General features: G+C 47.9%; 90 protein-coding genes and 2 pseudogenes. 57 read left to right on the forward strand and 35 right to left on the reverse strand.

What is annotated here, in order from left to right; all coding sequences use genetic code 11:
• Positions 1-13 precede the first annotated feature (13 nt).
• The 3 genes from AC5JLB_RS15140 to mfd are packed head-to-tail and all read right to left on the reverse strand — an operon-like array spanning position 14 to position 4303.
• Entirely contained in the window at positions 14-382 is a 369-nt protein-coding gene (locus AC5JLB_RS15140) for a PIN domain-containing protein (RefSeq protein WP_495874657.1), read from the reverse strand.
• A 35-nt stretch (positions 383-417) separates the two neighbouring features.
• Positions 418-681, reverse strand: a complete 264-nt coding sequence (locus tag AC5JLB_RS15145; RefSeq protein ID WP_495874658.1) for an AbrB/MazE/SpoVT family DNA-binding domain-containing protein — start codon at positions 679-681, stop codon at positions 418-420.
• 46 nt (positions 682-727) lie between these two features.
• Complete coding sequence (gene mfd, locus AC5JLB_RS15150) at positions 728-4303, reverse strand: transcription-repair coupling factor (protein ID WP_495874659.1); 3576 nt, start codon at positions 4301-4303, stop codon at positions 728-730.
• A gap of 211 nt (positions 4304-4514) precedes the next feature.
• Here mfd and AC5JLB_RS15155 point away from each other — a divergent pair, with 211 nt between their 5' ends.
• Entirely contained in the window at positions 4515-5834 is a 1320-nt protein-coding gene (locus AC5JLB_RS15155; protein ID WP_495874660.1) for a hemolysin family protein, read from the forward strand.
• Here AC5JLB_RS15155 and AC5JLB_RS15160 read toward each other — a convergent pair.
• Together AC5JLB_RS15160 and AC5JLB_RS15165 are read right to left on the reverse strand one after the other, a co-directional pair.
• Complete coding sequence (locus tag AC5JLB_RS15160; protein WP_495874661.1) at positions 5824-6147, reverse strand: cupin domain-containing protein; 324 nt, start codon at positions 6145-6147, stop codon at positions 5824-5826. The genes AC5JLB_RS15155 and AC5JLB_RS15160 overlap by 11 nt on opposite strands.
• A gap of 24 nt (positions 6148-6171) precedes the next feature.
• Entirely contained in the window at positions 6172-6822 is a 651-nt protein-coding gene (locus AC5JLB_RS15165) for a response regulator transcription factor (RefSeq protein WP_495874662.1), read from the reverse strand.
• A gap of 498 nt (positions 6823-7320) precedes the next feature.
• Here AC5JLB_RS15165 and crtA point away from each other — a divergent pair, with 498 nt between their 5' ends.
• Entirely contained in the window at positions 7321-8190 is an 870-nt protein-coding gene (gene crtA / locus AC5JLB_RS15170; RefSeq protein ID WP_495874663.1) for a cyanoexosortase A, read from the forward strand.
• Between the two features lie 117 nt (positions 8191-8307).
• On the opposite strand, the gene AC5JLB_RS15175 is transcribed toward crtA, so the two are convergent.
• A complete protein-coding gene (locus AC5JLB_RS15175) occupies positions 8308-9270 on the reverse strand; it encodes a PEP-CTERM sorting domain-containing protein (RefSeq protein ID WP_495874664.1) in 963 nt (320 codons plus the stop codon).
• 1058 nt (positions 9271-10328) lie between these two features.
• On the opposite strand from AC5JLB_RS15175, the gene AC5JLB_RS15180 reads away from it, so the two are divergent.
• From AC5JLB_RS15180 to AC5JLB_RS15365, 38 genes are all read left to right on the forward strand, one after another.
• Positions 10329-10673, forward strand: a complete 345-nt coding sequence (locus tag AC5JLB_RS15180) for a hypothetical protein (RefSeq protein WP_495874665.1) — start codon at positions 10329-10331, stop codon at positions 10671-10673.
• Positions 10674-10809: 136 nt separating this feature from the next.
• Entirely contained in the window at positions 10810-12003 is a 1194-nt protein-coding gene (locus tag AC5JLB_RS15185) for a glycosyltransferase family 2 protein (RefSeq protein WP_495874666.1), read from the forward strand.
• An 85-nt stretch (positions 12004-12088) separates the two neighbouring features.
• Complete coding sequence (locus tag AC5JLB_RS15190) at positions 12089-13792, forward strand: hypothetical protein (RefSeq protein WP_495874667.1); 1704 nt, start codon at positions 12089-12091, stop codon at positions 13790-13792.
• Between the two features lie 33 nt (positions 13793-13825).
• The gene (locus AC5JLB_RS15195) at positions 13826-14734 is read left to right on the forward strand and encodes an ABC transporter permease (protein WP_495874668.1); all 909 of its coding nucleotides are present in this window, start codon (positions 13826-13828) and stop codon (positions 14732-14734) included.
• 5 nt (positions 14735-14739) lie between these two features.
• Complete coding sequence (locus tag AC5JLB_RS15200) at positions 14740-16035, forward strand: ABC transporter ATP-binding protein (RefSeq protein WP_495874669.1); 1296 nt, start codon at positions 14740-14742, stop codon at positions 16033-16035.
• Between the two features lie 60 nt (positions 16036-16095).
• Positions 16096-16938 (forward strand): hypothetical protein, encoded by an 843-nt coding sequence (locus AC5JLB_RS15205; RefSeq protein ID WP_495874670.1) that lies wholly within the window; start codon positions 16096-16098, stop codon positions 16936-16938.
• 242 nt (positions 16939-17180) lie between these two features.
• Positions 17181-20033, forward strand: coding sequence for a lectin-like domain-containing protein (locus AC5JLB_RS15210; protein WP_495874671.1), 2853 nt, complete (start codon positions 17181-17183; stop codon positions 20031-20033).
• A gap of 180 nt (positions 20034-20213) precedes the next feature.
• Positions 20214-21680, forward strand: a complete 1467-nt coding sequence (locus AC5JLB_RS15215) for an MBOAT family O-acyltransferase (protein ID WP_495874672.1) — start codon at positions 20214-20216, stop codon at positions 21678-21680.
• A 3-nt stretch (positions 21681-21683) separates the two neighbouring features.
• Complete coding sequence (locus tag AC5JLB_RS15220; protein ID WP_495874673.1) at positions 21684-22676, forward strand: hypothetical protein; 993 nt, start codon at positions 21684-21686, stop codon at positions 22674-22676.
• Positions 22651-23625: a decaprenyl-phosphate phosphoribosyltransferase gene (locus AC5JLB_RS15225; RefSeq protein WP_495874674.1), complete on the forward strand. Its 975-nt coding sequence runs from the start codon at positions 22651-22653 to the stop codon at positions 23623-23625. Before AC5JLB_RS15220 ends, AC5JLB_RS15225 begins: the two co-directional genes overlap by 26 nt.
• Positions 23626-23828: 203 nt before the next feature.
• Positions 23829-24158 (forward strand): DMT family transporter, encoded by a 330-nt coding sequence (locus tag AC5JLB_RS15230; protein ID WP_495874675.1) that lies wholly within the window; start codon positions 23829-23831, stop codon positions 24156-24158.
• A 36-nt stretch (positions 24159-24194) separates the two neighbouring features.
• The gene (locus AC5JLB_RS15235) at positions 24195-25007 is read left to right on the forward strand and encodes a motility associated factor glycosyltransferase family protein (RefSeq protein WP_495874676.1); all 813 of its coding nucleotides are present in this window, start codon (positions 24195-24197) and stop codon (positions 25005-25007) included.
• A gap of 8 nt (positions 25008-25015) precedes the next feature.
• Complete coding sequence (locus tag AC5JLB_RS15240) at positions 25016-26368, forward strand: DUF6080 domain-containing protein (protein WP_495874677.1); 1353 nt, start codon at positions 25016-25018, stop codon at positions 26366-26368.
• Complete coding sequence (locus AC5JLB_RS15245) at positions 26365-27405, forward strand: glycosyltransferase family 4 protein (protein ID WP_495874678.1); 1041 nt, start codon at positions 26365-26367, stop codon at positions 27403-27405. The genes AC5JLB_RS15240 and AC5JLB_RS15245 overlap by 4 nt, the downstream gene beginning before the upstream one ends.
• 41 nt (positions 27406-27446) lie before the next feature.
• Positions 27447-28418, forward strand: a complete 972-nt coding sequence (locus tag AC5JLB_RS15250) for a glycosyltransferase (RefSeq protein ID WP_495874679.1) — start codon at positions 27447-27449, stop codon at positions 28416-28418.
• Positions 28419-28427: 9 nt separating this feature from the next.
• Positions 28428-29903: a capsular polysaccharide export protein, LipB/KpsS family gene (locus tag AC5JLB_RS15255; RefSeq protein ID WP_495874680.1), complete on the forward strand. Its 1476-nt coding sequence runs from the start codon at positions 28428-28430 to the stop codon at positions 29901-29903.
• On the forward strand, positions 29900-31009 hold the full coding sequence (locus tag AC5JLB_RS15260) for a glycosyltransferase family 4 protein (RefSeq protein WP_495874681.1): 1110 nt from the start codon (positions 29900-29902) through the stop codon (positions 31007-31009). The genes AC5JLB_RS15255 and AC5JLB_RS15260 overlap by 4 nt, the downstream gene beginning before the upstream one ends.
• A gap of 338 nt (positions 31010-31347) precedes the next feature.
• On the forward strand, positions 31348-32334 hold the full coding sequence (locus AC5JLB_RS15265) for a KpsF/GutQ family sugar-phosphate isomerase (RefSeq protein WP_495874682.1): 987 nt from the start codon (positions 31348-31350) through the stop codon (positions 32332-32334).
• Positions 32334-33062: a 3-deoxy-manno-octulosonate cytidylyltransferase gene (kdsB, locus tag AC5JLB_RS15270; protein WP_495874683.1), complete on the forward strand. Its 729-nt coding sequence runs from the start codon at positions 32334-32336 to the stop codon at positions 33060-33062. The genes AC5JLB_RS15265 and kdsB overlap by 1 nt, the downstream gene beginning before the upstream one ends.
• A 5-nt stretch (positions 33063-33067) precedes the next feature.
• Positions 33068-33958 carry a hypothetical protein gene (locus AC5JLB_RS15275; RefSeq protein ID WP_495874684.1) on the forward strand — a complete coding sequence of 297 codons (891 nt, stop codon included), beginning with the start codon at positions 33068-33070 and terminating at the stop codon, positions 33956-33958.
• Positions 33955-34782, forward strand: coding sequence for a 3-deoxy-8-phosphooctulonate synthase (gene kdsA / locus AC5JLB_RS15280; RefSeq protein ID WP_495874685.1), 828 nt, complete (start codon positions 33955-33957; stop codon positions 34780-34782). Before AC5JLB_RS15275 ends, kdsA begins: the two co-directional genes overlap by 4 nt.
• Positions 34782-35336 (forward strand): KdsC family phosphatase, encoded by a 555-nt coding sequence (locus AC5JLB_RS15285; protein ID WP_495874686.1) that lies wholly within the window; start codon positions 34782-34784, stop codon positions 35334-35336. Before kdsA ends, AC5JLB_RS15285 begins: the two co-directional genes overlap by 1 nt.
• Positions 35308-36528 (forward strand): glycosyltransferase family 4 protein, encoded by a 1221-nt coding sequence (locus AC5JLB_RS15290; RefSeq protein WP_495874687.1) that lies wholly within the window; start codon positions 35308-35310, stop codon positions 36526-36528. Before AC5JLB_RS15285 ends, AC5JLB_RS15290 begins: the two co-directional genes overlap by 29 nt.
• A gap of 98 nt (positions 36529-36626) precedes the next feature.
• On the forward strand, positions 36627-37484 hold the full coding sequence (locus AC5JLB_RS15295; protein ID WP_495874688.1) for a glycosyltransferase family 2 protein: 858 nt from the start codon (positions 36627-36629) through the stop codon (positions 37482-37484).
• 29 nt (positions 37485-37513) lie between these two features.
• Positions 37514-38698: a glycosyltransferase gene (locus AC5JLB_RS15300; protein ID WP_495874689.1), complete on the forward strand. Its 1185-nt coding sequence runs from the start codon at positions 37514-37516 to the stop codon at positions 38696-38698.
• A gap of 159 nt (positions 38699-38857) precedes the next feature.
• A complete protein-coding gene (locus AC5JLB_RS15305) occupies positions 38858-39943 on the forward strand; it encodes a glycosyltransferase family protein (protein ID WP_495874690.1) in 1086 nt (361 codons plus the stop codon).
• Positions 39944-40021: 78 nt separating this feature from the next.
• Positions 40022-41326 carry a glycosyltransferase family 4 protein gene (locus AC5JLB_RS15310; RefSeq protein WP_495874691.1) on the forward strand — a complete coding sequence of 435 codons (1305 nt, stop codon included), beginning with the start codon at positions 40022-40024 and terminating at the stop codon, positions 41324-41326.
• Positions 41327-41753: 427 nt separating this feature from the next.
• Complete coding sequence (locus tag AC5JLB_RS15315) at positions 41754-42704, forward strand: O-antigen ligase family protein (protein ID WP_495874692.1); 951 nt, start codon at positions 41754-41756, stop codon at positions 42702-42704.
• A 69-nt stretch (positions 42705-42773) separates the two neighbouring features.
• Positions 42774-43922, forward strand: a complete 1149-nt coding sequence (locus AC5JLB_RS15320; protein ID WP_495874693.1) for a glycosyltransferase family 4 protein — start codon at positions 42774-42776, stop codon at positions 43920-43922.
• Positions 43923-43934: 12 nt separating this feature from the next.
• Entirely contained in the window at positions 43935-45149 is a 1215-nt protein-coding gene (locus AC5JLB_RS15325) for a glycosyltransferase (RefSeq protein WP_495874694.1), read from the forward strand.
• On the forward strand, positions 45112-45885 hold the full coding sequence (locus AC5JLB_RS15330; RefSeq protein WP_495874695.1) for a glycosyltransferase family 2 protein: 774 nt from the start codon (positions 45112-45114) through the stop codon (positions 45883-45885). The genes AC5JLB_RS15325 and AC5JLB_RS15330 overlap by 38 nt, the downstream gene beginning before the upstream one ends.
• Positions 45886-45932: 47 nt before the next feature.
• Positions 45933-46514, forward strand: coding sequence for a YdcF family protein (locus AC5JLB_RS15335; RefSeq protein WP_495874696.1), 582 nt, complete (start codon positions 45933-45935; stop codon positions 46512-46514).
• 281 nt (positions 46515-46795) lie between these two features.
• Entirely contained in the window at positions 46796-47641 is an 846-nt protein-coding gene (locus AC5JLB_RS15340; RefSeq protein WP_495874697.1) for a hypothetical protein, read from the forward strand.
• A gap of 76 nt (positions 47642-47717) precedes the next feature.
• On the forward strand, positions 47718-48296 hold the full coding sequence (locus tag AC5JLB_RS15345; protein ID WP_495874698.1) for a WcaF family extracellular polysaccharide biosynthesis acetyltransferase: 579 nt from the start codon (positions 47718-47720) through the stop codon (positions 48294-48296).
• A 77-nt stretch (positions 48297-48373) separates the two neighbouring features.
• Complete coding sequence (locus tag AC5JLB_RS15350; RefSeq protein WP_495874699.1) at positions 48374-49129, forward strand: glycosyltransferase family 2 protein; 756 nt, start codon at positions 48374-48376, stop codon at positions 49127-49129.
• A complete protein-coding gene (locus tag AC5JLB_RS15355) occupies positions 49126-50100 on the forward strand; it encodes a UDP-glucose 4-epimerase family protein (RefSeq protein ID WP_495874700.1) in 975 nt (324 codons plus the stop codon). The genes AC5JLB_RS15350 and AC5JLB_RS15355 overlap by 4 nt, the downstream gene beginning before the upstream one ends.
• An 89-nt stretch (positions 50101-50189) precedes the next feature.
• Positions 50190-51236 (forward strand): MraY family glycosyltransferase, encoded by a 1047-nt coding sequence (locus tag AC5JLB_RS15360; RefSeq protein ID WP_495874701.1) that lies wholly within the window; start codon positions 50190-50192, stop codon positions 51234-51236.
• 349 nt (positions 51237-51585) lie between these two features.
• Positions 51586-52287, forward strand: coding sequence for a response regulator transcription factor (locus AC5JLB_RS15365; RefSeq protein WP_495874702.1), 702 nt, complete (start codon positions 51586-51588; stop codon positions 52285-52287).
• An 11-nt stretch (positions 52288-52298) separates the two neighbouring features.
• On the opposite strand, the gene AC5JLB_RS15370 is transcribed toward AC5JLB_RS15365, so the two are convergent.
• Positions 52299-53672 (reverse strand): sensor histidine kinase, encoded by a 1374-nt coding sequence (locus AC5JLB_RS15370; protein ID WP_495874703.1) that lies wholly within the window; start codon positions 53670-53672, stop codon positions 52299-52301.
• An 878-nt stretch (positions 53673-54550) separates the two neighbouring features.
• Here AC5JLB_RS15370 and AC5JLB_RS15375 point away from each other — a divergent pair.
• Entirely contained in the window at positions 54551-56542 is a 1992-nt protein-coding gene (locus tag AC5JLB_RS15375; RefSeq protein ID WP_495874704.1) for a polysaccharide biosynthesis protein, read from the forward strand.
• 918 nt (positions 56543-57460) lie between these two features.
• On the opposite strand, the gene AC5JLB_RS15380 is transcribed toward AC5JLB_RS15375, so the two are convergent.
• Both AC5JLB_RS15380 and AC5JLB_RS15385 read right to left on the reverse strand, forming a co-directional pair.
• Positions 57461-59647, reverse strand: a complete 2187-nt coding sequence (locus AC5JLB_RS15380; RefSeq protein WP_495874705.1) for a GumC family protein — start codon at positions 59645-59647, stop codon at positions 57461-57463.
• A 120-nt stretch (positions 59648-59767) separates the two neighbouring features.
• Entirely contained in the window at positions 59768-62056 is a 2289-nt protein-coding gene (locus AC5JLB_RS15385) for an SLBB domain-containing protein (RefSeq protein ID WP_495874706.1), read from the reverse strand.
• A 551-nt stretch (positions 62057-62607) separates the two neighbouring features.
• Between AC5JLB_RS15385 and AC5JLB_RS15390 the strand changes: the two genes are divergently transcribed.
• The 3 genes from AC5JLB_RS15390 (at position 62608) to AC5JLB_RS15400 (ending at position 65298) form a co-directional block, all read left to right on the forward strand.
• On the forward strand, positions 62608-63501 hold the full coding sequence (locus AC5JLB_RS15390; protein WP_495874707.1) for a phosphodiester glycosidase family protein: 894 nt from the start codon (positions 62608-62610) through the stop codon (positions 63499-63501).
• A 2-nt stretch (positions 63502-63503) separates the two neighbouring features.
• Complete coding sequence (locus AC5JLB_RS15395; protein WP_495874708.1) at positions 63504-64124, forward strand: DNA-3-methyladenine glycosylase family protein; 621 nt, start codon at positions 63504-63506, stop codon at positions 64122-64124.
• 64 nt (positions 64125-64188) lie between these two features.
• On the forward strand, positions 64189-65298 hold the full coding sequence (locus tag AC5JLB_RS15400) for an S-(hydroxymethyl)glutathione dehydrogenase/class III alcohol dehydrogenase (protein ID WP_495874709.1): 1110 nt from the start codon (positions 64189-64191) through the stop codon (positions 65296-65298).
• 138 nt (positions 65299-65436) lie between these two features.
• Here AC5JLB_RS15400 and AC5JLB_RS15405 read toward each other — a convergent pair whose 3' ends face one another.
• Positions 65437-65913 (reverse strand): DoxX family protein, encoded by a 477-nt coding sequence (locus AC5JLB_RS15405; protein WP_495874710.1) that lies wholly within the window; start codon positions 65911-65913, stop codon positions 65437-65439.
• 82 nt (positions 65914-65995) lie between these two features.
• Between AC5JLB_RS15405 and AC5JLB_RS15410 the strand changes: the two genes are divergently transcribed.
• Positions 65996-66664 (forward strand): DUF938 domain-containing protein, encoded by a 669-nt coding sequence (locus tag AC5JLB_RS15410; protein ID WP_495874711.1) that lies wholly within the window; start codon positions 65996-65998, stop codon positions 66662-66664.
• Positions 66665-67173: 509 nt separating this feature from the next.
• On the opposite strand, the gene AC5JLB_RS15415 is transcribed toward AC5JLB_RS15410, so the two are convergent.
• A complete protein-coding gene (locus AC5JLB_RS15415; protein ID WP_495874712.1) occupies positions 67174-67380 on the reverse strand; it encodes a hypothetical protein in 207 nt (68 codons plus the stop codon).
• 533 nt (positions 67381-67913) lie between these two features.
• On the opposite strand from AC5JLB_RS15415, the gene AC5JLB_RS15420 reads away from it, so the two are divergent.
• Complete coding sequence (locus tag AC5JLB_RS15420; RefSeq protein ID WP_495874713.1) at positions 67914-68456, forward strand: hypothetical protein; 543 nt, start codon at positions 67914-67916, stop codon at positions 68454-68456.
• Here the strand turns inward: AC5JLB_RS15420 and AC5JLB_RS15425 are convergent.
• From AC5JLB_RS15425 to AC5JLB_RS15440, 4 genes and pseudogenes are all read right to left on the reverse strand, one after another.
• Positions 68455-68576 (reverse strand): annotated as a pseudogene (locus AC5JLB_RS15425) (IS5/IS1182 family transposase); the annotation flags it as partial. The gene AC5JLB_RS15420 and the pseudogene AC5JLB_RS15425 sit on opposite strands and share 2 nt — an antisense overlap.
• Before the next feature lie 107 nt (positions 68577-68683).
• Positions 68684-69178, reverse strand: a complete 495-nt coding sequence (locus AC5JLB_RS15430) for a hypothetical protein (RefSeq protein WP_495874714.1) — start codon at positions 69176-69178, stop codon at positions 68684-68686.
• Positions 69179-69287: 109 nt separating this feature from the next.
• Entirely contained in the window at positions 69288-69548 is a 261-nt protein-coding gene (locus AC5JLB_RS15435) for a helix-turn-helix transcriptional regulator (protein WP_495874715.1), read from the reverse strand.
• A gap of 9 nt (positions 69549-69557) precedes the next feature.
• Positions 69558-70820: an RNA polymerase sigma factor gene (locus tag AC5JLB_RS15440; protein ID WP_495874716.1), complete on the reverse strand. Its 1263-nt coding sequence runs from the start codon at positions 70818-70820 to the stop codon at positions 69558-69560.
• 172 nt (positions 70821-70992) lie between these two features.
• On the opposite strand from AC5JLB_RS15440, the gene AC5JLB_RS15445 reads away from it, so the two are divergent.
• From AC5JLB_RS15445 to AC5JLB_RS15470, 6 genes are all read left to right on the forward strand, one after another.
• The gene (locus tag AC5JLB_RS15445; protein WP_495874717.1) at positions 70993-71346 is read left to right on the forward strand and encodes a YciI family protein; all 354 of its coding nucleotides are present in this window, start codon (positions 70993-70995) and stop codon (positions 71344-71346) included.
• Positions 71347-71395: 49 nt separating this feature from the next.
• A complete protein-coding gene (locus tag AC5JLB_RS15450) occupies positions 71396-71839 on the forward strand; it encodes a YybH family protein (protein ID WP_495874718.1) in 444 nt (147 codons plus the stop codon).
• Positions 71840-71886: 47 nt separating this feature from the next.
• Positions 71887-72324: a VOC family protein gene (locus tag AC5JLB_RS15455; RefSeq protein WP_495874719.1), complete on the forward strand. Its 438-nt coding sequence runs from the start codon at positions 71887-71889 to the stop codon at positions 72322-72324.
• 80 nt (positions 72325-72404) lie between these two features.
• Positions 72405-73133 (forward strand): DUF899 domain-containing protein, encoded by a 729-nt coding sequence (locus AC5JLB_RS15460; RefSeq protein ID WP_495874720.1) that lies wholly within the window; start codon positions 72405-72407, stop codon positions 73131-73133.
• 103 nt (positions 73134-73236) lie between these two features.
• A complete protein-coding gene (locus AC5JLB_RS15465; RefSeq protein WP_495874721.1) occupies positions 73237-73719 on the forward strand; it encodes a DUF1579 domain-containing protein in 483 nt (160 codons plus the stop codon).
• Positions 73677-73964 carry a tyrosine-type recombinase/integrase gene (locus AC5JLB_RS15470; protein WP_495874722.1) on the forward strand — a complete coding sequence of 96 codons (288 nt, stop codon included), beginning with the start codon at positions 73677-73679 and terminating at the stop codon, positions 73962-73964. The genes AC5JLB_RS15465 and AC5JLB_RS15470 overlap by 43 nt, the downstream gene beginning before the upstream one ends.
• A 416-nt stretch (positions 73965-74380) precedes the next feature.
• On the opposite strand, the gene AC5JLB_RS15475 is transcribed toward AC5JLB_RS15470, so the two are convergent.
• The gene (locus AC5JLB_RS15475; RefSeq protein ID WP_495874723.1) at positions 74381-75328 is read right to left on the reverse strand and encodes a hypothetical protein; all 948 of its coding nucleotides are present in this window, start codon (positions 75326-75328) and stop codon (positions 74381-74383) included.
• Positions 75329-75455: 127 nt separating this feature from the next.
• On the opposite strand from AC5JLB_RS15475, the pseudogene AC5JLB_RS15480 reads away from it, so the two are divergent.
• Positions 75456-75635, forward strand: a pseudogene (locus AC5JLB_RS15480) (IS630-like element ISMae26 family transposase); the annotation flags it as partial.
• 64 nt (positions 75636-75699) lie between these two features.
• Here AC5JLB_RS15480 and rtcA read toward each other — a convergent pair.
• From rtcA to AC5JLB_RS15515, 7 genes are all read right to left on the reverse strand, one after another.
• Positions 75700-76761, reverse strand: coding sequence for an RNA 3'-terminal phosphate cyclase (gene rtcA / locus AC5JLB_RS15485; protein ID WP_495874724.1), 1062 nt, complete (start codon positions 76759-76761; stop codon positions 75700-75702).
• A gap of 61 nt (positions 76762-76822) precedes the next feature.
• Positions 76823-77254, reverse strand: a complete 432-nt coding sequence (locus tag AC5JLB_RS15490; protein ID WP_495874725.1) for an archease — start codon at positions 77252-77254, stop codon at positions 76823-76825.
• A gap of 5 nt (positions 77255-77259) precedes the next feature.
• Positions 77260-78147 carry a CobW family GTP-binding protein gene (locus AC5JLB_RS15495; protein WP_495874726.1) on the reverse strand — a complete coding sequence of 296 codons (888 nt, stop codon included), beginning with the start codon at positions 78145-78147 and terminating at the stop codon, positions 77260-77262.
• Positions 78148-78150: 3 nt separating this feature from the next.
• Positions 78151-79611: an RtcB family protein gene (locus tag AC5JLB_RS15500; protein WP_495874727.1), complete on the reverse strand. Its 1461-nt coding sequence runs from the start codon at positions 79609-79611 to the stop codon at positions 78151-78153.
• A gap of 378 nt (positions 79612-79989) precedes the next feature.
• Positions 79990-80148, reverse strand: a complete 159-nt coding sequence (locus AC5JLB_RS15505) for a hypothetical protein (RefSeq protein ID WP_495874728.1) — start codon at positions 80146-80148, stop codon at positions 79990-79992.
• A gap of 180 nt (positions 80149-80328) precedes the next feature.
• Positions 80329-81558 carry a carboxylate-amine ligase gene (locus tag AC5JLB_RS15510; RefSeq protein ID WP_495874729.1) on the reverse strand — a complete coding sequence of 410 codons (1230 nt, stop codon included), beginning with the start codon at positions 81556-81558 and terminating at the stop codon, positions 80329-80331.
• Between the two features lie 23 nt (positions 81559-81581).
• Complete coding sequence (locus tag AC5JLB_RS15515; RefSeq protein WP_495874730.1) at positions 81582-82628, reverse strand: WD40/YVTN/BNR-like repeat-containing protein; 1047 nt, start codon at positions 82626-82628, stop codon at positions 81582-81584.
• A gap of 288 nt (positions 82629-82916) precedes the next feature.
• Between AC5JLB_RS15515 and AC5JLB_RS15520 the strand changes: the two genes are divergently transcribed.
• Together AC5JLB_RS15520 and AC5JLB_RS15525 are read left to right on the forward strand one after the other, a co-directional pair.
• A complete protein-coding gene (locus AC5JLB_RS15520) occupies positions 82917-84329 on the forward strand; it encodes a carotenoid oxygenase family protein (RefSeq protein WP_495874731.1) in 1413 nt (470 codons plus the stop codon).
• A gap of 32 nt (positions 84330-84361) precedes the next feature.
• Entirely contained in the window at positions 84362-85177 is an 816-nt protein-coding gene (locus AC5JLB_RS15525; protein WP_495874732.1) for an SDR family oxidoreductase, read from the forward strand.
• Positions 85178-85413: 236 nt separating this feature from the next.
• On the opposite strand, the gene AC5JLB_RS15530 is transcribed toward AC5JLB_RS15525, so the two are convergent.
• The 5 genes from AC5JLB_RS15530 to AC5JLB_RS15550 form a co-directional block, all read right to left on the reverse strand.
• On the reverse strand, positions 85414-85551 hold the full coding sequence (locus AC5JLB_RS15530) for a hypothetical protein (protein ID WP_495874733.1): 138 nt from the start codon (positions 85549-85551) through the stop codon (positions 85414-85416).
• Positions 85548-86393 carry a dienelactone hydrolase family protein gene (locus tag AC5JLB_RS15535; RefSeq protein WP_495874734.1) on the reverse strand — a complete coding sequence of 282 codons (846 nt, stop codon included), beginning with the start codon at positions 86391-86393 and terminating at the stop codon, positions 85548-85550. Before AC5JLB_RS15535 ends, AC5JLB_RS15530 begins: the two co-directional genes overlap by 4 nt.
• A 302-nt stretch (positions 86394-86695) precedes the next feature.
• On the reverse strand, positions 86696-87157 hold the full coding sequence (locus AC5JLB_RS15540) for a YbhB/YbcL family Raf kinase inhibitor-like protein (RefSeq protein WP_495874735.1): 462 nt from the start codon (positions 87155-87157) through the stop codon (positions 86696-86698).
• Positions 87158-87223: 66 nt separating this feature from the next.
• Positions 87224-88393 (reverse strand): Gfo/Idh/MocA family oxidoreductase, encoded by a 1170-nt coding sequence (locus tag AC5JLB_RS15545; RefSeq protein ID WP_495874736.1) that lies wholly within the window; start codon positions 88391-88393, stop codon positions 87224-87226.
• Between the two features lie 432 nt (positions 88394-88825).
• Entirely contained in the window at positions 88826-89764 is a 939-nt protein-coding gene (locus AC5JLB_RS15550; RefSeq protein ID WP_495874737.1) for an AraC family transcriptional regulator, read from the reverse strand.
• Positions 89765-89918: 154 nt separating this feature from the next.
• Between AC5JLB_RS15550 and AC5JLB_RS15555 the strand changes: the two genes are divergently transcribed.
• Both AC5JLB_RS15555 and AC5JLB_RS15560 read left to right on the forward strand, forming a co-directional pair.
• Complete coding sequence (locus AC5JLB_RS15555; protein WP_495874738.1) at positions 89919-90656, forward strand: SDR family oxidoreductase; 738 nt, start codon at positions 89919-89921, stop codon at positions 90654-90656.
• 131 nt (positions 90657-90787) lie between these two features.
• Positions 90788-91243: a transposase gene (locus tag AC5JLB_RS15560; protein WP_495874746.1), complete on the forward strand. Its 456-nt coding sequence runs from the start codon at positions 90788-90790 to the stop codon at positions 91241-91243.
• 208 nt (positions 91244-91451) lie between these two features.
• Here AC5JLB_RS15560 and AC5JLB_RS15565 read toward each other — a convergent pair whose 3' ends face one another.
• The 7 genes from AC5JLB_RS15565 to AC5JLB_RS15595 form a co-directional block, all read right to left on the reverse strand.
• Positions 91452-91880 carry a response regulator gene (locus AC5JLB_RS15565; protein ID WP_495874739.1) on the reverse strand — a complete coding sequence of 143 codons (429 nt, stop codon included), beginning with the start codon at positions 91878-91880 and terminating at the stop codon, positions 91452-91454.
• A gap of 30 nt (positions 91881-91910) precedes the next feature.
• Positions 91911-92366: a response regulator gene (locus AC5JLB_RS15570; RefSeq protein WP_495874740.1), complete on the reverse strand. Its 456-nt coding sequence runs from the start codon at positions 92364-92366 to the stop codon at positions 91911-91913.
• The gene (locus AC5JLB_RS15575) at positions 92363-94300 is read right to left on the reverse strand and encodes a CHASE3 domain-containing protein (protein ID WP_495874741.1); all 1938 of its coding nucleotides are present in this window, start codon (positions 94298-94300) and stop codon (positions 92363-92365) included. Before AC5JLB_RS15575 ends, AC5JLB_RS15570 begins: the two co-directional genes overlap by 4 nt.
• A 475-nt stretch (positions 94301-94775) precedes the next feature.
• On the reverse strand, positions 94776-95939 hold the full coding sequence (locus tag AC5JLB_RS15580) for an LptF/LptG family permease (RefSeq protein ID WP_495874742.1): 1164 nt from the start codon (positions 95937-95939) through the stop codon (positions 94776-94778).
• Positions 95940-95960: 21 nt separating this feature from the next.
• Positions 95961-96689: an LPS export ABC transporter ATP-binding protein gene (gene lptB, locus AC5JLB_RS15585; RefSeq protein ID WP_495874743.1), complete on the reverse strand. Its 729-nt coding sequence runs from the start codon at positions 96687-96689 to the stop codon at positions 95961-95963.
• A gap of 63 nt (positions 96690-96752) precedes the next feature.
• Entirely contained in the window at positions 96753-97295 is a 543-nt protein-coding gene (locus AC5JLB_RS15590) for an LptA/OstA family protein (RefSeq protein ID WP_495874744.1), read from the reverse strand.
• Between the two features lie 260 nt (positions 97296-97555).
• Positions 97556-97750 carry a hypothetical protein gene (locus AC5JLB_RS15595; RefSeq protein WP_495874745.1) on the reverse strand — a complete coding sequence of 65 codons (195 nt, stop codon included), beginning with the start codon at positions 97748-97750 and terminating at the stop codon, positions 97556-97558.
• Positions 97751-97867: the final 117 nt, after the last annotated feature.

Raw genomic sequence — 97867 nt, forward strand, 5'->3', positions numbered from 1 at the left:
AGGGGACAGCCCTTCAACCTGCCAATGAACGATCTACAACTGTAGTATATTGCACCCTACACGATGACAGTTCTTTCGCTCCATCAACAAATTTTGCATCAAACGTATAGAAATCAGAACATAGCTGGCATTGGGCAAGATGAAAAGCATCCGCAAAATCTAAGCCACGCTCATGCCATTGCAAGACCTGCTCAGTTAATCTAGCGTTGCTTAAGTGAACATTTGGCAGCCCAAAGAGATTTTTGAATGCTGTGCGGATCTCATGAGACTGGCGCTTGTACGAAAACCGCAATACCCACTCTGTTTCAAGTAATGACTGTGTTGGGAATGAAAACAGCCTCAGATTGAAAAAGCTGATAACTTCTTTCGTACTGAAAGGCATCGTCTTGGGTCAGCAATCGAACCACAATATTTGTGTCAACGGCGATCATGCCATGTCTCCTCTACTCCGCGACGGATTGCATCTTCCATCTCCTCCAAACTGACGGGCGTTCCATCGTGTTTGAGACATCCCGCGACAGTATCTAAAGTCGTCTCTACAAATGGCGGTTTAGGTTTAAAGAGAACTCCGTCTCCAGTATCGATTGCGACGAATTCCTGTCCCACTTTCCACTGATGCATCTCACGCAGTACTTGAGGAATGGTGACTTGACCGTCGCTAGATAATTTTGTCGTTTCCATAAGCCGCAGGTAAACACGTCAGATTTTAGCAAGACTGCCGAGTCGCCTACACCAAAGCAAGTTCCGGTAAAGCCCCCTGCATTCGACCCAGCCAATCGATTAGATTCGACAATTGCTGATCGGCGCTCAGCATTCCCAGTCCTCGCACCGTCACTTTTCCTGGCATGAAGACGAAGCGCGATCGCAGATGATCGGGTAAGTTTTCTTTCAGCAAGTTCCACGCGGGTTCTTCCATTGGCGTTTCTAAAATGACGTGCTGTTTGCCTTCGGGCTTGATGCGAGAGAAACCAAGTTTTTTCGCGACTTGTTTGAGTTCCATCACGCGCAAGAGTTGTTGAGATGCTCCTGGAATTGTGCCATAGCGATCGTTCCAATCTGCCGCGATTTGCGTCAGTTCTTGCTTCGATTGAGCGGTGGCAACGGCACGGTAGGCACTCATCTTTTGATCAAGATCGGGAATGTAATCGGCAGGAATAAAGGCTGTGAGTTGCAGATCGATTTGTGTATCGTCCACTTGCGGAATCTCTTGACCCCGAATTTCTTTGATCGCGTCTTGCAGCATTTCCATATACAAATCAAACCCGATCGCGTCCATCTGTCCTGATTGTTCTGCACCGAGTAAGTTACCGACACCGCGAATTTCCATATCTCGAACTGCAAGCTGATAGCCAGAACCGAGTTGAGTAAACTCTTGAAGTGCCCGTAATCGCTGACGGGCCGCGTCTGAGAGTTGATGCTGTTTTGGATAGAACAGCCAAGCGTGCGCCTGAATGCCTGCCCGTCCCACTCGTCCCCGCAGTTGGTAAAGCTGCGACAGCCCAAATTTCTGAGAGTCTTCGATCAAAATCGTATTGACTCTGGGAATGTCCAATCCCGATTCGATGATCGTGGTGCAGAGGAGAATATCAGCATCGCCTGCGCCAAACGTGAGCATGACCGATTCGAGTTCCGATTCTGGCATTTGACCATGCGCGATCGCAATCCTTGCTCCCGGAACCATTTCGCGCAAGCGGGCTGAGATCTCTTCAATTCCCTCGACTCGCGGGACAACATAAAACACCTGTCCGCCGCGATCGAGTTCTTGCCGAATTGCCGATCGCATAATCTCTGGATCGTAAGACGATAAGTGCGTTTTAATCGGACGGCGCGAGGGCGGCGGCGTGGTGATCAAGCTCATTTCTCTCACGCCCGATAGCGCCATGTAGAGGGTTCTCGGAATCGGCGTTGCGCTGAGGGTCAGCACATCGACCTTTGTTCTGAGCGATTTAATCTTCTCCTTTTGATTGACGCCAAATCGCTGTTCTTCGTCCACCACGAGCAAACCCAGATCTTTGAAAGCGACGCCTTTTCCTAACAGTTGATGGGTTCCAACGACAATATCTAATTCGCCCGTACTCAAGCGGCGCTGAATGTCTTTGCGTTCTTCCGGCGATCGGAATCGGTTCAGCAATCCGACTTGAATTGGGTAGGGCGCAAACCGTTCTTTCAGCGTGTGATAGTGTTGCTGCGTCAGAATCGTGGTTGGAGCGAGGAGCGCGACTTGTTTTCCGGCAGTAACGGCTTTGAAAATCGCGCGAATTGCCACTTCCGTTTTCCCGAATCCAACATCACCGCAAACGAGGCGATCCATCGGGCGATCGCTTTCCATATCTTGCTTGACATCTTGCGTCGCTTTTAGCTGATCAGGAGTGGGCTGGTAGGGAAACGAGTCCTCCATTTCGGCTTGCCACGGCATATCCACGGGATAGGTAAAGCCTTGCTGCTGAGCGCGTTGAGCATAAAGCTGCAACAGATCGACCGCCACTTTCTTAACGGCTTTGCGAACCTTGCCCTTGGTTTTCTCCCACGCCTTGCTCGACATTTTATTGAGTTCGGGCTTGGCATCGCCCACGGCGCGAAATCGAGACAGCGATCCTAACTGATCGGCCGCGACCCGCAGCAGTCCGTCGGCGTACTTTAGAACCAGGTATTCCCGCGTTTCTTGATTGATCGTCAGGCTTTCGAGCTTGATAAATTGCCCAATTCCATGACTTTTATGAACGACATAATCTCCCGGCTGTAGCTTGTTAGGATCGACTTGTTTTGACGCGGCACGACGCCGCTTGCGAACATACGTCGGGGTTGCTAGCGTTTGCTGTCCAAAGAATTCTTTGTCGGTGATGACAACAATCCGAAACGTTGGCAGGATAAAGCCTTCAAGTTCTGCAAGACCCGAATATTTGACGGCAACGGGCACATGCTGAATCTGGAGTTTGTCGATCGCTAGATAATCTCGCGGATTCGGCACAAACTGCGCTGGACAGTCATGTTCTTGCAACAGCGCCACCGAGCGGGAAGGTTGCGCCGACACCAGCCAGATTGCAAAGTTGCGATCGCGTTCTCCTCTCAGGGTCTCAGCTAATCGAGCAAACTGATGCGGAATTGCCGGAACTGGGCGGCTCGCCAGATTCAATCCATTCTTTTCCTCCGCGAGTTCAGACAAGTAAAGCCGCTCAAATTGTTCGACTTGAACCAGAGAATCGGTGAACGCGCGATGAATTTTCGGCAATGGATGCTTGGCGCTGACGTCTTGCCACTGTTCTTCCACATGTTCGACCCAGCGATCGCTGTGCGCCTGCGTCATATCCGGTTCGTCGATCGCGATTAGCGTGTTTTCTGGCAAATAGTCCAACAGCGACGCCGGATGCCCAAACGCCAATCCTAAGAACCGTCGCATTCCTTCAAGCGGTTGTTCTTGCTCGAAGCGCTCTTGCTCTTCGGCGGAGAGATGAGGAACCAGATCGTCAGCCGTTAAAGCGGCTTGAATGATCGGTGAAAAACTGGTCGGCGTGAGCACAATTTTTTCGATGCGATCGAGCGAGCGTTGAGTAGACGGATCAAACTCTCGAATCTGATCCAACTCATCGCCAAACAATTCGAGGCGAATCGGCAGTTCTGACGCTACCGGAAACACATCAATAATGTCCCCCCGACGGCTCCACTGTCCCTCAGTTTCAACCAAATTGACCCGCTCATAGCCCAGCCGCGCTACTTCTTCACTCAACCGATTCAGATCTAGCTCTTGTCCTTTCTGAAGCGGCAGACAATAAGAGGCAAGAGCTTCGACGGGCGGAAGGTGGGGTTGGAGGGCACGTTCGGTGGCAACGATCGCTAGGGATGAGCGCGCGCTTTTTTGATCTCGTTTGTCAGCGTTGTTTAGGTTAGCGTCGCCATTAGGTGTCCCTCCATCGTCATCCCTCCTTGCGTCAGCGATGCTGTAAGGCGGAGGGACGCCTTCATCCCTATTCTTAACTAGCTCCGCCAGCACCTGAAGCTGTCCCCACGTCATCTCCGCTTCCGAGTCAAACGGCTCATAGGGCGATGTCTCTGATGTCGGGTAGAACTGCATCGTTTGCCAGCCCATCGCATCAAGTTGGGCGCTCCAGCGTCCTGCTTCTTCTAAGGTTGAGGTCACGATCAACAGGGGACGTGACTGAGCCTGAGCCAGCGTTGACGCGACTAAGCCCTTGGGTAGCCGAGCCAAGCCGCTCAGGTGCAATGCGCCTTGACTAGTCAGCTTGCTAAGTAACTCAGCCGTTAGAGGCAACCGACCGAGCGCACGAGTAATCGAAGAAAAAGCCATCAGACGCCTCTGGGGAGAACCCGAAGTATGGACTATAAATATGAACTATTTTTACATTCTAAAGACACTGCTCCAGAGTTGATCATTCCTCAAGGGTCATGAACTCATAAAACTTTTTGAGTCCTAACTCAGGATCAATGATGAACCTCTAGGGTCAGATACACTAAAACAGTCCGTTATACGTTTGCCAAGAAATTAGGCAGTCTCAGGAATGCAACCGCTCATCACCGACTTACTGATCATTCTGCTTTTAACGCTTGCTAATGGTTTATTTGTCACGTCTGAGTTGGCCGTGGTGTCTGCTCGTAAGATCCGCTTGCAGCAGCTTGCTAACCAAGGCGATAAAAAAGCCCAAGCGGCACTGAAATTAGCCGAAGAACCAAATAATTTCTTGGCGATCGTACAGGTTGGCATTACTCTGATTGGCATTGCATCGGGTGCTTTCGGTGAGAAAGCGCTCTCGACTCGGCTCGAACCCGTCTTTGCAGGCATCCCGGCTCTCAAATCTTACAGTCAAGCGATCGCGTTTGGCATTGCCGTTCTAAGCCTCACCTACTTGACGCTAATCATTGGGGAATTGGTGCCAAAACGAGTCGCTCTCAATTCACCAGAGCGGATTGCGTCTTGGGCCGCCTTTCCGATGACCCTGATGGCAAAAGCTGCCGCTCCGATCGTCTATCTGCTCAGTTCCTCCACCAATCTCGTTGTCAGACTCTTAGGCATCCGTCCGTCTGATGAGCCGCAAGTGACCGAAGAAGAAATCCGCGTCATGATCGAACAAGGCACAGAAGCAGGCATGTTCGAGCAGGCGGAAGAAGACATCATGAAGCGGGTGTTTCGGCTCGGCGATCGCCGCATTAGTTCTCTCATGACGCCGCGCTTAGAGATCGTTTGGCTTGATCTAGAAGACTCATTTGAGGAAAATCGTCGGTGCATGATGGAAAGCGCTCACGCCAAATTTCCCGTGTGTCATGGCGGGTTAGATAATTTGCTGGGCGTGGTGCACGTCTACGATTTGCTCATTAAAACTATGGAAGGACAACCGATCGACTTTACAACTTCCTTACAGCAACCCGTATTCGTGCCCGAAAGTACCCGTGCGCTGAAGGTGCTAGAACTGTTTAAGCAGACCGGAACGCAGCTCGCTTTTGTGGTCGATGAATATGGCGTGATTCAAGGATTGGTGACCCTGACGGATGTGTTGCAAGCGATCGTTGGCGATATTCCGTCCGTCGAAGAACTGGCAGAACCGCAAGCCGTGCAGCGCGAAGACGGCTCTTGGCTCCTCGATGGGATGCTGCCAGTTTATCAATTCAAAGAATTGCTTGACCTTGAAGAAAAAGAATTACCGGGAGAAGAGCGAGGCAGTTATCAAACCTTGGGTGGTTTTGTGGTGATGTATCTCGGTCGCATTCCCAAACCCGCCGATTTTTTTGAATGGGATTCTCTGCGGTTTGAGGTGATGGATATGGATGGCAACCGCGTTGATAAAGTCCTGGTCGCCCCTGGACAGGAAGAGGTTAAAGAGTAAATGCCGCATGGATGGCTAACCAAATGCAAGGCGGCTCGGGACTCGTGTAGGCAACTCGGTGCTTTTGGTGAGCAGGAATCAAGAGATAATCTCCTGGATGCAGGGAAACCTCATGTCCATCTTCATAGCCTATCCGCGCCTCTCCTTGCAACAGCACAACCCATTCGTCTCGCGCTTGGTCATACCATTCCCCGACAGGAGTTGTTTGTCCTGTGGAGATAATCCGCTCAATCAGAATCTGGTCGGTCTCGACCAACGGCTGGAACACTTCTTCTGTGAGCAGGTGAGCAGGCAAATCAAACAAATTGTTCATTGTGGTTTATCTAACTTGATTTTTTCACTCCATATTGTTTTCAATAATCCACCGCGAGAGTTCGGTGCGATTGGTAAGCAACGTTTTCTTAAGCATGTGGCTGATGTGACTTTCGATCGTGCGTTTACTTGTGTTTAAGCGCTGAGAAATTTCAATATTTGATAATCCCTGCGCTACCAGTTGAGCGACTAGCAATTCTGTAGCAGTCAATCGAACTCCCTCAGGCACTTGAATCCGAGCTTCGGATCGCCGCGCCTGGGTCTGCTGCATTAAATGCGACGATCGCAGCGACGATTCAATTTGCGCGACTAATTCATCTAAGTCAAACGGTTTGATCATATAAACATTCGCGCCTGCGCTCAAGCCCTGGACGCGATCGCTACTTTGATCTTTTGCAGAGACCATAATGATCGGCAACCAGCTAATCTCAGGGACTTGTCGAACCGTTTCGGCAAACAGGTAGCCATCCATCTCTGGCATCATAATGTCAGAAATAATCAGGTCAGGTTTAATGCGATCGAGCAGTTGCATTGCCTGCTTGCCACTGTCTGCTGACGTGACCTTAAAGCCCTTAAACGACAAAAATTCTGATATCAGCGCCACAAAGTTTTCGTCGTCATCTACTAGTAAGATTGAGCCTTTTTCAACACTAATTTTTTCCAGTACCAAGGTCATAGCTATAGCAGGTTAATCAAGTAGGTTCTTTCACGGAGATGAATCGCCTTACATCGTCGAATCTATCGCTCGTTCTGTCATCAGCACAAACGTCCGTCTTTTGACGGAACATCTATCCGTGAGATCGCGTGAACTGAGTTAGAGATTTACCGTAGTTGTGCGGATAGATGAAAAGGCGCACTATCAATTTCTTAGCCTATGTTTGAACGTGATGAACGGTAGCTCGATATTTGACCTGAGATGACTACTGATGACACTGTTGTTTTCCCTTCTCAGCGTTCACAGTATGGCTACCGAAAATTACTGAGGTTGCCTGAGCGCTTAAGTTTTCTAGACTGACACAGCGATCGTTTTAATCTTGATTCCAAACGGTAGTGGCACAAGCGACAAACTGCTAACAGAGTGTATGAATCGTCCGGAAAACCTGAAAACGATTAGAGAAATTGATAAGTGGATGAACTCATTAAACATAAGACGCCTTGCTCTTGTTAAATTCGCATGATTTCCTCGCGCTATACTCCGTTTCTGCTGCTCGGAATTGCAGTCGCCCTCACAACGCTTCAACTCCGGTTGGTGTGGAACACAGGACAACTCAAAGGCTTGGAGCCTTATATTCTCTGCTATACAACCGTTTACTTTATGGTTTGGCGAAAGCGTAATTCTCTAAAACTTGAGTGCGCTAGTTGGAGAAGATTTAAGCCTATAGCGATTGCAAATAGTATTGGTCTTATTAGCGTTCTTTGGGTGTTGTACAGAAGCACTTTGATCTCTAGTTACGATTCTGCTTTGCGCTTCTCACCAATTATCTCAGGATTGGGATTAGTATTTATCGGATTTGGCTTTTCTGGATTAAAATCCTGTTGGCGAGAGCTACTAGTTCTGAGTTTTCTAATGATTCCAACGACAACGCTAATAGAGTTGTTTGATATCTCTCACGCAACCGCAACTTTAGCCGGAAATTTTTTGTGGTATTCCGGTTTTCCTGTAGTTCAAGATGGCACAAAACTTGTATTGCCTACTGGATTTGTTGATGTTTATGTAGGCTGCTCTGGGATTCAATCCATTCTGCAATTACTGACCCTTGCGTTTCTATTTACGATGTTGTTTCCAATGGGTTGGTTTCAAACGTTGCTCATTGCGATCGCTGCGATCGCAGTTGCCTTTCTAGTCAATGGTGTTCGAGTAGCGCTAATGGCAGTTCTGTTTGCTCAAGCCAACGAAAGCGCGTTTGACTATTGGCACGTTGGAGACGGATCGCAACTCTTCTCAATGGTGGCTGTACTCCTGTTTGGAGGCGTTTGTTACTTCTGTCTAGAACGATTTGATGCAGAGGTAGACTCTCAACCCACAGAACAAGAAGGCTCCTGAAAATATCCCCGCCCTTGGAATTGGAGCGGGGAAGGCAGTGTGATGGAGGGAGCGAAACGAAACTGAATCTGAGTATCAAGCATAGAAATTACCTCTAACGCTCAAGCCAACGGAGCCTTACTTGCGTTTCTTAGAGCGTCGCCGTTGAGCTAGTGCTGCTAACCCGATCGCGGTGGTTGAACCGACGATCGTAAATGGTTCAGGAACAGACTTGCCAGGTGGTGGATCAGAACGGGTTCCAGGATTGATTCCAGGATTAATTCCAGGATTGATTCCAGGAGAAGTTCCATCACCTCCAATTGAATTCATTCTTTTTGAATTGTTGCCACCTCCATTTGGCAAGGCGGCTAATAATGCGGCTAGGGGAAGTAACGCAAACAGCCCGTTGCCAATTCGACTACCACCTACAGGAGGCACGGCTCCTCCAGAAGCAGTAGTAGCTTGCGGTTCAGAGGGTAGCAGTTCGCCACCGCCTACTGGGCAAGCAGTATTGCGAAGCTGTACAACAAAATCATCATAGTCACGGTCTTGCTGCTGACGGTCTCGCACCAAATTAGACCCTGTATCGTCCCAAGCTAGAACGCTACCGCCTTGGCACAAGCTAGTCATATCAGTGCCACTGAATCGCACCTGCCGCTCCTGATCAGGGTTTAACACATCGTTGGAATATACCGTTCCAACGGAGCGCCCATTATAGGAAGATTCCAAGTAGAAGGCATAGTTCGTCTTCGCTTTGAACGTGTACTTGGCGGAGGTTTGAGAAACAGTATTTCCAGGCGTTCCGCTAAAGTCGTTCGCGCTCTCAAGATCGCTAATCTTGCTCGACGGCTGAAAAATCGTGCCCTCTTGATCTGCGGCTTTAGATTCAACCAGTAAGGGCGTTTTCTCGTTGGTGTCTAGGTTCAGCACACCAAACGTCGATTGATAAGCCCCATGAGACTCTAGAAAGGACGACTCCAGTGTGGTATCTTCGCCAAATCGAATTTGACCGTTGCCAAACGACATGTCAGCCGCTAGCACAGGTGCAGCAAAGCCCTGCACAAACCACGCGATCGCAGCGCCAAGAGCAACCGTTGGCATAGACGGTTGCCCAACCATCTTAGCCCGCCGAACCCAGGGGATATGGGAGCTTAGGAAGGGGGTGAAGGGCTTTCCTAAGCGTTTTGAGCCAGTATTCTTTGATATCATCAGGACCAAACCTTGCAAGAAGAGATTAATGGTGGTAGAGCAGTCCTGAGTAAACTAACGTATGTGTAAAATCTACTACACTCATCTGCACACCGGAATTATACTCAAGGATGATCCTAAAACAGACTGCTCTTTACACAAACTAAATGTCTGCGAAGGCCATACTGTAGGCAATTTACCTAGATCTACTGGGCTAGATAGGTAGCATAGCGATCAGAACGCATTAAATCGCATTTAATATTGAGATGAAGCGCTATCTGTCTCAGTATGGTTTCTCAGGAAATGAGGATTACTGATCGCCCTCCACCGTGTTTTTTGGACTCACTCAGTAATTACCGAAAAACGGCAGGCTATATGTCCTAAATTTTCAGTAAATTTACGGCGTAGATTGGTAGAAGCGGCCAAGAGGTGTAAGAGAAACGGCATCTTTCTAATCTGCTTAAACCTTTACCCTGTAAGCTTTACGTCAATTTTCTCCAAGTTCTACTGTACTCGTAAGGTTACAGGAAGTGATCCCATCCAAATCCGTAATCTCCGTACCTAGGAGGAATCTCGGATTCGGTGCTGACTCGGTTTGCGAAGCTAAATTGCTTCAGCAGAATGGTATGTAGTGGAAAACCCAGAGTCAATAGGCACTCCGCGCGGAGTGCATTTGCAAACTTAGGGGATTTCACGGTTTTTTCATCAACATCAAGTTCAACCCATAAACCTTAATTCTTCCTGATTGCCGAGCTTTCCTAGGAAGTTTTATCTAGTCGACAACAGAAGATTAAATTTCTTTAAAGGAGTTAGGCTTCGATGGTCTCGTTTGATCTCAGCCTCTCCACCGTAACCTTCACCAGGATTCATCCATCAGGGAGGTCGAATTGCAGAAAAGGTGTGACCGAAATCGAAAGCGCTCTAAGCGACGGGCGATCTATTGCCCGATCCATAGCGGCTATGTGCATAGTGTGAGCCAAAAGTTTTCGCTCTATGCCGATCGCGCAGAACAACTTCAAGAACGCGGACTGGCGCGGCGATATGCTCTTCTAGCCGTTGCCACTCAAACGACAGTCACTCTGGTCGGGGAGTGGCTAGAAGCCTTCTGGTGTGACGAGTGCCAAACCACAACCTGGTATCACGTGCGTCGATTTGAGGGCAATCAGTATGAGGTGTCGATCGCGCCTCCAGAGCTATGGCAGCAAGCAATTGGGGTGATTCATCCCCAAGGCAACCCATCCGTCAGTGAGTTCACTCGCAAAAGTGCTCGTCTGACGCAATACCAAGGGGCTAAAGATTTTAACTGTGTAGGATGACGCGATGAGAAATAACACGCTTGTGAAATGAGACTCTCATGAAATGACTTAGTAGCTCAACTTGCTATTTCTAGCCGCGACTCTCTAGTACAAATAGCGGCTGAGTTACTATCCCTTTCAATCAGAGCTAGAACACATGGTAGAACGATTACACAATGCTCAGAATGACAAGTATGTTGCTCAAGATGCGCCAGGGACGCTCGAACTATCGATCGTGATGCCCTGTCTAAATGAAGCGGAAACACTAGAAGTTTGCATATGTAAAGCGCAATGGTATCTCAAACAGCATGGAATCGCAGGAGAAGTGGTAATTTCCGATAATGGAAGCACCGATGGATCACAAGCGATCGCGCGGCGCTTAGGAGCGCGAGTGATTGATATTCAAGAGAAAGGGTACGGAAGCGCCCTTCGAGGTGGCATCTGGGCGGCCCGCGGTCAGTATGTCATCATGGGCGATGCCGATGATAGCTATGACTTTACGCAGTTGTCGCCATTTTTGAAGAGACTGCGCGAAGGCTATGACCTGGTGATGGGAAATCGCTTTAAGGGCGGAATTGAACCGGGAGCGATGCCACCGCTACATCGGTATTTAGGAAATCCAGTCCTGACTTCGATCGGTAAAATGCTGTTCCCAAGTCCTTGTGGCGATTTTCACTGTGGCCTGCGGGGATTTAAGACCACCTCGATTCGATCGTTGGATCTTAGAACGACCGGGATGGAGTTTGCGAGTGAAATGGTCGTAAAAGCTTCACTCTATAAAATGCGAATTGCTGAAGTTCCGACCACGCTCTCACCCGATGGTCGAAGTCGTCCACCTCATTTGCGAAGCTGGCGGGATGGCTGGCGACACCTGCGATTTTTACTGCTGTACAGTCCTCGCTGGCTGTTTTTGTATCCCGGATTGATGTTGATGATAGTTGGAATGGTGGCAATGATTTGGTTGCTGCCAGGGGCGCGAGGCGTGTTTGACATTCATACGCTCCTATATGCTGCTGCCTCGATCATTGTCGGCTTTCAAACGGTCACCTTCTCGGTGTTTACGAAAGTATTTGCAATTAGCGAAGGACTGTTACCTGAGGATCGGCGGTTTAGCCAAACATTACGCTGCGTCAGCTTAGAGCTTGGACTAATTGTAGGTGGCATATTGCTGTTGATTGGACTGTCAGGATCAATTTGGGCATTGAATAGTTGGAGCACTCAACTATTTGGTGCGCTAAATCCTTCACAAACGATGCGAATTGTAATTCCATCGATTACCTGTCTTTCTCTGAGTTGCCAAATCATTTTTTCCAGTTTCTTCCTCAGCGTATTGTGGATGAAACGGTTGTAAGTCTCACGTAGCAGAGAACAATGTAGGATTGCTCTCTGCTACTTTTTAGACACAGAATGGCATGTCCTAATTTGCTTAATTTTATATGAAGTCTATCCCTTTAAAGTTTCCAAAAGTTAAAGTTAGCTTCAAAATTAATGTCATTGCAGTTTTTTGTGTTTCTGCTTGCGTTTTATCGATAATTAGAGCACTCAGCCCACTATTTATTGCTAGTGATTCTAGTGTTCAAATTGGAGCAGGTTTAGGGCTAGCGAGCATTGGAAAAATGGGCAATTATGCTTTAGGTGTCGATATTTCTCAACCACCGCAAACCGAGTGGTTAACTTGGTTCGCGCCAGCATTATCAATTTTTCTATTTTTATTAATGAAACTTGGTTTCACAACCGAAGTTTCTCTAAAAATCATTTATTCAACTGCCACGATCGCAGGTTGGTATGGATGGGGCTTATTGTTTCGCGAAGTCATGCTCCTCACCAATACTCGCAATCTATTTGCAACGCTAGTTGCGATCACACTGGGCATCACATTACCTCTTTACTTTACCTTTGACTGGTGCGGAACCGACCTTTTGCTCTGGGCAGGAATTCCATTTATTATCTATTACTTCTATTCAATCTACCGGCGAAGTGAGCCTCAACCTCTAAATTATGTGAAACTCGGTAGCTTAATTGGTTTTACTTATACAATTCGATATGCCGCGATTTCGTTACTAATTGGACAAGTTGCCTTTCTCGTAGCCGCTCGAAAGTTTAAACAGATTATCTATGTCGTCTTAGGCTTTTTAGTATTTTATGCTCCAGTTTCAATCTACCGTGCGATCGTAGGCAGCAATAAAGCTGATCACGTTGCAATTTCTTCGAATCTCCTTAATCCACGATTTCTATTGGGTCAAGCGAAGATTATATTCTCTAGTTTGAAAAATTCAGAGTATTTATTATTTAGCCATCTCTCTCATAAGATTCCAGTTGAAAAAGTTGCGGCTGGCCTACTCATCTTCGCGGTTGGGCTATCGATTGTCGTGCTAGCTAAAGGGCGGCAAGATGACAACTCTCCATCTGGAAATTTACTAATTTTATCGAAAGAAATTCTATTCATTAATTCCTCTCTGATCTTTTTCTTGGTTGTTGTTAGCCTTGCCTCATCAAATGATTTTCTTCATATCACAGAGATTCGCTACTATTACCCTTTGTTTCCTTCTTTGCTATTAGGGGCATATGGAGCAGTTTTCCACTTTAGTGAGTCAACCTCAGTTTTTTCAAAAATTGTTCGTGGTCTTGCAGGAATTTATCTTGGAATTTTCTTGCTTGGAACATTTAGAGGATTGATATTTAATTCTTCGGCTATGTTTGGATTCCACTATTTCTCGCCTTCTAAACATTTGGTTGAGTATCCTAGCCGTCAGATTTTGACTCGTCATCCACAAAGCTACAAAATGCTGATTGACTTGCTTGAAAAGAATCCTGATCGTCTTGCAATCTCATTTGCAGAAGACTTTGATTTTAGACACACACCTAGTCTCAATCTGCGGCAAAGAATTGTTCCTGCTTCTTCTACAACCGTACCTCAAAATACAACCAGCCAACCATTAGAAATTTATGCAATCTTCGCAGTTGATTCTGAGTGTCCGAGTTATTGTTACTATGAATATGGCAAAGAGGTTACCTTTCTTAAATCTTCCCCAGATGTGAAACAAGAGTACGTTAATCCACAAGAGAAGATTCAAATTGTTTCGGCGACCCTGGCAAAAGATTCTAAATTCAGACTTAACTACGTAGTTGGAAACTCGTAAAGCATTGTAGTAGTGTAAAGTACCCCATTGAAAATGCGAACCCATCGGCGACGATCGAGACAAAGAATAGAAACACGGCTCAAAACAGCGCGATCGATGTCGCAAGTGGTAGTCTACCGCCCGGACAGCCAAATGCGAAACCCATTGAAACTGTTTAGCGAAATGTGGCGTGATTTGTTGGCGTCGCGAGAGCTAGCGTGGCAATTGACCCGAAGGGATATTAGCGCCAAATATCGTCAATCATTTCTTGGAATTCTTTGGGCCTTTTTGCCTGCATTAATTACGGCAATCGGGTTTAGCTTTGCAAAAGGGAGCGGTGTTGTCAACATTGGCAATACCGATTTACCTTATCCCGCCTATATTATGTTTAGTATGGCGCTATGGCAAACCTTTGTCGAAGCGATAAACGCTCCTGTACAAGCCGTGGCAACCGCGAAATCGATGCTGTCTCGGATTAACTTCCCTCGCGAAGCCTTGATCTTGGCAAAGTTGGGTGAGATTGGCTTTAACTTTGGCATTAAATTAATTTTCATTGTTGCATTGTTCCTGGTGTTTCAAATTCCGGTAACTTGGAGTGTTTTTCTCGCTCCAGTTGCACTAATTCACCTAATCGCGCTAGGGACATTTCTAGGATTGCTGTTAGCCCCGATCGGCGCGCTCTACCAGGACATCTCAATGGGCTTGACTCTGGTCACTGGACTGTGGTTGTTTATTACGCCTGTCGTTTATCCGGTTCCTCAAGGCGGCGTGTTTGGACAAATTGTTCAACTCAATCCAGTGACGCCTTTGCTCGTTACTGTGCGAGAGTTAGCCACAACCGGAGTCGTATCGAACCCCACGGGCTTTTGGATTGCTAGTGCGATCGCGCTCGTCGGTCTAGCGTTCGCCTGGATTGTGTATCGGCTAGGAATGCCATTTGTTGTTGAGCGCATTAGTTCTTGAGAATTATGACTGTGATAAATCAAGTTTCTACTTCCATCTCATCAACTCAGAGCGAGGTCATTCTTTCGGTCGATGGGCTCTCGAAAAAATTCTGTCGCGATCTGAAGCAATCGCTGTTGTATGGCGTTCAAGATATGGCATCAGAACTCATAGGAGCGAAGCGCAAAGGCTCAACTTTGCGACCGAAAGAGTTTTGGGCATTACAAGACGTTAGCTTTCAACTGCGACGTGGAGAAGCGTTGGGGTTGGTGGGTAAGAATGGAAGCGGTAAATCGACGCTGCTACGGATTATTTCGGGCTTAATCAAGCCCGATATCGGTCAGGTAGAAGTTCGCGGACGAGTTGCACCCTTGATTGCGCTAGGAGCTGGGTTCAACCCTGTTCTAACCGGGCGAGAGAACATTTACGCCAACATGTCGATTTTAGGATTGACGCGACAGGAGATCGAGAACTGCTTTGATCGAGTGCTTGACTTTGCAGAAATTAGCGATGCGATCGATGCGCCTGTGCAGAGCTATAGTTCTGGAATGGCGGCAAGATTGGGCTTTGCCTGTGCCATTCATACCGAACCCGATATTTTGCTGATTGATGAAGTGTTGGCCGTGGGTGATCTCAAATTTAGAGCCAAGTGCTACCGTCGATTGGCAGAACTGAAAAGCCGGGGCGTGGCGTTTGTGTTGGTGTCGCATAGCTCCAACTCCATTCTCTCCAAGTGCGAGACCGCCATGTATTTGTCAAAAGGCAAACTGATTATGAGCGGGGACGCGGCTGTTGTAACGCGGCGCTATGAAAACGATCTGTTTTTGGAAGGAGCGCCGCCTGCCACTGGCGAACTTCAGCGACAGCAGCGATCGGTTCATGAAAGCCCTGGACTGGATGTGACGGGCGTTTCTTTTCGCGATCGTCGAGGTCACAAAGTGACGGTTCCGATTAGCGGAGAGAAGGCTGAGTTGTGTATTCAATGCAAGGTACGTCACCGGATTGCAGATACCAATATGGTGGTCTCAATTCGTGAGCGGGTAGGAGAGGGCGATAAAATTTTGGTGCTCAGTACGCTGCACGACAAAACTCCCTTTAGCGTCTCTGCTGGAGCGAACGAAATCCGCGTCGAGTTTCCCTACCTTGGATTAAAACCAGGATCATATTTATTAGATTTGCATATTTATCAGGGCAGCTATACGTTGCTCGATTCGGTTCAGGAATTTAGTTTTGCCGTGGAAGGGTTGGGCAGCATGAGCGAATGTGCGTTCTATCAACCCCGACGTTGGAATGCGGTTCAGTTGGTGAGCCAAACTGATTGAGAGCCGCGCTGAAATTAACCCTGATAATGCTTAAGCTAATGTGTTGCTATGGAGGATGTAATGCAATCGTTGTTTGATACGGTAGAAAAGTCTGAAGTGTTTGTCGAACCTTTTCCCCATGTTGTGATTCGGGATGCGCTAGATGAACGACTTTGCAATCAGTTAATCGATGAATTTCCAAATATCAATACGATTACTCAAAATACTCAGTTTGCGAGTAACGAGCGATTTAGCTACCCTGCACAAGATGTATTTGCGAATCCCGAAATTAGTGAGCTTTGGAAGTCTTTTATTCAACTTCATACCTCAGATCGGTTTCTGCACCAGTTTGCCACTCTGTTTGAAGATCAGATTCGTCAGTACTATCCAGAGTTTGAGCAAGAGATTGGTGAGATTGCCGCTCTCAAAGGGGGAGTGCGAAAGATGGATGATTTTTCCAAGGCGGATGTGTTGATGGATGCTCAGATTTGCATTAATGCTCCTGTGACGGCAAAGCCTGAGCCAATCAAGCAAGCGCATGTCGATCGCCGCCAAGTTTTATTTGCTGGGCTTTACTACTTGCGCCATCCTGACGATCACTCAACGGGTGGCAACTTAGAAATTTACCGGTTTAAGTCCGGCAACCCTTACGGGTTTGAGGGGCAGTTTATTGACGATCGCTATGTTGAACGGGTCAAAACCGTGAACTATGAGCGCAACGTACTCGTGCTGTTTCTCAACTCAATCCATTCGCTGCATGGTGTAACTCTAAGATCGGTGACGGATTCGCCCCGCTGCTTTGTCAACTTGATTGGAGAAGTGAAGCAACCGTTATTTGACTATCGACCATATGAAGAACGGAAGAATTTAATCCGTCGGTTTACCCAAAAGCTGCGCGATCGCGGTTTACTTGATAAGCGCTAACAAGCGGGCTAAAACCGACAAATTGCAGGCAATCATTCCTCGAACCGAGAATTGTCTAGTGAGCCGACCCTTCACCCGCTGTTAGAACAGAATACTCAGATTTGACGCAGATAGGCTGCATCCCTACCGCCAGATTTTTATGGCTCTAAACTCCATAGTCCATCTTGAGCCAGCTTTAGAGCCAGGTCAGGCATTTCCTATTCCTGTTATCAATTCAAGAAAATTCTGTTTAGATTTGCGTTATGGCGATTAGTTACAGTAACTTCTCAAGCACCAGTGGTCTGAAGCTAAATGGCAATGCGTCTCAAGCAGGAGACGCATTGCGGTTAACACCCGATGCTAAAGCCCAACTGGGAAGCGCCTTTTTGGATACTCCGTTCGCGATTGGTGGAAGCACCTCGTTTTCCACCAACTTTCAACTGCGAATTACAGGCAGTCAAGGCACAAACGGCGCAGACGGCATGACCTTCATGCTGCAAAACAGTAGTCGAGGCGCAGCAGCGATCGGAGACTCGGCAGGACAGTTAGGCTATGGAGCAGGACAAAACAATCCTGCGATCGACAAAAGCCTTGCAATTAAATTTGATACTTGGGCAAATTCAGGAGAATCCAGCAATAACTTTGTGGGAGTCAACCTGAATGGAGTTGCGATCGGGTCAGTTGCTGGGGCAAAAGCTCCAATCGATCTCAACAGCGGCAGCCTTGTGAACGTTTGGGTTGACTATAACGGAACGACTGATAACCTAGCCGTTTACTTATCGGGTAGCACCAGTAAGCCGACGACAGCTTTGATTAACTACACCGTTGATCTTGCAAGTATTGTCGGCACTCAAGCCTATGCGGGTTTTAGTGCTGCAACGGGCGGCGCACCCAACATTCACGACGTTCTCAAGTGGCAGTTAGACACGTCTACTCCAACCACGTCTACCCCAACTACGTCTACCCCAACTACGTCTCCAGCGCCAACGCCTCCACCAACGGGGTCAACCATTGATTACCGCGATTTTGCCAACACCAGTGGTTTAAAGCTGAACGGCAATGCGGCTCAGACTGGAAATGTGTTGCAATTGACACCTGATATCACTCAACAAGCAGGCTCGGCATTTTGGACAGCGCCGATCGGGCTCAATTCCGACACGTCTTTCTCAACCAACTTCCAATTTCGCATTCGCGGCGCTCAAGGCACCAACGGTACAGATGGCATGACCTTCATGCTGCAAAACAGTAGTGCGGGCATCAACGCTTTAGGTGGGATAGCCGGACAGTTGGGCTATGGGGCTGGATCAGGAACTGCGATTAACAAAAGCCTTGCGATTAAGTTTGATACTTGGGCAAATCCGGGTGAATCCAGCAATAATTTTGTGGGAGTCAACCTAAATGGAGTTGCGATCGGGTCAGTGGCGGGAGCCAATGCTCCGTTCGATATTAATAGCGGTGGGGTAGCCAATGTTTGGGTTGACTACAACGGAACGACTAATAATTTAGCGGTTTACGTGTCGAATGGAACGACTAAACCCACGGGTGCATTGATCAATTACACCGTTGATTTATCGAGCCTTCTGGGCAATCAGGCGTATGTTGGGTTCAGTGCTGCAACGGGCGGCGCAGCGAATATTCATGAAGTTCTAAATTGGCAGTTCAGTGCGTCAAACCCGACTGCCCCGCCGATTGAACCGCCACCGCCCCCAAGCTCTGGATACACAACCTCGATTAACTACAATGACTTCTCAAGCGCAAGCGGAATCAAGTTGAATGGCGCGGCGGCTCAAAACGAAAACGTACTCCGGTTAACTCCTGAGGTCAATGGAGTCGCGGGAAGCGCCTTTGCAACAGACCGGATCGCTCTCTACGGCGACACTTCATTCCAAACTAGCTTCCAACTTAAGCTCTCTGGAAGCCGAGGAACAAACGGTGCCGATGGCATCACATTCATGCTACAAAACAGCAGCGCTGGATTAAATGCACTCGGTGGTACTGGCGGTAGCCTAGGACTGAGTGGAATCAACAACAGCTTAGCGATCAAATTTGATACCTGGCAGAATGCAGGTGAATTGAGTAATAACTACGTTGGAGTGGTGCGCGATGGCAAAATGTCTGAACCGATCGCTCAAGCAAATGCCCCCTTTGATCTCAATGGTTCCAACACGATCTTGAACGCTTGGGTGGATTACAACGGCGTCACCGATAATTTGAAAGTGTATCTCTCGAATCAATCCACTAAACCCACGACTGCCCTCATTAACACGACCGTCAGATTGTCGAATGTTGTGGGATCAGAAGCATTTGTGGGATTCAGTGCTGGAACTGGGGGAGCGCCGAATTTACAAGATGTGTTGAGTTGGCAGATGACAACCTCAACGCCCCCACCTCCAGCTGTTCAACCCGGAATCGCTCGAATTCTGCCCCTTGGTGACTCAATTACTCTTGGCGTGACGTCCCGGACTGCCGATAAGAATCGCACAGATATTCCAGGCGGTTATCGCCGAGTGTTATGGAATAAATTCACTGATGCAGGTCTATCGGTTGATTTTGTCGGAAGCGAGACGGATGGAAGCGCGAGTGGATGGAATGGCACGGGCGATCGCAATCATCAAGGGTCAGGTGGTTGGACAATCGATAAAGTCAGTGCCAATGTGATGAACTATCTTAATCGAGAGAATCCAGACATTGTGACGCTAACGATCGGAACCAACAACTTCATTAAAGATACGGCAGACCAGATGATTAGCAAACTCAGTACTCTGATTGACCAGATTACAGGCTTCTCACCCAAGCTGAAATTACTGGTTGCTTCGATTCCGCCCATTCATCTCAATACTGATGAAAACGCGACGCTGGCTCAGCAACAGCAGCAGGTTCAGACCGTCACAGACTACAACAATGCAATGCCAGGGCTAATTGCGAACAAGCAAGCCCAAGGTAAAAATGTAGATTTTGTTGATATGCGGAGCCTCACGGTTAATGATCTGGCACCACGCAATGATGACAGTGGAGTACATCCTTCAATGACGGGTTACGACAAGATTGGCAACCTTTGGTATACCGCTTTGTTAGATAAAGTCGGCATTTCTGGAAACACGCTCAGCGTCGGGTAGTGTTTGTTTGCCGTTCGTGACCGTTCTCAATCTCGTAGCATCGACCCTCCGCGAGAAATAGCCTCGCGGAGGGCTTTTAACTATCTAGGCAGCCGCGTTAAGCGATTTTATCTGTCTAGCTTTGTCTCTCTAGCTGTGTTTTAGTTGGGTTCCTCTCTCAATGACTTATGACAGTGACTTATGACGTTTACCACACTCACGTTTATTCTGCTGCTTGCGATCGCATTCACCACTTACTGGTCAATCAAACAAAGATCCTATCAAAACATTTTTTTGATAATCGTTAGCTATATTTTTTATGGTTGGTGGGATTACCGCTTCTGTTTCTTACTGTTTTTCTCTAGCTTAGTCGATTACGTTGCAGGATATTATCTTGCTCGGCTTGAAGATCCAAAGTGGCGACGACTTTTATTGGGCCTTAGCCTCATATTCAACTTAGGAATACTAGGATTCTTCAAGTACTGGAACTTCTTTGCTGATAGCTTGAGTCGAGCATTGGGATCGGTCGGTTGGCAGGTCGATGCTTTTTCCCTCAATGTGATTTTGCCATTGGGGATCAGCTTCTACACCTTTCAAACGCTGACTTACACGATCGATATCTATCGAAGACAACTCCAGCCCGCTCGAAATTTAATTAACTATCTCTGCTATCTCTCATTCTTCCCGCAGTTAGTCGCAGGACCGATTGAGCGAGCCTCACACTTATTGCCACAGGTTGAGCGCGATCGCCAGTTTAACTATGCACGCTCCGTCGATGGTTGTCAGCAGATGCTGTGGGGCTTCTTCAAGAAAATGGCGATCGCAGATAATCTTGCCCCGATCGTCGAGCGAGCCTACGCTTCACCAGGCGGTATGTCAGGTCCTCAGCTTGCCTTTGCGACGGTACTATTTGCATTTCAGATCTATTGTGACTTCTCCGCTTACTCGGATATCGCCATCGGAACGGCTCGATTATTCGGCTTTGATCTAATGCAAAATTTTGCTTATCCCTACTTCTCACAATCGATCTCAGAGTTCTGGCGGCGCTGGCACATTTCCCTTTCAACCTGGCTCAAAGACTATGTGTACATTCCGTTGGGCGGGAGCCGAGTTGCACCAATTCGGCGATCGCTCAACGTCATGATCACGTTCCTGCTGAGCGGATTGTGGCACGGTGCCTCATTGAACTTTGTGATTTGGGGCGGCATTCATGGAGCATTAATTATTCTAGAGCCGCTGTGGGGTGCAAAGTCAGCCCTTAAAGCGACAGATATTCCAGGCGGCGAGCGACGCCTACCGAATTTCAGTACAGTGTTCCGAATCGTGCTGACGTTTACACTAACGTGCTTTGCATGGATCTTTTTCCGTGCTCAGTCTGGACAGACTGCCGCTTTGATTATTCGGAAAATCTTGACCGAACCGTTTCAATTAGCAGCGTATCAATCCTTTGGAACTATCTTTTCGACAAGTCCACTAGAACCGCAAATTTTGATCACCCTACTGATTGGGTTCATTGCAGCAGAGTGGATGCAGCGCCATAAAACCTACCCGTTACAAATTGAGAAATGGCACGCTCCGCTGCGCTGGCTGGTATATACCGCTTTGTTTTGGATCACCCTGTTTTGGGGTACGTGGAACACTGGAGAATTTGTTTATTTCCAATTTTGAACTATGTCTAATTTAAAGAGATTTGTACTTAGATTGGCTGGATTTTTCTCACTTCAAGCTGCGGTTGCAGGGGTAGTGTTGACGCCTTACATGATCAATTATCGGGATGTTGTTGCCAATGGATTTATGGCAGCTTCCATCGATAAACAAGCTGAGCTAAAGCAGCCTCAATCAAGGCCAAGACTAGTCTTAGTGGGTGGTTCGTCGGTTGCCTATGGCTATTCCTCACCCCTGCTTAAAGATCACCTCCAGTACGAGCCTGTGAATATGGGACTTCATGCTGGGTTAGGAGCAGAGTTCATGCTCAGAGAAGTAGAACCAGGCTTAAAGTCTGGTGACATTGTGGTGATCTCATTGGAGTATGAGAACTTTATTGGTTTTCCACCAGGCGCGAAAGATGTTTATGACGTGATCGAAGCGGACTGGCGAAATGTTCAATTCTTACCTCTGAGCTATTTGCCATCGTTGATGGATGAAGGGCTGGTCTTTCTTGGCGGGGTATTTCGTCGCTCGGTGGCATCTGCGACGGGTGACCTTGAGCGAAAACCCTACTATCAGCGCAATAGCTTCAACAATTACGGCGATGTCACCGGGCATTACGGGCTACCCCAAGTGACCGAAAAGATTGCTTCTGAAGGTAAAACGTTTAATTTCGACCCGCAGGATGTCCAGTATGTCATTCGATCGCTCAACGAGTTTAATCAACGCGCCAAAGCGAGAAATATTCGGGTGTTTTATAGCTACGCGCCCCTGATGAAGAAGGTGCTGACCGAAAACCAAACTCAGATTGAAAACGTCGCTCAAACCCTGTCTAAGTCCTTAGAATTTCCAATTCTTGATCGCCCTGAAGACGTTGCGTATCTAGATAGTGCCTACTTTGACTCTCGATACCATCTCAATCAGGATGCAGCGAGACAACGCACGATCGCATTAATTGATCGCCTATCTCCCCATCTTCCGATAGCACACCATGAAAACTCCCCTGATCGACCCTGAAGTAGAAAAAGCGCGGCACAAGAAGCGGCTCACTTTTGTTTCCTATGTGAAAGCGTTACGTCCGCATCAGTGGACTAAGAATTTAGTTGTTTTTGCGGCTCCGCTGTTTGCGTTTTCGATCACGCTCGATTCGTTTCTCGGTAGCATATTGGCGTTTGTGTTGTTCTGCTGCGTTTCAAGTAGTTTTTACTTAATCAATGACGTTGCCGATGTTAAAGACGATCGGCTTCACCCCGTCAAGCGTAACCGTCCAATCGCGGCTGGATTGGTGAGCATTCCAGTTGCGATCGCGATGGCATTTTGTCTGTTGAGTAGCGCTGTGTTCTTTGGATTCGCTCAATCGATGGGATTGGGCTTGACAATTGTGAGCTATGCCTGTTTACAGACGGCATACAATCTTCGGCTCAAACGCATGGTGATTTTAGACGTAATTGCGATCGCAATTGGGTTTGTGCTGCGGGCTTATGCGGGCGCAACGTCAACAGACATTAAGCTGTCGATTTGGTTTGTGTTGTGTACTGCAATGTTGGCTCTATTTTTAGGAATTGAGAAACGGAAAGCGGAACTGCGATTACTGCAACGTAAAGGAGGAAAAACTCGGTCGGTGTTACGCAAGTACTCAATGTCGTTGCTGACTCGAATGGAAAGTACCGTCGTTGCCGGAACGATCACATCCTATGCGCTGTGGAGTGCCGGACCTAAATTGAACGGGGCTTCCACGTCGTGGATGATGGCAACCCTGCCATTTGTTCTGTACGGTGTGTTCCGGTATCAGTTGCTAAGTGAAGTGATAAGTGAAGTGAGTTGTGATGACTCTGATCAGCAGCACAAAACTGAGCGACCTGAAGAAGTGCTGCTAACAGATTTGCCAATTTTGCTGACCGTATTGGCTTGGGTTGCGACGGTCTTCACAATTTTATTGCTTCAGTACAATGGTCTCATTGAATAAGAAATAAGAGTGAGTTTGCAAAAGCAGGTTGCAAAGGTTAGATCTTGTGAGGATTGAATGATTCACAGCTTCACAGGTTTTAAGAGTGATCTTCTGCCTCATTGCTCATGTCGCCGCAATCGTCAGCTTTAGATGCCAACTATTGAGCAATCTAAATTGAGCAATTAAATATCAAATGTTAACTCTAGCTTGGGTGGACGCGCTTGTTGTATCTTGCATTAATTCTCATAACAGTTGGGCTAAATACGGCGGCTCAACTGCTGCTAAAACTGGGTTCTGGTCAAGGATTAATTAATCTATACCTCCTCGGTGGTGTGACCTGCTATGGTCTGAGTACGATTTGCTATGTTTTCATTCTTGGTAAATTTAACGTCTCATTCGCTTATCCATTGTTAATCGGATTAAGCGTAATTGCGACTACGTTTGCGGGAGCCACTTACTTTCATGAAAAAATTCCATTTCTAAGTCTGTTAGGCGTCGGACTCATGCTGAGCGGAATTTGCGCGATCGCGTTCGGTAAGGCCCTCAACTAACTCAATTCTTAATTCCGAATTTACCTGTAAGTGACTATGAAGTGCGTTTCAGAACTCTACAACCGCTATCCTGGCAGCGACATTTATGTAATTGGTACAGGAGCAAGTCTACGTGTTTTTCCGCTCTCGCTACTCGAAAACAAAATTACAATCGGACTTAACCAAACCTGGAAAACGCTTCCCGTTCGCTACAGCATTACAATCCATCCGGATCTCAGTATTCCAGAATTTATCCCTGATCAATCACCTCATCCAGAAATCACCTGGATCACCAAGTATGAAAAAACTAAAAGCTTGGTTACACCCGAACAACTGAAATACGCTGAAGAACACTTCTACTTCTTTGAGATGATTGGGCGTCCCAACACGCAACCGCCGAACAAACCCCCAGACACGGGGCGAGTTCTGGACTGGGTTCGCAAAGCGACAGATGACAAGCTATATCTATGGACTTCGATCGCGCAAGCTGGAGTCAACTTAGCCGCTAACATGGGTGCTAAAAACATCTTTCTCATTGGCTGCGACAACTGCGCTCTACTGGGCAACAATCACGCCCACAAACAACATACCCGTTGGCGCGATGCCTCGGCAGACAGCCGCTATCGCGAATACTATGAAGGACTGGCTGAAATGCGTCCTGTGTTGCGACAGCGCGGCGTCAACTTAGTCAGCCTCACTCCATTCCTGAGTCTAGAAGCCCCTGAGCAAGATTTCGAGCGGCTCTGTGAAGAACTTGACCAGCCCACCCTGATTCAAAGCGCCCCAGATATTTCTCCGAAACTCGACTATACCGGACATTATCTCAATCGCTTTAAGCAGTTTGCACGCAAAGTGATCTCTGTCCGATGAGTACTTCCATGAAAGCTAGACTTAGGCTCGCATTCGATCCCACTTCGCTTGGTTTGTTTCGTGCTGACTTGATTATTTTAGTGTTGCTGTTAGTGTTCACTAGCCTAATCGCGTATGCAAGTGGCCAGCTGGTCGATTCAGTGATACTTCAAGATTACACCGAGGATGTCTGGTTTGGGTCTGATATCGAGCGCGTGTTCTCGAACATGAGTTCTCGCACTGCACCAAATTTCCGCGCGAAAGTGCATCCGTTGTTTTCGTTACTGGCGTTTCCACTTGTAAAAGTCGTACGCGCGATCGCGCGTACGACACCTGCCACTGCCGTCATGATCCTGGTTGCCGGAACGACGGCAGCTTGGGTCGGTTTGCTGTTTGTGACGCTGCGATTAATGGGCTGTCGTCGCTTTGACGCTACTGTATTTAGCGTATTGGCCTTGTCGAGTGCAGCATTGATCTTTTGGACGACCGTTCCAGAGACCTATCTGTTTGGGTCACTGAGTATGCTGGCTGCCCTTTTCCTCGTGGCGCTTTCGCAAACTACAGTGCTACCGATTTGGAGTTACATTTTGATGAGTGCATTCACGCTCAGCATTACGACGACAAATTGGATGGTTGGCATCGCAGCAACAGTAATAAGTCATACCTGGAAGCGAACAATCGCAATTACTGGGATAGCGCTGGCGATCGTGGTGGTGTTGTGGGGCGTTCAGAGCCGAATTTTTCCAGGAACAACTTTTATCACTGACCTTTCGGAAGAGACAAACTACCTGTTGCCAAAAACGTCAGGCGGTTCGATTCGAGTGTTACTCGGATTTATATTTCATCCGATGATTGTTCCTGCGCTTCAAGTCATTCCAAGCAATCGCAATCAGATCGAGTGGCCCCTGCTTAGCGTTCAGCAGTCATTTCCTGGTTCGGGGGGTATCTGGGGCATGATTGCGGTACTGTTGTGGACAGCGCTACTAATTTTTGGTGTGCTAGCGTGTTGGCAAGTTAGAAAAAATCGAAAACTAAGCTTTGTGATTGGCGTTGGATTGCTGGGGCAGCTTGCATTGCATTTAGTGTATGGCGAGGAGACATTTTTGTATGCAATTCATCTCATTCCATTTTTGATTCTGATGTGCGCAATGGCGACGTTAACCCGATGGCGAACGATCGTCTTAGGATTGGCTATTCCTCTAATTGTGTTTGCAGGATTAAATAATGGCAATCAGTTTTTCCTAGCCACTGAATTTCTCAAGCACCGTGGCAGCCTCCGCGAGCAGATTCCAATCCTTCGCTCGAACATGCCAACGATTCAAGTACCGCTTGGCGCGATCGTACTTGGTTCTCCCCTCCATTCTACTGACCCATCATCATGACACCCAGGGAAAATTTTCTGTTCAATGTGCCGTTCACTCAGGTTTGGTTTCGGCTAAAACATGGCGTTCCTCAAAAGCTGAGCGCGTTAAGAAAGCAGGCGTTCCATCGCCTGCAGTGGGCGGTTACGCCTGCACGATATGATTTGGTGTTTGTGATCTGCGAAGGAAATAAAGGCTGGATCTTAGACGCGCTCTGCAAGGAAATCGCGACCTATTTTCCAGGCAAGTGTCACTTTCACTATTCAGAAGCGTTCCTGCCGCCCGCCAAGGCTTATTTCTTCTCGCATTATTCACTGTATCCGTCGGGTCTAGCCCAGAATCCGCAGATTGCCCAGGCAAAATTGCTCGTGTTCTACACCCACAAAAAATCGATTGGCATGAGTGAGTCAGCGCTAATTGCGGCTTTGAATCAGGCGACAACCACGATTTTTGTGAATTCACGATCGTGCAACGAACTACGTGCGGCAGGACTTGAGCCAGCGAAATCGACCTATATTCTCCAAGCGGCTGATCCTGACCTATTTCAACCGCACGAGCGTGTAAACGGAGCAGTCGGATTTTGTACAGCTTACTACGAGCGCAAAGATCCCGATCGGATCTTTGAAATCATCAAAGCTATGCCGCATCGTCAGTTCATCCTGTTGGGTCGAAATTGGCAACAGTACGATCGCTTTGAGGAACTGCGGAACCTAGCCAACTTCAAGTATGTCGAAGCTCCCTATCGCGACTACCCGATGTACTATGCTCAAATGGACGTGTTTGTGTCTCCATCTCGTTTAGAAGGAGGTCCAATTCCCGTAATTGAAGCCATGATGTGCAATATCTTTCCGGTAGTAAGCAATACCGGACACAATCCTGATTTAATCAACTCTGGAGAAAACGGCTTTATTTTCGATACCGATGCGTCGATCGACACGATTTGTGAATTGATCGATCGAGCCTTCACCATGACGACCAATGTTCGCAAAACGGTTGAGCATTTAAGCTGGAAAAATTTTTCGTTGGCAGTTCAAGCGTTGTTGCAACCAACGAAGTGACTCTCAAATCAGTGTGACTTTAAAGCGAGCGTGATTCTTAAATGAGTACTCAAACTTCTTCTCACCCGATTCGGATTTTTATTGGATCAAGCCCAAAAAATTTGATCGAAGAACGGGTTTTTTGCTACAGCCTGTTGAAATCTGCAAGCCAGTCGATGGAGATTTACATCATTGACGGGGTAACCGGATCGGCAAAAAATATTGTCACAGGTGATGTAAAAACGCTGCCAGCAGACATTGCCGGGCGCATTAAAGGCGCAACTGCATTTTCTCTAGCCCGTTGGGCAATTCCAGAATGGTGTAACTATCAAGGTCGCGCAATCTATTGCGATTCTGATCAATTGGTAATGTCAGACGTGGCGGAACTGTGGAATTATGATTTAGTCGATAGTGTTTTTGCTGCTGTTCCTGTTAAACAGGCAAAGTGCTACAAGCATTACATTGAGGATTCGATGAACGGATTCCTAAACACGGAAGAAGTTTTTTATCTTGCCAGCGTTATGTTAATAGACTGCGCCAAAGTTAAATGGAGCATTAACGAGCTTGTTGAACTATTGGATCGCAATGCATTCTCCTTACCGAGTTTGATGTACTTGGGAGAGCATTTCAGAAAACATTTTAATTTATCTGTTACAGCAATACCGAGCGAATGGAATCACCTCGATTACGTCGATCGTGATTCTAAAATCGTTCATTTTACCGATCTCACCAGTCAACCTTGGCGATTCCATCACAATCCGATTAGTGATTTGTGGGAGCAATTTTTCTTAGCGGCACTCGACGAGAACGCAGTGACGCAAGACGAAATCGATACTGCCTATGCAAATGGCTGGATTACAGGCAGAATCAAAGCACTAGCTCACATGCCTAAGATAGTTCGCCGTCCGCTCAATCGGATCTGGAGAAGTTGGAGCGCCGCAATCTTTAACTTGAGTACTGTTCTAAAGCAGCAAAAACGGTGGCTTAGAGCAGGGTGGTTTAAATTAACAAGCTGGACAAGCATTCGCGCTTAATTGATTCTGATGTCCCTTGAACTTCAATCGCTCACATCTCAATCTGCTGCGGCTCTTGATCGCTTTGCTTGGAATGCAATTTGCAATTGGTCGAAACACACTAGTGTTGTCACAATCTATAACGGTATTGATTATGCAGAATTAACGCGGTGTTTTTTGTGGGATAAGGTCGCACGTGCGATCCGTCAACAAACCAATTCAGATCAGTTTGAATTTGATCGCGTCTTACCGCCTACGCCCCTCACCCCGCATCCTAATCGGCTCAAATTTTGGCTGAAGCGATCGCTAAAATTGCTCCAGATGTGGCAAGATGTGCGATCGCTTCAGTCTTCGCAGGTTCTCTACGTTCCTTGCGCTCATCCGACTCTACAGTCTGTGGTGAAAGTGATCGCTCAATCTGAATCCATTACTGTAGTTGCTCCTCAAGGCGCATTTGACTCGGCTCTAAATATTCAAACGATTAGACCGCCACTGCTTTTAGATCTGCCAAATCTAGCTCACGTTGAAGCGCTGCACCAAGGCATCCTTGAAGGACTCGGAGCGCTCGGCGTCGAACTGCTTGAACCTGATGTCATCGTGCTTCGACATCAAATTGCTCAACTCCTGCTCCGAACAGAGCAAATTGAAACCGAGTTATCGATTCTGCGTCCTAATGCAATTCTTGTGTTCGCTGACAATCACTTTCCGGTTCAGAGCTACGTTTTTGTTGCGCGAAAATATGCGATTCCATCCATCATGCTGCAACATGGTCTAGATTGCGAACAGCACTGTTTAGATGAGGCTTACGCAGACGTTATCAGCGTTTGGGGAGATGCCCGTCTCCAACGATATCAGCAAGATTCTACTTGGCAACCGAGCCGCTTGCAGGCAAATGGAAACCCTGAATACGATGGCTTAATGTTTCCCAATCAGCTTGATCGTGGGGGTGAATATTGGCTATGGACAACTCGCCCCCACTGTCCTGAAAAGTGCTACATTCCCTCGCGCACGCCTCAAGAAGGCATTCAAATTTTACAGGCTTTACTGACTGCACTTGAGCAGTCGCCCACCGCGCATTTAGTGATTAAACCGCATCCTTTAGATGACATTGCCTTATACCAGACTTACATCAATGCTCATCCCTTAAGCGATCGCGTCACACTATCAACCGGACTCGTGCGATCGCTGATTCCAAACGCTAGTGTTGTCATCTCCGAAGATTCGACGGTTGGCTTAGAGGCAATGTTCTTTGGCAAAGTCGTGATTCACGCCCATTTTGCTGTGTCTGATCCAGTGCTGCCCTTTGTAAAATACAATGCAGCGCTTCCTGGATTTTCTCCTGAAACACTACAGACATCACTACAGCAAATCGAACAGCTATCAGAAAAACAGCAGCAAGACCTCCTTGAAGGGCAACGACAGTTTTTGCAACAGTATGCGGGCGTCTGTGATGGAAAGGCACAGGAACGGGTGACATCAATGATCCAGACAATTTTAGAACAATGAAAAAAATTGCATTCATTTCGCTTAATGCTACTACTTCGTGGGGGGGGAGTGAAGAACTTTGGGCGCAAACTGCAACCCGGATGGCGTGCTCTGGATACAAGGTTAGTGTCAGCGTCAAGGGGTGGAATCCAAAACCAAAACAGATGCAGGCCGTAGAAGCTGATTGTTCAGTTACCTACCGCTGGTATGATCAAACGTTATTTCAAAAAGTGGCATTTATGGCACACCGAGGGCAAGGATTTTATCGCTGGCTTGATCGCGTTCGTCCTACTCTCGCTGTGATTAATCAATCTTCTAATAATGATGGTCTATTTTGGATGGAAGCGTGTTGGCAGCGCAGCATTCCTTATGTGACGATCTCACACGTTGCGTCGGAGAATTATTGGTATCCTGATGAGCTTAATGCACGCTTAGCACACGCATATCGTCGAGCAAAGAAATGCTATTTTGTTTCTCAAAAGAATCTAGAATTAACCGTTAAGCAAATTGCAGCAGAGATACCCCACGCGCAAATTGTGCGAAATCCATTTAACGTGTCTTACAATGCTGTGTCTACCTGGAAGCAAACGGATGAAGGATTCAAACTGGCCTGTGTGGGACGGCTCAATCCGGTCAGTAAAGGACAGGATATTTTGTTTGAAGTTCTGCGCTCAGACAAATGGAGAAATCGCCCAATCACAGTGACGCTATTTGGAGAAGGGGGTCATGCTGAAACTCTAAAGCGACTGCGCGATTTATGGGGAATTCAGAATGTTGAGTTTGGGCAGTTTACACCTGATGTCGAGTCGATCTGGTCAACGCATCACGCGCTGATTTTGCCATCTCGCTATGAAGGATTACCATTGGTCGTGGTCGAAGCGATGCTGTGTGGGCGCATCTGTATCGTTACTGATGTTGCAGGCAATACTGAATTAGTGGATGACAATGTGAATGGATTTGTTGCAAAAGCACCGACGCCGGAATTTGTGGACGAAGCACTAGAGCGGGCTTGGCAGCAGAGAGACTCTTGGTACGAGATGGGAAAAGCCGCTGCTTGTAAAGTTCGTGAGGTGATTCCGCCTGACCCGATCGCAGTTTTTACTCAAGATCTCGAAACGCTACTTTAAGTAAGACCGTCTTCCCTTTCCGCGTCTTCTCCGTATGATTCCGGATGTTTGTCCGCTTTTTCACTGAGAATTGACATAGATCAAGATTCTTCGCAAATTTACCGAGTTTTCCCTGAACGGCAACTTTACCCTCGAATGGATGAGAGGTAATTGAATCCTACTTTAGCTGTCTGGAGTTGAGCTTTGACGGTCGCTTTTGATCTCAGTTCCTCCCCTATCTTCTTCTGAGACTGTGGCTCGAAGAAGGCTTTGACAGATGACGTGTGCCTGCTTAATTTTGCATACAAAGATTTTCTAACTTAATTTCTTCAACCTGTTCTTTTCTGAAGGCTCCAATCATGCAACTGATTCCAGCAGAGCTTCATTGGTCTCATGTCCGATCGCTGCTGCAACTCGAAGCAGATGCGATCGCAAGAACTGCTCAGCAACTTGACCCCGAAGCGGTAGATTACGCAGTTAATTTACTTCTAACCTGTCGCGGAAAAGTCGTGCTATCCGGTGTTGGGAAGTCAGGGATTGTGGCTCAAAAAATCGCGGCAACCTTGAATAGTATCGGTACAATCGCGGTGTTTTTACATCCTTGCGATGCGCTACACGGAGATTTGGGGATTGTCAATTCTGCCGATGTCGGACTGATTTTAAGCAACAGTGGTGAGACGGATGAGTTGATCCAAATGATGCCGCATCTCAAGCATCGGAACGTGCCAACGATCGCGATTTTAGGAAACTTGAATTCGACCCTGGCTCAACAAGCGACGATCGCGCTCGATGCGTCGGTCGATCGCGAAGCCTGTCCATTAAATCTAGCGCCCACAACAAGTACCACGGTGGCGTTAGCGATCGGGGATGCGCTAGCGATGAGTTTGATGCAGTTGAAGCAAATCACCCCCGAAGAATTCGCCTTCAACCATCCCGCAGGCAGGCTAGGTAAACGCCTGACGCTCACTGTGAAAGATTTGCTGCACCTAGAAAGCCCCACTCTGACTCCCGATGCCTCTTGGCTAGAAGTATTAGGTGCAATCAGCCAAGGGGGACTCGGCGCGGTCAATATTGTCAATGACAAAGGTTATCTGCTGGGGTTGATTACGGATGGCGATTTGCGACGCTGGATTCAAAAGTTAGAATTGGCCGAATTAGCCACATTAACGGCGGCGCAAGTGATGACGCCAAACCCAGTTCTGGTCACTGCTGAAGCACTGGCTTACGATGCCTTGAAGCTCATGGAAGAGCGGTCTTCGCAGATTTCGGTGCTGCCTGTGGTGGATGATGAGCAGCGGTGTTTAGGCTTAATTCGGTTGCATGATATTGTGCGGAGTGGATTGTAATGGTGAAGATTTTGGCGGTGATCCCGGCGCGCTATGGTTCTCAGCGACTGCCAGGAAAAGTGTTGCTTAACATTGGTAATCGACCAATGGTGCAATGGGTCTATGATGCGGCGATTCAATGTCCAGCCTTTGCGAATGTAGTTGTGGCCACTGATAGCGAGGAGGTTGCCACCTGTGTGCGAAGATTTGGCGGTCGGGTAGAAATGACGTCAAGCGCCCATGAAACTGGAACCGATCGTGTTGCAGAAGTGGCACATCGCTATCCAGATATGGATGTGGTTGTGAATGTTCAAGGCGATCAGCCGTTTGTCACGTCAGAGATGTTGATGCGATTGGTGCAGCCTTACATTGAGGGCGAGACGCCAGAGATGACAACGCTGGCTTGCCCACTGAATCAGGAAGCGGGCTATACCGATCCCAACGTGGTGAAAGTGTTATGCGATCGCAATCATCACGCGCTGTATTTTTCTCGGTCTCCGATTCCTTATTTTCGCAATCCGGGAACGGTTCCAGTACATCACCATTTGGGATTGTACGCCTTCCGTCGGGATTTCCTCGCGAACTATGCTCAACTCGCTTCAACCCCATTTGAGCAATGCGAAGCGTTGGAGCAATTGCGAGTGTTAGAGCATGGCTTTAAGATTCGAGTTTGCTACTCAGAAAAAATGGTTTTGGAAGTCAATACGTCTGAAGATCTTGATGCTGCAAAAGCATTAGCAGTTCATTAGTAAAAATGGCAATTCCAATCATTACAATCCACCATGGATATGTTCCATATTTGCTTCACGTCCTAGCACAAGCAAAGGCAACTAATCCAAGATCGGAAATTATTCTATTAGGAGATTCAAGCAACTCGATCATCAGTTTTGTCACTCATCGAAATACGTCAGACTATTTTGAAGAAGCGCAGAAATTTGAGGAGTTTTATCAAGATAAACATAGAAGTCCCAACCCATACAAGTATGAGCTAACTTGCTTTCAAAGATGGTTTATTCTCAAAGAGTTTATGGAGAAAAACCACATTGAAAGAGCAGTTCATATCGATTCGGATTTGATGCTCTATGCGGATATGACCAAAGAATCGACGAAGTTTGAGGACTGCGAATTTACCATTCAAAACCAAGGCTGTGGTCATAATTCGTTTATCCGCCTTAGCGGAATTCGTAAGTTCTGCAAGCTAATCATGGATACCTACTCTGATCCAGATCTGTTTGCAATTATTGAACAGCAGCAGAAAGAGCGCGAAGAGCAGCGAAAAGGTCATTCGGTGATGCAAATAGGCGGTATTTCTGATATGAGCTTGCTGCGACGGTTCTATCAAATTAATGGCGATAACATTTGCTCAACATCTCAAATTCTGGACGACTCGGTTTTTGATCTCAAAATTGATTCTGCAAGCGGTGGTTTTGAAATGCAGAATAGCTTAAAGAAGATTCAGTGGATGAATCAGCAGCCGTTCTGCAAAAATCTTGAATTAAATCGATTGATCAAGTTTAATTCTCTCCATTTTCAAGGCGATTCAAAACGGCATATTCATCGCTATTTCACGGGCAACCCGCTTCAGATTATCTACCACAAGATTAAGATTAGACTGTTGTGGAAACTAAACCTCATCAAACTATGACTTCTATCCAAGTTACACAAACTTTGCACATTGGCGATGGTCACCCTCTAGCCTTGATCGGCGGGCCTTGCGTGATCGAGTCGGAAGACTTCACGCTGAAGATGGCAGACCAAATTCGTCAAGTTTGCGATCGCTTGTCCATTCCATTCATTTTCAAATCCTCGTTTGACAAAGCCAATCGCACCTCGATTAACTCCTTTCGCGGACAGCCGATCGACGATGGCTTAGAGATTCTTCAGAAAGTAAAAGACAAGATTGGTGTTCCCGTTCTCACTGACATTCACGAAAGTTCTCAAGCTGCGATCGCAGCGGAAGTCGTAGATATCCTACAAATTCCCGCATTTCTCTGTCGGCAAACCGATTTACTAATGGCGGCGGCGGAAACGGGGCGCACCGTAAATGTCAAGAAGGGACAATTTCTAGCGCCTTGGGACATGAAAAATGTGGTTCGCAAACTCGAAACAAGTGGCGCTAGAAACATTCTGTTGACCGAGCGGGGCACGAGTTTTGGGTATAACGCGCTGGTGGTGGACTTCCGATCGCTGCCGCAAATGCGTGAGTTTGGCTATCCGATCGTGTTTGATGCCACGCACAGTGTTCAAATGCCAGGAGGCCAAGGCGACAAATCGGGTGGACAGCGGCACTTTGTTCCGTACTTGGCGAAAGCAGCGGCAGCTGTCGGAATCGATGCCTTGTTTATGGAGGTTCACGAAGACCCTGACAATGCCCCAAGCGATGGACCCAACATGATCCCGTTGGCGCAGCTAGAAGCCGTATTAAAGCCAATTCTACGAGTCCGAGATAGTTTGGCGGGTTCTGACTAATGGCAGCACTTTCTCAGGCAGAATTTGAAGCACGATTAGCCGAGGTTCGGTTACTCGCGCTTGATGTGGATGGCGTTCTCACCGATGGGGGGCTGTACTACACCGAAACGGGCGAGGAACTGAAAAAATTCAACGTCAAAGATGGCTTGGGCATTCAGCGTGTGATGAACTGCGGGGTTGAAGTGGCGATTTTTTCGGCTGGGTCGTCTCCAGCCACTCTGCATCGTGCGAAGCGGCTAGGAATTAATCACGTTTATATTCGTGTTCCAGATAAGTTGGTTGCGCTGAATCAACTGTGCGAAACGTTAAATGTGTCTCCTGATCAGGTTGCCTATATGGGAGACGACCTCGTTGATATTCCAGCAATGAATAGCGTTGGCGTTCCGATTGCCGTTGCTGATGCAATGCCCGAAAATCAAGCCGTTGCAGTCTATGTAACTCAGAAATCTGGCGGTCAAGGGGCTGTCCGAGAAATCTGTGATCTAATTGCCAAGCACTATCCGTTGTCCTCTACCACTCATCTCTATGCGGGTTCTCCATATCAATCAATCTGATACGTCTGGAGGTGCTGCGATCGCAGGCTATCGTCTGCATCAAGGATTATTAGGTCGCGGGATTGATTCTCGATTACTTGTAGGTCGTGCGGTAAGTACGAGCGATCAAGTGGCTAAAGTTTATCCTGCGTCTTCTTCGGAAATGAGGCTGAAGCGGCTGACGCAGCGCTTTGGCTTGAATCATGTTCATCTTCTTTCAACTTCCAAGTTGGCTCAACACCCGTTCTATGAGCAAGCTGATATTCTCAACTTGCACAACTTACACACAGGCTACTTCAACTATTTAGCGATCGCGGCGCTAACCGCAACCAAACCAGCAGTATTTACGCTTCATGATATGTGGAGCTTTACCGGACACTGCGCCTATAGTTACGACTGCGATCGCTGGAAAATAGGCTGTGGTCACTGTCCTTATCCTGATACGTATCCTGCCATTCGACGAGATAGCACCTCCTGGGAATGGAAGCTCAAAGAACGAACTTATAAGCACTCGAATCTAACTATTGTTGCACCCAGTCAGTGGTTAGCTGAGCAAGCTCAATCGAGCATGCTGAATCGATTTCCAATTCACTGCATTCCTTACGGGATTGATGTTGATGTCTACCAGCCTGTTGAGCAGGATCTCTGTCGCGCCGTGCTGGAGATTCCGCGAGACAAGAAGGTGATTCTATTTGGCGCTCAAAGTCTTCAGGAAACGCGCAAAGGCGGAGACATTTTGTTAAACGCCTTGCGAGATTTGCCAGAATCGCTAAAAGCAGAAACGCTACTGCTCACCTTTGGAGAAACTAACACTGAACTTGCAACCGCGATCAGGATTCCTACGTTAAGCCTAGGCTACATTAGCAGCGATCGCCTCAAAGCGATCGCATATTCGGCGGCTGACGTATTTGTGTTTCCGACCCGCGCTGATAATCTACCGCTTGTGCTGCAAGAGAGTATGGCCTGTGGAACCCCAATGATTTCCTTCAAGATTGGAGGAGTTCCCGATTTGGTGCGACCTGGAGTGACCGGATATTTAGCCGAGCCAGAAGACGCTGCCGACCTCAGCAGCGGCATTGTGAAACTGTTAGACGATGACGTGCTTCGAGAGCAACTGGGAAAAAATTGCCGTGCGATCGCGCTGGAGGAATATCCTCTGCACCTCCAAGCCAGTCGTTATGCCGATTTGTATGATCAAATCTTGCAGAACTAGTTCATTCCGATCCGAGCTTGTATGAACTGAAATCTTGCCCAATTACAATTCTGAACCAAGCCTTCAAGGCCGTAGTTACTTTAAGACACCAATTCTAAATGGACGCTGAACCGTTGTCTCATGCGATCGCACTTAGCATTATTACTCCGGTTTATAACGGAGAGAAATTTATTGAATCTTGCCTTCAAAATGTGATTGAGCAACACTGTTTAGAAGCAGAACATCTCATTATTGATGGCAAGTCTAGTGATAGAACAATTGAGATTGTTCAACAGTATGCTGAACGTTACCCTCACATTCGCTGGATCTCAGAAAAAGATCAGGGGCAATCTGATGCGATGAATAAGGGAATATCAAACGCAAAGGGAGAAATTGTAAGTTTCCTCAATGTTGATGATTACTATGAACCAAATGTTCTCAATCGTGTTGTAGATATCTTTCGATTGCTACCAAAACCTAGCTTTGTTGCAGGAAATTGTAATATTTGGAATGATGCGGGCGAGTTAAAGAAATTTAATCGCCCAGCGAAGCTTAAACTAGCAGATTTATTACTTGGGGGCGACGTGAATCCTCCTCCTATCAATCCGTCTGCTTACTTCTATCACAAGTGTTTACATCAAGAAATTGGCCTCTACAAATTAGATGAACACTATGCGATGGATATTGATTTCATTTTTAGAGCCGTCCAAGTTGCCCACACAAAGCATGTTGATCAAACTTGGGGAAACTATCGTGAAATTGAGGGAACCAAGACGGTTATGGATTGGCGAACAGGTGAAGGCTCTCGTCGAGCAGAAGTGCTGCTGAGAACTTACCGAAATCAGCTTCCTCTCCTTTCGCAACTTCAAATTGCTATGCTCTACTTCTTTCTCAACACACCCATAAAGTTGACCAAGTGGGCAAAGCGGAGTGCTGGTCGAGTATGGCGCGTTTTACCCAAGTTCTCGCAAGCCTAGCGCTAGTTCATGATTTGAGGCAGCACAGGATGCAAATCGGCTACTTACACATCGGCTCTGCTGAGCATGGCATTGCTCGCTATGGACGTCTATTGGCAACCGAAGCACGGCGGAGATCATCTCTTTCTATGATCGAAGCAGAGGTCGTTTTGACGGAACGAAAGGGCAATCCTTCGGAGCTTCGCCAAGCGAATCACGCCTCCCTAATTCGCGCTGCTCAAACGCTCAGGTCAGCCGAGATTGTTCACCTCCAATACAATCGCTTAATTTGGGGCGATGGCTGGTCTCAGTTAGGCTATCTCGATACCTTCATGCGGCACTGCACTTGCCCCTTAGTCGTCACGTTGCACGATATTTTTTATCCACCATCGAGCGCGGCCCTCGCTCAACAATATTTTTCTAAAGCGTCTGGTTCGATTACATTGCGAGACTTAGTAAAAGCAGCTTTAAGAGATCGACTGTCGCCCCATACTTTAGCACTGCAAAAAGTGATGGCGCGATCGCGCCTTGCCTTTGTTTGTACTCAAGAAGAAGCTCGTCGACTGAGCGATCGCGTCTCGATGCAAACAGTTCGGGTGATTCCGCATTTTGTGGAAACAAGAGCAATTCAAATTAGTCGGGCGGAGGCGCGTCAAGCGTTAGGGTTAGCAGACGATGCAGTAATCACATTGCTAGGATTTATTTACAGTGGGAAAGGGCACCAACTGTTAGTCCAGGCGTTGGCGCAGTTGCCGCCTACCGTTAAAGTTGTCTTTGCTGGAGGCGTCAGTTCAGGCCATGAAGCGTTTTATCAGGATTTAATGGCACTGGCGGAGAAGGAGGGAGTGCGCGATCGCATTCGGGTCACAGGTTATCTATCGGAGTCGGAGTTGGAACAGTATTTAGTCGCGACCGATTTGGCGGTCTGCCCATTCCAGCAAACTTCTGCTTCTGGTTCACTCTCAACCTGGATTTCGGCGGCACGTCCGATTCTCGCCTCTAACATTCCTCAAGTCGCAGAATACAACGAGCTAAAGCCTGGTGCAATTAAAACCTTTGATTCCTACACAGTTGAGGCGTTAACAACAGCGATTCAAAATTTGATTCCTCTACGCAGCGAATTTAATGATTCTAAAGTGTTATTTCTAAGTCAGAATCTCTCTCTGCCGTCCGTGTTCGATCAACATCTTCAGAGTTACAACTCAGTGTTAGAAAAATCTCTTCAAACGGCTTGATATTCGTAGAGAATCTGTTAGCGATCGCGATCTGTATTATGAAACTTAACTCCAGCAAATCCGACATTTGTAGCAAGTACTTTTACCTGAGTTCAAGTGATATGCAGTTTATGCCAGAGAACTTAGAAGAGCGAAAATTGAAGCTGAATTGAACTCTAAATGAATATCCTAGTTGACACCTTTTTTACAACTGATCCCAACGGACATGGCGGTGATCATCGCACAGCACAAATTGCTGAACTGATTAAGAAGGCGAGTATTAATAGTTCTCCCTTCGATCGAACCCTGCTCACCACCCGCTTTAGCCGCTACTTAGCAGGCGTCAGCGCTATTCTCAATCCCACCACACTTCAATTCATTACAAAACATCGGTTAAAAGTGGGTTACTCCACGGTTGCATTAGCGTTTTGCGGTTTTCAACGGCAGCTTTATCAATCCAAATTGCGACAGCATAACGGAATCAAACTCCTGCTGTGGGAAGCTACAAAAAATTATGTAGCCCCTTATGTTGCGGCAGATAACGGGTTTAAAGTGATTGCCTTGCCTCACAACCTAGAATCTCTTGTGCTAGATCAAGGAGCCTTTTTCGCGGGGTTTGAAACAGAGGTTCGTGCTCTTGTAAAAGCAGATACAGTCTTCTGCATTTCTCGCGAAGAAGAATGGTTATTAAGAATCAAAGGAGCCAACGCCTATTTTTTACCGTATTATCCGCCAGAAGCTGTTCTGCAACGCTTATTGAAAGTCCGTGAAGCAAGAGCAACTTCTACAAAACGCGGGTTCCTGATTCTTGGCAACGCCAACAACCCACCGACTCGAAACGGTATGATTGAGCAATTAGAACGGTTGCGAGAAGTTGAAAAAACGTTAGATTTTTATGTAGATATTGCAGGCTACGGAACCGAGCGACTAGCGGAGTATTGCGACGGCAAAACCTATACAATCCACGGTGCCATTACCAATGAAAAGCTTGATGAGTTATTAATTGGTACTCAAGCTGCGTTGATACACCAGAAACCAACTTCTGGTGCGCTCACTCGAATTCCTGAACTACTGATCAGTGGAGTTCCGGTGGTTGCAAATACCAATGCTTGTAGAAGTACTTCTGAGTATTCAGGAGTTTACCGCTATGAAAGTTGGATTGAGCTTGCAGATTGGATGAGCCAATCATTACCAATGCCAAAAATGTTAAATCACCCTGTTGCAGCAGAGAAACGATTTGTGGAATGCATTCGGCAATTTCTGTAGAAGCGTTCTACAGGTCTGTCCTCAACTTGCTTTGTTCTCTAACGACTACTCTTAAACCCAAAAGCTTTGCCGGAACCGATGACCACGTTAAATTCGCACTCTACAAAGCCCAATTTGCTCAATGAGGCTCCAAGAAGTGAGAATCTCCGTACTACTCTACTTGTATTCGATCTTCTCTCTCAAGGGCACCACGCCGCCTACATTCGCCATCTTGTAGAGTATTGGTGCAGCACTCAATGCCCAGATTCACTAACCTGTGTTGTCACTCCTGAGTTTCTAGAATTCCATCCTGATCTGATCAATTTTGCATCTGAACATGGTCAACCCAACGTCCAGTTCTTTCCAATTTCTGAAGAAGACTTTATCCACCTAAAAGCTCAAGTATCGTTCACGGCCAAAGTTTTTACTGAATGGAACTTGTTTTGTAGATATGCTGGTGAGCTAAATGCAAGCCAAGCATTGCTAATGTATTTTGATCATCTACAACTGCCAATCTTGTTTGGAAGAAAGGCTCCTTGTCCTGTTTCCGGCATTTACTTCAGACCCACATTTCATTACACCACGTTCTTTGGTTATCGTTCAACCTGGAAAGATTTAATCCGTCGCTGGCGGCAGAAAGTGCTATTAGCGTTAGTGTTACAAAGATCTAACCTAAAGTGTTTATTTAGCCTTGATCCCTTTGCAGTTTCTCATATTGCTAAATTCACTTCCAAAACGCAGGTCCTTTGTTTACCCGATCCAATCACTCCAGAGAAGATAAATTCAGGACAGGCCATTAAACTTAAGGAGACGCTGAAGATTGACAACGCTCGGCAAATCTTTCTCATGTTTGGTATGTTGTCGGGCCGAAAAGGAATTTTCCAAGTTCTAGACGCAATTCAACAGTTAGATCCGGATTCGTGCCAAAAAATTTGTTTATTGTTAGTAGGTTCGATCCAGCCATCCCAAAAGTCCAAAATTCAGTCACTCATCCTAGAAGTCTCACAGTCACGACCTATTCAAATTGTTGTTCAGGATGACTTTGTTCCAGAGTCTGATGTTGCGCTTTACTATCACATTGCTGATGTTGTTCTCGCAACCTATCAACGGCACGTGGGCATGAGTGGCATTCTTTTAGCGGCAGCAGCGGCGCAAAAGCCTGTTATCTCTTCAGATTTTGGGTTAATGGGTGAACTCGTAAAACGCTATTGTCTCGGACTCGCGATCGATTCTACGAATCCGAGTGCGATCGCGCAAGCCATTCTAGAGGCGCTTGATGGAGTAAATGAAAGCTGCGATCGTCAGAAGATGGAGCAATTTGTAAATCAAAACTTAGCTGAAAATTTTGTTAAAACCCTTGTTAAAACCCTGACTGGCCAATTGCCGAACCAAGCTCATATCTGAGGCGGCGTTATCGTTCCCTATGGCTCACTAGCAAGTTATGAAACAAAAATCAAAATGGGCGGCCATACTACTGGGTGTATATGCGCATGGCTTGACCCTTTATTTTACTCTTACAAGTCTGATTGGAGTTAGCTCCAGCATCTTGACAGGTATTTTTCAAGTTGCTCTTATTTCTATTCCTCTTATACTTATAATCACCGATAAACAATCAAAACGAAAACTATTCCGGATTGGAATTGTTGATGCGCTATATATCGCTTTTGTAGCGATGTTTGTTTACGACTTGATCTTTCCTTCTCCAACTGCGATATTTCCAGCAAACTTAGCGATTTACTTTTGTGTTTACTGGCTTGCTTTAACATTGATCAGAAGTCTTACCTTCAATCAGTTTAAAGTTTTTTGCTATGCAGCTAATGTAGCCGCCTCAGTGACATCGCTCATTCTCTTCGTTCAGGTTAGTACTGGAAGTGCAGCTTTAGTGAATAACGGTGAGCGATTAGCCGCAGGTGCATCTAGCAATCCTATTCTGGTTGGATACACCGGAGCCTTTGCGTTTCTCTCCAGTTTGATTTTGTGGATCACTGGAAAAACATCTGGAAAGGCGATTTGGCTTCTAGTGGGTGTTCCTGGATTGTTTGTTTGCACTTTGTCTGGAACCCGCAGCGCAACGCTATCGATGTTGGCGAGTGGATTTCTTCTTGGCGTCTATGTTCTTTTCATTCTGCTGAGTTCTAACAAAACCTCATCCAGATTTTTCTCAAATTTAACTTTAGTGGCTGGAATCTTCTTGTTTGGCTTGCTGACTTTAGATCCGGTGATGGCACTGATGTCACCCGGAAAACCTTCAGATAAGCCATCTCTGATTTCTACTGCGATCGAGAAGGGAATCGGTAGAATCGATATTCTTTTTCGAGTAGCAGATGGAGGAAGTGGAGATATGTCGATTCAAGGAAGACAAGCGATATATCAACAGGCGTGGGAGACGTTCTTAAAAAACCCGGTTTGGGGGAATGGGTTGTACTCTAGTGGCTCTGCCCACAATGCTTTTCTGCAAGTTGCGACCGAGTTTGGGATGTTTGGTACTTTAGCGTTTACGTTGCCGCTTCTCTATTTGGCCTATCAGCTTTTCAAGACGGTCGTGGCAAACGCGATGCAGATTGATCCAAGAAAATCTTTTCTAGGCCCTCAGCGATTTCTGAGGAGCGACTATGCCATGATGACAGGCTTTAGCATTGTCTTTTTTATTCAAGCGCTTTGTATGTTTTCGTTTCACGGTGATCCCTATCGGAGTTACCTTCCTGTGTGTTCTATTGGCGTGATTATTGCTTTTGTTCGGTTGAGTAAACGTGAGATTCGAGCCAACATCAGTTCTAGTTGAGCGCCAGGAGACTAAATCGAAACAGACTCGTTGAAGTCAACGATCGCGGTTGACGCATAGATAGAAATTATGACTCACATTGCTCTGCTATTCACAAATTACGGTCCCTATCATCTGGCGCGTCTCAATGCGATGCATCAACTTTGCCAAGACTTAAATTGGCAGGTAACGGCAATCGAACTCGCGCGAGCGGAAGCAGACTACGAGTGGAGGACTAGCGTTGAGCATCTTCCCTACCCGTTTATTACGATCACTGAAAATCAACAGCTTGAAGCGGTCAATCCTATTAAGTTAGGTCAATCCCTGATTAAAACGTTGGAGCGGGTTCAACCGGATGCGATCGCCATTATGGGGTACTTTCGCCCGTCTATGCTGATGGCGCTAATGTGGGGAGCATGGACGGGAAAAGCCAGAATTCTATTTTCAGCGACCAAAGAAGATGATGCTCCACGACGGTGGTGGCAAGAGCAGGTTAAGCGAACAATCCTTAAACAGTTCCAAGCCGCATTGGTGGGCGGAAACCCTCAAAAACGCTACCTCACTAAGCTGGGAATGCTGCCGGAGCAAATTGTAGTGGGGTATAACGTGGTAGGCAATGACGCCTTTCACCCGTCTAAGATTCGATCGCTACCACCACCAATTGCTCGACCCTTCTTTCTGTCCATCAATCGCTTTATTCCTAAAAAAAATCTGTCAAATCTTATTTCTGCTTATGCTGCTTATAGTCAGCAAGCGGGTTCACAAGCTTGGGATCTGGTCTTGTGCGGTGATGGTCAGCTTCGCCCTCAGCTTGAGCAGCAAATTGCGGAACTGGGTTTAAGCGATCGCATTCATTTACCAGGCTTCCTTCAGCAGGACGAACTACTACCATATTTTGCTCACGCGGGTTGTTTTGTTCATGCTAGTACTCAAGAGCAGTGGGGATTGGTAGTCAATGAGGCAATGGCAGCGGGACTACCTGTGCTGGTATCGAATCGCTGTGGATGTTTTGAAGATCTAGTGATTGAAGGGATAAATGGTTGGGGATTTGATCCCGATAATATCGAACAGATGACTGGATTGATGGTCAAGATGAGTTCAGAGATGGTAGATGCTGAAGCAATGGGGACAGCAGCGTTAAGTCATATTCAAAAATTTTCGCCTGCTCACTTTGCTCAAGGCTTGAGTCAAGCTGTAAGGGTTGCGTTAAGCGAAGCTCAGCCTAATTTGATTGTATAAAAAATTACTTGTATGAAAATTCTTCATGTCATCCCTTCTGTTGGATTATCTCGGGGAGGCACAAGCCAAGCAGTTTTGGGATTACTACAAGCTTTAAGGTTGCAAGGAGCCGATGTGGAACTTGCCACTACAAATGATGATGGAGAAGCACTGTTGGATGTTCCACTGGAGCAAAAGGTTGAGTACCAGCACATTCCAACCTGGTTTTTCCCCCGCTTTTCTCCACCTCAGTCTGCCATCCGCGAATTTGCCTTTTCCAAGGCACTCACAGCTTGGTTGTGGAAACATATTGCTGAGTACGACTTAGTTCATGTTCATGCACTGTTCTCGTATCCATCGACGATCGCGATGACGATCGCGCGACTAAAGCGAGTTCCCTATATTCATCAACCACATGGATTACTATGCAACTGGTCGCTTCAGCAAAGCAAACTAAAAAAACAACTCTACCTATCGCTCATTGAGCGGGACAATATTCGACAAAGCCGATTTTTGCAGTTGACTTCTGTGATGGAAGAACGGGAGATGAAGCAATTGGCACTAAATGTTCCCAGTGTTGTCTTGCCGCTTGGAGTTTCTGTTGCTGATCCAATTCCTGATGCTCGTGTACGACTACGCAAGCAACTCAAGCTACCAGAAGAGCAGCCAATTATTCTATTTATGTCTCGGCTACATCACAAGAAAGGCTTAGAGTACCTCGTTCCGGCACTAGGACAACTGGCTAATCTGCCATTTACTTTTGTGTTAGCAGGAAATGGAACTCCAGAATATGAACAGGAAGTAGACCTGTTGCTAAACAAAGCTGGAATTCAAACGCGCACCTATCGCCCTGGCTTTGTAACCGGGGAATTTAAGGATCTGTTGCTTCAAGGATCAGACTTCTTTGCCCTCACTTCTTGTTCTGAGAATTTTGGAATGGTTGTGCTAGAAGCAATGGCAGCAGGGCTGACGACAATTTTGACACCTGGTGTTGCTCTTGCCTCTGTCCTTGAAGAGCAGCAACTTGGTTACGTGCCTGCCTTAGACACAAACGAGATCAGAGAGACGATTCGATACTGTTTAGAATCTCCTGACATTGCGAGAGCCGTCGGCGATCGCGCTCGTCGGTTTATCTTCGAGCATTACACCTGGGATCAAATTGCGGCGACATTAGCCGAAACCTATCAAGCAGTTCTCAAGCCTACGACTTATGCTGATAAACATCACACCGCTAATTCTCACGTTTAATGAAGCTCCAAATCTCGATCGGGTGCTTCAACACCTGACGTGGGCAAGCCGAATTGTGGTGATCGACAGCTATAGCACCGATGAAACGCTCGATATTCTCCGCGCTTATCCACAAGTCGAAATTTTCCAACGGCGGTTTGATACGCACGCTAACCAGTGGAATTTTGGGCTGTCGCATGTTCAAACGGAATGGGCACTGTCACTAGATGCAGATTATGTTGTCACCGATGATCTTGTCTCTGAAATTAAAGCATTGCCGTTGGAAACAGACGTTGACGGATACTACATTCCCTTTAAATACTGTGTGTTTGGCAAACCTCTGCGCGGCACGCTATTACCACCTCGGCAAGCTCTGTTTCGCTGCCAGAAATCCACTTATATCGATGATGGACATACGCAACGGCTGCAGGTCTCTGGCAAAGCAGCAATGCTGAATTCTTGTATTTATCATGACGATCGGAAAGCGCTGAGCCGCTGGCTCTGGGCGCAAGATCGCTACATGGTGTTAGAAGTAAAAAAGCTGTTGGCAACGCCAAAACGCGAGTTGAGCCTGGGCGATCGCATTCGCAAAACGAAAATCCTCGCACCATTCGTGATCTTGTTCTATTGTCTAATCCTTAAAGGTGGAATCTTGGATGGGTGGGCAGGTTGGTACTACACCTTTCAGCGAGTCTTAGCTGAAATTCTCTTATCAATTCACTTAATTCAGGCGGAATGGGGTTCGCAAAAGAGCTAAACGGGCTAAACTAACACCAGGGATTCTACCAGTGTTCATTTCTTACCGTGTTTACTCGCGTCCGGCTGCTTCGGTGCATCACCTCCAGTCTTATTGTGTTGAGCTTGGGTTATATTCCAGCTCAGCTTGCGATCGCGCGGCAACAATCCCCCAACCCCGAAATGATTCTGATTTTAGGGGGAAGTTCTGATCGTGAAGCATACGCGGTGAAACTCGCTCAAAAGCATCCATCGCTCAATATCTGGGTCTCTGCAGGTTCGCCTGATGCCGTTCGCATTTTTGAGGCGGCTGGCATTCCAAAGTCGCGTCTGTATTTCGATCCGCGTGCGACAGATACAGTAACAAATTTTACAACCGTTGTTCCAGACTTTAAGCGGCGCGGTATTCAGCATGTGTATATTGTGACTTCTGACTATCACATGCGCCGGGCAGAAGCGATCGCAACTTTTGTATTTGGCAGTCAGGGGATTGCTTTTACCCCAATTGAAGTGTCTGGTCAGCATCGCCAAGAGTCGAAACTGCGCGTTCTGCGAGATGTGGGACGTTCTGCGATGTGGCTGATGACAGGGCGAACTGGCGCGAGTCTGCGATATCGATCGACATTTTTCAAATCAGCCCATCCAAATTAGGCTGCAGCGACAGCCCACTCAATCGCTCTCAGCACAAGCTTAGCGCGCACAAAATGCTTAGATTCACGGAGTGGTTCTCTTTACTTAGAATCTCTGCATTCATGCAAATGTTTCCTCATTTTGGGCAATTGAGCCGAGGTGCAGTTTTGCGCGTTATTGCTATTGCAACAGGGGTTGAGCCGTCATGGAGACCTACGTTGAAAGTCTCTAGAACAGGGGAAGAATTCAGCTTTATTTTCGACTCCACAATTCACTAAGTCCAAGATAGGAGATCTTCTCAAATGCCAAACCTTTGGAACCGTAGACAGTTTCTCACGCTTCTGGGTGGAACTGCCCTTCTTCCGAGTGCCTGTCAGAAGGTCGAGTCTCTCCCTGTTCGACGAGCCGCCTCTTTTACGATCTTCGACGGTCTCATCTACGATCAAAAGCCTGATGTCGGACTGACGCCCATGCGAATCGATGGGAGTGGATTTTGGAAAAACAACGATCGATCTCAGCCCAATCGAGAAGCTTGCCAAAAAACTGCCCGTGACGCCGCAGAGAAGTTTTCGCATTTTGCGATCGACATCGAGCATTGGAAGACCAACATCGACAAAGACCCAAAAGCTGAGGTGCAAGAAAGCGTTGATAAGCTTGTCCAAGTCATTCAATGGATGCGCGAAGCGGCTCCATCGCTTAAACTTAGCGTCTATAGCATCCCGCCGATTCGCGACTACTGGACACCCGTGCGAAACCTTCCCGGCGGACGCCCAAGCTGGAGGGCTGCAAACCAATTCCTTAAACCGATCGCCGACGCTTCTGATTTTCTCACACCCTCCCTCTATACCTTTTACGAAGATGTTCCCGGATGGGTAACTTACGCGAGTGCAAACATCGAAGAAGCACAGCAGTTTGGTAAACCCGTTTACCCGTTTCTCTGGTGCCGGTATCACAACAGCAACCGTGAGCGTCGCAATCAATTTGTTGAAGGAGACTACTGGCGAACCCAGTTACAAACCGTCCGCGATCGCGGAGCCAATGGCTTAGTTCTATGGGATTGGGCTGGACACGACAACCCTAGAACAAACATCTTAGATACTAAACAAGCTTGGTGGCAGGAAACCGCCAAGTTCAAGGCTGCTCTTTAAGTTCAACCCCCAAGTTCAACCCCTAAGTTCAACCGCCAAGTTCAATCACTAAGTTTAACCCTTGTTCTAAAGCACTGTGAGCTTCAACTTCATTCGTCTTGACCAATATACGATCGGAGATTATACCCCCGGCGCATCCATCTGGAAACAGCTTCTCTGGTTCTTCATCGGAGATCAATTCGTTAGGAGTCGCTTGATTCCTATCTCAGCCCTCAAAGTGTGGGTACTGCGGTCGTTTGGAGCCAGTATCGGGCAAGGAGTCCGGATTAAGCCAGAGGTTAAGGTTAAATTTCCGTGGCGCTTGAGCATTGGAAATCACTGCTGGATTGGTGAAGGTGTTTGGTTTGATAACGTCGCTCCCATTACGCTTGAAGATCACGTTTGCGTTTCTCAAGGCGTTTACTTTTGCACTGGCAATCACGACTGGAGCGATCCACAATTTGCGCTCAAGCCTAGCTCCATCTATCTTGAAGCAGGAAGCTGGATAGCCGCAAAGGCAGTGGTGGCCCCGGGCGTGAAAATTGGTTCGGGAGCAATTCTTTGCTTGGGTGGTGTGGCAATGCGATCGCTAGATCCAATGATGATCTACAGTGGCAATCCTGCGATCGCGATTAAAAAACGAGAGATGATGGAAGAGGCTAACGCACGCGATTAGCGTAGGCCGCAATTCCGAAAGCATGGTGACAGACGTTTCAACACGTTAGACATGAAATCATTAGTCCAAAAATTTCTATGAAAGTTTCAATTATTACCGTAGTTTTCAATGGTGAACAGACTATTGAAGATACGATTCAGTCTGTTTTATTGCAGGATCATCCTGATATTGAACATATCATTATTGATGGCGCTTCGACTGACAAGACGCTAAGTATTATCAACACCTATACTGGCAAAATTGCTAAGGTGGTTTCAGAGCGCGATCGCGGCATTTACGATGCGATGAACAAAGGGCTTCGTCTCGCATCAGGCGATATTATTGGTATTCTTAACTCCGATGATTTTTACGCTGATACAACTGTTATTTCTAGCGTTGTTCGGCAATTTGAGCAGACTGGAGCCAATTCGGTATTTGGTGACTTAGTGTACGTCACCTCTAGCGATCTCGATAGAGTTGTTCGGTATTACAGTTCGGCAAGATTTCATCCTGACCAATTTGCGTATGGTTGGATGCCTGCTCACCCCACCTTTTTCGTCAAACGCTGGGCCTATGAGCAGTATGGGCTGTTTAAAACAGACTATCAGATTGCGGCTGACTACGAATTGTTGACTCGGTTTCTGGCCAAGCATCGTTTGTCTTACAGCTACTTGCCAAAAACGATGGTGAAAATGCGGACGGGAGGCGTAAGTACCACGAATTTAAAGAGCAACTGGATTCTCAATCGAGAAATTATTCGAGGTTGTGCTGAAAACAATATTCAGACCAACATGCCAAAGGTACTTTCTAAATATTTTACTAAAGTCTTTCAACTTGTTTATCGACCCACATGAAACTTTTAGTCACAGGAGCCAGTGGTTTTGTTGGCACTGCCTTTTGTAAATCCTTCGGAAATGGGCAGCAATCGTCGCAGTTGTCTCATGCATCAATTCATGGAGTCGTGAGAGCATCTTCTCAAACCGCTCTGCTCCCAGCGCACGTTGAACCCGTTGTTGCAAAGTCCTTGAACGACCTTGCAGCCCGACAAGATGTATTATCCCAAGTCGATTGCATCGTTCATCTAGCGGCTCGTGTGCATGTCATGCAAGATTCTGTGAGTGATCCATTGAGCGCTTTTCGTGACGTTAATACTGAGGCGACCAGAGAACTCGCGATCGCGGCTGCAAAAGCTGGAGTGCAGCGTTTCGTTTATCTCAGTTCAATCAAAGTTAATGGTGAAGGACAGTCTGAGCCTTACACCGAGTCATCAAAACCGTCGCCTCAAGATCCATATGGAACCAGCAAATGGGAAGCGGAGTGTGCGCTGCAAGAGGTTGCCGCAGACACGGGGTTAGAAGTGGTGGTGATCAGACCGCCGCTCGTTTACGGTGCAGGGGTGAAAGCTAATTTTCTACAGTTAATGCGACTGGTGAAGCGAGGGATTCCGCTGCCATTGGGTGGCGTCAATAATGCTCGAAGTTTGATCTATGTTGGTAATTTAGTGGACGCGATCGCCACCTGTACTGTTCATTCAGAGGCACCAGGGCACACTTTTTTGGTCAGCGATGGCGTCGATGTATCGACTCCAGAGTTAATCCGAAATGTTGCGATCGCGTTCAATTCTTCTGCACATTTGTTACCAATTTCTCCGGATACGCTGAGATTTTTCGGAAAAGTTACACGTAAGTCTGCCGCAATCGATCGGCTCTTAGGTTCTCTCACCATTGACGATCGCAGTATTCGTAGAATCCTTGGATGGCAACCGCCTTATAGCCTCCAGCAGGGACTAGAGGCGACCGCTACTTGGTATTCCACTACTCATTGATCAGGTTCATAACTGGGTGCAGCCATTTCGCAAAGTAGTTTATTAAGAACTGCATTTCTGATTCAGAAATCGGTTTCTATTTTTTCGCCATGAATATTCTTCCAGCGTTTTTAGTTGCGAGTGGAACGCTTAGTTTTCTTCTTGTATCAGTCATTCGGCAGTATTTCAGTTCCCATTTGCTCGATATTCCTAATCATCGGAGTTCTCATACTCAACCGACTCCACGTGGTGGCGGACTAGGATTTGTCGCAGCATTTGCGCTCACCAGCATTGCTATGTTGCTCTCAGGTTCTACAATAGTAGAACCGATGTATCTGCTACAAGTATGGACAGTTTTGATTCCGCTTGTCATTGTGGGCATCTTTGACGATCGCGGCGATGTTCCAGCGGGTATTCGCTACCTTGTGCAGTTGGCAACGGCTGGAATAGCAGTCTTTTGGTTTGGCGCATTTCCGCAGCCTTGGTTTGCTTCACTGGGAGTGATAGGCGCGATCGCGGCGATTCTGCTGACTGTCGTCGGCGTGACAGCACTGATCAACTTCTACAACTTTATGGATGGGCTGGATGGATTGGTGGCTGGAGTGTCTGCCGTGCAGCTTACATTTTTAGCCATCGAGCTAAACCAGCCGCTGTTTATGATTTTGGTCGTCGCGCTCTTGGGCTTTCTCTGGTGGAACTGGTCGCCCGCTAAAATTTTTATGGGCGATGTCGGTAGCACAGTTCTAGGCGCGACCGTTGCGATCGCGTTGCTCAATCATCCCGGATCGTCGGCTGCTCAAGCCTGGACATCGCTAGCAATTACCTTACCGTTGATTGCCGACGCAATCTACACCTTGTTACGACGATTGGTGAACAAAGAGAACATTTTCAAACCACACCGCTCTCATCTGTATCAGCGTTTGCAGCAAGCGGGATGGTCTCACGGACAGGTAGCCACCAGCTATATTTTGAGTGCAGGCGCGATCGCAGCAAGCTTGCATTATTGGGGCGCAATTGGCGCATGGCTCAGTCTTGCGTCGATTAGCGTGGCGCTTGTCCTAACGGAGCGCTATCTCACTCGCCGACAGGGCACTCGAATGCGGACTGTTCTGTATTCCTTCGTCAAAAATTCTTTGGCTGGAACACGAGCAGGCTAGGTAGGTCAAATTTAGATTTTACGGAGTTAGATAGCGGTAGGAAACTTGTACTCTTCGTCATTATCTAAATCCGTGAAATCTCTGAGCCGCTTAAGCAAGTTTCATGAAGAAGCGGTGAAGCTGCCTGAAACAGCGCTCTCTTCTAGGTAGAATGCAGTAGATACACCTGAAATCCTGACTTCAACTCTTGATCACGCCGTCCTTTAGCTTGTAGCAATTGCTCAACTGCAACTGGTGCTGAAGCAGAGGAGGGAAACGCATCTACCAGGGCATCGTACAAAATTGTGAGTTAACGTGATCCGGAACAGGCAGATCGGGCTGTGCCATGCAGTTTACCCTGGAATTGCGAATGAACAGCATCTTGGTGATCGAAGATGATGCAGAAATTTTAGAGAACATTGAAGAAGTTTTAGAACTTCAAAACTTTCGGGCGATCGCAACAAGTAATAGCTTAACGGGGCTAGATTTGGCGCGAGAAGAAGCTCCAGATCTGGTCATTTGCGATGTCATGATGCCTCAGCTAGATGGCTTTGATTTGCTCAATCAGTTGCGGCAAGACCAATCAACCGCGACAATCCCGTTGATTTTTCTGACGGGTCGATCCGAACGCGCTGATGTGCGAATGGGGATGGAACTGGGAGCAGATGACTATCTCACAAAACCGTTTACCAACGAAGAATTAGTGCGAGCGGTTAATAGCTGTCTAGAAAAACATGCCAGACTCGCGCAGCAGTACGAAGCGAAAGTTCAAGAGGTAGAGTCTCTTGAGAAGCGCCTTCAAGCGAGCCAAGAACTAGCTGAGATGAAGGGCGTTTTATTGCAGAAGCTCTCTCAAGGACTGCGGCATCCCGTGTCCAATATCAGCATTGCAACATATATGCTGAGACAAAGCCTGTCTGAAGCTCAGTTTCAGCGCTATGTTGCAATTTTAGAAGAAGAGTGTGCGCGGGGCACGTCATTGCTAAATGAGGTTTCTAGCCTCCAAGAATACTTGCATCCTTCAAAGCTAAACATCCTGCGCAGCAAACTCAAGCTTCGCGGTCGGCTATAGGTTCAACCACATCAACTCTCGCGAATCGGAATTTTGACAGTAACCATTGTTCCTGTTCCGGTTTCGCTGATTAAGCTGATGCTGCCGCCGTAAATCTCTACACATCTTTTCACGATCGCTAGACCTAATCCTGTTCCAGAGACTTTTTCTGTGTTACTAGCGCGATAAAACGAATTGAATAAGTGTTGCTGGTCGCCTAGTGGAATTCCAATACCTTGGTCTTGAATCTGAAATAAAAGACTATTTGATTGGCAATATAAATCAATAGAAATTTTAGTTCCGCCAGGCGAATATTTAATACTATTTGAAAGTAAGTTAACTAAGATTCGCTGTAATAGCACTATATCTACTTCAGCATTAAATTTCTGAATATAGAAGTGTTCTTGATCGCGTGGTGAAAAAGTAATCTCATGCGATGTACTGAGTTGTACTTCTTCGATTAACTCCGTACAAACTTGGATGATATCTGTTGTGACTGGCTGTAGTGCTGGATGATTTTGCTGAATACGGCTCAAAAGCAGGATATCGTCTATCAGCTGCGTCATCTGCCTGACTTTGTTCTGAATGCGTTGAAAATGCTTCTGTGTCTTGGCGCGATCTGAGCAGTTTGCCTCGCTAAGCTGCGAGCAATCATTCATTGCTTCCAGTATTCCGGCTGATGAGGCGATCACGGTTAGGGGCGATCGCAGTTCGTGACAGATTTCTGCCAAGAATTGAGACTTGAGGTGATTCAGCGTTTTTTCATCAGTTAATGCCTCAGCCTCAGTGAGTGTCTCTGTGTTTAGAGAAGGCAGATGAAGAGCAGAATGATTGTCTTCTAGCAAACCGTCTGTGTTCCAATCGGAGTCCTGAACGGCTCGACTGATAGTTGCCAAGCAGAGCGGTTGGTGAGTGTAGAGATCGCAGACGACAAACCACTGAGAGGAGGTTGCGATCGCCGTTTCAGTCGCTGCCTGTCGAAAGCGCAGGTGTCCTTGCCAGTGCCCGTCCTGCAATGCGGTCAGTAACAGGTCTGCTAAGCGATCTCGATCTGTTTCGTCTACCGTTTCGTCGAGTGTTATTCTGTGGCTTGATTCAAGACCATGAAGCCCCAGCAGGTCTTGTCCAGCTTGATTCATAAATAGCCATTGCCCATCAAACGAAACCGTGCCGATTAGATCAGGGCTGCTGTGCACCAAAGATGCCAACCAAGACTGCTCTAGACCCGTACAGAGGTGATCTGAAACCTCGCACTGTACAATTGGTTCTGTCCATCGAAGCGCAGTTGTGCTATCGACTGAGGTGGCTTTAGGCAATTCAACACTATCATAAGATGGCAGTGAATGAGATGGATGCGGCAATGTTTGAGTGCCGCTCACGCGCAGCGCCTGCTGAGTTGATCTCATGGCAGATTTCTCCTCTCTACTAGATTTCTCCTCTCTACTATTGAGGCTCACTGAGCTAACCCCCTCAAGCGAAACTCAGTAATTACCACACAGATGATTTCTAGCTACGATCGCTGTATCCGTATAAATTCGGGCATCTTCATCGTTTCTTCATGTCACTAAGTGGTTTTTCCTTGTTAGGTTGATCATCTGCCTTACAGAGCCTCAACTGATTGCAGCAGCATTCTTTTTTCCATGTAACACTGAGATGCAGAACGCAGAATAACCGCAAATATACTGCTGTCCAAAGTATTTCACTATAAAAAATGTTAGTTATAGGAGGTTTCTACGGTCGTTTACCGAACTGTTGTTCCGTATGTTCCTAGATCACTGATCTGTCCTTATCCGTAATTACATTGATGATGAGACATGGCAAAAGTAAGTGATTGAACGATTCTCGACGGAGTGTAGTTTTAGATAGCCTTAGCAGTAGATGCTCCACTAAATTAGGGTTGTGATACGTTGCCCATACTACTTAGATGCGATGGTCGTCGTTCAAGTTAAGGATACTGAACTTTTTTATCTAAACTTTACGGGAACTTTTCCTACATAACCGAGTTTTTAAGTAAGTATTAGGAATAAGTGCAGGGATGCGATTGATTGTTCAATCAGCAGAATCAAGATTCAAGAATTAGTACAGGGTGCAACTTTTAAAAACGCATGTTTGCAATCTGACGTTCTGGTTGCAAATTGCTCTACCGCTCCACAACTAAGTTGTTCTACCGCTTCAGATTCAGGCGCAAGTAGCGTCTCAAATTTGCTCCACTTCTAGACATCTACCTCCCCACTGTAAAAGCCACTTTAAAAGCCCATAAGGTTTGCCTGCGAGGATGAAGTCTATGCGAGATCGACTTTCGGTTTCTTCTGCATTATCTTATCTATCTCGAACTGACTTATCTATCCGTTTCTTTAAGGTCTTAGTTCGATTACCCCAGCGATTGCGGCGATACATTCTCTTTGCAATTGATGGAATTATCTTTTTGGTTGCAACGTTTATTGCGCTCAGTTTGCGCTTCGACGAATCATCTCTGATTGATCAAATCGTTCACTACAGAGAAATTATTATTCTCGTCATTCCCATTAAATTCTGTATTTTTTATTTTCTAGGCATGTATCGCCCTTTGTTGCGATACACCGGGGCAGGAATTCTTTGGATTGCCCTACGATCGGTGATTCTCAGCGAGGCAGCCCTCAGTGCGGCTGGCTCATTGCTTGGCATTGCCTTACTGCCCCGATCGGTTCAGATCATCTCTGCTTTGGTGACTTGGATTGCTGTCGTCGGATTTCGGTTTTCAATGCGACAAGCCCTGACGTTAGCTGAGTTAGCCCCGCGATCGCGTCCAAAAGCTCAATCCCCGATCGCAGCCATTGCCCCAAAAATGGAACGCATTGTCATCTATGGAGCGGGATCCGCCGGGGTGCAGCTTGCTCAAGCCCTCGATCGCGAATTGACTTACAACGTCATTGCGTTTGTGGATGACAACCCAGATATTCAAGGTCGATGGATTGAGAAGATTCGGATCTACGCGCCGAGTTCGCTCAGAACTCTCATCGGACAATATCAAGCCTCTATGGTGCTGTTAGCTATTCCGTCTGCTAGTCCTCAACAGAAGCGACGGGTGCTGCAAACCCTGAAGGGATTACCCGTTCAGGTGAAGACGGTTCCGACTATCAGCGAGATTTTATCGGGCAAAGTTCCCATCGGTCACATTCGCAACGTTGATATTTCTGACTTGCTGGGGCGCGAAGAAGTGCTGCCCGACCCCAGCATGTTGCGAGTTAATATTACCGATAAGTCGGTGTTAGTTACCGGAGCAGGCGGCTCGATTGGTTCGGAGTTATGTCGGCAAATTGCTCAACAAGAGCCACGGCTGTTGGTGCTGTTTGAACTCAATGAGTTCGCACTATATTCGATCGATGCAGAGTTGGCAGAAACTTATCCTCACATTCCGCGTGTAGCGTATTTGGGATCGGTGACGGATGCGAAACAATTAGAAGAGGCATTCAGTCGCTATCAGGTGCAAACGGTCTACCACGCAGCGGCATATAAGCACGTTCCACTCGTGGAAGCGAACCCTGCTCAAGGCATTCTTAACAACGTTCACGGAACGCTCGTCACCGCCCGCACCGCTGACAAATGTCGCGTCGAAACCTTTGTACTGATCTCAACCGATAAAGCAGTGCGCCCGACCAATGTGATGGGCGCGACTAAGCGAACTGCTGAGTTAGTACTGCAAGCGCTGGCTGCTGAGTCCAGTACTCGCACTCGGTTTGTAATGGTGCGCTTTGGCAATGTGTTGAACAGCAACGGCTCGGTTGTACCGCGCTTCCGTCAGCAGATTGCTCAAGGCAAGCCAATTACGCTGACTCACCCTGCCATGACCCGGTATTTCATGTCAATTCCAGAGGCATCCCGGTTAGTGATTCAAGCTGGAGCAATGGGTGAAAGCGGCGAGGTCTTCTTGCTGGATATGGGAGAACCCGTCAAGATCTATGACTTAGCGATTCAAATGATTGAGTTGAGCGGTTTAGTGCCTGGGGAAGATATTGACGTTGAAATTACAGGATTGCGACCGGGCGAAAAGCTGTACGAAGAACTTTTGATTGGCGCAGATGCAATGACGACCAGCCATCCCAAGATTTATGGGGCAAGAGAAGCAATGATTCCGTGGAGAACGCTGGAGCCGATGTTAGATCAACTGTTTATCGCAGCGTATCAAAATAATCAGAATAAGCTGCGATCGCTGCTCCAGCTTGTTGTACCAGAATACAGTCCGCAGCGAGCAGGTATAGTGAGTAGTTCGCGCACCGAAGGAACGACTCGAAATTAAGTCGATCGCGCACAGAATAGCAGTCTCAATGATCGGCTGTGTGCTGCGTAGGAAGGCAGAGACATTCCATCGAGAAATGGAAGTTACTGAGTAACGGTTGTGTAGTTAATGCGGCGGGCTGCGGCAAGATCATAAGTTTTGAGGATCAAATTGCTGCGGCATTGGATAGAGCAAAAAAGCGCGATCGTTTGATTTTCGAGGATGGAGAGGTCTGCGATCGCGCTAATGGTCAATCAGGTTTTAGAATAGCAGTATTGTTGTCATGCTGCTGCATAGTCAACACCAGCGGGACTGAGCTGAAATGACTGATTCAGCACTGGTATCTCGTCCCGTGCGACACGTACAAACTGCTGCAACACAAATAGGAATTTCTTTCTCTAGTCTTTCCTGAATAGCGCTACCTATTCATCTACAGATAGTGCTGTAGACCTATTACATGAACGATCGCATCGCTCTTGTAAAGACGCGATGCGATCGTGTCTTTAGGACACGGCATCAAAGCTGATTAAAAGCCCACAACATTATCCATCTACACAGCAGAACAGATAGACTTACGAATAGATTTCTAAAACCTCAGTAGTTAAAAGTCAAAAGCCGTAAATTCACCGACCGTCTTTCCACCGAAATTTACTGAAATAAGCGAGGTTATCTTGCTTGAACAACCTCTCGGATTACAAGATTTGTTGTTCAAAAGATTCAATGACAATAACACGCTTTCAACAATAGGATTTTTGCCTGAATTCGGGCTTGCCATTCTCATGCCGTAAGTCGCAAACCTCTCTCAATCCCTGCTCCTAAATTTGGGAGGTGAGGAGCTAAATTAGAAATCCCTCTTCCACGTTTGGAAGAGGGATTTAGGCTGAGGACGGAAGACGTTTGTAAGAAGTCTAATGGTCTTTCAACAAAGCATTTCCTTCGCTAATAATCAACATCAGCTAAATTCGACACATCGCGATTAGCAACAATCCCTAACACGGACGTTCGAGCAGTGCGTAATCGTTCGAGACACTGCATTAACTCAGACCGGCTCGTTTTACCTAAACCCGCTACCAAAACCATCCCGTCTGTGTAAGATGTCAGCAGGTTGCTATCAGCAAGGTTGAGCAAGGGCGGCGCATCATAAATCACCAAATCAAACATGGCGTGAAAATATTCGCTCAATCGCTTCATTTTTTGCGAAGACAATAGCCGAGTTGGATTATCTGGCACTTGACCAGAGGTGAGAACATATAAATTTTCGTCGTCTGAGAGAACCGATGGAGCCGCACTCGACATTCCCGAAGGCGTTAGATTAAAGACACGCTGAATTGCCTGTTGAGGGTTGAGATTTGAAGACAATACCTCCGCTAGTCCTCGATCATTTGAGAGGTCTAGAAAGCCGCTGATTTGAGGATGTCGCAAATCAGCATCGACTAACAGGACCCGTTGACCCATTGCTGCCGCTGCTTGCGCTAAATAGGTAGCCACCGTTGATTTCCCATCGCCAGCGAAGGGAGAACTAATGACAATCGAGCGAATCGGTTGGTCTGCCTTGAGCAGTCGGAGTGTGGAATACAGCGATCGGAACGATTCTGAAAACCCGGAATAGCGGAACGTATCAGACTGAAGGTTGAACCTGCGAGCAATTCCTGTTCGCTGCAAAAGTTGCGGTCGCTGCAGAGCTGCATAAACCGGAATGCTTCCTAATATCGGTAGCTTGACTTGCTTTCGCAGTTCTTCGCTCGTGCGAATCGTGTCATCCATTCGTTCTGCGATCGTCGCCGCACCAATGCCCAACAGTAGTCCCGCGATCGCGCCCAACACTAAGTTTCGCTGCTTAGAATCTTTTGGATCTTGAGGCACGGCCGGAGGCGCAATCAACTGCCAAGGCACCTCTTTCTGAGCCGCCTGAACTTGAAGATTCTCTCGTGTGGCTAGAAAACGTCCCAAGCTATCGGTCGCAACATTGAGTTCACGCTCTAAGTCACTATAAATTCGGGAGACGACAGGCAATCGTTGAACTTCCTGCGCCCAGTACTGTTGAGCATCCCCTAGCACTCTTTGCCGCGTTTCCAAAACCGAGAGATCACTCCCGACCGATGCCATTTTATCTCCCAACACGCGCCGCGCTTCTTGACGCAGCAAGGGAATTAAACTCGCTCGCTGCTCTTGTAATACCGCGATCTCGGGTTCACCTGCCTGAAATCGAGTAGACTCCGTAGCGATTTTACTGTCAATCTCCCGCAATCGCTCAAGGACTTTCTGATAAGCCGGATCGGCCGCAAGAGCCGCCACCGCTCCTGATTGACCTTGCAGATTGTCATACTGCTTCTGAGTTTCAGCAATTTGCTTTTGCGCTTCTAGGCGCTGCTGCTCTAGTCCTTGAACTTGACTTGCGACCTGACTCGCCAGCGCCTCTGTGCCAATTAGGTTATTGCGCTGCCGAAAGGTCTGAATCTGGCGTTGCAAGGTATCGACCCGTTGGCGTGTCCCCTTGACTTGATCATCGACAAAAGTAATCCCCTGACGAAGATTAGCCTGTCGTTCTTGTTGGCTATACCTTAAATAGCCTGCCGCGAGTTGATCGAGAACAAACTTCGCTCGATCAGGATTAGCATCGGTATATTTAACAGCAATCAGTTTTGTGTCTTCCGGTCGAGAAATCTCAAGCTGGGTGATCAGCGAACCGTAACTGACGTCAGGGTAACGCTTTTGAATTTGCTGGAGGATCGGCTCCATCGTCTTCGGGCTGCTTAAAACTTGAATTTGTGTTTCATAGTCCAAGCCGCCAGATTGAGAAGAGGATTTTGGCTGTGTGGATAAGGGGTCTAAGCCCTGCTGGCTTTCCGCTGTTACGGGTTCAACCAGAATTTGAAATGTTCCTTCATATTTATCGCTTTGGTTAAACGTGACAACACCTGTTAACAGCGTAACTGTAACGGCTGTGCCTGTCATGAGAACAGCTCGGCGACGTAATATCTCGAAGAGCCGTGGAGACTGCCAGCTTTCTTCGCTCTCACCTAGATTGGAGTTGGAGTGAATTGCATAATCTAGCGCTGATAGCGATTTACCATTGCGCTCGACTATTGTTTGAGTTGAATTCCCTGAATTCGACTGATTATTCATCGAAATACCTAAGCCAATGATGGAGAAAACGTTGAAACAGGTGAAGGAATCTGAATCTGAATACTCAAGCTAATGATGGAAGAAACATGAGATCAGACGGAGAAATTATGAGTGAAGAAATTACAATCCGAACAGGAATCGGAACGGTAGAACGCGACCAACCGGTCCTAACACCGTTTCTAGGGTTTGTGAGAACTTAGCCGCGCCAGATTTTTCGACCACTACGACATCACCATTCTGTAGAACTGGGTTGCCGTTCTCGTCGATGCCGCGTGCCAAATCGATCGTGATTTCTCGACGCGCCACCGTTCCATTGGGATTTAGGCGAATTAACTCAACCGATTTCTTTTTCGCATCTTTGTTAAATCCACCCGCCGCTAGAATCGCTTGGTTAAGTGGTGTATTGGCTGCCACTTGAACGGTTCCGGGTCGCGTGACTTCACCGACAATGTTCACGTTCATCGTACCAGGAGAGAAGCTGGCGGCTCCCAGTTTTGACGCTTCGGTGGGGTCAAGGGCAGTGGCGGTTGGAATCGCGATCGTATCGCCTTGCTGTAGCACCAGATCTTGACTTAAATCGCCTTCTTTCAGCAGTTTCCAGAGGTCAATGGGGATGGTTTGATTGGTGCCAGCCCGGGTGGGTCGGCGCACCTCGATCTTCCGAACGTTTGCCATCTGATTGATGCCGCCAGCGGTTTGCAGCGCCTGCGTGATCGTCGGCAGTCCGGCCTTCACCTCTAGGGCATAAGGTCCTGGACGGTTCACTTCTCCAACCACTGCAATGTTAATCGGTTTAGCGGAATCTGTGGCAAAGTTAGCGGCAGCAAACTGGGCAGATTCTGCTAAGTTGACGCCGTTAGAGGTTGGAATAAAGATCGTGTCGCCGTCAAGCAATGTTAGGTCTTGACGGATGTTACCCGTCTGGAACAATTCCCACAGATCCACCGCGATCTCGCGATCGACACCACCAAGTTGAGGACGCCGAACAATCACTTGGCGAGGATTGGCGGATCGGGTCATGCCGCCCGCTTCTTGAATGAGTTTGGTGACCGTTGGAAATTTGCCATCTTTTAAGTCGAGGGCGTAAGAACCCGGACGCCCGACCTCTCCAGCGATCGCGACGTTTAACGGTCGAGCCGCCGCTAGACTAACATCGATCATCGGACGTTTCAGCACGCGGGCGTACTTGGCTGCGATCGCGCGTTCTGCCTGCTTCAGGGTCATGCCAGTGACCGACAAGTTGCCGACCCGATAGAGGTTCAGCGTGCCGTTAACCAAAACTTGATACTCTTTGCTGTACTCACCGACGTTGAACACGTCTACCTTGATGCGATCGCCTGCTCCTAACGTGTAGGCATCTACATTCGCCGCCGCTGCAACCCTCACGACTTGAGAGCGAGGAGCTTCGGTCGGGGTTTTGGCTGGAGGCAGGGCACGACTTTCAGGAGCCGCTGGGCTAGGTGAAACACTGGGTATGCTCTGACTGAACGCTGGCGTTGCGTTGAGTCCTGACAGATCCGCACTGGCCAATTGGGGTAGTGGAGCAGTGCTAGTTTGAGCCGCGACAGGCGCAGCGGATATTGATTTAGACGCCTCAGCTTTTTGAAGTTGACGGTAGACGAAGGTTGCGGCATCGGCTTGCGTCACGATGTCCTTCGGACGCTGGATCTGGCCAATGGGGATCGCGGCTTTGCTAGATGCCTTTTGCATCATGCTGCTAAACTGCTGATCCGAAACTGAGGCGTCTGGGCGAAAGTTGCCGTCAGATCCGGTTTGGACAATCCCTCGCTGCATAAGAGCTTGAATGGCGGGTTGAGCACGATGTCCCTCCAGATCATTCTTTGACGATGCAGGAGTGAATGCCGCTTCTGATGCCTCTGCTTCAGTTTCTTTAGATTGAATTTCTTTAGATTGAACTTTAGTTTTAGATTGCTGTTCTGCTGCCGCAAAATTCGATTTAGATGGCATACCAGAACTCAGCGACGCTGCCACAATCGAGTCGATCGGTAGTTGATCAACCCCGACTGATTTGATCCGAATGGGGGTATCTTTTACCCGTGGCGGCGCAGGCAGACTGGCTTTGAGTGACGGGGGCGGCGGGGGCAGTTCAGCGATCGCTAGATCAGATGCTTTTAAGTCAGGCGTTTTTGGCACGGATACTGATCGCGGCTGAGGAGGAGTGCTTCTCACTGCCGATGACAGAGATTCTTGCCCCCCTAATTCTGGCTGAGCTAACGCGGCTGGATTAGCAGCAGCGCGGGCAGCTAGATTCGATTGTTTACGCTTAAATTTGTCTCCTGTTGGAGTTGGGGTTTGAGCTTCAGTGCGAATTAGCTCTTGGGCGACGAGCGCCCCAAACGCGCTGATGGCGAGGAGTGAGATGTTGGTGGGTGTTAACTTTAACTTCATAAGCTCTGAGGGGGGTGAGACGTGCTACACCGGGCTGCAAGGGGCTGTATCCGTAAGTCAGTAATAATTCGCTCACAATACAGTGACTCGTCTACTGATACACGGTTTCTACTGATGTATCAGGACAATTTCCAAGGGGTTTGACAAATAATACGGAGGGGATCTGTCTCTAAATAGATTCGCCTTGTTCTGAAACGATTTAAGGGATTGAATTTCAGGTGAATCAAGAATTGAAGACGAATTCTAGAATTTTCCGAGGATTCCGAAAAATGTTTATTCTCTCGATTGTTCAAGCCGAATCAAGAGACAGCGATCGCGGGTAGGCAACACTGATGGAGTACTGAACTGCTTTTTTCTACAATTACTGTACTAATTTGTCTCGATCGTTTTGTAAAATTTAACACATTGAAAGTGGCGACGATTCGACCGAGTCATTTCTAGCCCTTCACCAAAATGGTACGGTTTTAGAGAACACTCTGTTTAGAAAACACTTTATTAATCCGTCAGATTTTAGTCTGTCAAATTTAGATGGATGAATTGGGGAAAACACCGTGAGAAAGATCTGGCAGATTGGAGTTGGGATACTTGGGTGTAGCGGACTAATTGTGTGGATTAGTCACACGCTACCCTCGATTCCAGTCCCATCTAGAGCGACGATCGCATCCCCAAAAGCCTTGCCTACAAACTCTTTGCACTATCAAGTTTATCAACTGCCGCAAAGTGAGGTTTACACGTTGACTCTAGATGCTACGCGGTATCCTGTACAGGTTGGCATCTCGAAACGCACAAATTCTTTGGCTCAATTCGCAGATCGTGAGGATGCGATCGCGGTACTGAATGCTGGCTTTTTCGATCCGGTCAATCAGAAGTCAACGGCTTACATCACGATAGACGGTCAGCAGGTGGCTGATCCTCATGAAAATGAGCGACTAACGCAAAATCCAAAGATGCAGCCTTACTTAAATCAAATTTTTAATCGCACCGAATTTCGACGCTATCAGTGTGGGCAGAGGGTGCAATACGCCATTGCGGCCCATCAAGATGCTATTCCGTCCGATTGTCAGTTGGTGGATGCAGTGGGGGGCGGACCGCGGCTCCTACCAACGCTGACCGCTTCAGAAGAAGGCTTTGTCGATGCAGCAACCGGACGAGATGCGATCGGGATGAATCAACCCAATGCTAGAAGCGCAGTGGGGATTACTAAAGACGGAGCGGTGGTTTTGGTGATGGTTGCCCAAAAACCGGAAATGCCTACTGCATCAGGACTTTCTCTGTCGCAACTAGCAGGATTTATGAAGGGGTTAGGCGTTCAGCAAGCGATGAATTTAGACGGGGGGAGTTCGTCTGCAATGCTCTACCAAGGACGCCTAGTTTATGGCAAACTCAATGAGAATGGAAAGCCGATTCAACGACCTGTAAAATCAGTGCTGATGGTGAAAAAATAACGATGGACTATGCGATGGATTATGCGATCGCACTCAAAACTCTACGAGCGTCTGATCCGATTTTGGGGCGAGTGATCGATCGGGTTGGAGCTTGCACGTTGGATCAGGCTCAACATACGGGTGATCTGTTCTATTCGCTGTCAAGGTCAATTATTTATCAACAGCTTTCCACCGCATCAGCAACAGCAATTCACGTTCGCTTTTTACAGCTTTATGCAAATCAGACTTTCTCGCCCGAAGCACTTTTAGAAACATCAGATGAAACGCTACGAGGGGTTGGACTTTCACGACAAAAAATTTCTTACCTAAGAGATTTAGCGCAAAAGATAGTAAATGTTCCAGAGATCGCAGAATTAGAATTATTAGATGACGAAACGATTATTCAAACGCTAACACACGTCAAGGGCATCGGGCGTTGGACGGTTCAAATGTTGCTGATCTTTCGGCTCCATCGCTGGGACGTTCTGCCCGTCGATGATTTGGGCGTTCGCTCAGGCATTCGTCGAGTATATGAGTTAGCAGACTTGCCAGATAAAAAAACAACTGAAGCTCTGGGTCAAGCTTGGAAACCCTATCGCACGATCGCAAGCTGGTATCTTTGGCGAGTGCAAGAGGGGAAGTGAAAATTAAATGGTGTTTCGTCTAAGATCAATTCTGTATATTTCGATTTACCCTTAGGAGCAAGTCATGGATGTTAAAGCTGCTGTCGCTTACGAAGCTGCAAAGCCCCTCAGCATCGAAACCGTTCAGCTAGAAGCACCGAGAGCCGGAGAGGTATTAGTCGAAATTAAGGCAACAGGAGTGTGTCATACCGATGCTTACACCTTGTCAGGTGCTGATCCAGAAGGCTTGTTTCCAGCCATTCTAGGGCATGAAGGGGCTGGAATCGTCGTTGAGGTGGGCGAAGGTGTCAAGAGTGTTAAACCAGGCGATCATGTCATTCCACTCTACACTCCAGAATGCCGGAACTGTGAGTACTGTCTAAGCGGTAAAACAAACCTGTGTCAAGCGATTCGGGTGACGCAAGGACAAGGGTTGATGCCAGATGGTACGAGTCGCTTCTCGATTGGTGGACAAAAAATCCTGCACTACATGGGAACCTCCACATTCGCGAATTACACTGTTCTGCCTGAAATTGCAGTCGCAAAGATTCGGGAAGATGCTCCGTTTGAAAAAGTGTGCTTAATTGGTTGCGGTGTCACGACTGGACTCGGAGCCGTGATTAATACAGCAAAAGTGGAGCCAGGAGCAAATGTGGTTGTATTTGGTCTTGGTGGCGTCGGTCTAAACGTCATTCAGGGAGCGCGGATGGTTGGCGCAAATATGATCATCGGCGTTGATTTGAACCCAGAGAAGCGATCGCTAGCCGAAAAGTTAGGAATGACTCATTTTGTGAATCCGCAGGAAGTAGAGGGTGATTTGGTTGCTCATTTGGTTCACTTAACGGGTGGCGGAGCCGATTACAGTTTTGAATGTATTGGTAATGTTAAGGTGATGCGTCAAGCATTGGAATGTTGTCACAAAGGCTGGGGCGAAAGTATTATCGTTGGCGTTGCAGGTGCAGGACAGGAAATTAGCACGCGACCGTTTCAACTAGTGACGGGACGAGTGTGGAGAGGAACGGCGTTTGGCGGGGCAAGGGGTCGAACAGATGTCCCCAAAATTGTCGATTGGTATATGGATGGAAAGATCAATATTGATGATTTGGTCACGAAGATTATGCCAGTTGAGCAAATCAATGAGGCGTTTGATCTGATGCACAGAGGGGAAGTGATCCGGGCGGTGCTGACGTTCTAATCCGCAGAGTTTGCATTACATCCTGTCCTACTCCTAGTCAGTAACAGACTAAGAATAGGACAGCTAAAGCAAATTACTCGTTGTTTACAATGCGTTCTCTCGGTGCAGAAACAGAGTCCTCAGTCTAATTTAAGATTACTATGGAGTTGTGTTCTGCGATCGCGTGAGCCACTTCTCTAGAACAGCATCAAGTGCAAAAACGCCGCCTCCCCCAACAGCAAACAGAAGATAAATCAGCGAGTATAGAGAAGCCGTCTCAACCGGTGCAATGTGAAAACCTTCACCTTTGAGATGAAAATAAACTGCGATCGACATTGTGAAGAGTAACGCTACTGCATTAAGCCGAGTAAGCAGTCCCAGTGCCAGCAAAATAGAACTGATGATTTCAGTGTAAGCGGCACAGTAGGTAAAGAAAACGGGATAGGGCAGACCAATCAGTTTAACAACATTGGTGGCAAATCCTTGAACATCGGCAAGCTTGCTAAATCCGTTGTGAATCATGAGTAAACCGACGACCACGCGAACCACAAGCCAAACGACCTGAAATTTACTACTGTCGGTTGAGCTTGGGCTTAGAATTGCGAATGGCGATCGCGGCTGTTGAATACTCGTCACGATTTTGCTCCTAAAGATTAATACATTCTTCTCAATAATTCGTCATTATAGATCGATCTCAATCGCACACAAATCTTCTCTCATGAGTAAGTCAACCGACAAACGGCACTATGCACCAGCAACAGATCGCAATCGCGATTTCATTCTAAACATTTTGCTGCAAGTCCTGCCCCCAGTCGGAACCGTACTGGAAATTTCCAGTGGAACTGGACAGCACGCGGTTTACTTTGCCCCGCGATTGGCTCCTCGTCGATGGCTGCCGTCTGACCCCAATCCGATGGCTAGAGAGAGCATCGAGGCGTGGCGGGAGTTGGAGCCAACAGAGAATCTGTATCCCGCGATCTCACTGGATGCCCGCGATTCTGTCTGGAGCATTGAGCGGAGCGATCTGCCAGAAGCATTGCTAACAACTGACTTTCGGCGTGAGACAATCAACGCGATCGTCAATATCAATATGATTCACATCGCCCCTTGGTCTGCTTGCCTTGGCTTAATGAATGGAGCAAGACGCCTGCTTCCGCCAAATGGCATTCTCTACCTGTATGGGCCGTTTAAACAGAATGGTCAACACACTGCACCAAGCAATGAGGCATTTGATCAAAGTCTACAAATGCAGGATCCAGATTGGGGTGTGCGTGACCTTGATGAAGTTGTCGCCCTTGCTCGCGCCCAAAAGCTTTCGCTCCTTAATATATATGAGATGCCAGCAAATAATCTTTCTGTTGTCTTTCGTGCCTGCGGTACTGAATAATGATCGTCTTTCATACCGTTTCATTTACTAATCAACCGAATGAGTTCCTTTCTTGCAGTTGGTAATATCAAGACAATCATCTTTACGACTTTCAATAATCTAAAAAGCTGCATCTTGAGTAAACAGTATCTGCTGTGTTTGCTGAACAAACTTTAGCTAAAAAACTTCATCCAATCGGCTCCGTAATCTTGCGTGATTAGTTGGAGTGAAATCAATTTTGATAACTGCATAAGCCAAGCGCGCTTGGCTTGACCAAACTCCGAGCGATCGCAAAATTACTTAATGGCTTGATGAGGAGTGAAGTGGAGCCGCTGGTAACAGGGGTAAGCGCAAGTTAGCGCTCTTGATAGCTATAACCTAATAGGCATAGAGGTTTCAAAGCGTTGCCACCTCAAATCTACAGGGTTACCACCTCAAATTTGCTATACAGATTGTTCAGCTTCTCACTCACGCTCGTCTTAATATCGATTGCTTGATTGATCGCAATCGGCTTCATAGTGAACCTCCCCTCAGCTATCTAATGGAAAATGGCGCTCGGTTTCGCCTGCTTCAATCAGGCTCAAAAAAGTCTCACTGATAATCTTTTGTTCTTCCTCTGTAAAATCTGTCTTGAGCCGAGTTTCGATCTCATTATCGCTGAGATCCTCATCAATGAGGGTTTGGAAGCGTTGCAGGATGTCAGCAACACGATCGCTAGAATCGTTTTCTGTGTTCATAATTTACGACTAGAGGATAGGGAATTTTGAAGTTATCGCGGTTCATCAATCATCTTATGAGAGTTTTACAGCAAACTCAAAATCGTCTGAGCCTGAAGAGATTAAAAAGCCTGCCGACGATTAAGTGATCGCAAGATAAAGGGATTAGACGTCGATTCTCACCCAAAACCAGGCAAACTTTTACATAACCAGATTTCTAGAACACGCTGCACAGTTCTAAGGCAGGTTTACGATCGCTTCCTAAATTCGATTTTGAAATTTCAAGTTTTATCAAGTCCTCGATGCACAGAGCATCACAGCCTCCGTTCTAATGAAATAACAGCCTTAGCGTTGGTTTGAGCCAAAAAGCTATGGGAACTGCCAAAACATGGGGAGGAGTCCTCTCTACGCGACCAGCAAGCCTATTTCGGCTCAACCCCTTTATCAGCTTAAATCGTGAGAAGATGTGCGTTGTTTAACAGTAAGCAAGGTGCCCCATAATATATCGTTTGCGTGATGACAAGCATTTGTTTAGCAATGATACGCAAAATCGTATGACTAAGCCAGAGCGAATACGGGAGGGTGATTTACCCTACCTCTCTGCTTCTACCCGGAACACTTCCTCACTCAAGGTTGATCCGGTACTGACGGCTCTCCTGCAAGCGGTTTGTGAAACAACCGTTTGGGAGTACGGTGAAGCCTGGACTCCTACACCAGACCGCGAACTGCTAGAAATTAGTTCAGCATGGTATACCCGAACTAATCTAAGCAGCGATCGCAGAATTGACTGGGAGCATTTTCATAACTGTAGCCAAAAGTTTGTGCTGCATCCAGGTGAAGGCTTGCCCGGTCGGGTTTGGGTCACTCAAGAAGCAGAATGGCTAGTCGATGCTGCTGCTGAGTTGAAGTCCTATTTCTTGCGGAATCAGATTGCTAAAGCCTTCGGAGCGAGAGCGACCTTCGGCTTACCTGTAAGTATAGGCGCGAGCCAGGCTATTCTTGTCTTTTTCATGTCTGAGGTTCGCAAGGAAGACCCGCACCTGATCGAAGCAACGCAGACTGCAGTTGCCCATTTAAGCGAGTTGTTGCCGCTTTGACTGCTTCGAGAAACAACCGATTGTCTTTGCACTTACACCCACAGACCCTTCGCGTCCAGACAAGAAGTCTTTGATGCGCTCCCATTGATCATCTCGTAGGGCGTAACGTCGAGTTGTCATGATTTCTCTAGGTGAATCAGCGATCGCTAATCCCAGTTTACCTAATTGATGACACGCCCTAGAAAAACTGCCTAATTGCTCAAGTTATTTCTACATGCCTCCTTACACTATAAACTATCGCCTTTTTCAGGCTGAGGTGCATCGACCAGTATAGAAATCACGACTGCACTAAAGCCAGCTAAACTAAAAGCAAAGTTGGTGGCGTGAGCATATTCCCACTGGTCTCTCAAGTGTGCCCAATCGGCTGGTACTGCGCTTACGGTCGCCTGTTCCATCACAACATTGACAGGTTCAATCCGTAGAAAATAGACCAGAGGAAAAGAGATCGCTAGACAAAGCGTACCTACTAGCGTCCACCAAAACGCAGGTCGGCGTTTTCGGACTAGAACGGTGAGTGCGATCGCTGAAAGAACTGCCCCTACGGTAATAAATGCACCCAGTCCTGGTGCGCCAAAGTATTGGTACAGGCTATTTTGAACCGTCAGGTAAAGCGCTCCATCGTACTGCATCTTGGCAGGTAGTTCTAAAGTATGGGCGAACTCCAACCCCATAAATAATGCAACGAGAATAAGTGTAATAAAACGCCAAGTTCTCAAAAACATAATCATCTCCCAGGTAGGGTTGAACGAATGTGTTTGTCTTGATCGAAGGGGATAGTTTATGAGTTGGTTGGTGCGAAGTGGAATATGATTTCTCGCTTTAACTCCCCAATTAATCCAGTGTGGCGCGATCGCATCGGGGATTCACTAGCCGAAAGAATAGGTCTTGGAATTTGCGGGTTCTGTTAGGATACAGCCCTAATTCTCTAGCTTTCGCGACTGCCTGAGTCCAATGATTCACTTCCAACTTACCGTAGATAGGGTGGGCGTGCCAATTCACTGCTGCAAGACTGACAAACAGGTGGCGCTCTTCTATCAACCTGAGAGAAAGGAAGAGCGATCGCTCACATCGGGGGTTACATTCATCTAGCAATGCTGGACGTTAGGACTGAACTTCACGTAGCCGACGTTCCAGGAAGCGGCGCTCACTGTCATTCGTGACCAGCTCCAGCGCACGGGCGTAGCTGTAGGCGGCGGCTTCCGAGGCTCCGACACGTCGTAGCAGATCGGCACGGGCCGCATGGAACAGGTGATAGCCGTCGAGTTCGGTGGTGAGCGCATCCATGAGTTCGATCGCCGCTTCAGGTTCACCGACCATTGCGATCGCGACCGCCCGGTTCAATGACACAATCGGTGAAGGCTGTAGGCGTTCCAGCACATCATAGAGCTGGACGATTTGCGCCCAGTCCGTTTCTTCAGCCCGCGCCGCCTGACAATGCAGTGCTGCGATCGCCGCTTGAAGCGCAAACGAACCTGTCCCGCCGCGCAGTGCCTCCTCAACGAGTGGCAGCGCCTCGGCAATTTGCTCATGATTCCAACGGCGGCGATCCTGATCTTCGAGCAGGACGAGATCGCCAGCCTCATCCAAACGAGCATTGCGCCGCGAATCGTGCAGCAACATCAGTGCAATTAGCGCCGTCACTTCTGAGGGCGGTTGCGGTGCCATCAATTGCCGCGCCAGTTGCCCCAGCCGAATCGCTTCGATGCAAAGGTCAGATCTGACTATTGTCTCGCCTTTGGTCGCCGCATAGCCTTCGTTAAAAATGAGATAAATCACCGTTAGCACTGCGTCTATTCGGGGAGAAAGATCGGTTGTGTCTGGCACCTTGTAAGGAATTCCTGCATCCCGAATCTTGCGCTTGGCACGCACGAGTCGTTGTGCCATTGTCGCTGTGGGTACGAGAAACGCGCGGGCAATTTCGTCTGTTTCCAGTCCGCCTAACATTCGCAGCGTCAGAGCGACTTGTGCCTCGATCGCCAATGCTGGGTGGCAGCAGGTAAAGATCAGGCGCAGGCGATCGTCTGGAATTTCATCAGAGTCGTAGATTGGCTCCTCGCTCGACGGAATTAACCCGGATGCAGCGTACCATTCCAGTTTTTCGCTCAACCGCGTCCGTCGTCGGAGGCGATCGATCGCTTTGTATCGAGCAGTTCGGATGATCCAAGCACGGGGAAGATCAGGCACACCACTGGTTTGCCACTGATTCGCAGCCGCTGCAAAAGCTTCTTGTGCCGCTTCTTCAGCAATGTCGAAATCTCCTATTAACCGAATCAGAATGGCGACAATTCGCCCCCATTCAGCGCGGTATGTGGCAGCGATCGCTTGGACAACATCCGATTTTGCGTTTGAAACCATACTTGGCATAAAAAATTTTTGGCAAGGTGTCGATTTGGGCAGTTGCCGTTCGACTGACTTACAAAAGAACTCAAAGGAGGTCAAGCTCGATCGTACCTGATGATAAAAAGTTTCTGCGAGGTGTCGATTTGAGCCAGCCTCATTCGACTCACTTGCAAAGGAAAAGAATGGAGGCAACCGAATGAAATATGTGCTGCTGATTTACATGGACGAAAACGCCCTGAGCGAAACCGAGCGAGAACACTGCTACGCGGAATCTGCACAATTTGCACAGCAGATTCACGCGAAGGGACAGTATCTGGCAACCGCCCCGCTCCATTCGGTCACGACGGCAACCAGCGTCCGGGTACGAGATGGCAAACCGTTCGTGACTGACGGACCATTTGCTGAAACGCGCGAACAATTGGGTGGTTTTTTCCTGGTCAATGCTCAGGATCTGGACGAAGCGATCGCGATCGCTGCCCAACTTCCTGGCGCACGTGTCGGTACGGTCGAAGTCCGCCCTGTGATTGAAGTCGCGGGCTTGCCACAGTAATGACTGCGCTCAACCTAAATCACACCTGAAACTTAGAGGAAATTCTGCAATGACCACCGCAAGCACCATCACATCTAACGAAGCTCAAATTCGCCAACTGATCGCCGCTCAACAGCGTGCCATTTGCACCAAGAACGTGGAGCAGATCATGTCCCGCTACGCTACCGAGGTGATTATCTTCGATGTCAAACCCCCGTTTCAAACTCAAGGAAAAGCGGCTGTCCGCCAAATGTGGGAAGACTGTTTGCCTTACTTCCCAGATGCTTTTGCGATCGACACACGCGACCTCACGATCGCTGTAAATGACACCTTGGCAGTTGCCCACTGGCTGTTTCGCTTCACCGGAATGGAAGACCAGCCAGCAATCCAAACCTGGATGCGCGTCACGGCTGTCTGCCAGAAAAATCAAGGCGAATGGCAGATCCTACACGAACACCTCTCGGTTCCATTTGATCCAGAGACCTCTCAAGCGGCATTCACGCTCAACCCATAGCGCTTAACCCATAGCTCAATTCACCGACCCAATTGAAGGAACGCCCAATGAAACTTAATTCTTATCTCATGTTCAACGGCAACTGCGAGGCAGCGTTCAAGTTCTATGAGCAGTGTCTCGGTGGCAAAATCGTCATGATGCTCACCCACCAAGATGCACCCTCGGCAGAACATGTACCCGCCGAATGGCATGACAAAATCATGCACGTCTGCCTCGATCTAGACGGTTCCCCTGGAATTGCGCAGAGCTCTAATCGTCTCCTAATGGGGTCTGATAGTCCACCTGGATATTTTGAAACACCCCAGGGCTTCTGTGTGCAGATCAGCGTTGATGAGCCAGCCGAGGCAGAACGCATTTTTCACGCCCTGGCAGAAAATGGCAAAGTGAAAATGCCGATTGAGCAAACCTTCTGGTCTGTTCGGTTTGGGATGCTGGTCGATCAGTTTGGTATCCCGTGGATGGTCAACTGCGAGAAAGCGGCTTAATCCTTCATTTCAGAAGACATCCACAAAAGGGTGCATCAAACGCAGAACAACAAAGCCTGTACAGGAAAGGAAAAATCAAAATGATTAAGAACGAGATCGCGCATCCAAGAATTGCTGCACAAGAGGAGTGGCTCGCCGCTCGCAAGACACTCCTCGAACACGAGAAAGAAGCGACCCAACACCGCGATCGCGTCAACGCCGAGCGGCGAAGGCTACCGATGGTCAAAATTGAGAAGGAGTATACCTTTGAGGGATCAAATGGCCCTGTCACACTGGCAGACCTGTTCGACGGACGCATTCAACTCATTGTTTATCACTTCATGTTCGACCCGGAGTGGGACAAGGGCTGCACAGGCTGCACAGGTTATGTGAACTCTTTGGGCAACCTGTCAATGCTGAGCGATCGCGACACGACCTTTGTGCTTGTCTCCCGTGCCCCACTGCCCAAACTCGAAGCCTACAAATCTCTTAGGGGATGGAGCGTTCCGTGGTACTCCTCTTTCGGGAGTGATTTCAATTATGACTTCCACGTCACGCTGGACGAGAACGTAGCGCCTATCGAGTACAACTATCGGGATAAGACTGAGCTGGAGAGAAGGAATGGCCCTAATTCGATGCAGGGTGAGGGACACGGTTTGAGCGTCTTCTTCCGCGTTGGCGACGATATTTTCTACACCTACTCAACCTATGCCCGTGGCGTTGAAGGACTCACTAACGCCTACAGCCTCCTTGATGTAACACCATACGGGCGGCAAGAGACTTTTGAGGACTCGCCTTCGGGCTATCCCCAGAAGCCGACCTACGGGTAGGAATTCTGTCAGTTTCTCAATTTCTCAGTGTGCCCATCACAGAAGAAATGTAATGGGCAAGAGATGAAACGATAACGATCAACAAAAGACAACAGGAGTCAATATGCAAACCGAATCACAAAAAGAACACCAGTGGCTACAGAAGCTCGTCGGTGAGTGGACCTGCGAAATTGAAGCGATGATGGAACCCGATCAGCCCTCTGAGAAGAGCACAGGAACCGAGAGTGTGCGATCGTTGGGCGGCTTCTGGGTTCTGGCTGAAGGGCAGGGCGAGATGCCTGGCTGCGGTCACGCAACAACCTTGATGACGCTTGGCTACGACCCCCAGAAACAGCGATATGTAGGCACCTGGGTTGGGTCGATGATGACCTATCTCTGGCTGTACGATGGCGATCTGGACGCGGATGAGAAGGTGCTGACGCTCAATTCCGACGGACCTGCAATGACTGATGACGAGAAGATGGCAAAGTACAGGGACGTGATCGAGTTCAAGAGCAACGATCATCGAGCGATGACCTCATATGTGCTGGGTGACGACGGGCAGTGGCATCACTTCATGACCGTGAACTATCGGCGGCAGTCATAGAAGTCGAGAGCAAATCGTATAAGCAGTGGAATGGGGTCATTCAACACTTTGTTCTACTGACGTTGTCTTTGATAGTGAGTGGGGGTCATTCTTTTCGACACAGTTTTGCGACGCATCTGCTGGAGCGTGGATATGACATCCGCACAATTCAGAAGTTGCTAGAGCACAAAGACGTGAAGATGACGATGATTTACAGCCACGTGCTCAACAAAGGCGATCGCGGTGTTCACAGCCCGATCGCCTGAGGCAAAGCTTCACGATCGCGCCAATTACCAGGCTGATGGTTCACTCTAGTTTCGATTGCGAGCACTACACGATCGCGACCTGAATCCGGGTGGATCATCTGTCGGTTTGGTTACTCAGGGGAGCAGGGTTGACGCTTGAGCATTGCACCCAAATGGACCAGTGAACTTGCCTTTGAACCAATTCGAGAACACGTCTATCCTCAACAACATCAACCCATAGCTCAACGCGATCGCTAACAACTCGAAGACTGGCAAGAAGTTGTTAGGCTGACTCTTACTGCATAGCCTGAGCGGTCATGACTTTTCAGGAATCATCATGCTTAATTTTGCATTTACCTCATTCGGTTGACGACACCAGTAGAAGCGGTAGCGAACCTTGTGCTATCTACAGAACAGGTGCGAAGCAAGAGCCGTGTTCAAGGGCTTACTGCTTGACAATACGGTAGCGTCGGGACCGCTTGTTTCACAGCATAGGTAGCTCCAGGCACTAAAATAAACTCACTCGCACCAACCCGACTGATGGGACTACCCCAATCATAGGTATAACCTAGTCCTGTCCAGGGTTGGAGTGCTGCCCGAATGCTTCTAAAGTACAACGCTTGATAAAAGGACTGATAGTTTTGAATGCCAGATCCTTGGGTGCGACCAGTTACTTTGGGCGGGAGCCCTGCAAAATTGAGTGGGCAGCGTCGTTGCGTAATGTCCGGGTTCACGCAAGGTCGGAAAAGATCTTGGGGACTCACCCAGAGTTCGACAAACCGATCATACTCCCAGTTGGGATTCAGACCCAGGTATTGCTTTAAGCGGAGCGTTAAGTCAGCTTCTGTTGCATTCGGATGCTGTTTCAAGTAGCGTTGGCAGAATTCTTTAACTTGAGGCGCAACCGTGACCCAGAGGAGTTGGTCTTCTTGTCTAGAACTCTTCACGTTGGGCTTGAGGTAACGCTCATAGACCTTTTGGCTTTTCCAGGTAACGACTAAGACTTGCGTCTTGGTTGAATTCCAGACTAGCAAAGGGTTGTTTGGTGTAATTGGAATGAGCGTATCCACATCTTTTTCCGGCTCAACCAACGCGGCCTCTTGAATGGCCGCACGATAGGCTGCTTGTAATGGGTCGGTTGAGGGTTGAGCAAATCCGGGTAGTAGCAAAACGCCTGGTGTGCATAATGCCGCCAGCACAGAACCTAACGCCTGGATGCTTCGCTGGGTGGCCCGCTTGCTCGTGCGCCTAACCAAGGGGCAACCAGGAAAAAAGCGGGCTGTTAGCTGCCGATCGCTTGCTCGTGATCTTGGCGTTTGCTTAGGAGCCTGGGCTGATAGCTCTTTGCTCTGACTACAAGGCAAAAGTTTCAGCAAAAGTTTCATGAGTTTGTACCTCGCTGCGGCGAGTCTTTAGGCGCTCGCCTCTTCTAAGGATGCCCTTCAGTTCTCATAAAGTCGAGGGCATCACAGCCGCTATAGCAGCGGTGGGTGCAACCTTGATCTACCTCCGTATTCCCCAGACTTTAATCCAATTGAGCAGTTCTGGTCAAAGGTCAAAAGTATTAACCGTTCTATTGCTCCTAGCATGAAGCAAGCGTTAAACAATGCCATCACAGCTGCATTTGCGCAACCAACCTTAAAGACCAAACACTGGTTTGCTCACTGCTGTTACTGTACCTCACTCGACTGAGAACCGCTATGGTTTAGGTTTGTGGCAACAATAGAGAATAGATAACAAGGCAATCATGATGGATTTACCGTTGTGGTGAGGGTATGACAGTCACAAGCTGAGTGCTATGGTTGATCGCAACGTTTGCCAGTTCAAACTGCTCAATCACCCAGGCATTCGTGATCAGATGGGTACTGATCTCAACGGCTCGATATTGGCTTGGTTCCGAAGCTAAGGCAGCTGGCAAGAGGAGCTGATCTGCTAAATGGACATCCACGGGCGCGGCCTTTGCATGGAATGCTAGAAGTTCCTGAGTAGCGATCGCGGCGACCTCTTCGGCAGGTAATCCGAGTTTTCCGACCGCCCCAAAGCCTGTCCGGGTCTGCTCATACTCAGCCGCCAGAAAAACGCCCGCTCCGGGGCCAACCCCTCGTTCTCGTCGCGGTTGCACTTGAGCTTTTAGCTGCGCTTGCTCTAACAAATTCTGTGCTCGACTTGCCATCCGTTGTGGAATATGGGACGGCAGTTCAGTGACGATCGCCAATCCCTTGACTTGCCGCAAAGTTCCCCGCTCTAACAACTGAATGGGTTTGAGCGAACCAACTCCATCCCCATTACCGCTAATCTGTAAATCCAACTCGCCACCGCCCCGTGGATACCAGCCCCAGGCAGTGAGTTTCACTGTTGCCTGCACTCCCATTTGTTGCAAGAACGGGAGATACACTTGCTCAATGTATGAAGCTGGCGGACTCCAGGGAACAAAAGTTCCCCCTTTCAAAGTGACGATTGACTCCCCTTTAATCAGTGCCAGTGGTAGCAAAACCGTTTGCAGAATCAGGGTTACTGCCCCGGCTGATCCGGTTCCCAGAGTTTGCGCTACATCAAAGGTGTACTGTCCGGCTTGAACAGGCTGGCTGGGAATGAATTCTAACTGGGTTGAACCAACGCGATCGCCTGTGACTTTTGCCTGACAAAGCGTTGCGGCTGCCCGTACCCCCGTTAAATGCTGGATTGCCAATCCTGGCTTTTGCCGTTTTGCTCGAATGCGATCAATGCGAATCGGTTGCCCAGTAATCGCCGCCAAACTTAAACTGGTGCGAAGGATTTGTCCTCCCCCTTCTCCATAGGAACCGTCGATGTGCAGCATCTTGTGATTTTGAATTGGCGATTTTGGATGTTGAATTTACAGATTAAAAGCTGTGTGGATGTTAGATATCGAGAATAACTTGAGATGTCCAACCATTGTCTGTTTTTTCGAGTTGAAACTGATGGAGCGTGACGGCTTTGACATCCACTCGCTGATGATGGCGATCGCGATCCAACCGTTCTCCTCGTGTGACTGCTGTTAGGTGATAGCCAGATTCTTTGGTTTCAATCTGAACCTGCTGTGCCCGTAACAATAACAATTCGCTGTCTTTGTAATAAACAAATTCCTGTAGAAAGTTAAACAGCAATAGATCAAGTTCCTCATTTTCTAGTTGAAAAGTGCGAGTCTCAGTGAATGCAATTGCCTCCAGATTATCAATCATGGTGTTGATCAGAGCATCTCCTGCGGATTTGAATACTTCCTCTAAATCGTCTCCCCAGGCATGAAAGGCAATGTCAGCAGTAGCGATATCTTCGAGGAATTCGTAGGGCATAGCACTTATTTCTGCTCACAGGATTGGAGGCGATCGCAAATTTCAGGCTTTTGTTGTGTAATTTGTTTGCCGATGAAAACAAGTTCTGTTGAGGAAGGTTCAAAGGGTTCTAAATCCCAGCGTCCGGCAACAAAATTAAACAGGTGAGTGCCTCCGGGAAACTGCACAAAGCCCTTGGCTCGATAGACATCAGAACTGAGAGAATCGGCAAATTCGGTGAAGCGGGCGCGATCGTATACCGCTTGTGATGTATAGCTGAAGGACTCGAACTCTGGTTGATGGCGATGATGCGGTGATGATTGTAAGCGCTCACGCCCAATGCCAAATAGCAAATCGGGATCAATCTGGCAGCGAATTGTAGGAATGATGGAAGCGATTTCGTTAATCGTGTGAAGTTTGTCCGTAATCGTTGCCAACTCCGGCTTAGAAACGAGATCCACCTTGTTGAGTAGCAGAATATCTGCTGATTCAATTTGAATGCGGCTGGTGTGTCCAATCTGGGGATACTTCACTAGGCCATCAGCATCAATGACGGTGATAACGCCATCTAGTCGTACCTGAGGCAAACTATCTTGAATGTCAAACACTAGGGCATCGGGTTCTGCCACCCCAGTTGTTTCCACAACAAGATGGTCTGGATTCACGGTTGCGATAATTTCATCAACCGCCGCTTCAAATTCACCCAGTAGCGAACAACAAACACAACCACCGCCCAGATCTGTCATCTCCACATTCTTGCCTTGCAGAATTTTTGTGTCGATCGCAATTTCGCCAAACTCATTCATCAGAATGGCGATCTTGCGTGGCACTACGGTCAGAATGTGTCGCAGTAGCGTGGTCTTGCCGCTACCAAGCGGGCCGGTAAGAACAGTTAAAGGCGTGCGTCCTAGCATACTTCACCCCTTCACATTGCCGATCGGCGTTAACCTAACCACCCGTTGACTGATGCCTGCCAACTCCGCCACTTCGATCACCTCATCGACATCTTTGTAAGCTCCTCCCGCTTCCTCTGCCAGTCCCGCATAGGAGGTACTGCGAACATAGATGCCCTTTTGCTGCATTTCTTTCTGAAGCTGCTGTCCCTGCCAGGTTTTTCGGGCTTTTGTGCGGCTCATGGTACGTCCGCTACCGTGGGCGGTGCTGAAGAAAGTTTGATCGCCTGTAGATACTCCAGTAAGCAAGTACGATCCCGTTTCCATGCTGCCGCCGATAATCACAGGCTGACCAATTTCTTGATAGCGGAATGGCAAGTCATGCATTCCGGGGCCGAAGGCGCGGGTCGCTCCCTTGCGGTGGACGAGTAACGATCGCTCCTGACCATCCACAACATGCGTCTCCAACTTGGCGGTATTGTGTGCCACATCATAAACCATGTGCATCCCCAGATCTTCGGGCGATCGCTCAAATACTTGCGAAAATACTTCGCGAATCCGGTGCAAAATTACCTGTCGATTGGCAAACGACATATTGATGCCACACTTCATCGCTGAAAAGTACGCTTGTCCTTCGGGGGAATGAAAGGGGGCACAGGCCAATTCGCGATCGAGAATCTTGATGCCGTACTTGCTTTCCATCACCTTGAGAAAGCTTTGCAGATAGTCTGTCGCGACCTGATGCCCAAACCCACGGCTGCCGCAGTGAAACATCACCACTACCTGATCAGGACGAGTTATACCCATCGCTTTGGCTAAATTCTTGTCAAAAATATTCTCCCGTTTGGCAACCTGAATTTCTAAGTAATGATTACCCGAACCTAATGTACCAATTTGGTGAGCGCCGCGATCAATCGCCTTTTCGCTAATCTTGCTGGCATCGGCTCCCTTTAAGCAGCCCTGCTCTTCCATTAATTCCAGGTCTTCTTCCCAACCATAGCCATTGCGAATGCACCATTGCGCTCCCTGCTCTGCCACCTTACGGAACTCATTCCGGGATAGTCTGACAAATCCGGCACTGCCAACGCCTGCTGGAACCCGTTCATACAGCTTATCTACCAATTGTTTGATATAAGGTTTAACCTCTTTGTAATCTAGATTGGTCGTCACTAAGCGCATTCCACAATTAATGTCAAACCCGATGCCTCCAGGAGAAATCACACCACCCTGATCCACATCCATCGCCGCTACACCCCCGATCGGGAAGCCATAGCCAAAGTGACCATCGGGCATACACAATGCATATTTGGTGATTCCGGGCAGGGTCGCAACGTTGGTGATTTGGTCATAGACGGCATCGTCCAATTCTCGAATCAATTTTTCAGTGCCGTAAATTCGCGCGGGCACCCGCATTCCCGCTTTGTAAGAGACTGGAATCTCCCAAATGACATCCGAAATTTGGTTTAAGACATCAACGGGGGCCATGACTTCACCTCGTGGACTGAGCGAAGGGGGTCTTCATTCGTAGATAGAAGTGCCTGATTCTGAATCATCACACCTGACTCAAAGCTGCTCTTTAGATTAGAGCAGCCCTGTTCTGGCAATCTAAAGGGATTGCATACAGTTTCTAAAGACACGATAAAAAGAACCTCTCTCTATAGGTTCATCCATTGAGCATTGTCACGAGTAGATTTCGCACTCAGCACCGGGATTTGATGAATAAGCCTTCAGTAGTAGATGCTATCTCTAATAAATTCGGGTGAACCATAAGCCCGCACCTCTAAAAGCCATGACTCATGGCCAACTCCCAGCAGGCTTGTACGCTGTTTTCTGATTAAAGCAAACAAAGTTCATTCAAGCGGTTTAGATGCCAATGGGCGATCGCAGGTAGCCTTTTTCGTGGGATGTTGAGCGGACTCTATTGTAAGTACGCTGTTGCCAAGGATGCGCTTTCTGCTGGAGTGAAGGACGAGCAACAAGCTGTGTTTCGTCCTCCTCCCACAGCACGCTTGCGTTGTACATCTGCTTTGAGCCAACGTTGCTCGCAGGCGGCGGCAAAACTTGGCAGGAGTGCCTCAAATGCTTTGCAGTGAAGTCCTGTCATTGCCCGTAGCAGACGGTCTTGTTGGAAGATGCGCTCCAGATTTAGCATGAATAGAACTTAGGGAACTGCTAGTTATTACCCCTTATTTCCCAACAAGTCTAATCAATCCCCTCCCTTGTCTGGGCGACGATGAAATCAACCACATCCTCCAATCGTCCAGTACGCTTATAAACTTCCCGCTGCCGCCTTGCGCCGTTGCCTTGCTGCATCGTCTTCCGCACGATCGATGAAACTTCGTCCCAGTCTCCATGCGCTTCTAGTGATGGGCGCACAAAGGCTAAAAGCTTCTCAATGAGTTCGCGGGCTGGAACGGCACGCATAACCTCGACATCGATGAGTTCTGTCTCTAATCCATAGCGTGCAGCACGCCAGTGGGCAGCGCGGATCAGTTCATGGCGTGTGGCTGGGAATGGTTTTTCTGCAAGTGCTTGTTCGTAACAAGTTCGTGCCAAAGCACGCACCAATCCCGCAACCATGACCGCTTCATCCACGGTCATAGCGACATCGGTAACGCGAAACTCGACGGTTGGGAACCGTTCGGATAATCGGACATCCCAGTAAATCTTTGTCGCTTCTTCTACACTTCCAGTGGCGACCAAGGCTTCAATAAGCGCTTGATATTCAGCGTGTGAAGAGAAAATTAACGGCGGACCGGAGATGGGCCATCTCCCCCAAATCTCCGTGCGATAACTGGCATATCCAGTATCGGTCCCAAACCAGAAGGGCGAGGAAGCGGTGAGCGCCAGTATCGGTGCTAGCCAAACTCGTGTCCGGTTCATCACCTGGATTGCCATCTCCGGATCGCTAATGCCGACGTGGACATGACAGCCAAAGATCATGAGTTCGCGAGTCAGTTGTTGGTAGTCTCGCATCAACCCTTGATACCGTTCTTTGGGGGCGATTTGCTGTTGCTTCCACTCAGAAAACGGATGGGTCCCAGCGGCAGCAATCAGATTGCCGTCTTTGGCGGCGGCAGCAATCAGTTCTCGCCGAAAGTGAATCAGCTCTGCGCGAACTTCAGACAGAGATCGACAAACCGGCGTGGCAATCTCGATTTGCGAAAGCTGAGCTTCCGGTTGTACGTCTTCTCCCAGCGTTTTTTTTGCAATTGGCAGAATTTGCTGCTGCCGCGATCGTAGTTCACGGGTCTTGGGATCGATGATTTGATATTCTTCTTCAACCCCGATGGTAAAGTCTTCTGTTGGAAGTGCCATTTTCAGTGGTTTGAGTTGAATTTTACAGATCGATGAACCGACAGGCCGCTGCCCAATGATTGCTGCAACAGCTTCTAGAAATTTTCTGGGTTCTCCACTTTGTCCATATGCCATCCTACGCTAGAACAAGCTAGCCCTCATCCCCTTGGCGATGCCAAACTGAGGCAACTAATGGGTGCAAGACCGGATGCAATGGGTTCCCAGGTTAAACCCGCATCGTGCGATCGGAAGAGTTGCCCCGTTTGGGTTCCAAATACCACCCAATTTCCCCAAGCCGTTAGGCATCCTGTGTTGATATTGTCCGAAAACCACTCTGGCAGCCCTTGATGGCATTTCTCGAAAGTTCCTGGTTGATTCAACGACCGACGATAAAGCGCGGCCTTTCCGCCTCGTGGACCCAAAGAGACACTCATCAAAATCGTTACTTCGCTGTTATCGCTGCATAGAGCGATCGCTCGGGCATAGGTCGCATGAAGATTTGCGCGATTGAACTGCCAAGACTCCCCGTGATCTTCGCTCCAAGCAAGTCCTTCAGCAGTGGCTGCGAGTACAAGATTGGGGCGCTCAGCTATGGTTTTGACTTCATGCACATCGGCGTGGAGATCGAGCGTCGGTTGCCAAGATTGCCCCTGGTCTTGTGATCTCAAGATACCGCCCACATGCACATTCACATACAGATCGTCAGAAGAACTGGCTGCTAGAGATCTCACGTCTGGTGCACCGCCCCAAGGCGTATACCACGCCTTACGCCCCTCCGCGTGATCAAAACTGTCAAGGTACTGAATCGTCCCATTTCTAATCTGCATCAGGTGTGCCTCTGACGTCCCAATTAAAATTGTTTGATCGATCGGAAGTAGACAATTGAAGCGGTGCTGATTCTCAGAGGCGACAGTCAACCACTCCCCTTCAGCAGAGCGCTGCCACACTGCCTTATGAGCGACGGTTCCTTCGGAGTTGCGCTCTGCGCTAATCACCCAAAGTTCCCTTCCCTGTATTGCCAAGGCAGTAATTGAATTCTCTTCAAGTTCCAGTCGGGGTTCAGAGTCGAGAATATACAATCCTTGTGATGTTCCTGCAAAGATGGAGGGCGGATGACGCTCAGACGTAGATCTGGCAACGGCAGGATCACCCTGAAGCTGGCTTGTACTAATCGGTTCTGCGCTCTGGGGTGCAAAGTTGACCATGATGACAATCTCCTTCTTGTTCGTAGTTTGCTCCTGTTTCGGTAGCGAACAAACAGGACATCGCACTGCGACCCAAGGTTGGTGTAAAAAATCGTGTTCTAATTCTAGTCTAGTGCTCATTTTTGGAGAGCGTTGGTGTCAACAGAATAAGATTGTTGATCACCTCATCTTTTCAACCAGTTCATGGCTAGAAGATTAGATCAATGAAAGAAGGCGAGTTTGTAGGATATCTAATCCCCAAAATTGGCGTTTCTGCTACAAGAGAGAAGCAAGTTATTTTTCAAACGCATGGCAGCCACTCTCAATCCTTACCTTTCAGGTAACTTTGCTCCCGTTCAAACCGAGTTAACTGTTGATGAATTGCCAGTCCTGGGTGAGTTACCCCCTGAACTGAATGGCATGTTTGTTCGCAACGGACCCAATCCCCAATTTCCACCGTTGGGACGTTACCACTGGTTTGATGGCGATGGGATGCTACATGGCGTTCACATCCAAAACGGCAAGGCAAGCTACCGCAATCGCTATATCCGGACTGGGGGATTTGAGCAAGAGCGGCAAGCAGGACGAGCATTGTTTGGCGGGTTGCTAGAACCTTCACAAGCAGGCTTCAAGAATGTCGCGAATACGGCTCTCGTGTGGCATTGCGGTGCGAAGCAGTTCCCCCATGAGAGTAAACGCCTGCTTGCACTTTGGGAAGGGGGTGCACCTCACGCGATTGATCTGCCTAGCTTAGACACGATCGGTTCTCACACCTTTAACGACAAGCTGACTTCCCCCGTAACTGCCCATCCTAAAGTAGATCCAGTGACGGGGGAAATGATGTTCTTTGGCTATTTCCTCGCTCAACCGCCCTACGTCAAATACAGTGTCGTTTCTCCTACAGGAGAACTGGTGCAAACCGTCCCGATCGATCTGCCTGTGGGGGTAATGATGCATGATTTTGCCATCACAGAGCACTACACCATCTTTATGGACTTGCCACTGACATTCCGCTTGGAACGGCTCCAGCGGGGAGAACCTGCTTTTGCCTTCGAGCGCGATCGCCCTAGTCGATTTGGAATTCTGCCCCGGCATGGCGATCCTCAAGCAATTCGCTGGTTTGAAGCGTCGAGTTGCTATGTCTTCCATACCCTCAATGCCTATGAAGCGGGAGATGACATTGTTTTGATTGCCTGTCGGATGGGCAGTACCAGTATCTTAGGTGCGTCTCCCGGTTCTCATGAGGGAGATAATCGGCAGATTGAAAGTGATGTGCCCTTGCTGTATCAATGGCGGTTCAACTTAAAGACAGGAACGGTGCAGGAGCAAACACTGGACGATCGCCCCTGCGAATTTCCTCGCATTAATGAACAGTATTTGGGACGACAGACCCGCTATGGCTACGCTGGTAAGAGTGCCCCAACCGAAATGCCGAAATTTGATGGTTTACTTAAGGTTGACCTGGATCATCAAAGCGTCCAAGTCCATTCATTTGGCAGAGGACGGTACGGTGGGGAGGGCGTATTTGTGCCACGACCAGGCTCGACCGTTGAGGATGATGGGTGGCTGATGACGTTTGTGCATGACGAAGCTCAGGATACATCTGAGTTAGTCATCGTTAGTACTCAATCAATGACTGATGAGGCGATCGCCCGCATTTCAATACCGCAGCGGGTTCCCTATGGCTTTCATGGCACTTGGGTTTCATTTCTACATTGCTGAGAATTTTGGGCTGAGAATTTTGGAGTAAAGCCATGACCTTTTTGAATAAAACAATCGTTCTGACGGGTGCATCGGCTGGAATTGGACGATCGCTTGCCCTGATGCTGGCTCATCAAGGCGCAAATCTAGCTCTGGCAGCTCGGAATCAAACTGCCTTGGAAGACGTGGTTCGTGCCTGCACTGAAGCTGGAGGAAAGGCGATCGCAGTTCCTACAGATGTGACTCAACCTAAGGATTGTCAGCAATTAGTTGAAAAAGCGATCGCAGCGTTTGGGCAGATTGACCTTCTAATCAACAATGCCGGAATTTCTATGCTGACACCTTTTGACCAGGTAACAGACCTCACCATCTTTGAACAAGTGATGCAGGTGAATTACCTCGGTGCTGTTTACTGCACTCACTTTGCTTTGCCTCACTTGAAAGCAAGCCGAGGGCTACTAGTGGCAATCTCCTCCCTTTCTGGCAAAACGGCTGTTCCGACTCGTTCCGGCTATGTTGCGAGTAAACACGCAATGCAAAGCTTCTTTGATACGCTCCGAATTGAATTGCAAGGAACGGGGGTCGATGTGCTAGTCATATCCCCGGGATTTGTAGCAACGGACATCCGGCAACGTGCTTTAGGAGCCGATGGAAAAACGTTAGGGCGAAGTCCGCGTGATGAAAGTCAGGGCAACATGTCGGTGGATGAATGTGTCCGTCAGATTGTTTGGGCAATAGAACGACGGAAACGCGAACACCTCATGACAATCAAAGGCAAAGTGATTCCCTGGGCAAAATTATTGATGCCAGGATTTGTTGACCGGATTGCTGCCCACGCTGCCCACACAAAAGCTTTTACCGATGAGTAGTTGCTAACTCAGCCCTACCAAACCCAATTGAGCAAAAATAGAGCACTCAGTAAGGCTTCTGTCACTACAGCGAGTGTCCCCGCCATCCCGGACAAAACCTCTCCTTGATAGGTGCAATTGGGCGAGAAGGATAGCTGGCAACAATCTCCCTGCTTAGCAGTGTCAAGACCAAGCTATTTGTTGCCTAACGCCTACCCAGTCCGACGGGCCATGAAAGCGGCAACTGCAAACGATAATTACTCGCGCCCTTCACCGCCGAAAGCGCTTTTAATTGGGTAGTGTTTGAAACGCAACTGCAACGCCTTTTTGCCCAATTCTTCAGCCGCGTCTGACAGGCTCAGTTCACTTTGGTACAGTGGGCGCTCAGCAGTCATAATTCTTCTCGGTTGCCCTCTTCATCCAAACTGGTCAGGTGAGGTCCCAGTTCTTTCGGTGGCAGGAGGTGACGTTGAAACCAAAGTCCCGCTAATCGCGCAACCTCGGAGAGTGCCCCCGGCTCTTCAAATAAGTGAGTGGCATTAGGGACAATCTCAAGCTGCTTTTCGCAAAGAAGATGCGCCATTGTTTGTTGATTGAGGTCAATGACGCTTGGGTCATTCCCCCCTACAATCAGCAAGGTTGGAGCCTGAACGCGATCGAGAACAGGTTCTGCTAGATCTGGACGACCTCCCCTCGATACCACCGCATGAACTATCTCTGGACGTTCTGCGGCTGCCATTAATGCGCCTGCTGCTCCGGTACTGGCTCCAAAACAACCGATTGGAAGATCGCGGGTATTGGGGTTTTGCGTCAGCCAGTCAATCGCACTTATTAAGCGATCGCGCAACAACGCAATGTCAAAACGCAACTTTTTGGTACGACTATCAACGGCTTCTTCTTCAGCAGTCAGCAAATCGATCAGCAGCGTTGCCAGTCCTGCCGCTTGCAGGGTTTCTGCTACATCACGATTGCGGGGACTGTGCCGACTACTGCCGCTACCGTGAGCAAATAGCACAACGCCGATCGCATTCACTGGGATACTCAAATTTCCTTCTAGCACAACTGAACCTGCTGGCACTTGCACCAAGGATTCTTCATGCGTCTGCTTGGATGTACTGTTCATGATTGCTGCTTTCCTTAGGCCTTCTGACCCATGTTTTGCATCAGTCCACCATCCACTCTCTGAGTCGGAACCTGTAACGATCGCCACTTCATTTGCCAGCTTTTTCTCGCTCATGATTCAACTCCGTTGTCAACTACTTTGAAACCGTTAGTTTTAGCAAGATTCAGAGCCTTAGGAACGAGGTGAGTTTGTATCGTCAAGATTACGACAGCAACTAGAACTCATACACATCGGCTGTTGGTCATAGGACTTTTCAAGAAAAGCTACTAGCTCTTTGATGCGCTGTAGCAGTGCTTTGATGTGATTCAGCAGTCTGGCTTGTTCTGCAATTAATGCCTGAAACCGTTCATGCTCTTCCATTTGCTTTTATCGTGTGTGCTCCTGAAAATTTTCGTGCTGATCGAAAAAAGTAGGTTCTAGAAATTTGCTCTGCCGTAAAGCCCCATCAATTCCACAGCGTCCAGTACATGGCTCTCCATAGCCTGTAAAACCTCTTCTTTACTCGCGCCTGAAGCGACATTGAGGGGTTGGTCTAGGGCATAGAGTTTGAAGAAATAACGATGGGTGCCATTGGGTGGACAGGGGCCACCAAACCCAACCTGATCAAAATCGTTTTTGCCCTGTCTGCTGCCATCGGATAGAGTATCTTGGTTTGGGATTCTTTCTGGCAACTGCCGCAGATCCGCAGGCAAGTTGTAGAGAACCCAGTGAGTGAACGTTCCATTAGGAGCGTCTGGATCACTAACAATCAAGGCAAAACTCTGTGTCCCATTGGGTGGGTCTTCCCAAGTGAGCGGAGGCGAATGATTTTTACCATCACAGGTGTACTCGAAGGGAATGGACGTTCCCGTTAAAAATTCAGGGCTGTACAGATGCATAAGTGTTGATGCTTGAATCACGATTGACTGACGATGTGAAGCAAGATCCCTGAGCCATAATCGGCTTTACAGCTTTCCTCCACCAGGACTAGCAGCATGAGTCAGGTCTGGTTTTTCCTCAGTAGGAGGACGTTGAATGGCTTGGTCAGCAGTAGGATACTGGTCGCGATCGCGGTTATTGAGCCGCACAAATGTACCGACCTGAATCGAGTGGTCAAGAGCACGAATAATGCGAACATCATTCAACCCCTCCATGCCTGATGGTTCTGGGTCTTTGTTTTGAAGGATGCAATCTGAGAAGTAGGTAAACTCAGCAGCAAGTTGGCTGTGTGGTGGAAAAGTGCGCTCCTGAGTCTCACCGTTAATAGTCAGGTAGTGTTTCAGTTCACCAAACCAAGCGTAAGCAGGGTCTAACCGCAAATCTCCCTTCGTCCCAACAATTTGATAAGTGGAAACTTGAGCTGCACCAAAACTGACGGTAAACGTTGCCAGTTGCTCATTGGGAAAGCGCAGAATCGCACTGGTCATCTCGTCTACTTCAGCAAACCGCTGTTCGCCTTTATTAGCAGCAACCGCAAACACCTCGATCGGCTCACTCTTAAATAGATACCGCGCTGCATTAATGCAGTAAACTCCAATGTCATCGATCGTGCCGCCTCCGGTCACTTCTTGCAGGCGAATGTTGCTCTCGTCTGTCACTTGTTGGGTGAAAACCGAGTTAAAGATACGCGGTTCACCAATCTGTCCCGATCGCACGACCTCAACCGCTTGCAAATTAGCAGGATCAAGATGCAGACGGTAAGCAATCATCAGCTTCACACCATTACTTTCGCAGGCATGAATCATCTGGTTACACTCATCTTCCGTCGTTGCCATTGGTTTTTCACACAGCACATGAATTGCCTGGTTTGCGGCTCTTACCGTGTATTCGCAATGCAAATGATTAGGAAGCGCAATGTAAACTGCATCTACTTCGCCACTGGTTAAACAGTCCTCGTACTCTTTGTAGGAATAGGTGTGCTGCACCCCATATTTCTGGCTGAGTTCCTTCAGCTTGACTGGATCATCAGAAACGAGGGCAACCAGTTCTGAGTTTTCAGCTTGAGCAAACGCGGGCATTGCGGCCTCTTGAGCAAACCAGCCTAGCCCAACAACGGCATACCGGATCTTGCGATTATCCCCTTCGGGAAACTGCTTTGCAACGCCATTTGTTGGTGAAGGTTGAGATGAAGTCATTAAAGTACCTCCAGCAGGATAACTGCCTAACCAACAGTTGTTCGACTGCGGTTCGGTCTTAGAATAATGTGACTTTGGCTACTGGCGGTTACAATGCGCGGCAGTTCTGCAGAGAGAAATTCTGCATCGTTCATACGCAAGAAATCACTGCGATCGCTTTGCTACCACCATAGTAGTTCGCCTATCTAGCGTAGAAATCCAGGAAAGTCTTTTCCTCTAACTTGTGAGCTATATCCGCTGATTGTGGTATTAAACCTATGGAAGGGGTTATATAAAGCTTGGGAGTTTCCGACTGAGAAATATTGGGTTACAACGTAACTATGCAGCCTGTTCCGCTAGAGTCAAGGCGCAGCGGGATGACAAACGCTCAAAAAGAGACGCTGAAGACATAAGGGGCGATCGCGTAAACTTGATATTCTCAACAGGCTGTACTCAAGCAGTACGCAAACGCTCAATATCCCGGATCGGTGGCGCACCAAATAGGCGAGAATACTCACGGCTGAACTGTGAAGGGCTTTCATACCCCACCTGATAGGCAGCGTTCGTTGCATCAAAGTTTTCCGCCAGCATCAGGCGACGCGCTTCCAATAGTCTTAACTGCTTTTGATATTGCAGCGGACTCATAGATGTCACTTCTTTGAAATGGTGATGAAACGATGAAGGAGACATTCTGGCTTGCTCGGCTAGATTCTCAACCCGCAGCGGTTGGGCAAAATCAGTTTTGAGCAGCTTTATCACCTCAGCAATTCGCTGCATAATGCTGCCAGATGTGGCAATTTGGCGAACTGCTTCGCCTTGCTCCCCCATTAAAAGACGGTAGTAGATTTCGCGGATAATCATGGGTGCCAGCATGGGGATATCCTGCGGCGTATCCAAAAGCCCGGTCAATCGGAGAGCGCAATCGAGCAAAGAGGCATCGGCAGTGCTGACAAACAAGCCTCTGGTGGAGTTCCTTTTCTGACCCTCGATCGCACTGGTTTGGGCAGTAATCATATCGCAGAGTTGTCGAGGATCTAGGTTCAGTTTAAATCCTAAATACGGCTGCTCTGGAGTTGCCTCGACAATAAAAGCGGTCAGTGGCAAATCAACAGAGACAACTAAATACTGAGCCGCGCCATAACGATAAGTTTCCTCACCTAGCAAGGCTTCTTTTTTGCCCTGAACAAGGATGGCGAGGAGCGGCTCACTGACACCGCATAGCGCAGCAGAAACAGAAGATTCTCGTTGAAATTCCAGCCCATCTATCGCTGTTCTATAAAAACCGTCGCCTTTGCCGTTGGTTTGCTGTGTGATTAATGCCGCCAATTTTTTGCATTGATTTGCGATCGCCATACAGTTTCTTGGCTCATTTAATCCCGTTCTGTTGAGCATTGTAGACCAATTCTAACGATTTAAAGCTCTGGATTTGGAGGATTAGGCAATAATGCGCGAGGTCTGTGTATTTATAGCTCCTGCTCTTGCAAATACGATGAACACAGTCAAAGAAACCAAATCAAAGAATTAGGCAATTGCCAAGGGAATAACTATGCTCAACGTAGAAAACAAAGTTGTGATCATTACCGGAGCGAGTAGCGGCATCGGTGCAGCCACTGCTAAATTACTGGCAAAAAATGGGGCCAGCGTAGTTTTGGGCGCACGTCGAGTCGATCGCCTAGAGGCAATTGCGAAGGAAATTCATAATGCAGGTGGCATCGCCGAATATCAAACGCTGGATGTCACACAACGCGACCAACTGAAAGCGATTGTGCAATTTGCCCAGCATAAGTTTGGTCGTGTTGATGTCTTGATTAACAATGCGGGTGTGATGCCACTATCGGCCCTCGATCAACTCAAGGTTGACGAATGGGATCGCATGATTGATGTCAACATCAAAGGGGTTTTGTACGGCATCGCCGCAGCATTGCCCCTCATGAAAGCCCAAAAAACGGGTCAAATTATCAATCTCTCCTCAATTGGCGGTCATGCTGTATCTCCCACGGCGGCTGTTTACTGCGCAACGAAGTTTGCAGTAGGCGCAATCTCCGAAGGATTGAGACAAGAAGTGGGGAGCGACATGCGAGTGACAGTGATTTCGCCGGGAGTCACGGAGTCTGAGTTAGCTGACAGCATCAGTGATGAAACAGCTAGAGAGGGAATGCGGGAATTCCGCAGATTATGCATTCCTGCTGAGGCGATCGCTCGATCCATTCTATTTGCGATCGCGCAACCGGATGATGTTGATGTCAGTGAAATGATCGTCAGGCCCACTGCCAGCCCTTATTAAAGTAAGACGGCGCGATCGTTTAACCACAGTACGGCAGTTCGCTAATCAGTTGGACAAGGTTTTTCCCCTACTACAATGAAACAGCCCTGCCCCGCCACGGCAGGCGAGGTCAGCAAGTCAAGCTGGAGGGAATTGATGTCCCACTCACCGTCTCCTGGTTCTGGCTCAAACAAGCAAACGGCAAACGAGAACTCCGCTTTGTTGTCTCCACTTATCCTTACTCTGGAGTCTACCTCGTGCGACTGGGTCGCAGACGGTGGGCAATCGAAGCGTTCTTCAAAACCATCAAGCATCGCTTTGGACTTCATCGCTTCGGACAATCCACAAAGCGAGGAGTCTATCGCTGGCTGATTCTGGTTCTGATTGCCTACCTCCTGGTTCATTGGAGTGGTCAAAGTACTTTACTTCCTCAACTTGATTGGAAGGTTGCCAGTGATCCCGCTTTGTCTATTTTGTTTACTTCTGTGTTGTGGTTTCAATTCTTCCGACACCTGCGAAGAACTGCCCATATTGCGGCACGATATCGCTTTGAGATTGTTCTCAAGTCGCTACCAAATCCGGCTTCTCAGGAATGGTGCAAGATCTGAGTTAACTCATAACCTGTTACAATCTCTCAAAAATATTAATGTACACATTATCGCAACAGAGAAGAGAATCTGAAGTTGAAAAACAGATAACGATAGTACTTTTTAGAAAAAACAAAAGAAAAGCTGATTTGACTAGCACAATTGATCATAACGAACATTGCTACTTGAGCATTTGCGGCAACGCCGTAGTCCACTTTCAAGAGATTCTTTATTTTTGATATAAGCCAATTGCTTCCAATATTTCAGCTAATGAATGGGCTTCTGCAGGTTTGAGCAGGTAAAAATTAATGCCTAATTCATAGGCACGGGGTAAATCGCGGTTGCCGTAAGCGGTTAAGGTAATGATCGGTAAGTCGTTGAATTGGGATTGCTGGCGTATCCATTTGATCAGGTCTAGACCCGACATGCCTGGCAGCCGCAGATCTAAAACAATTAAATCGGGTAAAGGAAATTGGGAGCGATCGCGGTAAGCTTCGTTGCCCTCAAGGTAGGCAACCGCTGCTTGTCCTGTTTCAACAACATGAAGAGAAAATTCTGAGCCAAGCTGATGGAAAGCTCTCTCTAGAGGGAAACGATCGGATGCCTCATCTTCTATAACCAGAACTGTTTTCTGGTGTAGCTCTTGTAATTGTGTCATCTTAATTTCCCTCTAAAAATATAATCTGTCTTAACTGATCCTAGCTTTCGGTGGACGGTTGAAAAGAATCCAATAAAGACCAATAGTCCGCGTCATTTCTAGTAATTCAACCGGACTCGGTGGCTTTGCTAAGTAAGAATTGGCTCCAGCGGCGTAGGCTCGATCTATGTCACTTTGTTGCTCAGACGAGGTTAAAACCACCACAGGCAAGTGTTTGATATCAGACTCATTTCTCAACCAGTTGAGGACATCGAATCCAGAGCGTCGGGGTAGTTTAAGGTCAAGTAGAACAAGAACTGGCAGCGGATAGCAATCCCGATCTCGATAGAGTTCTTGCCCGCTTAAGTAATGAATGGCTTGTTCTCCATCGATTACAACTTGCATAGGGCTAGCTATGTCGGCTTTGCGAAAGGCTCGCTGAATTCTAAACACATCATCCGGGTTGTCTTCTACGAGCAAAATTGTAGAGTTGTGCAGGCTATTCACGGCTTTACTCTCTGTAACTCCACCCAGAATTGACTTCCTTGACCAAGTATGGATTTTACACCCGATCGACCGCCCAGACGCTCTGCACCTTTGCGAACAATGGCTAACCCAATTCCGGTACCAGGGTAAGCATCTCTAGCATGTAACCGCTCGAAGACTCCAAATATCTGCCGTTGATACTGTGGTTCAATTCCAATACCGTTGTCTTCGACCCAAAGACGCACCCAGTGCGTCTTTTCTTCAGCCCAGATACAAATTTGTGGTTTACTTCCCACAACTGTAAATTTAGCGGCGTTAGACAGCAAGTTCACAACGGCTTGCACGAGGGTGGCATAATGTCCCATCACCCTAGGCAATGGTTCAGCCACGGTGATTTGGGCTTGTCGTTCTTTTAATGCTGATTCTACTTGCGCTTGAGCCTCTGCTATCACTTGTGTCAAGGAAACGGGTACAAGCTTAATCTCTTCTCGGCTCAGGTGGCTATAGGCTAGCAAGTCTTGAACAAGGGTATTCATCCGGTGAATGCTTGCAATGACCTGATGAATATAATCTTGCGCGACTTCATCTAATTGCTCGCCATAATCTTCAATGAGGGCTGACGCATATCCTTCAATTCCTCTCAGCGGTGCTCTCAGATCATGGGCAACCGTGTAAGAGAACGCTTCTAACTCGTCATTCGCTGCCTGCAAACGGACAGTGCGTTCTGCAACTCGTTGCTCTAATTCAGCAGCATACTTTTGCAGTTGTGATCGTAACTTCGACTGTTGAATGGCGATAGCCAATTGAGCCGCCACTTCCCGAAAAACTTCCTGCTTCTGAGCATTGAACGCATCTACTGGAGTCGCAAACCAATGAAGATCACCAATCGAGTTCCCCTCCACGCGTAGAGGCACCGTCAGGAGACTGTGATAGCCCTCAGCCAATAATGCTTCTAGAGCAGGTGAACGATGAGCAAGGGTAGAAATGTCTTTGACATAGCAGATCGCGCCACCGCATCTCAGTGAATTCAGTGACGCTGACTCTGTCATAAGGACGATCGCTCCAGCCAACTCTGTATCAATCTCCTCCGCCAAAATCTGAGTTTCAGAAGTGTCATTGGCTTTAAGCAGAATAACTGCGCCTTCCTTATAGTCAGCAATGCCCTTCAGCTTAGAAAGCGTTTCATGAGCCAATGACTCAATCGATTGAGCCGCTAAAATTGCCTGGTCAATCTCATGCAGAATTGCGAGGCGATCGGCCGATCGCTGTACGGATTGAGTTTGTTCCTGAGCTACTTTTAAGGCGTGTTCATAAATACGAGACACCGATAGAATTTGACGCCAGATGAAATAGGCAAGTATGGCTCCAAGTATAGTCGCCAGCGCAATACTACTGCTGATAACCGTTTGGGTCGTGCGTTGAACTGCTTCCGATCGGGTATTCCGCAGTTGCTCCTCGGTTTGAATAAACTGGCTCATGTCTCTACGAATCGCGACCATGATTTGATTGCGCCTCTTTAGGGATGCTAGTGGTAGAGCCTCGTTATTTTGTTTGCCAACGGTCAACGAAGGAATATAGCTACTCCACTGCTGATATTGCGTTTCGATCTGAATTAAACGTTGACCTTGGGAAGGATTGTCTGAAACCAGACTAACCAATGCCTCAAATGAAGGTTCGGCCAGCACCTGTGCTTGTTTGTACGGCTCCAGCAGTTCGGGATCACCCGTGAGTAAATATCCTCGCAGACCGGACTCTACCTCTGAAAATAGCCTCTCCACCCGGTTTGCTTGGGCAATGACTTGATCGGTATGCTCAACCCACTGCATCGCGAACAGAAGACGACTGATCTGCCAAATGGACACTCCTGCCAATAACAGCATTAGCGAGACTGGCAGAGCGATCGCCCGGATGAGACGACGTTTGAATGATACTTGGGGAGTCGGAGTACTCAGCATATTGCCATCTTACTGATTCAGCTTGCACAAACCCGACTGAAGAAGGGAGTAATTTACCAAATCTGTTGAGATGAATATGGCGATTCAGTATGCGATCGCGAGATGCATGGCATAACACACGGAAAGAGTAGTAACGTGCTGAAACTTCGGTACTTATCCACCAAATCTGCTGCGCTCAATTCTTTTGTGACAGAACTCCTTATTGTGGCGGGGTTAATTCTCTTGAGTTTGAACTAATTTCGTAGAGAAAGGCCGTCAATGCAAGGGAGCGACTGCCGTAAGGTCAATGAAGGAGCAATCAGCATTGACCTGATGATATTCAATTGACTCCAGGAGTTTCGCCAATTTCAGATTTGGTTTGGCTATGGGAGATCGCTCCAGCATTGTGCTTTAATTGCTGCACCCAACTTTTGATGAGTTGCCCTAATGGGCGAACCTGCTCTCAATGAGCCGCTCCCCGATCGCAGGTGAAGCTTTATCTCGCCGCTCTAGCTAACAAGACTGAGCCGACCGACAACCCTAGTATCGTCGGCAACCAAGCCGCGATCACCGGAGTAAGCACCTCTAGTTGTCCCAACGAATCGCAAATAAACGACAGCAAATAATACGTAAAAATAATAATTATGCTGATCGCAAAACTCGTGCCTTTTCCGGCTCGCTGAGGACGAATGCCAAGCGTTGCCCCCGTTAGCCCAAACACCAGACAGACAAACGGAAATGCAAACTTCTGCTGAATTCGTAGCTCCAGTTTACGAATTCGCCGTTCATCTCCGCTTTGCTTGACGATTTGGAGGTAGTCTCGCACTTCCTGAATATTCATCTCTGCCGAATCCTGTTTCCGGTTCGCCAAATCTAACGGCGTTCGAGGAAGCTGAATCTGCTGCTGATCAAATCGCAAAATATTGCGATACGACCCGTCTGGGGCAACGATATAAATCGTACCGTCGAAGAAATCCCACGTACTCTGCTTTCCATTCCAAACCGCCGAGTTTGACGTCACGATCTGATTTAAGCCCGCTTGCGAAAAATCGAGAACCGTCAACCCTTTCATGCGTTGCCCATCAAACTCCCGCGCATAGAAAAGCCGCTCCAGCATCTGCGCTTTGCTGCCGTCTGGCTGCTTCACATCTCTCATCTGCTCAAAGCGGATATTCCGTTCTTGAAACCTCGGTTTATCCTGTTTCAGAGCGCTTTCGAGTGTGACCCCCGCTTGATACTTCGCTGCCGGAACGATCGCTTCATTAAAACCAAACGTCAGCGCCGTCACAAGTAAACTCAGCACGATCGCGGGAGCAATCAACCGATAAACACTAATTCCGGCACTCCGTAGCGCAATCAGTTCACTGTCCGTCGAGAGGCGCGTGTACACCATTAGCGTCGAGAGCAGCGTTGCCATTGGAAAGGACAAACTGACGAATTCTGGCAGTTGCAGGAGAAACACGCGCCCCGCGATCGCAAACGGTAGCCCCAACTCGGTCATTTTCCGAATCAGGTCGAACACACTGCCGACCGACACCAAAATTGACGAAAATGCTGCCACCCCAAAAATAAACGGACCGGCAAACTGATTAGCGATGTAGCGATCGAGAACCGAAATCAGCGATCGCCGTACCGGACGAGCGTTAGAAAGGCTAGACATGGTTACGTCCTGATGAAGCGGTTAAGGCTGAAAGGCGTCACCCAAATAATACTGGCGGACTAACGGATTATTGTAGAGTTCTTCGGTGTTACCAGAGGCAAGAATTTGCCCATCACGCATAATATAGGCTCGATCGGTGATTGATAAGGTTTCACGGACATTGTGATCGGTGATCAAAATTCCCATTTTGCGATCGCGCAGATCTGCCACAATATCTTGAATTTCAGCAACTGCGATCGGATCTACTCCCGCAAACGGCTCGTCTAACAGCAAAAATTTTGGTCCGTCAATTCCGGTTGCCAACGCTCTTGCGAGTTCTGTTCGTCGCCGCTCGCCGCCCGAAACTTGAATGCCGAGCGTTGACGCCACTTTTTCGAGCCGAAATTCTTTTAACAGACTGTTTAAGCGATCGTTCCACTGCCACTGCGGAACCTTGGTCTGCTCCAACACTAAAAGAATGTTATCGCGAACGCTGAGTTGACGAAAAATGCTGGCTTCTTGCGCCAAATAGCCGATGCCCAATCGAGCACGCTGGTTGATCGGAAGCTGAGTCACTTCCAGGTCATTGAGCCAGACTTTTCCACTGTCAGGCTTCTCTAACCCCGTCGCAATATAAAACGTCGTTGTTTTACCTGCGCCATTTGGCCCCAAAAGCCCAACCACCTCTCCTTGAGCTACCGAGAGGCTGACGCGATTGACAATCGTTCTCGCGCCGTAGGACTTGTGGATGTTCTCTAATACAATCCTCAAAAACTAACTCCTAAAACCTCGTAGATGAGCTGAGAAAAACAGGCGAAACTATCGATTTGCAAACTATCGATTTGTAGGAGATGGGAAGGCTGGCTTTGCATTAAACGGCGTCGGAGCAGGACGAGGAATCGCAGGTGTGTTTGGAGTTGCAGGCGCGGTCGGAGCCGTGGGGGTTTCAGTAACAATGTAAATGGCTTCTACTTGCTTATTCGCTTGAGGTAATGCCAAAAACCGTCCCTCATCCACAAGATAAGTAATTTGCTCTCCACGCAGACTATTGCTCTGCTGAAGCACATATACATCTCCGGTCAAGACAATGCGCCGCTCTTTGCTAAAGTACACTGCTTGGGCCGAGGTTGCCTGAATTTGTCGTGCCGGATAATTAATTTGAACATTTCCTTTGACCACGACAACACCCGTTCTGGCATTAGCTTCGGTGCTATTGCCTTTAATCGTTAAGGGCTGCCCAGTTTGGGCGATCGCAAGGGTTGAGCGGCTATCCGGCCTAAACGAACTACCAACAATGGCAACAGAAGCAGCTAAGCTGGCAGGAAGAAAAACACGGCTAACGAAGCGAATTGGGAAGCGGCGCATAGCAGATCGCATATCAGTTAAGAGGTGAGCGGGAGTCGCAGTGAACTCGAATATAGCACTATAGAAGTTTAATCACTTCTACCAAACTTGATCCTCAAGCAATTTACCGAAGATTACGGATAAATTATTTGACGCTAGATCCGTAAGCGAAGTTTCGCTCAAAACATCGAAGCAAATAGACTTCTGTAACCAGTTTAATAGAGTGCCTCTCAACCCTACAGGGTGGTAAATCTAACGCTCTCACCTTTCAAGACAATAGCTCTGCAAAAGATTTAGCGATCGCTGGCTCTTGCGCCTTCGGGTAAGAAAGTGTCAGAATTAAGACTTAAATGTTGAGCGAATTCACTTCCTCGGAAACTGTAGGAACTGACCTGAAACTGAGCACCCATCCTGATTTGATGAATTGCCCCCACTGCCATTCCTCGCTCACCACTCAACTCAAACGCGCTACCCGTCTCGGCTATCACACGTTCTATTGTCGGGAGTGCCTGTCGAGCTTCAATGAACGCACGGGCACGTGGTTCAACTTTAGACTTCTTGCAAAAGTCACGGTGCTAGCTCTGGAGTAGGTCTATTCTTAAGCG

Source organism: Myxacorys chilensis (genome assembly GCF_059505265.1).

What these genes read in the sequence shown, in the direction of transcription:
- AC5JLB_RS15140 (WP_495874657.1), bottom strand. Translation starts at nt 382, where the DNA reads ATGCCTTTCAGTACGAAAGAAGTTATCAGCTTTTTCAATCTGAGGCTG.
- AC5JLB_RS15145 (WP_495874658.1), bottom strand. Translation starts at nt 681, where the DNA reads ATGGAAACGACAAAATTATCTAGCGACGGTCAAGTCACCATTCCTCAA.
- mfd (WP_495874659.1), bottom strand. Translation starts at nt 4,303, where the DNA reads ATGGCTTTTTCTTCGATTACTCGTGCGCTCGGTCGGTTGCCTCTAACG.
- AC5JLB_RS15155 (WP_495874660.1), top strand. Translation starts at nt 4,515, where the DNA reads ATGCAACCGCTCATCACCGACTTACTGATCATTCTGCTTTTAACGCTT.
- AC5JLB_RS15160 (WP_495874661.1), bottom strand. Translation starts at nt 6,147, where the DNA reads ATGAACAATTTGTTTGATTTGCCTGCTCACCTGCTCACAGAAGAAGTG.
- AC5JLB_RS15165 (WP_495874662.1), bottom strand. Translation starts at nt 6,822, where the DNA reads ATGACCTTGGTACTGGAAAAAATTAGTGTTGAAAAAGGCTCAATCTTA.
- crtA (WP_495874663.1), top strand. Translation starts at nt 7,321, where the DNA reads ATGATTTCCTCGCGCTATACTCCGTTTCTGCTGCTCGGAATTGCAGTC.
- AC5JLB_RS15175 (WP_495874664.1), bottom strand. Translation starts at nt 9,270, where the DNA reads ATGCCAACGGTTGCTCTTGGCGCTGCGATCGCGTGGTTTGTGCAGGGC.
- AC5JLB_RS15185 (WP_495874666.1), top strand. Translation starts at nt 10,810, where the DNA reads ATGGTAGAACGATTACACAATGCTCAGAATGACAAGTATGTTGCTCAA.
- AC5JLB_RS15190 (WP_495874667.1), top strand. Translation starts at nt 12,089, where the DNA reads ATGAAGTCTATCCCTTTAAAGTTTCCAAAAGTTAAAGTTAGCTTCAAA.
- AC5JLB_RS15195 (WP_495874668.1), top strand. Translation starts at nt 13,826, where the DNA reads ATGCGAACCCATCGGCGACGATCGAGACAAAGAATAGAAACACGGCTC.
- AC5JLB_RS15200 (WP_495874669.1), top strand. Translation starts at nt 14,740, where the DNA reads ATGACTGTGATAAATCAAGTTTCTACTTCCATCTCATCAACTCAGAGC.
- AC5JLB_RS15205 (WP_495874670.1), top strand. Translation starts at nt 16,096, where the DNA reads ATGCAATCGTTGTTTGATACGGTAGAAAAGTCTGAAGTGTTTGTCGAA.
- AC5JLB_RS15210 (WP_495874671.1), top strand. Translation starts at nt 17,181, where the DNA reads ATGGCGATTAGTTACAGTAACTTCTCAAGCACCAGTGGTCTGAAGCTA.
- AC5JLB_RS15215 (WP_495874672.1), top strand. Translation starts at nt 20,214, where the DNA reads ATGACGTTTACCACACTCACGTTTATTCTGCTGCTTGCGATCGCATTC.
- AC5JLB_RS15220 (WP_495874673.1), top strand. Translation starts at nt 21,684, where the DNA reads ATGTCTAATTTAAAGAGATTTGTACTTAGATTGGCTGGATTTTTCTCA.
- AC5JLB_RS15225 (WP_495874674.1), top strand. Translation starts at nt 22,651, where the DNA reads ATGAAAACTCCCCTGATCGACCCTGAAGTAGAAAAAGCGCGGCACAAG.
- AC5JLB_RS15235 (WP_495874676.1), top strand. Translation starts at nt 24,195, where the DNA reads ATGAAGTGCGTTTCAGAACTCTACAACCGCTATCCTGGCAGCGACATT.
- AC5JLB_RS15240 (WP_495874677.1), top strand. Translation starts at nt 25,016, where the DNA reads ATGAAAGCTAGACTTAGGCTCGCATTCGATCCCACTTCGCTTGGTTTG.
- AC5JLB_RS15245 (WP_495874678.1), top strand. Translation starts at nt 26,365, where the DNA reads ATGACACCCAGGGAAAATTTTCTGTTCAATGTGCCGTTCACTCAGGTT.
- AC5JLB_RS15250 (WP_495874679.1), top strand. Translation starts at nt 27,447, where the DNA reads ATGAGTACTCAAACTTCTTCTCACCCGATTCGGATTTTTATTGGATCA.
- AC5JLB_RS15255 (WP_495874680.1), top strand. Translation starts at nt 28,428, where the DNA reads ATGTCCCTTGAACTTCAATCGCTCACATCTCAATCTGCTGCGGCTCTT.
- AC5JLB_RS15260 (WP_495874681.1), top strand. Translation starts at nt 29,900, where the DNA reads ATGAAAAAAATTGCATTCATTTCGCTTAATGCTACTACTTCGTGGGGG.
- AC5JLB_RS15265 (WP_495874682.1), top strand. Translation starts at nt 31,348, where the DNA reads ATGCAACTGATTCCAGCAGAGCTTCATTGGTCTCATGTCCGATCGCTG.
- kdsB (WP_495874683.1), top strand. Translation starts at nt 32,334, where the DNA reads ATGGTGAAGATTTTGGCGGTGATCCCGGCGCGCTATGGTTCTCAGCGA.
- AC5JLB_RS15275 (WP_495874684.1), top strand. Translation starts at nt 33,068, where the DNA reads ATGGCAATTCCAATCATTACAATCCACCATGGATATGTTCCATATTTG.
- kdsA (WP_495874685.1), top strand. Translation starts at nt 33,955, where the DNA reads ATGACTTCTATCCAAGTTACACAAACTTTGCACATTGGCGATGGTCAC.
- AC5JLB_RS15285 (WP_495874686.1), top strand. Translation starts at nt 34,782, where the DNA reads ATGGCAGCACTTTCTCAGGCAGAATTTGAAGCACGATTAGCCGAGGTT.
- AC5JLB_RS15290 (WP_495874687.1), top strand. Translation starts at nt 35,308, where the DNA reads ATGCGGGTTCTCCATATCAATCAATCTGATACGTCTGGAGGTGCTGCG.
- AC5JLB_RS15295 (WP_495874688.1), top strand. Translation starts at nt 36,627, where the DNA reads ATGGACGCTGAACCGTTGTCTCATGCGATCGCACTTAGCATTATTACT.
- AC5JLB_RS15300 (WP_495874689.1), top strand. Translation starts at nt 37,514, where the DNA reads ATGCAAATCGGCTACTTACACATCGGCTCTGCTGAGCATGGCATTGCT.
- AC5JLB_RS15305 (WP_495874690.1), top strand. Translation starts at nt 38,858, where the DNA reads ATGAATATCCTAGTTGACACCTTTTTTACAACTGATCCCAACGGACAT.
- AC5JLB_RS15310 (WP_495874691.1), top strand. Translation starts at nt 40,022, where the DNA reads ATGACCACGTTAAATTCGCACTCTACAAAGCCCAATTTGCTCAATGAG.
- AC5JLB_RS15320 (WP_495874693.1), top strand. Translation starts at nt 42,774, where the DNA reads ATGACTCACATTGCTCTGCTATTCACAAATTACGGTCCCTATCATCTG.
- AC5JLB_RS15325 (WP_495874694.1), top strand. Translation starts at nt 43,935, where the DNA reads ATGAAAATTCTTCATGTCATCCCTTCTGTTGGATTATCTCGGGGAGGC.
- AC5JLB_RS15330 (WP_495874695.1), top strand. Translation starts at nt 45,112, where the DNA reads ATGCTGATAAACATCACACCGCTAATTCTCACGTTTAATGAAGCTCCA.
- AC5JLB_RS15340 (WP_495874697.1), top strand. Translation starts at nt 46,796, where the DNA reads ATGCCAAACCTTTGGAACCGTAGACAGTTTCTCACGCTTCTGGGTGGA.
- AC5JLB_RS15350 (WP_495874699.1), top strand. Translation starts at nt 48,374, where the DNA reads ATGAAAGTTTCAATTATTACCGTAGTTTTCAATGGTGAACAGACTATT.
- AC5JLB_RS15355 (WP_495874700.1), top strand. Translation starts at nt 49,126, where the DNA reads ATGAAACTTTTAGTCACAGGAGCCAGTGGTTTTGTTGGCACTGCCTTT.
- AC5JLB_RS15360 (WP_495874701.1), top strand. Translation starts at nt 50,190, where the DNA reads ATGAATATTCTTCCAGCGTTTTTAGTTGCGAGTGGAACGCTTAGTTTT.
- AC5JLB_RS15365 (WP_495874702.1), top strand. Translation starts at nt 51,586, where the DNA reads ATGAACAGCATCTTGGTGATCGAAGATGATGCAGAAATTTTAGAGAAC.
- AC5JLB_RS15370 (WP_495874703.1), bottom strand. Translation starts at nt 53,672, where the DNA reads ATGAGATCAACTCAGCAGGCGCTGCGCGTGAGCGGCACTCAAACATTG.
- AC5JLB_RS15375 (WP_495874704.1), top strand. Translation starts at nt 54,551, where the DNA reads ATGCGAGATCGACTTTCGGTTTCTTCTGCATTATCTTATCTATCTCGA.
- AC5JLB_RS15380 (WP_495874705.1), bottom strand. Translation starts at nt 59,647, where the DNA reads ATGAATAATCAGTCGAATTCAGGGAATTCAACTCAAACAATAGTCGAG.
- AC5JLB_RS15385 (WP_495874706.1), bottom strand. Translation starts at nt 62,056, where the DNA reads ATGAAGTTAAAGTTAACACCCACCAACATCTCACTCCTCGCCATCAGC.
- AC5JLB_RS15395 (WP_495874708.1), top strand. Translation starts at nt 63,504, where the DNA reads ATGGACTATGCGATGGATTATGCGATCGCACTCAAAACTCTACGAGCG.
- AC5JLB_RS15400 (WP_495874709.1), top strand. Translation starts at nt 64,189, where the DNA reads ATGGATGTTAAAGCTGCTGTCGCTTACGAAGCTGCAAAGCCCCTCAGC.
- AC5JLB_RS15410 (WP_495874711.1), top strand. Translation starts at nt 65,996, where the DNA reads ATGAGTAAGTCAACCGACAAACGGCACTATGCACCAGCAACAGATCGC.
- AC5JLB_RS15415 (WP_495874712.1), bottom strand. Translation starts at nt 67,380, where the DNA reads ATGAACACAGAAAACGATTCTAGCGATCGTGTTGCTGACATCCTGCAA.
- AC5JLB_RS15420 (WP_495874713.1), top strand. Translation starts at nt 67,914, where the DNA reads ATGACTAAGCCAGAGCGAATACGGGAGGGTGATTTACCCTACCTCTCT.
- AC5JLB_RS15430 (WP_495874714.1), bottom strand. Translation starts at nt 69,178, where the DNA reads ATGTTTTTGAGAACTTGGCGTTTTATTACACTTATTCTCGTTGCATTA.
- AC5JLB_RS15440 (WP_495874716.1), bottom strand. Translation starts at nt 70,820, where the DNA reads ATGCCAAGTATGGTTTCAAACGCAAAATCGGATGTTGTCCAAGCGATC.
- AC5JLB_RS15445 (WP_495874717.1), top strand. Translation starts at nt 70,993, where the DNA reads ATGAAATATGTGCTGCTGATTTACATGGACGAAAACGCCCTGAGCGAA.
- AC5JLB_RS15450 (WP_495874718.1), top strand. Translation starts at nt 71,396, where the DNA reads ATGACCACCGCAAGCACCATCACATCTAACGAAGCTCAAATTCGCCAA.
- AC5JLB_RS15455 (WP_495874719.1), top strand. Translation starts at nt 71,887, where the DNA reads ATGAAACTTAATTCTTATCTCATGTTCAACGGCAACTGCGAGGCAGCG.
- AC5JLB_RS15460 (WP_495874720.1), top strand. Translation starts at nt 72,405, where the DNA reads ATGATTAAGAACGAGATCGCGCATCCAAGAATTGCTGCACAAGAGGAG.
- AC5JLB_RS15465 (WP_495874721.1), top strand. Translation starts at nt 73,237, where the DNA reads ATGCAAACCGAATCACAAAAAGAACACCAGTGGCTACAGAAGCTCGTC.
- AC5JLB_RS15475 (WP_495874723.1), bottom strand. Translation starts at nt 75,328, where the DNA reads ATGAAACTTTTGCTGAAACTTTTGCCTTGTAGTCAGAGCAAAGAGCTA.
- rtcA (WP_495874724.1), bottom strand. Translation starts at nt 76,761, where the DNA reads ATGCTGCACATCGACGGTTCCTATGGAGAAGGGGGAGGACAAATCCTT.
- AC5JLB_RS15490 (WP_495874725.1), bottom strand. Translation starts at nt 77,254, where the DNA reads ATGCCCTACGAATTCCTCGAAGATATCGCTACTGCTGACATTGCCTTT.
- AC5JLB_RS15495 (WP_495874726.1), bottom strand. Translation starts at nt 78,147, where the DNA reads ATGCTAGGACGCACGCCTTTAACTGTTCTTACCGGCCCGCTTGGTAGC.
- AC5JLB_RS15500 (WP_495874727.1), bottom strand. Translation starts at nt 79,611, where the DNA reads ATGGCCCCCGTTGATGTCTTAAACCAAATTTCGGATGTCATTTGGGAG.
- AC5JLB_RS15505 (WP_495874728.1), bottom strand. Translation starts at nt 80,148, where the DNA reads ATGTACAACGCAAGCGTGCTGTGGGAGGAGGACGAAACACAGCTTGTT.
- AC5JLB_RS15510 (WP_495874729.1), bottom strand. Translation starts at nt 81,558, where the DNA reads ATGGCATATGGACAAAGTGGAGAACCCAGAAAATTTCTAGAAGCTGTT.
- AC5JLB_RS15515 (WP_495874730.1), bottom strand. Translation starts at nt 82,628, where the DNA reads ATGGTCAACTTTGCACCCCAGAGCGCAGAACCGATTAGTACAAGCCAG.
- AC5JLB_RS15520 (WP_495874731.1), top strand. Translation starts at nt 82,917, where the DNA reads ATGGCAGCCACTCTCAATCCTTACCTTTCAGGTAACTTTGCTCCCGTT.
- AC5JLB_RS15525 (WP_495874732.1), top strand. Translation starts at nt 84,362, where the DNA reads ATGACCTTTTTGAATAAAACAATCGTTCTGACGGGTGCATCGGCTGGA.
- AC5JLB_RS15530 (WP_495874733.1), bottom strand. Translation starts at nt 85,551, where the DNA reads ATGACTGCTGAGCGCCCACTGTACCAAAGTGAACTGAGCCTGTCAGAC.
- AC5JLB_RS15535 (WP_495874734.1), bottom strand. Translation starts at nt 86,393, where the DNA reads ATGAGCGAGAAAAAGCTGGCAAATGAAGTGGCGATCGTTACAGGTTCC.
- AC5JLB_RS15540 (WP_495874735.1), bottom strand. Translation starts at nt 87,157, where the DNA reads ATGCATCTGTACAGCCCTGAATTTTTAACGGGAACGTCCATTCCCTTC.
- AC5JLB_RS15545 (WP_495874736.1), bottom strand. Translation starts at nt 88,393, where the DNA reads ATGACTTCATCTCAACCTTCACCAACAAATGGCGTTGCAAAGCAGTTT.
- AC5JLB_RS15550 (WP_495874737.1), bottom strand. Translation starts at nt 89,764, where the DNA reads ATGCTCAACAGAACGGGATTAAATGAGCCAAGAAACTGTATGGCGATC.
- AC5JLB_RS15555 (WP_495874738.1), top strand. Translation starts at nt 89,919, where the DNA reads ATGCTCAACGTAGAAAACAAAGTTGTGATCATTACCGGAGCGAGTAGC.
- AC5JLB_RS15565 (WP_495874739.1), bottom strand. Translation starts at nt 91,880, where the DNA reads ATGACACAATTACAAGAGCTACACCAGAAAACAGTTCTGGTTATAGAA.
- AC5JLB_RS15575 (WP_495874741.1), bottom strand. Translation starts at nt 94,300, where the DNA reads ATGCTGAGTACTCCGACTCCCCAAGTATCATTCAAACGTCGTCTCATC.
- AC5JLB_RS15580 (WP_495874742.1), bottom strand. Translation starts at nt 95,939, where the DNA reads ATGTCTAGCCTTTCTAACGCTCGTCCGGTACGGCGATCGCTGATTTCG.
- AC5JLB_RS15590 (WP_495874744.1), bottom strand. Translation starts at nt 97,295, where the DNA reads ATGCGATCTGCTATGCGCCGCTTCCCAATTCGCTTCGTTAGCCGTGTT.